Origin of the sequence: Salmonella sp. 32082101201600294FB01SM01, from assembly GCF_017572865.1 — a bacterium.
Taxonomy (GTDB): domain Bacteria; phylum Pseudomonadota; class Gammaproteobacteria; order Enterobacterales; family Enterobacteriaceae; genus Salmonella; species Salmonella enterica.
In genome coordinates, this window is sequence record NZ_JAGESB010000003.1 from 1 (window position 1) to 115,343 (window position 115,343).

Sequence of the window (115,343 nt, forward strand, 5' to 3'; positions counted from 1 at the left end):
CTGGTCATCCTCTCAGACCAGCTAGGGATCGTCGCCTTGGTGAGCCGTTACCTCACCAACAAGCTAATCCCATCTGGGCACATCTGATGGCAAGAGGCCCGAAGGTCCCCCTCTTTGGTCTTGCGACATTATGCGGTATTAGCCACCGTTTCCAGTAGTTATCCCCCTCCATCAGGCAGTTTCCCAGACATTACTCACCCGTCCGCCACTCGTCAGCAAAGCAGCAAGCTGCTTCCTGTTACCGTTCGACTTGCATGTGTTAGGCCTGCCGCCAGCGTTCAATCTGAGCCATGATCAAACTCTTCAATTTAAAAGTTTGATGCTCAATGAATTAAACTTCGTAATGAATTACGTGTTCACTCTTGAGACTTGGTATTCATTTTTCGTCTTGCGACGTCAAGAATCCGTATCTTCGAGTGCCCACACAGATTGTCTGATAAATTGTTAAAGAGCAGGCGCGACGCGGCTTTCAGCTCACCGTCGCGAGGTGGCGTATATTACGCTTTCCTCTTTCAGAGTCAACCCTGAATTTCAGGATTTTTCTCTTCAACCGACCGGCTGTTTGTGTGAAGTGATTCACATCCGCCGTGTCGATGGAGGCGCATTATAGGGAGTCGGTTCAGGAAGACAAGCGGAAAAATGCATTTTTGTTTTAACCGCTCATCTTTTATCCATAACGCTTATTTTTGCTGCTTTTTTATCGCTGATGGCAGGTCAGCAAGGCTGTTTAACACCCAGTCCGCCGCGTTTTCTGCTTCTGCCGTGACCGGTTTGCCCGTACGCACCAGCACTTTTGTCCCGACATTTGCCGCCGCTGCCGCCTGCATATCTTCCAGCTTGTCTCCCACCATATAAGAAGCCGCCATATCGATATGCAGGAAATCACGCGCCGAGATAAGCATTCCTGGATGCGGCTTGCGGCAATCACATACCTGACGGAACTCTTCTATGCTGCCCTGCGGATGGTGAGGACAATAATAGATGCCGTCCAAATCAACATCGCGATCCGCCAACGACCAGTCCATCCATTCGGTTAACGTTTCAAACTGCGCCTCAGTGAATTTGCCGCGCGCGATTCCGGACTGGTTCGTCACCACCACCAACGCATAGCCCATTTTTTTTAGCTCGCGCATCGCGTCAATAACGCCGTCTATAAACTCAAATGCATCGATTTCATGTACGTAGCCGTGATCCACATTAATGGTGCCGTCACGGTCGAGAAAAATTGCGGGTACAGACTTTGCCACCTTTTATAGCTCCTGAGTAAAGCAAGTGGCGCTAGTATCGCATGTTTCAGCAGGCAAGAAAGTGCTCATCGTATAAAGCCTGATTGATTTAGACGTCTGGATGCCTTAACATCCATTCTGTTGACGGCGTTGACCGTATTAGGCAGACGAAAATGCCTCCGCTCATTTCATTACGATAATAAAGAATCAATGATTAAACTTTCGAATATTACCAAAGTGTTCCAGCAGGGGACGCGCACCATTCAGGCGCTAAATAATGTCAGCCTGCACGTCCCTGCCGGGCAGATTTATGGCGTCATTGGCGCCTCCGGCGCCGGTAAAAGTACGCTTATCCGCTGCGTTAATTTACTTGAACGCCCAACCGAAGGTAGCGTTCAGGTCGGCGGTCAGGAGCTGACAACGCTTTCAGAGTCTGAGTTGACCAAAGCTCGCCGTCAAATCGGCATGATTTTCCAACATTTTAACCTGCTCTCTTCCCGTACCGTGTTTGGCAACGTCGCGTTGCCGCTGGAACTGGATAACACACCAAAGGAAGAGGTCAAACGCCGTGTCACAGAGCTGCTGGATTTAGTCGGTCTTGGCGACAAGCACGACAGCTATCCGGCAAATCTTTCCGGCGGTCAGAAACAGCGTGTCGCGATTGCCCGCGCGTTAGCCAGTAATCCAAAAGTATTGCTGTGCGATGAAGCCACCAGCGCGCTTGATCCTGCGACGACCCGTTCGATTCTGGAATTGCTGAAAGATATCAACCGTCGTCTGGGGTTGACGATTCTGCTTATCACTCATGAAATGGATGTCGTGAAACGTATCTGCGACTGCGTTGCCGTTATCAGTAATGGCGAGCTTATTGAGCAGGATACGGTCAGCGAAGTCTTCTCGCATCCTAAAACGCCGCTGGCGCAGAAGTTTATTCAGTCCACTCTGCATCTGGACATTCCGGAAGATTACCAGGCGCGTTTGAAAGCGTCGCCGGAAACTGACAGCGTGCCGATGCTGCGCATGGAATTCACCGGGCAGTCTGTGGATGCCCCGCTGCTTTCTGAAACCGCGCGTCGTTTCAACGTGAACAATAATATTATCAGCGCGCAGATGGATTACGCGGGCGGTGTGAAGTTCGGCATTATGCTAACGGAAATGCACGGCACACAAGAAGAGACGCAAGCCGCAATTGCCTGGCTGCAGGATCACCATGTGAAAGTAGAGGTACTGGGTTATGTCTGAGGCAATGATGTGGTTACTGGTTCGTGGCGTTTGGGAAACGTTGGCGATGACCTTTGTCTCCGGTTTCTTCGGTTTCGTGATTGGCCTGCCGGTTGGCGTATTGCTGTATGTTACGCGCCCGGGGCAGATTATGGAGAACGCCAGGCTGTATCGCTCCCTCTCTGCGGTGGTCAATATTTTCCGCTCGATTCCCTTTATCATTCTGCTGGTGTGGATGATTCCTTTTACCCGAATAATTGTCGGCACCTCCATTGGTTTGCAGGCTGCGATTGTACCGCTGACCGTCGGCGCCGCGCCTTTTATCGCCCGTATGGTGGAAAATGCGTTGTTAGAGATCCCTGCCGGGCTGATTGAAGCCTCGCGAGCGATGGGCGCCACGCCGCTGCAAATTGTACGTAAAATCCTTTTACCGGAAGCGCTGCCTGGTCTGGTAAATGCGGCAACCATTACACTGATCACCCTGGTCGGTTACTCCGCAATGGGCGGCGCCGTCGGCGCAGGCGGCCTCGGTCAAATCGGCTATCAGTACGGTTATATTGGATACAATGCTACCGTGATGAATACGGTGCTGGTATTACTTGTCGTTCTGGTTTATTTAATTCAGTTATCCGGCGATCGCATCGTCAGGGCTGTCACGCATAAGTAACGTTAAACACAACACAAATACTCATTAAGGAAATAAGCATGGCGTTCAAATTCAAAACCTTTGCGGCAGTGGGTGCTCTGATTGGTTCTCTGGCACTTGCGGGTTGCGGTCAGGATGAAAAAGATCCGAACCATATTAAAGTCGGCGTAATCGTTGGCGCAGAGCAGCAAGTTGCCGAAGTCGCGCAGAAAGTCGCGAAAGAAAAATACGGCCTGGACGTGGAATTGGTGACCTTTAATGATTATGTTCTGCCTAATGAAGCGCTGAGCAAAGGCGATATCGATGCCAATGCCTTCCAGCACAAACCGTATCTGGATCAGCAAATCAAAGATCGCGGCTACAAACTGGTTTCTGTAGGTAAGACTTTTGTCTATCCCATTGCAGGATATTCCAAAAAAATCAAATCACTGGATGAGCTCAAGGACGGTTCCCAGGTCGCTGTGCCTAACGACCCGACCAACCTTGGTCGTTCCCTGCTGCTGCTGCAAAAAGTAGGGCTGATTAAACTGAAAGACGGCGTCGGTCTGCTTCCTACCTCGCTGGATATCGTCGAAAACCCGAAAAATCTGAAAATTGTTGAGCTGGAAGCGCCGCAGTTGCCGCGTTCGCTGGATGACGCGCAGATCGCGTTAGCGGTCATCAATACGACTTACGCCAGCCAGATTGGCCTGACGCCAGCGAAAGACGGTATCTTCGTTGAAGATAAAGATTCTCCGTACGTTAACCTGATCGTGACGCGTGAAGATAACAAAGACGCCGAGAATGTGAAAAAATTCGTTCAGGCTTACCAGTCTGATGAAGTGTACGAAGCCGCAAATAAAGTTTTTAATGGCGGCGCGGTGAAAGGCTGGTAAGTTTTAGGCTGATTCCACAATCTGTAATATTATTCAGGACGGGCTATTGCCCGTCTTGTCATTTATGCAAGCTCCTGATTCAATATCTGGCAATTAGAACATTCATTGAGGAAATATTATGCGTGCTTTACCGATCTGTTTATTGGCACTCATGCTGGGCGGTTGTTCCATGCTAAGCAGATCCCCTGTTGAACCCGTTCAAAGCACCGCAACCCCGCCAAAAGCGGAGCCGGAGAAACCTAAAGCGCCGCGTGCCGCTCCCGTCAGGATTTACACCAATGCTGAAGACTTAGTCGGCAAACCTTTCCGCGATCTTGGCGAGGTTAGCGGCGAATCCTGCCAGGCGACAAATCAAGACTCTCCGCCTAACATTCCAACTGCGCGCAAGCGTATGCAGATTAATGCATCTAAAATGAAAGCCAACGCCGTCCTGCTGCACAGCTGTGAAATTACCAGCGGCACGCCAGGCTGCTATCGTCAGGCGGTTTGTATCGGGTCCGCCCTGAATATTTCGGCGAAATGAGCAGCTTTCAGTTTGAACAAATCGGCGTTATTCGCTCCCCCTATAAAGAAAAATTCGCCGTTCCGCGCCAGCCCGGTCTGGTCAAAAGCGCCTGCGGCGAACTGCATCTGATAGCGCCTTACAACCAGGCCGATGCCGTTCGCGGCCTGGAGGCGTTCAGCCATTTGTGGGTGCTTTTCGTTTTTCATCAGACGATAGACGGCGGCTGGCGGCCAACAGTTCGTCCGCCCCGTCTTGGCGGTAACGCCAGAATGGGCGTTTTTGCCACGCGCTCCACGTTCCGCCCCAATCCGATTGGCATGTCGCTCGTTGCGCTAAAAGGTATCGAGTGCCGGAAAGAGAGCGTAATTCTGAAATTAGGCAGTCTGGATCTGGTGGATGGCACGCCGGTGGTGGATATCAAACCGTATTTACCGTTTGCCGAGGCCTTACCGGACGCCGCCGCCAGCTATGCGCAACAGGCGCCGATAGCTGAAATGCCCGTGAGTTTTACCGCTGAGGTGGCTCAACAGCTTACGACGCTGGAAAGGCGTTATCCGCAGCTACGGACATTTATTTGCGATGTGCTGGCGCAAGATCCTCGCCCGGCTTATCGTAAGGGTGAAGAGACGGGCAAAACCTATGCCGTCTGGCTGCATGATTTTAACGTGCGCTGGCGTGTGGTTAGCACTGGATTTGAAGTGTTTGCGCTGGAACCACGGTAATTTCACTCCCTTCTCTTTTGACATCTCTTGCACGCTGGTAAACTAAATCACTTTTTTTGTATCAGGCTCACATTGAGCCTGTTCGATCGTTCAACTGGAACCGTAACAACATGCGTACTAGCCAATACCTGCTCTCCACTCTGAAGGAGACACCTGCCGACGCCGAGGTTATCAGCCACCAGCTGATGCTGCGCGCCGGGATGATCCGCAAGCTCGCCTCCGGGTTATATACCTGGCTGCCGACCGGCCTGCGCGTCCTGAAAAAAGTCGAAAACATCGTGCGTGAAGAGATGAACAACGCCGGTGCTATCGAGGTGTCGATGCCAGTCGTTCAGCCAGCCGACCTGTGGCAAGAGAGTGGTCGTTGGGAACAGTACGGTCCGGAACTGCTGCGTTTTGTCGACCGTGGCGAGCGTCCGTTCGTACTCGGCCCGACCCACGAAGAAGTTATCACCGATCTGGTGCGTAATGAACTCAGCTCTTATAAGCAGTTGCCGCTGAACTTCTTCCAAATCCAGACCAAATTCCGTGATGAAGTGCGTCCGCGCTTTGGCGTGATGCGTTCGCGCGAATTCCTGATGAAAGATGCTTACTCTTTCCACACCTCTCAGGAGTCGTTGCAGGAAACCTATGACGCCATGTACGCCGCGTATAGCCGTATCTTCAGCCGTATGGGGCTGGATTTCCGCGCGGTACAGGCCGATACCGGTTCTATCGGCGGCAACGCCTCGCATGAATTCCAGGTGCTGGCGCAAAGCGGCGAAGACGATATCGTTTTCTCTGATGTTTCTGATTACGCGGCTAACATTGAACTGGCAGAAGCTATCGCGCCGCAAACGCCGCGCGCAGCGGCGACGCAGGAAATGACTCTGGTCGATACGCCAAATGCCAAAACCATCGCGGAGCTGGTGGAACAGTTCAACCTGCCAATTGAAAAAACGGTAAAAACGCTGCTGGTGAAAGCGGCGAAAGACAGCAAGTCTCCGCTGGTGGCTCTGCTGGTTCGCGGCGATCATGAACTGAATGAAGTTAAAGCGGAAAAACTGCCGCACGTTGCCAGCCCGCTGACCTTCGCTACCGAAGAAGAGATTCGCGCCGTAATTAATGCCGGCCCTGGCTCCCTCGGCCCGGTCAATATGTCGATTCCGGTCATCATCGATCGTACCGTTGCCGCCATGAGCGATTTTGCCGCTGGCGCCAACATCGACGGTAAACACTACTTTGGTATTAACTGGGATCGCGATGTGGCGACGCCTGTTGTTGCCGACATCCGTAACGTAGTCGCCGGCGATCCGAGTCCGGATGGTCAGGGAACGTTGCTTATCAAACGCGGTATCGAAGTGGGTCACATCTTCCAGTTAGGTACCAAGTACTCAGAAGCGCTGAAAGCCTCCGTTCAGGGTGAAGATGGCCGTAACCAGATCCTGACAATGGGCTGCTATGGTATCGGCGTAACACGTGTCGTTGCCGCGGCTATCGAGCAGAACTTTGACGAGCGCGGCATTGTATGGCCTGACGCCATTGCGCCTTTCCAGGTCGCTATTCTGCCGATGAATATGCACAAATCCTTCCGTGTGCAGGAGCTGGCGGAAAAGCTGTACAGCGAATTGCGCGCGCAGGGCATTGAAGTGCTGATGGACGACCGTAAAGAGCGCCCGGGCGTGATGTTTGCCGATATGGAGCTGATTGGTATTCCACATACTATCGTGATTGGCGATCGCAACCTGGATAACGACGATATTGAGTATAAATACCGTCGTAGCGGTGAAAAATCGCTGATTAAAACCGGCGATATCGTTGATTATCTGGTCAAGGCGATTAAAGGCTAAACGACATTTTGTTGGGATTGCCCGGCGCCACCCGGCAGATATGTAAAGGCCTCGCATCCTGCGAGGCCTTTTATTAGTGAGTGCAATCTTTACCCGGCGCAAACTTCGCGTTTTTATCGGCTATTAGCATTTTTACCGGCTCGCCCGTGTCCGGGTTCGCGGCAAACACAAAATGCCCTTCTACCGTCAGCAGCACCGGTTTTTCCGCTTCACCTTTCGCCGTCAGATAGCCGCGCTCAAGCTGGGCGTTACTGGCGACCGGCAGCCGTTTTCCGGTCGCACAATCGGTAAAGGTCGCCGCATCGGCCCTGTATACATACATACCACGCAACGGCATTGGCGTTACCGGCAGGCTGGCGGTAACAGGCACAAGCGTATAATTAAGCTGCGAAGCCACCGGATTGCCTTCTCTGTCGAGCATCTCCAGCGCATTGCCTTTCGCGCGATAATACGATTTCTCGCCATTGCTGTCGGTTAACACCAGTTTATCCGCCGTCCGCGCCCAGGTACCGTATGACGCAAAAGAGGAAGGTTCCTCGCGCACGCCCTGATAGCGCTCGTTCATCACCCATGTGCCGTCTTTTTCCAGAAACAGTGACGTTTCAATACCTTCACAATCCGCACAGGGCAGCACGCCGCGCCAGCTTTGCTGCATGGGTTTTAATTCCGCCGCCTGCGCAGGTTGCAGGGCGTCAACTTCCGCACGGTTATTACACCCTATCAATGCAAATAGCGTACAGGCTGCCGCTACTGACAATATTGCTGTTCTCACCATAAAATCCTTATGAAATTGCTATTCCTGCCCGTCAATCCAGTGGACGACGAACTTTGCCGCGAAGCGCCTTTACAGAAGATTTTTGCGCCTTTGAGGACAAGCGGCGCTCTTTCGAGGCACGCGTCGGACGGGTTGCGCGACGGCTTTTCTGCTCCGCGGTTAATTCTTTTATGACGGCAACCAGCCTGGCGATAGCCGCTTCCCGGTTGAGCTCCTGGCTCCGGAACTCCTGCGCCTTAATGATAATGACGCCATCATCACTTATCAGATGGTGGCTGGCCGTCAGCAAACGCTGTTTATAATACTCTGGCAGGCCAGAGGCCCGAATGTCAAAGCGCAAATGAATCGCGCTAGAGGTCTTATTTACGTGCTGACCACCCGCGCCCTGCGCGCGAATGGCCGTAATTTCCAGCTCATTATCGGCTATGGAGACCGTCCGGGAGATGGCAATCATGAGGGCTGTTGCCAGGCGGTTAGCTGTATTTCCAGATTATTCCGAGCATCAGAAAGCCAGATTGCGCCGTCCTGAATCGTCGCCTGTAGCGTCATGGTACGATCGGCAAATTCACTGAGCTGCGCCAGTTGCCCGTCATCCAGATACCAGACGGACAGGTTAGCGAACTGCGCGCACTTGCTTTGATGCTGCTGCCACCAGATTTGCGCCGCCCGGGAGTTATAAGCAAAGAGCGCGACGTCGCTCGCCTGAGTACAGGCTTTCTTAATACGGCGCTCATCCGGCAGCCCCAGCTCTATCCAGAGATCGATGCCCAGATGATCGTTGCGCAGCCAGGCCTCCGGCTCATCTTCCGCGCTGAGCCCGCGTGTAAACTGCAACCGTTCATCAGCATATTTTATCCATGCCAACAGGCGCAGCATCATGCGCTCCTGCGTTTCAGAAGGGTGACGCGCCAGCGTCAATGCCGCATCCAGAAACCGGTTGCGATCAAGGTCAGCCACATTGACGACGGCTTTATAAATTGTCGCTTTAAGCGCCATGAGAAAACTCCTTTCGAATCAGGTGCCCATTGTAGCGAAAACCGCGCTAAAAGGCTGTTAACGAATCTTTTACCCACTCGCGTCAGGCGCTGATATTGCGCAAATGAGTATGGTATAGTCACCTTGCTAAACAAGATTTAACTTCGTAGGCTTAGACTTGCATCCACGGTTAAGTCAGAATGCTGACAGGAGGGCATGTGGAAAAATATTGTGAGTTAGTACGCAAGCGGTATGCGGAAATCGCCAGCGGAGACTTAGGGTATGTCCCGGATGCGCTGGGTTGTGTATTGAAAGTGCTTAATGAAGTGGCGGCAGATAGCGCCCTTTCAGAGTCGGTCAGGGAAAAGGCAGCTTATGCTGCCGCGAACTTACTGGTGAGCGATTATGTCAATGAATGAAACGTATCAACCCATTAATTGCGATGACTACGATAGTCTTGAGCTTGCCTGCATGCATCATTTAATACTGACGCTAACGTTAAAAGATGGCGAGGTTTTGCAGGCAAAAGCGAACGATTTGATCTTACGTAAAAACGTAGAGTATCTGCTTGCCGAGATTTCCGGCGAGTCTTGTGAACTTCGTCTCGATAAAATCGCCAGTTTCAGCCACCCGGAAATTGGTACCGTGGTAGTTAGCGAATCCTGAGTATTTTGTTGCCGGATGGCGGTGCAAGCACCTTATCCGGCCTACGTTCCATGCGATACGTAGGCCTGATAAGCGCAGCGCCATCAGGCATGCCAAACCAGACTCACCCCTTCTTTATCTTCTGCTGCTCCCTCACGCGTCACAAAAACACCCGCAGCCGCAATCAGCGTTTCGCCGTAAAACAACAGCGGCGTGGTGTCTCGTCGCCAGGGCGGGATCCCCTGCTCCTGCCAGATTTTCTTTAATTTACGTCCACCGTGACGTCCCACAATGTGTAGCAACCCTGGCGCCTTAAACCGAATGCTGACGGATTCTTCCTCTCGCGGTCGGCGCAGTTCGCCCCCAGGAACGAGCTGTACCGTCCCTAAGCCGGCAGGCAGCGCCAGCGGTGTTTGCCAGACGGGCCAGGCGACCGTCGTTTCGTGTTGTCCGGCCACGGATTTAATCCACCACAGTTGCGACTGATAACGGCGAATCTCGTGATCGCCAAAGCGTAAACAGGGAGAGGCATCGTCGCGCGCCAGCGCCACCTCCTGCCAGATACGTTCCAGCGCGTCGCGAGAGGGCATCGGCGCATTACGCATCGCCAGCCAGCGACGCAAAATCGCCGCCCGCCGTACATCGCTCATCGACATTAATGGAGAGAGCCGCAATGTTCCCTCCGTCGTGATACAGTCCGTAAGATCGCTGGCCAGAAGCTCGTCCAGCAGCCTTTCTTGCTCGGCGCAGAGCGTCGCGCTACGGGCTACCGCCGCAGGAAAATGCGGCCAGCGCTGCTGCAAGAGCGGAAGCGCGCGCAGGCGTAAAAAATTGCGATCGTAGGCGTCATCCTGATTGCTTTCATCTTCAATCCAGCATAAGCCATGATGCACAGCCCACTGTTCCAGCGTCTTCCGCGTTTCTCTCAACAGCGGGCGAAGAAGCAGAGTTCCGGCAAAAGGCGAGCGTTCTCCCATCGCGGAAAGTCCGGCCGGACCACTGCCGCGCTTTAACGCCAGCAGGAATGTTTCACACTGATCGTCAAGGTGCTGCGCGGTTGCCAGCACTTCGCCAGGCAATAGCGTCTGTGCGAACGCCCGGTAGCGCGCTTCACGCGCATGGGCCTCGATACCCAGGCCATTATCCGCCAGCGTCACCCGCTCCACTACCAGCGGAACCAGCCAGCGTTCGCATACGGTTTCGCAATGCCGCACCCAGCTATCAGCATGAGGGCTTAAACCGTGATGAATATGGATAGCACGCAGCGTAACGTCAGGATGGCGTTCTCGCCACAACACCAGTTGATGCAGAAGCACCGTAGAATCCAGGCCGCCGCTAAAGGCAGCCAGAATACGGCGAGAAGAGAGTAACGAGGTATTCAACGTGAGAGTGGTCATGATCCATGCTTATAGTGACTTAGCCCGGCAACGTTACCTGGCGAGCGTCTTAATGACAAGCCTTACTGCTCATACAGCTCAAGCGGTAAACCGTCCGGATCGTTGAAAAAAGTAAAGCGCTTCCCGGTATACGGATCGATGCGTATCGGTTCGCACTTAACCTGATGCTTTTCCAGATGCGCAACGGCGTTTTCCACATTTTCCACGCTGAAAGCCAGATGGCGCAGGCCGCAGGCTTCAGGTCGGCTTGGACGCGCCGGAGGGAAGGGAAAAGAGAAAAGCTCAATTACATACTGCCCGTTTAGCGCCAAATCGCCCTTCCACGAGTCACGCTCTTCCCGCCAGACTTCGCTTAGCAGATCGAACCCCAGAATATCGCAGTAAAACGCCTTGCTCACCGCATAGTCTGTCGCAATGATCGCGATGTGATGAACCTGTTTTAATCCCAGCATAGCGTCTCCTTTATTGATTATCAGTACGTTACTCGTCACATTCCCGTCAGGCAAGCTAACAGGCGTGTTTTAAGACTCGTACCTGGTACACCCCGTCTTCATTCCGTTTCGCGCCGTGAATATCCGTTTCAAAACCGGGATAATGCTGGCCAATCGAGCAGAGCATTAGCAGAAAATCGAGCACGGCCCGACTCTGTTGCGTGATCCTCTCGCCGGGCATCAACAGCGGAACGCCTGGCGGATAAGGCAGGATCATATTCGCGGAAACGCGCCCTGGCAGTTGATCGAGCGCCACGGTTTCCACCTCGCCTTTGATCTGACGCTGCCAGGCCTGGTGCGGGGTCATGATCATCTCCGGTAAAACCTCGAACGCCCGCAACATCAGCCCCGGAAGATCGTGCTGGCGGATCAGTTTATGGATCCCCTGCGCCAGATCCTGAATGCGCATATTGCGATAAAAATCCGGATCTTCCGCATACAGATCCGGCAACATATTTTTGACGCGCAGGTTAAGATCGTAGGCCCGTTTAAATTCCGTCAGCCCGCGCAGCAGCCCCATCGCACGGGTCTTATCAATCCCTATGCTGAACAAAAACAGCAAATTATACGGCCCGGTTTTTTCCACCACCACGCCTCGCTCATCGAGGAACTTCGCCACCAGCGCGGCGGGTATCCCCTCTTCGCTCATGTTGCCCTGTTCATCCATCCCCGGCGTCAGGATTGTCACCTTAACCGGATCGAGGAACATATGATCGTCATCGGCATCGGTGAAGCCATGCCAGGTTTCTCCCGGCGTTACCGGCCAGCATTCGGCCTCATCAACCTCTTCCGGCTGCCAGATATCAAAGAACCAGCTATCGGACTCTTCACGTAACCGCTGTACCTCTTTACGAAAATGGAGCGCCCGCTCCACCGAACGATTAATCAATCTTTTCCCTGGATTGCCGCGCAGCATCGCCGCCGCGGTCTCGATAGAGGCGACAATGGGATAGCTCGGCGATGTGGAAGTGTGCATCATAAACGCTTCGTTAAACGTCTCTTCGTCATATTCCCCTTTGATATGAATAAGCGACGCCTGCGAAAAAGCCGCCAGCATTTTATGGGTGGATTGCGTTTCGAAAATCACTTTTCCGGGCACCCGATCGCCGCTCATCCCGCTTTTCCCCTGGTAGATCGGATGGAAATGGGTATAGGGTACCCAGGCGGAATCAAAATGGATCGAGGGAACGTCCAGCATCTGCTTGATCCAGTTAGTGTTATACAGCAGACCATCGTAAGTAGAATTGGTGATAACCGCATGAACCGGCCATTGCGCCTGCGAGGTTTCCGCCACCTTACGCGCAATGCTGTCGCAGGTAAATTCACGCTTAGGAATACCGCCGAGAATACCGAGCGCATTGCGCGTCGGCTTCAACCAGAGAGGCACCACATCGCTCATCATCAGCAAATGCGCCAGCGATTTATGGCAATTACGATCAATAAGTAGCGTACTTCCCGCAGGCGCGGCATACATACCGACAATTTTATTCGAGGTCGACGTACCGTTCGTCACCATATAACTCTGCTCGGCGCCAAAAGTACGGGCGATATACTCTTCCGCTTCCAGATGCGGTCCGGTGTGATCCAGCAGCGATCCCAGTTCAGTCACCGAAATCGACACATCAGCTTTTAAGGTATTGCCGCCAAAAAAGTCATAAAACAAACAGCCTGGCGGGCTTTTCTGATACGCCGTTCCTGCCATATGACCCGGCGTACAAAAGGTATATTTTCCTTCTTTGGCGTAGGTAAACAGCGCTTTGGTAAACGGCGGCGTAATATTATCGAGATATTCGTTTGTATATTGATGAATGCGCGTCGCGATATCTTCAGCCAGCCCCAATGCATACTCAAAAAACCACAGCGCCATGCGCATATCGTGAACGCTAACGTCCAGCGTGGAGTTGGTATTGATAAAGGCGTAGAGAGGAAGGTATTCATTTAGCTGGTTGATTTCGCTACAAAGGTCGAGACTGTATTCATCCCAGTCAAAAATAACGCCGCAGATGCGCGGGTTATGTTCAATAAACTTCAACAAGTCAACGCTATTTTGCGGCCAGATAATTTGAAATCCCAGGGATTGTAATGCACGCTCAAGCTCCTTGATGGGTTCATCTTTATAATAAACCCCGTGCGGCCCCATAATGGCGATGATGTTCATGCTTTCTCCTGAAAAAACCTGAGATAAGCATAGTAACAATCCTGCCGATGCAAAGCACCGACAGGATTTATCTTATTACAATGCGTTCCATGCATCGGCCCAGGCAATCCCTACGCCGGGCTCATAGTAGGCAGGCGCAACATTACACCATGAGCCTTCCGGGAACGGTTTGCACTGGTACAATGCGCCATTATTGTTGACGATGTCGCCCGGATTCCATTTCTGGCTGCTGCTCCAGGCAGGGTAGCTGGTGGTCTTATCTTCGTCATCCGCAGCGGCGGCCTTCGCTTTCACATTCAGCGTATAAACCGCAGTGCTGGAGAGCGTACCGTCGCTAACGGTCAGATTCACCACATACTGGGTGTTCTGAGTGACATCCGGCGCGTTGAAAATCACAACGGCTTTATCCTGGCCGCTCAGCGTTTTGCCATCCTGCGACATCCAGGTATAGGTGAGCTTGTCGCCATTCGCGTCGGTCGATCCTTCCGCGCTGAGTGAAACCGGGCTACCAGCTTCCACCGCCCCGACCGGCCCGGCAATGCGCGCGACGGGCGCCACGTTTTCATCCGTCACTGGCGCTGGAGTTGGCGTGACATCCGGTTCAGTGGTTCCGTTATCATCGACGACATTAACGTTGAAATAATGCTGTACACATTTCGTGTAGTCGCCCTCTTTAAAGGCGGTATACGGCGTCTGATATCCCACTAACTGGCAGGAATAGGTTTTACCGTCCGCAGTATCGGCGCTCCAGCCCCAGTCTTGTTCCCAATAGATCGGTAACGCGCCAGCGCCGCCTTCATCGAATTGCTTCATCTTTTTACAGCCCAACACTTCGTCAGCCGGCACCGGCACTTTCAGGTAGTTGGCAAACTCTTTGTAGTAGGCAATACGGTTAAGCGACTGCGCATTCTCATCTGCGCCGCCGCACTCCACGCCGCCATTGATGATCTGAATGGTGACGCCGAAACCTGATACCAGGCCGTTTGCTTTATCGCGATCGTTTGGCTGCCAGGTACCGTCAATCACATGTAGCATAGACGGCTTCGGCGGCTGCGGATACACAAAGAAGAAGACGGCGCTCGCCAGGTTCATCCAGGTATCCGCCACCAGCTCGGGTTTATCCAGCAGAGGGCGAACGTCACCATACATCGCGTCAGAGAAAGGCCCATAGTTGTAGTTATAAGAAAGCTGTTTTGCCCCGCGACCAAAATAGCTGAGGAAATCGCCGTCCTTATCTTTACCGCACGGCCAGGTCTGGCCCTGCCATACATCCGGGTTACATTCGCCGTTGTAGCCGCCTTTCTGCCCTTCTGTCCAGCCGACTTCGCGCAGATAGACCAGCGCCTGACGCCATTCCGGAATGTCACGCCAGCTTTCGTGACCGCCCGTCTCCTGGGCAAAATGCGCAAACATAGTAGCCAGGGTTTTACGGCAGATAGCGTCGCTATCGCGTCCATCGGTGTAGGTACCACAAACCGCCGGGAATTTACCTATCGCTTTCAGGAAGTTAGAGTAAGTATATTCCGGCGCGCGCATCGGGAACAGATAATCCCAGTCGGCCTCTTTCAGAATACTTTCAACGCGTTTTACGTTTGCCGGGTTAGCGGCGCGCCCCGGTTCGATTTGTTCGACCGCGCTGTTATCCAACGTCTGGATAGAGGATTTCACTGCCTCCATTAACGGAAAATCCGTCAGCGCTTTCTCTTTCGCCGCCAGATCGCTGGCGTTAATGGTCATTGGTTCACTACTGCTAAGCAGCGGCGCGGCCTGCGCACCGGATAAGCTCAACATGATTCCTGCCGCCACGGCGCTGAGCGCCAGTGTTTTTTGCAATCCCATAATTTTCTCCTTGAAGGGTAGTTCACTGCCTGCCCTGGCCACACGCCTGGCAGTTGCTACAGTGTCAGGGAGAACATGCCGTTGCGTTTAATCACATCAACTCATCGGCATCTCATTTTTCCTCGTCCAAAAAAAAGAGGCCGGATTATCCGGCCTCCTGGGAAAAATGAGGTAAATGATTAAGCGTAACCGTAGCTCATCAAACGCTGGTAACGACGGTTTTTTAAATCATCGGTGCTTAACACATCGAGATCGGCTAAATCTTCCAGCAGCTGCGCTTTTAGCGACGCCGCCATCGCTTCCGGATTACGGTGCGCGCCGCCCAGCGGCTCCGGAATGATGGAATCGATTAGCTTCAGCTCTTTCAGACGCGGCGCGATGATGCCCATCGCTTCAGCAGCCAATGGCGCTTTGTCGGCGCTCTTCCACAAAATAGAGGCGCAACCTTCCGGGGAGATAACGGAATAGGTGCTGTATTGCAGCATATTCACTTTATCACCCACGCCAATCGCCAATGCGCCGCCGGAGCCGCCTTCGCCAATCACGGTGCAGATGACCGGTACGTTCAGACGAGACATCTCACGCAGGTTGCGGGCGATAGCTTCAGACTGACCACGCTCTTCCGCGCCCACGCCAGGGTAAGCGCCCGGGGTGTCGATAAAGGTGATAATCGGCATGTTGAAGCGTTCAGCCATTTCCATCAGGCGCAGCGCTTTGCGGTAGCCTTCCGGCGCTGGCATGCCAAAGTTACGACGAATTTTTTCTTTGGTTTCACGACCTTTCTGATGACCAATGATCATCACCGGCCGCCCTTCCAGACGCGCGATACCGCCGACGATGGCTTTGTCATCAGCATAGGCGCGATCGCCCGCCAGCTCATCAAACTCATCAAACGCCAGACGAACATAATCCAGGGTGTACGGACGCTGCGGATGGCGCGCCAGTTGGGCTACCTGCCATGCGCCGAGATCGGCGAAGATTTTGCGCGTCAGTTCTACGCTTTTTTCGCGCAGGCGATGGACTTCTTCATCGATATTAATATCCAGTTTCTCATCCTGGCGGCTTACCGCAGTCAGAGAATCGATTTTCGCTTCCAGCTCTGCTATCGGCTGTTCAAAATCAAGGAAATTCAGACTCATAGTATTCCTGTATTAGTCAAACTCCAGTTCCACCTGCTCCGAACCAATGAGGCCACGCAGATCGTTAAGTAAACGATCGCTCGGAGAGACACGCCACGTTGCGCCAAAACGCAGCCGCGCACGCGCATCCGCCCTCTGATAGTAGAGATGTACTGGAATGGTCCCCGAGCGGTGGGGTTCCAGAGACTGACGGAGTCGGTTTAAAAGCTGGTCATCAATTTGCCTGTCCGTCAGCGAGATAGCAAGCCCGCGAGCGTATTTTTCGCGAGCTTCGTCAATATCCATCACTTCGCGGGCGGTCATTTTAAGCCCCCCGCTGAAGTCATCAAAGCTGACCTGTCCGCTGACGATAAGTATGCGGTCTTTTTCCAGCAACTGCTGGTATTTATCCAGCGCGTCGGTAAATAACATCACTTCCAGACGCCCGGAACGGTCATCCAGCGTACAGATGCCGATACGATTGCCGCGCTTGGTGACCATAACCCTTGCGGCAATCACGAGCCCCGCAGCCGTGGTGACTTTACCACGTTCTGTCGGATGCATGTCTTTGAGCCTTACCCCGCCGACATAGCGCTCAATTTCTTTTAAATACTGATTGATAGGGTGGCCCGTCAGGTACAGCCCCAACGTTTCACGTTCCCCATCTAACACCACCTGCTCCGGCCACGGCTGGCAGCTGGCATAGGATTGCTCGATTTGCTCCGGCTCTTCCGCCAGTACGCCGAACATATCCGCCTGACCGATAGCTTCCGCTTTGGCGTGCTGGTCGGCGGCTTTCAGCGCATCGCCCAATGAGTTCATCAGCGCGGCGCGGTGCGGCCCCAGGCGGTCGAACGCCCCGGACATGATCAGCTTTTCCAGCACCCGGCGGTTGAGCTTTTTGGTGTCGGTCCGCGCGCACAGATCAAACAGCTCGCGGAAATAGCCGCCCTGATTACGCGCGTCGATGATCGCTTCGATCGGCCCTTCGCCGACGCCTTTGATCGCGCCGATGCCGTAGACGATCTCGCCCTCATCGTTAACGTGGAAATGGTACAATCCGGAGTTAATATCCGGCGGCAGAATTTTCAGTCCCATCCGCCAGCACTCGTCCACCAGGCCGACGACCTTCTCGGTGTTGTCCATATCGGCAGTCATCACCGCCGCCATAAATTCAGCCGGATAGTGCGCCTTTAGCCATAGCGTCTGGTAAGAAACCAGCGCATAAGCGGCGGAGTGCGATTTGTTAAACCCGTAACCGGCGAATTTCTCCACCAGGTCAAAGATTTTCATCGCCAGTTCGCCGTCGATACCGTTCTTTTTCGCGCCCTCTTCAAAAACGGAACGCTGTTTGGCCATCTCTTCCGGCTTTTTCTTACCCATCGCACGACGCAGCATATCCGCGCCGCCGAGAGTATACCCGGAAAGTACCTGGGCAATCTGCATCACCTGTTCCTGATACAGAATGATGCCGTAAGTCGGCTCCAGTACCGGCTTCAGGCTTTCATGCTGCCACTGAACGTCCGGGTAAGAGAGTTCTTCACGACCGTGCTTACGGTCGATAAAGTTATCTACCATCCCGGACTGCAACGGACCGGGACGGAACAGAGCCACCAGCGCGATCATATCTTCAAAGCAGTCCGGCTGCAGACGTTTGATCAGATCTTTCATGCCGCGCGATTCAAGCTGGAAGACCGCCGTGGTTTCCGAGCGCTGCAGCATGTCGAAGCTTTTTTTATCGTCCAGCGGAATGGCGGCGATATCCAGCGGCGGCTCGCCATTCTTCGCCCGCCGCTTGTTGATCATCTCCAGCGCCCAGTTGATGATGGTCAGCGTACGCAAACCGAGGAAGTCGAACTTCACCAGCCCGGCATATTCCACGTCGCTTTTATCAAACTGGGTAACCGGATGCTTGCCCTCTTCATCGCAGTACAGCGGCGCAAAGTCGGTAATTTTGGTCGGCGCGATGACCACGCCGCCAGCGTGTTTACCGGCGTTACGCGTGACGCCTTCAAGCTTACGCGCCATATCGATCAGCGCTCTGACCTCTTCATCCGCCTCGTAAATTTCCGGCAGTTGCGGTTCCGCTTCAAAGGCTTTTGCCAGCGTCATGCCCGGATCGGGCGGCACCAGCTTCGAGATACGATCGACAAAACCGTACGGATGCCCCAGCACGCGTCCCACATCGCGGATAACGGCTTTCGCCGCCATCGTACCGAAGGTGATAATTTGCGATACCGCATCACGCCCGTACATGTCTGCGACGTGCTCAATCACCTGGTCGCGTTTCTCCATACAGAAGTCAACGTCGAAGTCAGGCATCGAGACACGTTCCGGGTTCAGGAAACGTTCGAACAGCAGGTCAAATTCCAGCGGATCAAGGTCGGTAATTTTCAGCGCGTAGGCCACCAGCGAACCGGCCCCGGAGCCACGTCCCGGCCCTACCGGCACGCCGTTATCTTTTGACCACTGGATAAACTCCATCACGATGAGGAAGTAGCCAGGGAACCCCATCTGGTTGATAACTTGTAGTTCAATATCCAGACGCTCGTCATATTCCGGGCGACGCTTTTTGCGCTCTTCTTCGTCCGGAAACAGGAAAGCCAGACGTTCTTCGAGCCCCTCTTTCGATTTTTTGACCAGATAATCTTCGGTGGTCATATCGCCGGTCGGGAACTGCGGCAGGAAATATTCACCCAGACGCACCGTTACGTTGCAGCGTTTGGCAATCTCCACCGTATTTTCCAGCGCCTCCGGAATATCGGCGAACAGTTCGCACATCTCATCGATGCTGCGCATATATTGCTGCGGCGAGTAATTGCGCGGACGCTTAGGATCGTCAAGCGTGAAACCGTCGTGGATCGCGACACGAATTTCATGGGCGTCAAAATCATCGCTTTCAAGAAAACGGACATCGTTTGTCGCGACAACCGGCAAACCACGTGCCTCAGCCAGTTCAACCGCAGCATGGAGATAGGTCTCTTCATCCTGTCTGCCGGTGCGGATCAGTTCCAGAAAGTAGCGATCGGGAAAATGCGCTTCATAGAAAACAACGCACTCCTCCACCAGCGCCTGGTTGCCGCGTAGCAGACAGCGGCCTACGTCGCCCATGCGCCCGCCGGAAAGCAGGATCAAACCTTCTTTAAGCTCTACCAGCCAGTCGCGCTCAATAATCGGGCCTGCCGCGCCGTAGCCGCGCTGATACGCTTTCGAGATCAGCAACGTCAAGTTCTGGTATCCCGTATTATTCGCCGCCAGTACCGTCAGATGAGTCAGCTCATCTCCCAGCAGTTCGTTGTGAACGTTAAAGTCCGCCCCGACGATGGGTTTAATGCCCGCGCCATGACCCGCTCCGTAGAACTTCACCAGACCGCAGAGGTTGGTAAAATCGGTGATCGCCAGCGCAGGCATACCTAATGAGGCCGCCTTTTTCACCAGCGGCCCGGTCTTCGCCAGCCCATCGATCATAGAGTAGTCGCTGTGCACCCGCAGGTGAACGAAACGTGGTTCAGACATCTTCAGATTTCTCGATACAAGAATCAGGACACAAGTCCCAGAGCGCGTTTAACAGGCGCAAAACTGCGTCGGTGGTGCGCCGTCGCGCCATACTGTGCCAACTTTTCCAGATGAAAAGCGGTTGGATAGCCTTTGTGCTGCGCAAAGCCATACTGAGGAAAAACGATATCCAGCGCCGCCATTTCTGCGTCGCGGGTGACTTTCGCCAGAATAGACGCCGCGCTAATCTCCGCCACGCGGCTGTCGCCTTTCACCACGGCCATTGACGGCACAGGCAGCGCCGGACAGCGATTGCCGTCGATCAGCACATATTCTGGCGCAATATGCAGACCAGCGACAGCGCGCTGCATGGCGAGCATGGTGGCGTGCAAAATATTCAGCTCATCAATTTCATGCGCTTCCGCGCGTCCCAGACTCCAGCTTAACGCCTTTTCTTTAATCTCGTCATACAATGACAGACGACGCTTTTCAGACAATTTTTTGGAATCATTCAGACCGACGATCGGACGAGCCGGATCGAGGATCACGGCGGCGGTCACTACGGCGCCCACCAGCGGGCCACGGCCCACTTCATCCACACCCGCCACTAAATGGGTGTGTGGATAAACAAATTCGATCATTGTGCTAACTCCAGGACGGCATCTGCCGCCTGCTCATCGGCATTACAGCGGATCTGCTGATGCAATTCACGGAAGGTATCGTGCATCGCATGGCTGGTTTTACCGTTCGCCAGTAGCGGCAACAGCGCTTCGGCGAGTTTTTGCGGTTCGCACTCTTCCTGCAACAGCTCTTTGACTAATTCTCTTCCCGCCAGCAGGTTAGGCAAAGACACATACTCCGTTTTTACCAGACGTTTCGCCAGCCAGAAAGTGAAGGGCTTCATACGATACCCCACTACCATCGGGCATTTTGCCAGCATACACTCCAGTGCCGCCGTACCCGAGGCCAGCAGAGCCGCGTCGCTGGCGATCATCGCCTCGCGCGCCATGCCGTCCAGCAAATGAACGGCGAGATCCGGCGCAACCTCCGCTTTAATTTTTTCAAACTGCTCGCGGCGTTTCGCGCTCACCAGCGGCACTACCACTTCCAGATCGGGATAGCGCTGTCGCAGCAATTGTGCGGTTTTCAGGAAGTCGGCGCTGAGCATTTCCACTTCCGCGCCACGGCTGCCTGGCAGTAGCGCCAGACAATGGGCGTCATGCGGGATACCCAGCACGTCGCGCGCCGCATTTTTATCCGGGTCCAGCGGCATGGCATCCGCCATGGTGTGACCGATAAAGCGGCACGGGACGTTAAATTTATCGTAAAACGCTTTTTCGAAAGGCAGAAAAGCCAGCACCATATGGGTGGATCTGCCTATTTTGAAAACGCGTTTCTGTCGCCAGGCCCAAACAGACGGGCTGACATAATGAATGGTCTTAATCCCTTGTTTTTTCAGATTACCTTCGAGGGTAATGTTGAAATCAGGGGCATCAATCCCGACAAAGACATCGGGCTTGAGTTCGGTAAAACGACGGGTCAGATCGGCGCGGATATGCAACAAACGGCGTAAACGACCGAGCACTTCAACAATGCCCATGACCGCCAGCTCTTCCATTTCGTACCAGGCTTCACACCCTTCGGCCTGCATACGCGGCCCCGCAACGCCCACAAAGCGGGCGTTGGGTACGCGCGCTTTCAGCGCACGAATTAAGCCTGCGCCAAGAATATCGCCGGACGTTTCACCGGCGACCAGGGCAATCGTTAAAGGACGCTGTGCCGCCATTAACGAATCGGACCGCGCGTTGAACGCTCAAAGAACTCGGTAAACGCCTTCACTTCCGGATGCTTTTCAGCAAGTTCAGCGATTTCCAGCTTCGCTTCGTCGAGCGTTTTACCACTGCGGTACAACAGTTTGTAGGCATTACGAATCGCCACCAGCCCTTCACGGCTAAAGCCGCGACGCTTCAGCCCTTCGATATTTACCCCGAACGGCGTCGCATGGTTACCCTGCGCAATCACATACGGAGGGACATCCTGCGCCACGCCGGAGCAGCCGCCGACCATCACATGCGCACCGATAATGCAGAATTGATGAACTGCCGTCATACCGCCGATGATCGCAAAATCATCGACTGATACGTGCCCCGCCAGCGTGGCGTTGTTGGCGAGGATACAGCGATTACCTACCGTACAATCATGTGCGACATGCGCATTGATCATCAGCAGGTTATCGCTACCCACCTTCGTCAACCCACCGCCCTGCACTGTACCACGATGAATGGTGACGCTTTCGCGGATGCGGTTACGATCGCCAATTTCCACACGGGTCGGCTCACCCGCATATTTCAGATCCTGGTTCACTTCACCGATGGAGGCAAACTGATAAATCTCGTTGTCGCGGCCGATTTTGGTTTGACCATTCACGACCACATGAGACTTCAGTACGGTTCCCTCACCAATTTCGACCTGCGGCCCAACAATACAAAAGGGACCAATGTGGGCATTAGCGCCAATTACAGCGCCGTCCTCCACAATGGCGGTAGGATGAATAAAGGCGGATTTATCAATCACGAATCAGGCCTCCCGGCTACGAGCACACATCATGGTTGCTTCGCACACGACTTTACCGTCGACCAGCGCAACCCCTTTAAAGCGGGTCAGGCCACGGCGCGTTTTCTCGAAAGTGACTTCCATGATCATCTGATCGCCTGGCACAACCGGACGCTTAAAGCGCGCTTCATCAATACCCGCGAAATAATACAGTTCGCCAGGTTCCAGTTTACCAACGCTTTTAAACGCCAGAATACCGGTTGCCTGCGCCATCGCTTCCAGAATCAGCACGCCTGGCAAAATCGGTTTGCCCGGGAAATGCCCCTGGAAAAACGGCTCGTTGACGGAGACATTTTTCACCGCACGCAGAAAACGACCTTCTTCAAAGTCCAGCACGCGATCGACCAGTAAAAACGGAAAACGGTGCGGCAGAAGCTCTAAAATCTCTTCAATCTGCAGAGTATGAGTGTTAGTAGTCAAAATACTCTTCCTGTCCAAATATACAAAAAGGCAATAATAACACGGCCTGCCGCAATCGTATGAATGTGACAGGCCGGAAAAGAATGGCAACTACAAGGCGGAACGTTAGTCTTGTTGATTAACCTTGCGCTCAATCGCTTTGAGACGCTTGCTCATATCATCAATGTTCATCACCAGTGCAGCAGTTTTACGCCATACTTTGTTGGGTTGCAGCGGAATGCCTGAGGAGTAGACGCCCGGTTCCGTGATGGGACGCATCACCATACCCATGCCAGTTACCGTGACTTTGTCGCATATTTCCATATGCCCATTGATCACGCTGGCGCCGCCAATCATGCAGTAACGGCCAATCTTCAGGCTACCCGCCATAATGACGCCACCGGCAACTGCCGTATTGTCGCCAATCACGACGTTATGTGCAATCTGGCACTGATTATCAATAATCACGCCATTGCCAATAACAGTATCATCCAACGCGCCACGGTCAATGGTGGTACAGGCGCCGATCTCGACACGATCGCCAATAATGACCCGGCCCAGTTGTGGGATCTTCACCCAGTTGCCACGATCGTTAGCGTAGCCAAAACCGTCCGCGCCGATCACCGTACTGGACTGGATCAGGCAATTCTCACCGATCTGAATGTCGTGGTAAATCGTTACGTTCGCCCACAAGCGTGAACCCGCCCCGATTTTGCTATTTTTTCCGACGAAACAGCCTGCGCCGATAACCACGTTATCGCCCAGTTGTACGCCAGATTCAATCACCGCATTCGCGCCGACTGAAACATTGCTACCCAGCGTTGCCGTCGCATCAATCACGGCGCTTGGCGCGATATTCTGCGCGGGCTGCGGCGTAGTATCTAAAATTTGCGCCATGCGCGCGTAGGTCAGGTAGGGATTTTTAACTACCAGCGCCGCGCTCTTAGCAAAAGGAAGATCGTCCTGCGTCATGACAACCGCAGAAGCCTGGCATAAACCTAAGTGTTCACGGTACTTAGGATTTACCATAAACGTAATGTGGCCTGTTGTTGCAGATTGCATGGACGCAACGCCGGTGATGACGATATCGCCATCACCGTGTAATTCTGCATCCAACTGTTCTGCTAAGTCAGCCAGTCGAATTGAAGGCATTACTTATTTAACCTGTTTCAGTACGTCAGCGGTGATGTCTTTCACATCGCTGCTGTTGTAAGCAACGGTGTTTGCGTCTACCACCAGATCGATACTCTGGTCGTTAGCCACTTTTTTCACTGCAGTCTGGATACGAGTCACCAGTTTGTTGCGTTCTTCGTTGGAACGACGAGCGCGATCTTTCTCAAAAGCCTGCGCTTTTTGCGCGAAAGTCTGGCGCTGAGACATCACGTCTTTTTCCAGCTTAGTACGATCGCTACCTGCTTTCATGGATTGCAGACGCTGCATTTTAGATTGCAGATCGGTTTCCATTTTTTGCAGTTCAGCCGCACGGCCTTTAAATTCGTTTTCCAGTGTATTGGATACACCCGTCTTCTGCGCAACCTGTTGGAACAGATTACCCATGTTGACGATTGCAATTTTGTCAGCAGCCTGTGCGGACGTTACCATCGCCAAACCAAGACCTGCAGCTAATAACCACTTTTTCACAATAAACTCCTTACCATCCCATTTGCACCCGAAGGTACAGCTCTTTGCGTGGCCTGGCGATCCCTGGGGGCATCGCCAAAAGTCATCGCTACACTACCAATGCATTCCTTTGCAGTGAACAATTACCAGGTTTTACCAATGTTAAACTGGAACTGCTCGGCTTTGTCTCCATCGTACTTTTTAAACGGCTGGGCGTAGGAGAAGACCAACGGCCCCAATGGGGACATCCATTGTAATGCGATACCCGCGGACATACGGATGTTGCCTGGATCGCTGTAATCCGGTACATCTGACGGCGCAGATGACGGATCCCAGTTCGTATCCCAAACGGTACCCATATCCCAGAAGAAGGAGGTACGAACCGAGTTGGCATACTTGTCGCTGATGAACGGCGTCGGGGTAATAAATTCCAGGCTGGCGACAGCCATGGCATTACCACCTACCGCATCATCTGATTTACAGCCTGATTCCTGAGTACAGTCTTCGTAATCATCATTATCGTCCCCACTAGTGTGGGCGCCATTTTTATAGACCGCTTTCGGGCCGATAGTATTCGACTGGAAACCACGCACGGTACTGGAACCACCGGCATAGAAGTTCTCATAGAACGGCATTTCCTTGCCGCCTAAACCATCGCCATAACCCCAACGAGTACGCCCCAGAACCACCCACTTGTGATCGTTATCAATAGGCACATAGGTCGCGGTATCCAGCGACACTTTGTAGTATTCGTTGTCGGAACCTGGAATCGTCACCTTACCCGTCAGGTTGACTCGCGAGCCGTCCGTCGGGAAATAACCACGGTCAAGCTTGTTATAGGTCCAGCCGTAGTTAAAGGTGAAGTCATCAGCGGCAAAACTGCTGGTATCAGCAGATTGTCCCATCGACTCAAGATAACGATCCATCGCGATCTGCGGCTGCATGTTGGACAGTTTGTTATGGACATAACCCAGACCAGCACGCAACGTGTTGTACTCGTTGATGGGGAAGCCAAGTGTCACGTCCGTACCGTAACTCTTGTTGGTATAGTCGGATAGATCCGCATCGTCCGCCTGGAAGTCGTTATAGAAGATACGACCACCGAGGCTCACGCCATCAACGGTAAAGTATGGGTTAGTAACGGACAGTTCGCTGTAGGTCTGGTAGTCGTTTTTGGTGCCGTTAATCCCCACGGAATAACCGGTACCTAACCAGTTGTCCTGCTGAACGCCGGCCTGGAAGCTCACGCCGCTTTCTGTACCGTAACCGATACCGAAGTTGAAGCTACCGGTGTTGCGCTCTTTCACCTTGTACACCACATCAACCTGATCCGGGCTACCCGGAACGCGCTGCGTGTCGGTGTCGACGGTTTCAAAGAAGCCGAGACGGTTCAGACGCTCTTTCCCCTGGTCAACCAGGTCGCTGCCCAGCCACGCCCCTTCCATCTGGCGCATTTCACGGCGCAGAACGGAATCTTTTGAGGTATCGTTGCCTTCAAAGCGGATCTTACGCACGTAGAAACGGTTGCCCGCATCGACGTTCACGCGCAGTTTTACGGTTTTGTCAGCATCGTTAATTTCAGGCTGTGACTGCACGCGCGGATAGGCGTAACCATAGCGACCCAGAAGCTTTTTGATGTCATCTTCCATTTTGGTCACTTTGGTGCCGTTATAGAGCTCGCCCGGTTCAATTTTCGTCAGGTTCTCAATTTCAGCGGAATGTCCGGCCAGGTTACCGCTTACCTGAACCCCGGAAAGCTTGTACTGATCGCCTTCGGTGATATTGACGGTGATGTAGATCCCTTTCTTATCCGGCGTCAGACTCACTTGCGTGGAGTCAATATTGAAACGCGCGTAGCCGCGATCCAGATAGTAGCTGCGCAAGGTTTCAAGGTCGCCCGCCAGCTTCTGTTTCTGGTATTTACGATCGCCGACGACGTTCCACCACGGCACTTCGTCACGCAACTGGAAATGAGAAATGAGTTCTTCGGTGCTAAAGGCATGGTTACCGACGATGTTGATCTGTTGGATCTTCGCCGATACGCCCTCCTGGAACACCAGTTTAAGATCAACACGGTTGCGCGGCAGCGGCGTGACGACCGCCTTAACGCTGGCGCTGTATTTACCTACGCTATAGTAAAAGTCTTCCAGACCTTTTTCGATATCAGACAGCGTGGTGCGATCCAGAGACTCGCCAACACGTACGCCAGACGCTTCGAGGTTTTGCTTGAGCATGTCATCTTTCACCGACTTGTTCCCGGAGAAAGTGATGCTGGCAATGGTCGGACGTTCTTTTACCTGAACCAGAAGGGTATTACCATCGCGCAGGACGCGGACGTCCTCAAAGTTGCCGGTGGCGAACAGAGCGCGAATGGTGTTACTGATATCTTCATCATTAACCGTGTCGCCTGTGCGCACCGGCATACTGAGGAGAGCCGCACCAACGGCGACTCGCTGCAGGCCTTCGAAATGAATGTCCTTCACTACGAACCCTTCAGCACCGTATACGGTGGCGCTGCTGAACAGCAGCGACGCTATGAGCAACTTTTTCATCGCCATCGTTATTATGCGTTCTTCCTAACTAACTCTCTTACAACCGAGAGAAATCATTGAAAAGTGCAAGCCCCATTAACAACACCAGCAAAATCGAGCCAATGCGATAACTAAAGTCTTGAACCCGCTCGGATACCGGCCCGCCCTTAAGCTTTTCAATCGCCAGGAACAGCAGATGACCCCCGTCAAGAACGGGCAGCGGAAACAGGTTGATTATCCCTAAGTTCACGCTGATTAGCGCAAGGAACATCAGGTAATAAATCACCCCGAACTCCGCTGACATCCCAGCCCCCTGAGCGATAGAAATCGGCCCACTGAGGTTGTTCAGTTTCACATCACCGGTTATCAATTTACCCAGCATACTGACCGTCAGCTTCATCAACTGCCACGTCTTATCCGTGGCTTCGAGGATGGCGCTAAAAGGCCCATACTGGCGTATAGTCTTGTACTCTTCCGGCAGAGGAATAATTTTAGGCACCACGCCTGCAAACCCTTCCGCCTTTCCGTTAACCGATTTCGTATCCGGCGTTAACGTCAACGACAAGGCGCTCCCCTGCCTTTCAATCTCTAACGCTAACGGCTTACCGGGATTATCGCGTACAAACGTCACGAATTTCATCCACTGCGTTAACGGCTGACCATCGACTTTAACGATCCTGTCGCCCGCTTGCAAACCCGCTTTACTGGCTGCGGAATTCGCCTGCACTTCTGACAGTACCGGTTCAATCTGTGGCCCGCGGGGCCGAATCCCTAAAGAAGATACAGGATCTTGCTTATCAGGCTCAAATGCCCAGTGACGTAAATCAAGCGTTTTGTCCTGCCGCTGGTCGCTACCAAACGGCGCGACGCTCACCGTCGTCTGCTGATCGCCAATTTTGGACACCAGTTGTAAACGCACGGCATCCCAATCAGGGGTTTCGATACCATCAACGGCTTTAAGTTCCGTACCAGGCGCAATTTGCGCCTGCGCAGCAATCGAGTTGGGCGTTATTTCGCCAATGACCGGACGAACGCCAGGGACGCCGATGATAAAGACCAGCCAGTAAGCAAAGATAGCAAAAATGAAGTTCGCAACCGGACCTGCGGCAATAATTGCAGCGCGCTGGCCCACCGTTTTGTTATTGAAGGCGTGACGACGCAATTCCGGCGCTACCGGTTCGGCGCGTTCATCCAGCATTTTGACGTAGCCGCCCAGCGGGATCAGGGCGATGACATACTCGGTGCCGTACCGATCGGTACGACGCCAGAGCGCTTTGCCAAAGCCGATGGAAAAGCGCTCAACTCGCACACCGCAGCGCCGGGCAACCCAGAAATGACCAAATTCATGCACAGTGATCAGCACGCCCAGTGCGATGATGAATGCAGCCAGATTCCAGAGAATACTCAGCATAAAACCTTCCGTTAGAGCGTCCTGAACACCAGTAACAACAGGCAAGCAAAGACCGGTACGGCAGCCGTCAGGCTGTCAATTCGGTCCAGAATGCCGCCATGGCCTGGAATCAAGTGGCCGCTATCCTTAATTCCTGCTTCGCGCTTAAACATACTCTCGGTGAGGTCGCCCAGTACAGAAGCCAGAGCCGCCACCACAGAGCAAATCAGCAAGATAACAGGCGCAACATTCAGATTAGCCCACATACCGTAACCCCATGAGATCACGGCAGCCGTAGCAAGCCCGCCGATAAACCCTTGCCAGGTTTTACCCGGGGAAACCTTCGGCGCCAGCTTATGTTTGCCAAATAATTTACCAAACATATACGCGCCAGAGTCCGCTCCCCAGACCAGGATCATGACATAGAGTAGCCATATTGCGCCACTGTAATGATTCTCGTCATAGTGCCAGGCGCGCAGCGCCAGCATGCCCCAGAAAAATGGCACGATAGTTAACAAACCGAAAATGAGACGCAATGTTTTTGAGTTGCGCCAGATTGCCGCCGAACCGGGATAAAATAGCACCAGCAGTAGCGCGACAACCCACCATCCTAACGATGCCCAAAGCGACATCTCAACCAGCGGTTGACGAATGTTGTGATGATACTCAGGCAACAAAAATAGCATCAGCGCCAATAACAGACCACACAGCACCGCCAGCCAAACCCGCTGTGAACGCGCGGCGAAACCGCTTAACTGTCCCCATTCCCACGCGGCCAGCATACAGACAACCAGCGTAATAATGGCGAACCCCACCGGCGGCAATAAAAAAAGCGCAGCGATGACCGCGGGTATTAACACAAAAGCAGAAATCAGGCGATACTTCAGCAAAAGCAACCCCCATCAGGCTTTGTCATCACCAGGCTCGGTACCGCCGAAACGACGCTCTCGATTAGCAAAGGCATGCAGCGCACCTTCAAAGTCTTGTTCATCGAAATCGGGCCAAAGAACATCCGTAAAGTAAAGTTCGGCATAGGCAATTTGCCAAAGCAAAAAGTTACTAATGCGATGCTCTCCCCCAGTCCTAATTACTAAATCCACAGGCGCCAGCTCATGCATACAGATTTGCTGGCCTAGTCTCTCTTCATCAATCTGATCGGGGCGCAGCACTCCAGCCTGCACCTGTTCCGCCAGTTGTCGGACTCCCTGGACAATATCCCAACGTCCGCCGTAATTCGCAGCGATATTCAGCGTTAGACCCGTATTATGGGCGGTAAGCGCTTCTGATTTGCGAATACGTTCTTGTAAACGTGAGTTGAATCGGCTGATATCGCCGATAATACGCAGGCGAACGTTATGGCGGTGCAGGCTTTTGACTTCGCTATCCAGCGCCCACACAAACAGCTCCATTAACGCGCTCACTTCCTGCGCCGGTCGGTTCCAGTTTTCACTACTAAAGGCATACAGCGTTAACGCATCAATACCGTTATTGGCAGCAAAAGAGACCGCTCGCCGGACGGACTTCGCCCCGGCTTTATGCCCAAAGGCCCGGATCTTCCCTTGCTTTTTCGCCCAGCGACCATTGCCATCCATAATTATTGCAACATGACGGCAGCCATGCGCTGGCAAATTTTCGCTTACTGGTTGAGTTGCAGACAACATAACGCGTTTTTTGTCCCTGAAAGGATTTAGCGGTACTCAGGAATACTGAAGCCTTTATACACATTCTCTTCGGTCCGCTTCGCGGATGACTGCGCGTCATCGCCCCTGTCGTGCGCTGTCTGCGCACGCCGGGAACGTATTCGCCTGCCGTCCCGATGCGTCCTGAATGATTTTGTGTATCCACAAAAAAGCCGTGTAAAACCACGGCTAACCTGACCGAAAAAAGCCAAAAACCTGCGATCAGGTGGCGCAGACTATATCACCGAAGCCCAACGCTAACAAATAGCACGATCTTCTGTCGCGGGATAATCGTCAGCGTGAGAGCCGTATCACTTGTTTTCTGGCTACTTCACGCGCGATGGCGTCAACCTGCAATACGTCCTCAACGCTTGCCGGTTCCTGTAAATCCATCCTCTCCAGCACCGCTAAATTGAGCCCGGCGATATCGGTAAAACGAATCTGTTGCGCCAGAAACGCGGCAACGGTGATTTCGTTTGCCGCATTGAGCGCCGTCGTTGCCGCCTGACCTTGCTCAAACGCCTCCATCGCCAGCTTCAGGCATGGATAACGCTGATAATCTGGCGCGCTAAACGTCAGCGCGCTGAGTTTGCAAAAATCGAGCGGCTGCGCGCCGGACGCGACGCGATTCGGCCATGCCATCGTATGCGCAATAGGCGTACGCATGTCAGGTTCTCCAAGCTGCGCCAGGACGCTGCCGTCCTGATAACGCACCATCGAATGAATGACCGATTGCGGATGGATCAACACTTCCATCTGACGTGCGCTGGCATTAAATAACCAACGCGCTTCAATGTATTCCAGACCTTTATTCATCATGGTGGCGGAGTCGACGGAGATTTTCCGCCCCATCGACCAGTTCGGATGACGACATGCCTGATCCGGCGTCATCGCTGCCAGATCGCACATTGGCGTTTCACGAAACGGGCCACCAGACCCGGTAAGCAAAATCGACGTTACGCCATTTTGCTCAAGGTCAGCGTATCCCAGATTATGCTGAATAGATTGCGGCAAACTCTGAAAAATCGCGTTATGTTCGCTATCGACGGGTAAAAGCCGGGCGTTGCTGCGTTTTACTTCGTCCATAAACAGCCGCCCGCAGGTCACCAGCGATTCTTTATTCGCCAGCAGAATCGTCTTCCCTGCGCGGATCGCCGCCAGGGTCGGCAGTAAACCAGCCGCGCCCACAATGGCCGCCATCACATGCCCGACCTCATCAAGCGCCGCCATCTCACAGGCAGCCTGCTGACCGCTCAGAACCTCGGTGCGACTGCCATGCTGCTGAAGCATTATTTTGAGCTGTTCTGCGCTCGACGTATCGTCCATCACGGCATAACGCGGCGAGAACTCCAGGCACTGCTCCGCCATGCGGGCGACATTTTTACCCGCCACCAGCGCGATAACGCGGAAGCTATCAGGATTATGGCGCACCACGTCCAGTGTGCTGCAACCAATAGAGCCGGTCGAGCCCAGAATGGTTAATTGCTTCATGAAACGTCCAGAAGTGTTGAAACGGAATAAAAAGCAAAACGCCGCACAGGAGACCTGATAATGTCTTCTGCGCGGCGCTTTGTACACCACTCATCCGCCAGGTTTAGCGGTGGAATGAGTTTATATCTGCGTACAGATCAATCAGAACTGCATCAGTTCTGCTTCTTTATCTGCCAACGCCGCATCAACTTTCTTAATTGCCGCGTCGGTCATTTTCTGTACTTCTTCCTGAGAGCGACGATCGTCATCTTCACTGATCGCTTTATCTTTCAGCAGAGCTTTTACTTTATCGTTCGCATCACGGCGGACGTTACGAACGGCGACACGCGCCTGCTCCGCTTCGCCACGGACAATTTTCGTCAGATCTTTACGACGTTCTTCGGTCAGCGGCGGCAGCGGAACGCGAATGTCGGTGCCCGCAGAGCTTGGATTCAAACCGAGGTCTGACGCCATGATCGCTTTTTCAACGGCTGGCCCCATAGAACGGTCAAACACGTTAATTTTTAAGGTACGGGAGTCTTCTACCGTTACGCTTGCCAACTGGCGCAGCGGGGTCGGAGTGCCATAGTATTCTACGACAATACCATCCAGCAGGCTGGGAGAAGCACGACCCGTGCGCACTTTGCTGATTTGGGTTTTGAACGCTTCAACGCATTTTTCCATGCGTACTTCAGCATCTTTTCTGATATCGCTAATCACGTTACGAATCCTTGAAAACTAGTCTCAGTCAGACCAGACGGTCACACAATACAAAGATGTGCTAAGTATAGTCTCGTTTAATTTCTGCCAGGTAATAAGACCCGTCAATAGAACAGAATCTTACCCGTATTTGGCGCTCACGGGAATTATTCCGTGATTAACGTCCCTTCTTTTTCGCCCATCACCACACGACGCAGCGCGCCCGGTTTGTTCATGTTGAAAACACGAATCGGCAGTTTGTGGTCACGAGCCAGCGTGAACGCCGCCAGATCCATCACTTTCAGCTCTTTATCCAGCACTTCGCTGTAGGTCAGCTGATCGTACATGGTCGCGGAAGGATCTTTTGCCGGATCGGCAGTGAATACGCCATCCACTTTGGTCGCTTTCAGTACGACATCCGCTTCAATTTCGATCCCGCGCAGACAGGCCGCAGAGTCGGTAGTGAAGAACGGGTTACCCGTACCTGCAGACAGAATCACAACACGGTTATTACGCAGCAGGCTAATAGCCTCGGCCCAACTGTAGTTGTCGCATACGCCGTTTAAAGGAATTGCCGACATCAGGCGGGCGTTCACATAGGCGCGGTGAAGCGCATCACGCATTGCCAGGCCGTTCATGACGGTGGCCAACATGCCCATGTGGTCGCCCACAACGCGGTTCATCCCCGCTTTTGCCAGACCTGCGCCACGGAACAGGTTACCACCGCCAATCACCACACCAACCTGAATACCCAGTTCAACCAGTTCTTTGATCTCCTGAGCCATACGATCCAGTATGCTTGCATCAATACCGAAGCCTTCCGTACCCTGCAGAGCTTCGCCGCTTAATTTAAGCAGAATGCGTTTATAGACGGGTTTTGCATTGGTAGCCATGTTTCTTTCCTGAGACTGTCAACGATTGATATGAGTTAATTCCGGCGACATTGTACGTCGCATTTCAGCGCAGACGCCAGGCGTCGGCTGATTTTACAAGAGAGGCGCAAAAAGAAGCCGCCCTCAGGCGGCTCCTCAGGAAAATCAGGACTGCTTAGACATCGCAGCAACTTCTGCTGCAAAGTCAGTCTCGACTTTCTCAATGCCTTCGCCCACTTCAAAGCGGATGAAGCCAGTCACGTCAGCGTTGTGCTCTTTCAGCAGTTGGCCAACAGATTTGCTCGGTTCCATGACGAAAGGCTGACCAGTCAGAGAAACTTCGCCGGTGAATTTCTTCATGCGGCCTTCAACCATTTTCTCTGCGATTTCTTTCGGCTTACCGGACTGCATCGCGATGTCCAGCTGTACCTGGTACTCTTTCTCTACCACGTCAGCAGACACGTCTTCCGGCTTAACGAATTCCGGCTTGCTTGCCGCAACGTGCATCGCCAGCTGTTTAACCAGCTCTTCGTCAGCGCCTTTAGCGGCAACCAGAACGCCGATGCGCGCACCGTGCTGGTAAGAACCCAGAACGTCGCCTTCCAGGGAAGCTACGCGACGAATGTTGATGTTCTCGCCAATTTTCGCTACCAGAGCAACGCGCTCTTCTTCGAACTGCGCTTTCAGGACTTCTACGTCAGTGATTTTGCCAGCAACAGCGGCGTCCAGCACTTTGTCAGCAAATGCCTGGAAGCCAGCATCTTTAGCCACGAAGTCAGTCTGGCAGTTAACTTCCAGAATGAAAGCGACGTTGCCGTTGATTTTGGTTTTGATTACGCCGTCAGCAGCCACGTTGCCTGCTTTTTTCGCCGCTTTGATAGCGCCGGACTTACGCATGTTTTCGATTGCCAGCTCAATGTCGCCATTCGCTTCAGTCAGCGCTTTTTTGCAATCCATCATGCCTGCGCCAGTACGCTCACGCAGCTCTTTTACCAGGGATGCGGTAATTTCAGCCATTCTAAAATCCTCGAAAGATTTGATCTGCCCGGCATCAAACCGCACAGATATAAAAGTGAAAAAGGGGGCCATATACAGGCCCCCTAACCAAACGTGATACTACCTGGTCTATAAGGGCTCTCCCCTTCATATTTCGAGCCGCAGGTGCGTTGCCTTCACTCGCTCATCCCGGTCACTTACTGATGTAAGCTCCCGGGAATTCTCGAGCTTGCCGCCTTCCTGCAACTCGAACTATTTTAGGGAGTTATCAAGCCTTATTACTCGGCTTCTACGAAGCTTTCTTCCGCCTGGGAAGCCAGATCCTGAGAACGGCCTTCACGAACGGTTGCAGCGACAGCGCCCAGGTACAGGCTAACAGCACGGATTGCGTCATCGTTACCCGGGATAACGAAGTCAACGCCGTCCGGATCAGAGTTGGTATCAACGATAGCAAATACCGGGATACCCAGGTTGTTCGCTTCTTTGATAGCAATGTGCTCGTGGTCAGCATCGATAACGAACAGAGCGTCCGGCAGACCGCCCATGTCTTTGATACCGCCCAGGCTGTTTTCCAGTTTCTCAAGCTCACGAGTACGCATCAGCGCTTCTTTCTTGGTCAGCTTTTCGAAAGTACCGTCCTGAGACTGAGTTTCCAGGTCTTTCAGACGTTTGATGGACTGACGAACTGTTTTCCAGTTAGTCAGCATACCGCCCAGCCAGCGATGGTTCACAAAGAACTGGTCGCAGCTGTTAGCAGCTTCTTTCACCGCTTCGCTTGCAGCGCGTTTAGTACCAACGAAAAGGATTTTACCTTTACGAGCAGAGATCTTGTTCAGTTCAGCCAGAGCTTCGTTGAACATCGGTACAGTTTTCTCAAGGTTGATGATGTGAACTTTGTTACGCGCGCCGAAGATGAAAGGCTTCATTTTCGGGTTCCAGTAACGGGTCTGGTGACCAAAGTGAACACCAGCCTTGAGCATGTCGCGCATGGAAACAGTTGCCATGATTTAAAACCTCTATAGATTAAGTTGGGGTTATGCCTCCACGTATCCCATATTACCGACCCCAAAGGGCACCCCGGAATATGTGCCGATACGTGTGTGTTGTTACACAAAGTGAGATTTGTCGCTCCCGTCCATCGTGTGTAGTCTTCGAATGGATCGGAAGTCCGGCGCGCTTTATACCACAAATACGCCACCGACACCAATAATTGTTGGCACTCAATGCTGAATTGAACGATGAATTTCGTGTTACAGGCAGGCGGCAAATTTTTGCATCCCCTGGAGCTTACGGCTAATAAGTGACTGGGGTGAAAAAATGTCGCCAACGCACCTGTGGCACGAAAGGCGAAGTTCAGAATGATTCTCAATTTGGCAGGGTACACCCCTGACTGATACCATTGTCAGCACTTACACAATTATTGCCGAAATCATCGGCACTGATGGACAGAATTCATGGCTATCTCTATCAAGACATCTGAAGACATCGAAAAAATGCGCGTCGCGGGCCGTCTGGCAGCCGAAGTGCTGGAAATGATCGAACCGTATATCAAACCGGGCGTCACCACCGGCGAACTGGACCGTATCTGTAACGATTACATCGTTAACGAACAACACGCGATCTCCGCCTGCCTCGGCTACCACGGCTATCCGAAATCCGTCTGTATCTCTATTAATGAAGTGGTGTGCCACGGCATTCCGGATGACGCTAAACATCTGAAAGATGGTGATATCGTCAACATCGACGTGACCGTGATTAAAGATGAATTCCACGGCGATACCTCGAAGATGTTTATCGTCGGCAAACCGACCATTCTGGGCGAGCGTCTGTGCCGCGTCACGCAAGAGAGCCTGTATCTGGGCATCAAAATGGTGAAACCGGGCATCCGCCTGCGCACCATTGGCGCCGCCATCCAGAAATATGCCGAAGGCGAAGGTTTCTCCGTGGTACGTGAATACTGCGGACACGGTATTGGTCGCGGCTTCCATGAAGAACCGCAGGTGCTGCATTATGATGCAGACGATGGCGGCGTCGTGTTGCAGCCTGGCATGACCTTTACCATTGAACCGATGCTGAACGCCGGGGATTACCGTATCCGCACCATGAAAGATGGCTGGACGGTAAAAACCAAAGACCGCAGCTTGTCTGCTCAGTACGAGCATACTATTGTGGTAACGGAAAACGGCTGTGAAATTCTGACGCTGCGTAAAGATGACACCATCCCGGCGATCATCACACACGACGAATAATGTTTTGCCTGATGGCGATGCCTTCGCATCTTATCAGGCCTACAAATTACACCTTTACTCAAAATCATTCGAGTTGCCTCAAGGCGGCAAGAGAGTGAATCTTCAGGAGCGTACATAAGTACGTGACTGGAGTGAACGAGCGCAGCCAACGTAGAAGCAACTTGAAGGATGAAGAGTAAATACGTAGGCCGGATAAGGCGTTCACGCCATTATCCGGCTTTTTAATGGGTGGCGCATATGAATACTCTTCCTGAACAGCACGCGAATACCGCACTCCCCACCCTCCCTGACCAGCCGCAAAACCCTGGCGTCTGGCCGCGCGCTGAACTGACCGTCGCCGGTATCAAAGCCCGTATCGACATCTTTCAACACTGGCTGGGCGAGGCATTTGACAGCGGCATTTGTGCTGAACAGCTTATTGAAGCTCGTACCGAATTTATTGACCAGTTGTTGCAACGCCTGTGGATTGAGGCCGGTTTCGGTCAGATTGCCGATCTGGCGCTGGTCGCCGTCGGCGGCTATGGACGCGGCGAACTGCATCCGCTTTCCGATATTGATCTGCTCATTTTAAGCCGCAAAAAGCTGCCCGATGAACAGGCACAAAAGGTCGGCGAGCTGCTGACTTTATTATGGGACGTCAAGCTGGATGTCGGGCATAGCGTACGTACGCTGGAAGAGTGTCTGCTGGAAGGTCTGTCTGATTTAACCGTTGCGACAAACCTCATCGAAACGCGCCTGCTGATCGGTGATGTTGCTCTGTTTCTGGCACTGCAAAAACATATTTTCAGCGAAGGTTTTTGGCCGTCCGACAAATTTTACGCCGCCAAAGTAGAAGAGCAGAACCAGCGCCACCAGCGCTATCACGGCACCAGCTATAATCTGGAGCCGGATATTAAAAGCAGCCCCGGCGGCCTGCGCGATATCCATACATTGCAGTGGGTCGCCCGACGTCACTTCGGCGCTACTTCGCTCGATGAGATGGTGGGATTCGGCTTTTTAACCCCCGCAGAGCGCGCGGAACTCAACGAATGCCTGCATATCCTGTGGCGCATTCGCTTTGCGCTACATCTGGTGGTCAGCCGCTACGATAACCGCCTGCTGTTCGACCGCCAGTTAAGCGTCGCTCAACGCCTTAACTACAGCGGCGAGGGCAATGATCCGGTTGAGCGGATGATGAAAGACTACTTCCGGGTTACGCGCCGGGTGAGCGAACTTAATCAGATGCTGCTTCAGCTATTTGACGAGGCGATTCTGGCGCTGCCTGCGGATGAAAAACCACGTCCTGTTGACGATGAGTTTCAACTGCGCGGCACGCTCATTGATCTGCGTGACGACACGCTGTTTATCCGCGAACCGCAAGCGATCCTGCGCATGTTTTATATGATGGTGCGCAATAGCGCGATCACCGGCATCTACTCTACGACGTTACGCCATTTGCGCCACGCCCGCCGCCACCTGAGCCAACCGCTGTGTTACATCCCGGAGGCGCGCACTCTGTTTCTGAGTATGCTACGCCATCCCGGCGCAGTCAGCCGCGGCCTGCTGCCCATGCATCGTCACAGCGTACTGTGGGCTTATATGCCGCAGTGGTCGCACATCGTCGGACAAATGCAGTTTGACCTGTTCCACGCATACACGGTGGATGAACACACCATCCGCGTAATGCTCAAACTGGAGAGCTTCGCGAAAGAAGAGACGCGCCAGCGCCATCCGCTATGCGTCGATCTCTGGCCGCGGCTTCCCCATCCGGAACTGATCCTTATCGCCGCGCTGTTCCACGATATTGCGAAAGGTCGCGGCGGCGACCATTCGGTACTGGGCGCGCAGGATGTACTCACCTTCGCCGAACTGCACGGTTTGAACTCACGCGAAACGCAACTGGTCGCCTGGCTGGTGCGCCAACACCTGCTGATGTCAGTCACCGCCCAGCGCCGCGACATCCAGGATCCGGAAGTCATCAAGCAGTTTGCCGAAGAGGTGCAAACCGAAACACGGCTGCGTTTTCTGGTCTGCCTGACCGTCGCGGACATCTGCGCGACCAACGAAACCTTGTGGAATAGCTGGAAACAGAGCCTGCTGCGCGAGCTGTACTTCGCCACTGAAAAACAGCTCAGACGTGGAATGCAAAATACGCCGGATATGCGTGAGCGCGTGCGTCACCATCAGCTTCAGGCGCTGGCGCTGCTGCGAATGGACAATATTGATGAAGCCGCGCTGCACAAAATCTGGACCCGCTGTCGCGCTAACTATTTTGTTCGTCATAGTCCAAATCAGCTCGCCTGGCACGCACGCCATTTATTGCAGCACGATCTGAGCCAACCGTTAGTGTTGCTCAGTCCGCAGGCCACGCGCGGCGGAACCGAAATTTTTATCTGGAGTCCGGACAGACCCTATCTGTTTGCCGCCGTCTGCGCCGAGCTGGACAGGCGTAATTTAAGCGTCCATGACGCGCAGATCTTTACCACTCGCGACGGCATGGCAATGGATACGTTTATCGTTCTGGAACCAGACGGCAGCCCGCTGGCGGCGGATCGCCATGACGTTATTCGCACCGGTCTTGAACAGACCATTACGCAGCGTAGCTGGCAGCCGCCGCAGCCGCGTCGGCAACCGGCAAAGTTACGGCACTTTACGGTCGAAACGGAAGTCAATTTTTTGCCCACCCATACTGACAGAAAATCATTCATGGAATTGATCGCGCTCGATCAACCTGGTCTGCTGGCCAGGGTCGGACAAATTTTTGCCGATCTGGGAATTTCGCTTCATGGCGCCCGAATTACAACCATTGGTGAACGAGTAGAAGATTTATTCATAATCGCCACAGCGGATCGGCGCGCGCTTAATAATGTGCTGCAACTTGAGGTGCAACAACGGTTGACAGCGGCCCTCAATCCAAACGATAAAGGGTAGTGTGTTTATTTATATGAAAGAGTTTAACAATGCAGCAGTTACAGAACGTTATTGAGACCGCTTTTGAGCGCCGCGCCGATATTACGCCGGTTAATGTAGATACCGTGACCCGAGAGGCGGTAAACCAGGTCATTTCTCTACTTGATTCCGGCGCGCTGCGTGTCGCAGAAAAAATCGACGGTCAGTGGGTCACTCACCAGTGGTTGAAGAAAGCGGTTCTGCTCTCTTTCCGTATTAACGATAACCAGGTTATCGACGGTGCGGAAAGCCGCTACTTCGATAAAGTCCCGATGAAATTCGCTGATTACGACGAAGCGCGTTTTCAGAAAGAAGGCTTCCGCGTCGTTCCGCCTGCAGCCGTTCGTCAGGGCGCATTTATCGCCCGCAACACCGTGCTGATGCCGTCTTACGTTAACATCGGCGCCTACGTTGACGAAGGCACCATGGTTGATACCTGGGCGACGGTGGGCTCCTGCGCGCAGATTGGTAAAAATGTTCACCTTTCCGGCGGCGTGGGTATCGGCGGCGTACTGGAGCCGCTGCAGGCTAACCCGACCATCATTGAAGACAACTGCTTTATTGGCGCGCGTTCTGAAGTCGTGGAAGGCGTCATTGTCGAAGAAGGTTCCGTCATTTCCATGGGGGTATACCTCGGCCAGAGCACCAAAATCTACGATCGCGAAACCGGTGAAGTTCACTATGGCCGCGTACCGGCGGGCTCCGTGGTCGTTTCCGGCAACCTGCCGTCAAAAGACGGCAAGTACAGTTTGTACTGCGCGGTGATCGTGAAAAAAGTCGACGCCAAAACGCGTGGTAAAGTGGGCATTAACGAATTATTGCGCACTATTGATTAAGCGAGTGAAAAGCGGGGGCGACAGCCCCCCTTTGCATTACGGCGAATGCGGTAACACGGTTTCCGGCGCAATCTTTGCCGCAAATGCCGAAGCCAACGCAGTCAAAACGACATAACCGGCAACCAAAGTCCAACTGTTATCATAGACTGCGCTTAACGCTTTAGCGATAAACGGCGTGAATCCCCCTGCCACAACCGCCCCCAACTGAGCGCCAATTGATGAACCGCTGTAGCGTACAGGCGGATGAAACAGTCCGGCGAAAAAAGAAGGTTGCACGGCATTCAGTGAATTATGACCAATGTTAATAAGCAGAACGTAGCCCATTGTCATCAGTATTAGCGAACGGCTTTCCAGCAGCCAGAAAAAGGGAAAAGCCATTGCCGCGACAAAAAGCGCGCCGAAAATATACACCTGACGGCAGCCACGCCGATCCGACATGATGCCAAATAGCACGTGCATGGGATACGCCAGCAGACAGGTGAACATTACAATGTACAGAATAGTCAGGCTGGCAATCCCAAGCTGCGTCGTCGCCCAGGAAACCGCGAAGACGGTGGCAAGAAAAAAGGGAACGCTTTCCGCAAAACGTAGAATTATAATCAGCAAAATGCTGCGCCATTGTTCTCGTACCACTTTGACCACCGGCCTTTCTTCTTTTTGCTGCATATGCTTAATGGCCTGCTGCTTTTTAAACGCACGGAAGACAGGCGTCTCATCCAGACGATGACGCATATATAATCCAGGCAGCACCAAAAGCGCACTGAGCAGAAAAGGAATACGCCATCCCCACAATAACAACGCATCCTTCGGTAATTGGGTCACGACTATAAATGCGCCTGTCGCCAATAATTGTCCCGTGAGTCCTCCTGTTTGCGATAGCGCGCTTAACCGCCCCCGGTGCTTTCCAGCAGCATATTCCACGACCATTAACATGGCGCCTCCCCATTCGCCTCCAACCATAAATCCCTGCAGAAAACGCAGAATAACCAGTAAGGCAGGCGCCAGCGCGCCAATACTGGCGTAAGAAGGCAGGCAACCGATGAGAAACGTGACCGCGCCCATCCCACCTAACGTGATTAATAACGTGTTTTTACGCCCAAGCGTATCTCCCCTGTTACCAAAAAATAGCGCGCCCAGCGGCCGGGAAATAAATCCCACGCCGAAACTGGCAAAAGAAGATAACGTTGCAGTCAATGGGCTGGCGCCAGGGAAAAAAAGCGGGCCAAATACCAGCGCGCTTGCCAGGCCGTATAATAGAAAATCATAATATTCAATGGAGTTTCCTATCCAGGCGGAAATCACCACCCGGCGAATAGTAGCATTATACGTTCCGGACATAGACTCCGCCTCTCAAGGTTATCGACCACTACCTCCGGTCAATTTTCCACACTGACCTCAAACGCTTTCTCTATAAACGGAATATCGCGTTGAATTACTTAAACTATCAATAACCACCGCCCTTTTACTCATGACGTTGCCGAGACGTCTTCTGCGATCAACCGCGCTTTTTTTGTATCCATTGGTGGCGAAAAACCAACTTTTCGTTAATTATTCAAAAGTTATAGTGTGATGAAGGATACCGCTATGTATGACAATCTAAAAAGTCTGGGCATTACCAATCCTGAGGAAATCGATCGTTACAGCCTGCGGCAAGAAGCCAATAACGATATCCTGAAAATCTATTTTCAAAAGGATAGAGGTGAATTCTTTGCTAAAAGCGTGAAGTTTAAGTATCCACGCCAGCGCAAAACGGTGGTCGCCGATGGCATCGGTCAGGGTTATAAAGAAGTACAGGAGATTAGCCCTAACCTACGCTATGTGATTGACGAGCTGGACCAAATCTGCCAGCGCGACCGCTCAGAACTCGATCTCAAACGTAAGATCCTCGACGACTTGCGCCACCTGGAAAGCGTCGTCGCGAATAAGATCAGTGAAATCGAAGCCGATCTGGACAAGCTTACCCGCAAATAAAAAAGCTGCCGGGGCTTCATTTCGGGCCCCCCTCACTCTGCTGCTCCCTCTCATCCGCCTCACGGCTACCACCATTTTTCATCACTATGCCTCACAGCGGCTCAATACATATCATTTCGTTATCCTGCTGTATTTATTAATAAAAATAAAAAGCTATGTTCATCCTCCCTATTTATGGAGGTTATATGACTCAGGAAATCACGCTAACATGTTATTCGCTGCCTGCGGCCCCCGGACTGGATAACATCAAATTTGAAAAGGGGCGCGAGCACGACCGCCAGGCGCTGGGATTTATTCTGCCAGCGAATACGCAGCTGCAAATCCGCCAGCCAAATAACAACGCCGGTAACGCCAGACTCCGTCTGCTGTGCAATGACTCAGCGTGTGAGAAATCGCTTACGCTGAACGGCAACTGGCAAACGATCAGCACAACGGTCGATTCCGTTCCCTTTATTGATACCCTCTTTTTTGCGCAGGGCGGTGAGTTTTCGGTGATCTACCGACAGCCAACCAGCAATAAAAATTTGCCACACTGGCGTAAGGGGCAATCCGAAGACACTTTTTTCCAGACCTGGGAAGAACAGGCGTCGCCTTTTGCCCTACTGGAACTGGACCGCGTGCGTTTTCTGCTGCCCTGGGCGGATCGCGCTAATGTCATCAACGCCGGTATCACCGCGCTGGATGCGTACTATACGCGAGTGATCGACGCCTATAATGACTGGACTGGTCTCAGCGATAGCCCTGCTTCGCCGCTTAATCAAAATGTCGCTAACCGCTATTTTATTAAAGCGGATAAACACGGCGTCGGCGCGGCTTATTATCTCCCCTGGTGGTGCGCGCAAACGGCAGCAACATTAAGCCAGGGGTGGATCGATAATGTCGCCACGCAGTGGACGATTCTGCATGAAATCGGTCACGGCTATCAGGGCGTCTTTATGAATGACGTCGACCTGCCAGTCGGTGAGGTGTGGAACAACATTTACGCCGCGTTTTTCCAGCAGCTTAACCTGAACCAGGGGAACCATCTTTATACCGACGGCTGGCTCTATGATTACGGGCGGCAGCCTGAGCAGGAGTTGCAATTCATTACCCATCTGCGGAATCGCACGCCGATTAGCGCCTGGGGCGTCCGACCCCGTCTGCAATTTCTGATGCTGATGTTATTTAAAGGCGGAACAGAAGCCTTCCGGGTGTTTAACCAGAACTACCGCGCGCTGGGTGCTGGCGAAAACTTTTTGCCCTGCGAGCATCGCCTGACCGATCTGCTGGCGGACGCCATCGCCACAGCCTCAGGTTATGACGTCGCGCCGTTTATTCAGCTGTGCGGCTTACCGGTCGATGCGTTCACCCGCGAGCAGATCGCCGCACAGGCGGTAAAACCCGTCTGGCCGCTTTACGATCTGCTGCCGGAGCGCGAATGGGAAAGCGCGCGCCAACAGTTGGGGCTGGACTCTTTTGTCTGGCTGGTTGAAAACGCCGAGCTGGCGGCGCTGAACAAAACGGGAACGCTCACGCTAACGCTGAATATCGATCAGCCGGAGCAACTTTATGGACGCGCCTTAACGCTACACGACAACGCCGGCAACACGTATACATTGACCGTCAACGACAGTACGCTCACGTTAACGCCCCTGCCCATTGGCATTTACCATCTCACCCTGCCCAAAGGGCGATCGCAGAAATACCGCCCGGACACGGACTATGTGGTTATCCGCGAAGGGGAAAACGCACTTACCGTTAATTTCACCGTCTTGCAGGACAGCGCCGCGCATAACGAGCAGTTGATTTTCCTCGGCTACGGTGACATGCCCTTCGCCCGTTTGGCCGTGGATCATGAGGCCAGACAATTAGTTCTGGATATCACGAACGCCACGCCGCACAGCTACTTCGCGAATACCTTATACGCCAGCATAACGGTGTTAACCGCCAGCGGCGAAAAGGTTTTTGAACGTAAGATGAACGGAACAAACTGCGCCACCGGAAAAATTGTGGTGCCGTTTAGCGACCACTACCATCTTTATCTTTATCATGCCGAGCCTGGCCGCCTGAAAGCCTCGCCGGGCTATCTGACATTGGTCTCGTCGACGAAATATCAGTTACTGCGTCTTGATAGCGAAGGGCTTTATCATTTTTCGCTCAACAACGATCCTGCCGCAGATCTCCAGGCTATGTTTATCCATCGCGCAGATGCTATCCGCGCCTGCCCTTCATTGATGGCGCAACCTTATGCCGCTTGCAAAAACGATCTCTGGCTGATGCTCTCCCACATTGAAGAGCCGACCCGTAGCGCGTTAATGCGCGACAGCGTTGATGTGCTGCCGACGGATAACAGCGAGCCGGGCGAAGGCATCGGTAAAGGCGTGACGTTGCAGTTACGCGGACAAGGCGACAGAACGTTTTGCCAGCTTGCTTACGATAATCGGCAACAGCGCATGACAATAGAAACACTGGCCGGGCAGCCTCATCCCTACTATACCGCGACATACAGCACGCTCACGGTGAAGGAGGAGTCCGGCGAGGTTATCTATAGCCGTCATTATGATGGCATCACCCACTATTCAGCCGATAGCGATACGGTTGTTTTGCAAGCGGGAATGTACATTGAGCTCTTCCATGACGAACCTTACCGTTGCAACGCCATCAATGAAACGACCGGGCAAAACGTCACGCTGAAAAAACACAACCGCTGGCGCGTGGTGAGCGATGGGCTGGAGGTCGACTCACCGGAACAAACGGAAGAGAAAAATACCTCCGATGCTGCCGCATTATATGGCGATAAATTCAGCTGGCAGCTTATTGGCAAGGAAGAAAATGGTTTTGCCAGTATGGAAATAGACATCCGTGCGCAACAATTCATCTTTACCGCATACCCAATTGTGCCGCATAGCGACTTCGCAACGGAATATGCGGCAGTGACGATTTATAATACGCGCGGTACGGTGGTTTACCGTCAGTCGATAAAAGGTTCGGTGCAGCTTGGCGGCTATACTGACGTCTGCGGGCTGGGTGAGGATTATACGATTGAGGTCTTTCATGCCGAGGGCGCAGACCAGTCGGTTATCCGCAACCCGCTCAATGGCGAAAGCTGGCCGCAGCCGCAACACGTGATCTGGCAGGTCACGGCGCGGGGATTGCAGCGCCTGACCACGAATTAACCCCACCCCATCACAGCGTCTTCGGGCGCTGTGAGATTACGTTGTCGAATGGCGGTTTTGCCTAATCCGGCCTACTACTTCGCCCAAGTTCCCTGCTCTGGTCAGCGAAGCGCCGCCGGACTTAACGCTGTTCATCCAGTTGTAGCGCCACATACAGCAACAGCCGATCGTCAAAATTTCCCAAATCCAGCCCGGTCAGTTCCGAAATACGATTTAGCCGATATTCCAGCGTGTTACGATGAATAAACAGCGCCTTAGAGGTCGCCAGCGGCTGGACATTATGGCGAAACCACGCCGTCAGCGTCCGACGTAATAATCCGTTGTTATCCATCGCTTTGAGTTTTACCAGCGGGCGCGCCAGCTCATTGGCCTGCCAGCCGCCACGCAGGCTATCTAACAGAACCGGCAGCATCAAATCCTGATAAAAATAGCTGCGGCTTTCTGGCATCCGCTGTTTGCCGACCATCATCGTGGTGCGCGCCGTGCGGTATGAGCGTGCAATACTGCCCGGCCCGGTAAAGTAATTGCCCAGCGCCACGCGAAAACGTAGCTGACCATTCTCTTTCATTCGCGAGATAAGCTGCTCTACGCGCTTACGATGATCTTCAGCATCCCAACGACCAAACGAGTTTAAGGCGGGTTTGAGCACCACCATCTCGGTGAGAGACACAATGGCTATCAGGTTGTTACGCTCCGGCGTGGTAAGCGCATTCTGCAACTGCTGAAGTTCCGCCATTGCGCTATCGACGCCAAGCTGGCCGCTGTCGACTTCCACCACCGCCGCCACACGCGGCTGGTTCAAATCGATCCCCAAACGCTGCGCCCATTCCACCAGCGCCGGCGTATTTTCTTCGGCCTGAATCAGGTTCATCACCAGCTCTTCACGCAAACGGCTATCCTGCGCCAAAAGGTGCATTAACCGCGACTGCTCCAGCATCATTTCGGCAGTCATACACACCAGTTCGCCATATTTACGCAGATGCTCTGGTTCGCCGGTGAGGCCGATCACGCCGACAATTTCGCCCTCAAGGCGTAAGGGAAGATTAATCCCCTGACGTACCCCGTGCAGGTGTCGCGCCACGGCGTCGTCGATATCCACAACCCGGCCCTGTGACAGCACTAACAGCGCGCCTTCGTGCAATTCACCAATACGTTCCCGATCGCCGCTGCCGATAATGCGCCCGCGGGCATCCATTACGTTGATATTGGTATCGATGATGCGCATAGTGCGCGCCACGATATCCTGCGCCATTTTGGTATCAAGATGCCAGCCAGCCATAAATCCCTCCTGTGAGCAGAGCACAAGCATAAGGAAGATGACAAGTCTCGACATTGTGCAAATGCACAAAACGGTGCAAATAAGTATGGAGTTGTGGGGGGTTTCACAGAAAAGTGTTGCCCCCTTCCATGGCGGAAGGGGGACAAAGGTGATTACTGCATCAGCAAATAAATAGAACTATCACCACGCTGAATATTCAGTGCCAGCACCGACGGCTTGCTGTCGAGAATCTTACGCAGCTCGGCGATATTTTTCACCGGCTGCTGGTTAGCGCCGATAATGACATCGCCTTTTTTGAGGCCAATTTGCGCGGCGGGTGAGTTCGCTTTCACGCTGCTCACCACAACGCCTTTATCCTGGCCTTTATTGCTCATTTCAGCGCCTTCAATCCCGCTGAAGATGGTGCTGGAATCAACCTGACTCTGGCTGCTCTGTTGCAGTTCCAGATTAACCGTAATCGCTTTACCTTCACGCAGCAGACCGAGGCTGATTTTGCTGCCGACCGGCATAGTGCCGACCTGAGCGCGCAGCGCCGCAAAGCTGCTGATCGGTTTACCGTTCAGCGAGGTAATGACATCCCCGGCTTTGATACCCGCTTTCGCCGCGGACGAATTCGGCATCACCTGGCTGACGAACGCGCCACGCTGGGCGTCGACTTTCATCGCTTTCGCCAATTCGGAATTCAGCTCAGTCCCCATGATCCCCAGTTCGCCGCGTTTCACCTGGCCGTATTCCACCATCTGCGACGTCAGGTTTTTCACCATGTTACTGGGGATAGCGAAGCCGATACCGATGTTGCCGCCGTCCGGCGCCAGAATCGCGGTGTTAATACCGATCAGCTCACCGTTCAGGTTCACCAGCGCGCCGCCGGAGTTACCGCGGTTAATCGCGGCGTCGGTCTGAATAAAGTTCTCGTAATTTTCTACGTTCAGGCCGCTACGCCCCAGCGCCGAAACGATACCTGACGTCACCGTTTCGCCCAGACCAAACGGGTTACCAATAGCGACGGTATAATCCCCTACGCGCAGCGCGTCGGAGTCCGCCAGCTTAATCGCCGTCAGGTTCTTCGGATTCTGAATTTGAATCAGCGCGATATCAGAACGTGGATCTTTGCCCACCACTTTAGCATCGAATTTACGTCCATCGCTAAGCTGTACTTTAATCACGCTGGCGTTATCAACCACGTGGTTGTTGGTAACGACGTAGCCCTTCGCGGCGTCAATAATTACGCCGGAGCCCAGCGCCATGAATTTCTGTTGTTGACCGCCGTTGCCGCCGTTACCGCCGCCCTGGCAGAACGGAGAATTCTGGAACGGAGAACCGTCCTGGCAGAACGGGGAGTCATCGCCAAAGAACTGCTGGAAATTACGCGGCATACGCGGCGTATTCACCGTGGTGCTACCTTCTACATTAATACTGACCACCGATGGCATCACTTTTTCGAGCATCGGTGCCAGGCTTGGCATCTGCTGGGCAGTCATTGCTGAAGAGGACGTTTCAGCCGCCGTGGCAGACAGAGGCGACAATGCCAAACCTAAACTCAGAGCCAGTGCACTCATTGCTAATGTGGTTTTTTTCATGTGTTTCAATCTCGATTAACAGGTAACGCAAAATTGCTGTGTACGTCAGATTCATTTTATAACGCGAAGTTCCGGAACAAAGTTTCTGGAAAAAGTAAAAATTTATTGTCCATCTTTACAAAAGTCCATTTACTGTTCGACCGCCATCAAACGCCGATATTCATCCCATGCGTAAAGGTCAGTCATCCCGCTGATATAATCCTGAATCAACCGACAGCGATAATAATATTCCAGTACCGGGTACTCCGCCGAATCCGTAGGTAATTTACTGACGACTTCCACGTAGGCCAAACGATGGCGCGTAGAAAGTTTCTGAAATAAGCGCGATTCTATGGGGAAGCGTTTCAACCGTTCTTTTTCCACCAGCTCGCGAAAGTCGTTAAGCGACAAACTTAATAGCGGCTGATAGATATCTAATAACCCGCTGATCACCCGGTATCCCTGTAGTTCAAGCTGTTCTACATCCGGATGGCTAAACACATGTTCAACCGCCACATTCTTATAGAGTTCAAGCAGGCGGCTAAAACCGCTGGCATCTTCCAGCAACGCCTGATTGAAGGTACCGGCAAAAATCTGCGGCAAATTATCAATAAAACGCTGAGCGGCATAGGGCACCAGTTTATTTAATGTATTTACCCGTAAATACATAAAAAACTGATCTTCGGTACTGCGGCTTAATGTATTGGCGCGTGATTTTTCCCACGCATTTCCTACCACCAGCTCAAACAGCGAATCCTTCTCATGGTGGCCCCACGCGTGATATAAATGGTGGTAAAGCTGCTCAACGCTAAAGATTCTTTTCTCTACCGCGTCTTCAAGATCGGCAACACAATAAGAAATATCATCTGCGGCTTCCATAATCCACGTTAATGGAAAGCGACTGTAAGGCGCTAACTGCAGTTCTTTACGTAACCTCGCAATATACTTCTCTTCAGAAAGATAATAGCCCGGTTTCTTCATTAAATAGCGATGGGAATCCGGCACCGGCCCTCGCCACCATGCCGGACGGGTATATTTTAAAATTCCGCCAACCTGCGCCCAGGTAAGATTCATCCGCATGAGCGTATGTACCAGACGAATTCCCTGTGCATTGCCTTCAAAATGGCAGATATCCTGACGTACCTTGCGGCGAATATCGTTCAGATTTTCTTCGCCTTCCTGTAACCGTAGCGAGGAAACCACACAGCGATCATGCGTGAGCGGCTGACTTTCCGCATCTTCCGGATGCAGCCGCTGACGAAACCAGTCATTGATCGCCGCCTCGCCAAAATGACCGAACGGCGGATTACCGATGTCGTGCATCAGGCAGGCCATTTCCACAATACTTTCAAAGGGACCGGTCAGCGCATCCAGACCGTACTCCTCCAGTCGGTTTTGCTCTTTCAGGCGGCTTAAAATCTCTTTCGCGATATAACGCCCTACCTGCTGCACTTCCATCGAATGCGTCAGGCGAGTACGCACCGCGGCATTGCGCTCCAGCGGGAAAACCTGCGTTTTTTGCTGCAAACGGCGTATAGCCGGAGAGTTGATAATCCGCCCGCGATCGCTTTCAAAAATCCGCAGGATCTCATGTTCCGTCTTTACGCCCTGCGGTGAACGATAACGACGATGCCAGTTAATTTTATTTCGGAAATCGATCGATGCCATATTCTCTCCCCGCCTGAGAAATGCGCTTCCCCATAAGCGCATGATAAACTATGCCCTCAAAACTGACTTATCGCGAGTAAATCTATGAAAATCGGCATCATTGGCGCAATGGAAGAAGAAGTTACGCTGCTGCGTGACAAAATTGACAACCGTCAGACGATTACGCTGGGCGGCTGCGAAATTTACACCGGCCAGTTGAATGGCACCGAAGTGGCGTTGCTGAAATCCGGTATCGGTAAAGTCGCGGCGGCGCTGGGCGCAACGTTGCTTCTGGAGCACTGCAAACCGGACGTGATCATCAATACCGGTTCCGCAGGCGGTCTGGCGTCCACGCTGAAGGTCGGCGATATCGTCGTCTCTGACGAAGCGCGTTACCACGACGCTGATGTGACCGCTTTCGGCTATGAATACGGGCAATTACCGGGCTGTCCGGCCGGATTTAAGGCCGATGACAAACTGATCGCCGCCGCGGAATCCTGCATCAGGGAGCTGAATCTGAACGCGGTACGCGGCCTTATTGTTAGCGGCGACGCGTTTATTAACGGCTCCGTCGGGCTGGCAAAAATTCGGCATAACTTCCCCGACGCGGTCGCCGTAGAGATGGAAGCCACCGCTATCGCACACGTCTGCTATAACTTCAACGTGCCGTTCGTGGTGGTACGCGCTATTTCTGACGTGGCCGATCAGCAATCGCACCTCAGCTTTGACGAATTCCTCGCGGTGGCGGCGAAACAGTCGACTCTGATGGTCGAGACGCTGGTACAGAAACTGGCGCATGGCTAAGCAAATGTTCAGGGCGCTGGTCGCCCTGCTGCTTACGCTCCCGGTGTGGCTTTACGCTGCGCCGCGCGTCATTACCCTCTCTCCCGCCAATACGGAGCTCGCTTTTGCCGCCGGGATTACGCCCGTTGGCGTCAGCAGCTATTCCGACTACCCGCCCGAAGCGCAAAAAATAGAACAGGTCTCTACCTGGCAGGGAATGAATCTGGAACGCATTGTGGCGCTGAAGCCGGATCTGGTCGTCGCCTGGCGCGGCGGTAATGCGGAACGCCAGGTAAACCAACTGACGTCATTAGGTATTAAGGTCATGTGGGTGGACGCGGTAACCATCGAACAGATCGCCGACACGCTCCGTCAACTGGCCGCCTGGAGCCCGCAGCCGGAAAAGGCTCAGCAGGCAGCGCAGACATTGCTAAACGAGTACGCCGCGCTCAACGCCGAGTATGCCGGTAAAGCTAAAAAGCGCGTCTTTCTTCAGTTTGGCATGAATCCTCTGTTTACCAGTGGTAAAGGGTCTATTCAACATCAGGTTTTGACGACCTGCGGCGGAGAAAACGTCTTTGCTGACAGCCGCGTGCCGTGGCCGCAAGTCAGCCGTGAGCAGGTGCTGGCAAGGCATCCCCAGGCTATTATCGTGGCCGGAAAAGCGGGCGAAATTCTCAAAATTGAACAATACTGGGGAAACCTGCTAAAAATTCCGGTTATTCCGCTTAACAGCGACTGGTTTGAACGCGCAAGCCCGCGTATTATCCTCGCCGCAAAACAACTCTGTAATGCGCTTTCACAGGTGAATTAGAGCCTGTCTTACCAGGCTCCCAGTGGGGATTCGACAATGCTCGTCTATTGGCTGGATATTGTAGGCACGGCTGTATTTGCTATCTCTGGCGTGTTGCTGGCCGGGAAATTACGTATGGACCCGTTCGGCGTCCTGGTGCTCGGCGTCGTTACTGCCGTCGGCGGCGGGACAATCCGCGATATGGCGCTGGATAACGGCCCGGTATTCTGGGTTAAAGATCCTACCGATTTGGTCGTCGCCATGGTCACCAGTATGCTGACCATCCTGCTGGTTCGCCAGCCAAGACGTCTGCCGAAATGGATGTTGCCGGTACTGGATGCGGTCGGGCTGGCGGTGTTTGTCGGCATTGGGGTGAATAAAGCCTTCCTCGCTGAAACGGGGCCATTAGTGGCAGTCTGTATGGGCGTGATTACCGGCGTCGGCGGCGGGATTATTCGCGATGTTCTGGCACGCGAGATTCCCATGATCCTACGCACCGAAATCTATGCCACGGCCTGTATTATCGGCGGGATTGTTCACGCCACCGCGTTTTATACGTTTTCAGTACCGCTGGAAAGCGCCAGCATGATGGGTATGGTCGTCACGCTGTTCATTCGGCTGGCGGCCATTCGCTGGCATTTGAAATTGCCGACGTTTGCACTGGATGAAAACGGACGTTGATATTGTTTTGCCCGATGGCGCTACGCTTATCGGGCCTACAGGAAAGATGTTGTAGGCCGGATAAGACGCTCGCGTCGCCATCCGGCACAACGAACAGCAATCAAATGCTGAAGGAAGAGCCACACCCGCAGGTACTTTTCGCATTCGGGTTGGTTACAATGAAGCGGGAACCTTCCAGACCTTCGGTATAATCCACCGAACCACCCACCAGATACTGCAAACTCATCGGGTCAACCACCAGGCCAACGCCCTGTTTTTCGATGGTCATATCCCCTTCGTTCACCTGATCGTCAAAGGTAAAACCATACTGGAAGCCGCTGCAACCACCGCCGGTGATATACACGCGCAGTTTCAGATTCGGATTATCTTCGTCAGCGATAAGACTTTTTACTTTATTCGCTGCTGCGTCGGTAAACTGCAGCGGCAGCGCTACGTCATCACTCATATTTTGCTCCAAACGACATCGGTAATTGGATAAATTTTCACCCAATATTGGCAGTCATTATCTAATACCCTGGTAATTCGTTCAAGTATTCTCGCCCGCAGGCGCATTCTGGTTTTTCGCCGCCTGTTCCGCATCCTGCTTCGCCAGAGTGCGCGCCAGGATGGTTGAGTATAACGGTTTCCCGCCCAAAAACTGGGCTAATAGTGTCGCGCCAAGACAGGTGATAATCATTGGCAAAATGAGCTGGTAGTTATCGGTCATCTCCAGCACCAGCACAATCCCCGTCAGCGGGGCGCGCACCGACGCCGCCATCAGCGCCCCCATCCCGGCAATCGCAAAGGTACCGGCCTCCAGGTGATACTGCGGAAAAAGCACTGCCGCCGCCATACCGAAGGCCGTACCAAGCAGCGTTCCCAGCGCCAGCATCGGGGCGAAAATGCCCCCCGGCGCGCCGGAAGAAAAGCAAAGCAGCGTCGTGACCACCCGGGTAATAAAGATGAACAGCAGTAGCCCGACGCTAAAATTACCTGCCGCGGCGATAGGAATAAGGTTAAATCCGCCGCCTGCCGCTTCCGGCTCAATCAACCCCAGAATACCGCACAGGCCGCCGATCGCGCCGCCCATTAGCACCCATTTTTTTATTTCGCCGCCATGAAAGCGCTGAAACATATCCTGGGTACGCAGCACCAACGAATTAAATACCGGCCCGACGCAGCCAAAAATAATACCGAGGATAAGGTATAACCACAGCGTGTTAACCGGCGCATCAGACAGTTTGCCGACTTCAATAATCGGCGCTTCGCCGTTAAATATGCGGAACACAATGCTCGACATGATGACGCCGGTAAACACCGCTTTAATCGAAATCAGGTTGTAGCGAAACTGCGGGCGCATCTCTTCAATAATAAACAGGATACCCGCCAGCGGCGCGTTAAACGCCGCAGAGAGCCCCGCCGCCGCGCCGGTCGCCAGCAACGTATGCCGCGCTTCGGCGCTGCGCATACGAAAAACATCCAGCACCATGCGCCCCAGGTTGCCCCCGATTTGTACCGTTGGCCCTTCGCGCCCTAATACCATTCCTGCGCCCAACGTCCCCATCCCGCCGATAAACTTCACCGGCAACACGCGCCACCAGCGCACCGGACGTAACTCCTCCAGCGCGCCTTCAATTTCCGGGATACCCGAGCCGCCGGCTTCCGGCGCAAATTTTCGCACCAAAAAGTAGCCGACCATCGCCAGTAACGCCGAAAGGATAAAGGCCAGCGGCCAAAGCAAAAACGCATGGTCCGCGACCTGAACCAGCGCGCCAATGCGCATGTTTTGTACCCAGGAAACCGCCTTTTCAAAGGCGACGCCAACCAGTCCGGTAAGCGTGCCGACAACGGCCGCCATGAACAGGATGGCCAGCGGCGTTTTATCCCGCTGCATTAACCGGCGAATCTGATCTCTGCGCCGTAAGCGCACAATTTGCTGAGCTAAAAAGGTGGAAGTGTCTGTTTTCATCAGAAGATCATTAATTGGTAATACAAATCTAAAGTCGGCATTCTACTCGCCAACGCCGTGAAAATCCCCTGCAAATCGTATTGTTTCAAATGCGTAAAACTTTCATAACCTTCTCTGAATAACTTAGAATAGCGGGTATTCACTTTTTCTACGAACCAGGAATCTTTCCATGAGTAAGTCTGAAAATCTCTATAGCGCGGCCCGCGAGCTGATCCCCGGCGGTGTGAACTCCCCTGTTCGCGCCTTCACTGGCGTGGGCGGCACCCCGCTGTTTATCGAAAAAGCGGACGGCGCGTATCTGTACGATGTCGATGGCAAAGCGTATATCGACTATGTCGGTTCCTGGGGGCCAATGGTACTGGGGCATAACCACCCGGCTATCCGCAATGCGGTGATCGAAGCTGCGGAGCGCGGTTTAAGCTTCGGCGCGCCAACCGAAATGGAAGTGAAAATGGCGGAACTGGTCACCAACCTGGTGCCGACCATGGACATGGTGCGCATGGTGAACTCCGGTACCGAAGCGACGATGAGCGCTATTCGCCTGGCGCGTGGTTTTACTGGCCGCGATAAGATTATCAAATTCGAAGGCTGCTACCACGGCCACGCAGACTGTCTGCTGGTCAAAGCCGGTTCTGGCGCGCTGACGCTCGGTCAGCCGAACTCGCCGGGCGTGCCGGCAGATTTCGCGAAACATACGCTGACCTGCACTTATAACGATCTGGCGTCAGTGCGCGCGGCGTTTGAACAATATCCGCAGGAAATCGCCTGTATCATCGTCGAACCCGTGGCGGGCAATATGAACTGCGTCCCGCCGCTGCCGGAATTCCTGCCAGGTCTGCGCGCCTTGTGCGATGAGTTCGGCGCGCTGCTGATTATCGACGAAGTGATGACCGGTTTTCGCGTAGCGCTGGCCGGAGCCCAGGATTACTACGGCGTCGTGCCGGACCTGACCTGTCTGGGTAAAATCATCGGCGGCGGGATGCCGGTAGGCGCGTTTGGCGGTCGTCGCGATGTAATGGATGCGCTGGCGCCGACGGGCCCGGTTTACCAGGCGGGCACCCTTTCCGGCAACCCGATTGCGATGGCGGCCGGTTTCGCCTGCCTGAATGAAGTCGCCCAGCCCGGCATTCATGAAACGCTGGATGAGCTCACCACCCGTCTGGCGGAAGGTTTGCTGGAAGCTGCCGAAGAAGCGAATATTCCGCTGGTCGTCAACCACGTCGGCGGCATGTTCGGGATTTTCTTCACCGACGCTGAGAGCGTAACCTGCTATCAGGACGTGATGGCGTGCGACGTTGAACGCTTTAAGCGTTTCTTCCACCTGATGCTGGAGGAAGGCGTGTATCTGGCGCCATCGGCGTTTGAGGCGGGTTTTATGTCGGTCGCACACAGCATGGACGACATTAATAGTACTATTGACGCCGCGCGCCGGGTGTTTGCGAAATTGTAAAGGATGAATTGCCGGGTGACGATTACCCGGCCTACATTCTACGCCGTAGGCCGGATAAGGCATTTATGCCGCCATCCGGCAAACTCAGCGGCTCTGTTTACGTAGCAAATAGATAAAGTACGGCGCGCCAATAAAGCTTGAAAGCAGTCCCGCCGGGATCTGATACGGAAATAGCGCCATCCTGCCGCACCAGTCGGCAAAGACCAGTAAAACGCCCCCTGCCAGCGCCGAGATGACCATATGCGGCATCGTCCGGCGAAAACCGAGCATCCGCGCAATATGCGGCGCCATCAGTCCAACGAAACTCAGCGGCCCAATGGTCATCGTCGCAGTTGCCGTCAAACAAGCCGCCAACGCCAGCAGCGCGATACGCGACGGCGTAAGCGCCATGCCCACCGCGCGCGCGGCATCGCCGCCCAGTGGCAAAATCGTTAACCAGCGGCGACACAACGGCACAATTGCCAGCAAAATCACCATCACGATCGCGGTTCGCGTAACCTGCCCGCCAGTGGCGTTATAGGTAGATCCTGCGATCCAGGTCAACACTTCCGCCATCCGCGGGTCGCCGCTCGCCTGGAGCATCATTAGCAGCATGGTAAACGCGGTGCTGAGCGCCATCCCCGCCAGCAACATCCGTTGTGGCGAGAAACCGCCGCGTCCGGCGGCTAACATAATAATCAGCAGTGTCGCCGCCGCGCCCAGGCTTCCGGCGGGCAGTAGCCAACCGAAGGCATTCCCCGGCACCAAAAACAGCATCAACACCACGCCAAACGCGGCTCCGGAACTGATCCCCAGCACTTCCGGACTGGCCATTGGATTACCGGTCAGACGCTGAATAATGCAGCCCGCCACCGCCAGCATAACGCCCGCCATTAACGCCGCCAGTATCCGCGGCCAGCGCCACGGCATCAGTTCTTCAAGCAGCGTTCCGCTCGCCCACGTCCAGCCGTGCGCATCGCGACCAAAAGAGAGCGCGCCCCATGTTGCCAGCAGCAGGAGCACGCCACCGGCAACGGCAAAAGCGAGGACATGCCGACGTTCCGCCGCCACACGATCGCTGGCGTTCATATCCGGCGCGCTCATGCTTTTAAGCCGCGGCAGCAGCCACAGGAGCAGCGGCGCGCCGATTAACGCCGTCACTGAACCGGTGGAGACCTCCATCCATACGCGGGTGAGCCAAAGGATAATCTGATCGGATAGCCACAAAATAAGCGCCCCAATGAGCGGCGCCAGCATCAGGCGCGCCAGCAGACGTCTTGCGCCAAGCATTTTCGCCAGCAGCGGCGCAAACAGGCCGATAAAACCGATAATGCCCACCGCGTTGACTAGCAGCGCGCTCAACACAATCGCCAGCGACAGCGCCGCCAGACGCGCTAACGACAGCGCCAGACCCAGATTACGCGCAACGCCGTCATCCAGCCCCATCAGCGTCATAGGACGTAGCAACAATAATGTGAGTATCACACCGCCCAGCAACTGCGGCCACAGACGCTGCACGCCGCTCCAGTCGGTTTGCGTCAGCGTTCCGGTGCTCCATAAAAACATGCTTTGCAACTGATCGTGGTGGAAAATCACCAGTAACTGGTTGATGGCGCCACAATAGAGGCTAACCACCAGCCCGGCGAGGATCAGGGTCACTGGCGACAGACGTTTGCCCCACGCCACGCCGAACACCAGCGCGCCGACGATACAGGCTCCCGTCAGGGCGGCAAACTGCGTCGCCAGCGCGCCGGGAATCGCCCATAGCGTAGTCACCGTGATCCCCAATTGCGCGCCGGTCGCCACGCCCAGCGTGGTCGGTTCCGCCAGCGGGTTACGCAATACTTGCTGGAACAGGACGCCTACCAGCCCAAGCCCCGCGCCCACCAGCAGCGAAATCGCCAGTCTTGGCAGCAGGCTGTAATGAAAAATCATCTGCTCAATGATGTCGATATCCGGTGACCAGATAGCCTGTTGCCACTGACTGCGCGGTAGCGCAACGGAGAAGTTACCCCATGTCAGCCAGCAGGCGGCAACAAACAGCGCCAATAACAGCAACGCCGGATGGCGGCTTCGCCTTATCCGGCCTACAAAGCACCCGAACCGTAGGTCGGATAAGGCGTTTTTCGCGCCGCCATCCGGCATTTCACGTTTTCTGCTCACGCTTTGCCTCCCAACACGTTATCCAGGATGCGGACAAAATGCATCGTGGAGAGGGTCGCGCCATAGAACCAAACGGCGGGCACCCGGTGAAAGCGCCCGGCGCGGACAAACGGCATGGCCTGCCACAGCGGCGTTGCCATCAGCGCGTTCATATCGGTGCTATTCCCGTGATCGAAGCAGATCACATCCGCTTCTTTATACATCGCCAGCCGATCGATGCTGACCGCCGTACTGCCCCAAAAGTTGGTTTCACCCTGCCAGGCATTGACAATGCCATACTCGTCCAGCACCTCCTGGAACAGGCAATTCGGGCCGAGCACCAGCATATGCCGTGGATCGATAAGCGTCGTCATCAGTAACGGACGCCCCCCGCGGCGGATAAAATGCGGCTTCTGGCTGGCGATGAAGCGATCGTATTGCGCCAGATGTTTTTCTGCCGCAGCTTCCAGATTCAGCGTCTGCGCCAGTTCAACCAGCGAGCGTCGGGCCACCGCCAGCGGCTTTTTGCCGTCGCTAAAATCGAACCCGCGCCCCGGCGCGATCCGCGCCAATTTTTCCGGCGAGGATCCGTAACCTGCCGACCAGACCATAAACGACGGCTTCATCTCTGTCAGCAGTTCGAGATTGGGTTCAGTACGAAGACCCACATCAATCACCGAATCCGGCAACGGCGGTTCGCTAACCCACAGCTTATAATTTGGCACGTCCGCCACGCCATAAGGCGTAATACCGAGCGCCAGCAGCAGCTCAACCGGCAGCCACTCCAGCGCCACAATCCGGCGGGGATCGATAGCGGCAGCCTGCGCCGTATTCATTTGCCACAGCAGCGGCGAGAGCGCCATCGCCGTTAATAAACGGCGGCGAGTAAGAGGATATAAATCACGCATTAATACACAAAACTCACAGGTGCCGCGCCCGCTGGATGCGGAAGGATACCCATCGGGATACCGTAAATCTGCTCCAGCGTGTCACTGCGCATCAGTTCCGCAGGCGTTCCTTGCGCAATCATTTCACCGCCGCGTAGCGCGACTAAATAATCACAGTAGCGGGCCGCCATGTTGATATCGTGCAGCACCGCAACCACCGTCAGCCCGCGCTGCTGGCTTAAACGATGCACCAGCGCCAGCACGTCAACCTGATGGGCGATATCCAGCGCTGACGTCGGCTCATCCAGCAGCAGACAACGGCTGTCCTGCGCGACCAGCATGGCAATCCACGCGCGCTGGCGCTCGCCGCCGGAAAGACTGTCTACCAGACGATGCGCCAGCGGTTTTAAGCCGACCAGCGTAATCGCCTCGTCTACTTTTTCCCGGTCCGCGACGCCAAAGCGCCCCAGCGCGCCGTGCCACGGATAGCGGCCAATCGCTACCAGTTCGCGCACCGTCATTCCTTCCGCCTGCGGCAATTGTTGAGGCAGATAGGCAACTTTGCGGGCAAACGCCTTGCTGCTCCAGCTCGCCAGCGGCTGATTGTCGAGCAGAATATCCCCTTCGGAAGGCGGCTGATGGCGGCCCAGCATTTTTAACAGCGTGGATTTACCGGAACCATTATGGCCGATAAGTCCGGTGACGCGACCTGCGGGAAACGTTAACGAGAGAGGGTGTAAAAGCGTGCGGCCCGGCACACGAAAGGCGACGCTTCGCAGCGCAAAGGTGGTATCGGAATGAATGTGGTTTTCCTGCATCGCAGCCAACTTGTAAAACGGGCACGGCAAGCCGTGCCCAAAAAGAAATTAGAAACGGAAGGTTGCCGTTGCAACGACCTGACGTTCTGCGCCCCAGAAACAGCCGTAGGTCTGGAAGCAGCTGGCGACGTATTCGCGGTCGAGCAGATTATTAACGTTAACCGCAATGCTGGAGCCCGCCATACCAAAACGCGCCAGATCGTACTTGACGACCGCATCCATCACCGCTGCGCTGCCTACCTTGAAGCTATTGGCCGGATCGCCGTAACTGGAACCAATAAAACGACCGCCTGTTCCCAGCGTTAAACCTGACAACGGACCGTCGTTGAAGGTGTAATCGCCCCACAACGACGCCATGTGTTCAGGCACCTGCTCTGGCGTATTCCCTTTCAGATTAGTGTCTTTCGTGTATTCAGCATCAGTATAAGTGTAAGACGCCGTCATATTGATGTTAGCCGTCAATGCTGCTTTGGCTTCCAGCTCTACACCTCGCGCACGAATTTCGCCTGCCGGCACCTGCGCTAATGGGTTGGTTGGATCGGCGGTCAGGTTATTGGTTTTGGTCAGCTGATAAACGGCCCCCGTAACAACAACCGGCATGTCTTTCGGTACATATTTCACCCCTGCTTCATATTGCTCGCCTTTTGACGGCTTGTAAGAAACGCGTGGGGTGCTCCACAAATCGAAGGCGCTTGGCTCGAAAGATTGGCTATAGCTGAAGTAAGGTGAAATTCCATTATCGAATACGTAGTTTACGCCACCGCGCCAGGTGAACTGGTGGTCATTACGTTCAATATATCCTTCTGTCGGCGTAGTGGAATTCTGACGCACCGTTGTCGCTTGTTTAGACCAGTCATAGCGGCCGCCGAGAGTAAATACCCACTTATTCCATTCCGCCTGATCCTGAACATAGAGGCCTGTTTGTTTACTTTCGTTCATCTGGTACGGCTCAGCGCCGCCGAAAGCAAAGTATTCAGGATGGTAATTGTTATAGAGATCGATTGACGGCGCGCTACCAAACGTCGCGTTAATATCATTACGCATACGCATGAAATCGACACCCGTCAGCAACGTATGATCAATATCGCCGGTCGCGAATTTACTTTCCAGTTGTGTATCTACGCTGAAATTCTGTAAACGCTCGTTGTCAACGATAGTACCGCGGTTAAGCGTATGGCCGTCCGCCGCAATCCCCGTGCCATAGACGCTTTTTTGCGCGGTTTTCATTTCGACAAAACGTAAATTCTGGCGCACGGTAAAAGTGTCGTTGAAGCCATGCTCGAAACTGTATCCCACCATTTTCTCGTTACGAGAATAGGTGTTGTTTGACGCCCCTTCGTTGAAATCCGTTGGCAGACGTTTACCATTCGGTAATGGTTCAACCGTTCCCTCTTTCGGCAGCCAGCCGTAGTAGCCGGTCTCTGGTTCGTTCTGGAAATAAGAAAGGAACGTAAAATTCGTTTTCTCATCCGGACGCCAGGTAAAAGAGGGCGCAATCGCATAGCGCTGCGACTCAGAGCTCTTTTGCTGTTCGTTTGTCGAACGCGCCAGTCCCGTCAGACGATATGAGAACTCACCGTTGTCATCCAGGGAATCACTAAAATCAAAACCGGTCTGGAACAAATTGTCCGTCCCCATTTTGAATTGAATTTCTTTCAGCGGCTCAGTAGTCGGCCGCTTGCTAACCATCGAAATGATACCGCCCGGGTTGCTCTTACCGTAGAGAACGGACGTTGGGCCACGCATCAACTCAACACGCTCAAGCATGTAGGGATCAATAACCGCATCGTTGTAGAAGTTACCCTGCAATTTCAGGCCATCCAGATAGTTATTCTGGCTCAGGCCGACGGAAGAGAAGCCACGGATAATCACGAAGTCATAGGTATTGGAAGCGCCGCGGCTGCTTACCGTTACGCCCGGCGTGTAACCCAACGCTTCTTTTACTGACTGGAATTGATGCATCTGCATCTCTTCGTTAGTGACCACCGAAACCGACTGTGGCGTTTTTTCGATAGGTGTATCAGTTTTGGTGGTGGTGGCGGAACGCTTCGCGGCAATGGTCGGAGCCGGCCCCCAGGCACTTTCCTGCGCGGCAGGCGCTGCGGTTACGGTAATGGTTTCTTCTTTCGGTTGAACCGCCGCCTGTGCATAGACAGACATGCCGCTAACCGCTGTGGCTACTACAACTGCGATTTTACGCAGTGAGGAGTTTGGCTGAGCAGTTTTAAGACGCGCCATTGGTATATCTCTGATGAAAGTGAATGATAACGTAAACGATAATTATTATTATAACCGCAGCATGATAGGCGAAATATCGTCGCAATGGCAAGCGATACGCGGCCCTACGAAAACTAAGGGGTTAAGAAACAACCAGATGAAAAGGAAGGGTTAATAAATTAGACTGAAATGTTATTTATAGGGGATTTGCCGGATGGCGACGTAAGCATCTTATTCGGCCTACGTCGCGCGTAATGGAGTCGTAACGGTGTAGACCGGGTAAGCACAGCGCCACCCGGCACTATTACCGTGATTAATTGCCGCCGAACATCTCCTTAATCCAGCCGGCAACGCCGTCGCTCTTCTCTTCTTTCGGCGGCTGTTGCTGCGCAGGCTGTTGCGGCTGAGACGACTGATCGAACGGATTGCCTGACGGCTGCTGTTGCTGCATCATCTCGCCCTGCTGGCACAGCGTATTTGGATCGTCCGTCCAGACCGGCAGAGTGCGCATACCGCCGCTACAGACAAAATTACCGTCGTAATCAACGCCCATATCCACCACATCTTCCGGCGGCGTCAGAACTAAAGGCGTCGGCGTCTGGTTCGCCAGATAGCGCTGGTAAATCGCCATCGCGCCGCTGGCACCGTACAATTTCGTCGGCTGGTTGTTATCACGGCCTACCCAGGTGATAGTCACCTGGCTGCCGTCGATACCGGCAAACCAGGTATCGACATTGTTGTTTGTCGTCCCGGTTTTACCCGCCAGATGCAGACCCGGATATTTCGCGCCAAGCTGACGCCCCGTACCACGCTGGACGACCTGCTGCATTGTCCATAGCGTCAGGTAAGCCGCCTGTGCCGGTACAGCGCGTTCAGCTTGCGGATAACTTTGGTACAGCACCTTACCATCTTCCGCAATCACCGAACGCAGCGCTGATAACGGCGCGCGATTTCCGCCGCTGGCGATAGTCTGGAACGCCTGCGCCACTTCGATCGGCGTCAGGTTCAGCGCCCCTAACAGCATCGCCGGAACCGGATTGAGCTGATCTTTCGGCACGCCGAGCTTCGTCCAGGTATCGGTTACCGCCGGTAAACCTAACGCCATCCCCAGATTGACCGTCGGTACGTTCATTGAGCGAGTTAACGCATCCACCAGCATCACTTTCCCGCTTTCGCTGTAGCGACGATCGTCGTTCTGCGGCGACCAGACCTGACCATTCGGCTGGCGCAGCGAAATCGGCGCATCGGCAATCCAGGTGTTCAGACGGTATAAGTTCGGCTGACTTAACGCGGTCAGATAGGTCGCCGGTTTCGCCAGCGACCCGATGGAACGGCGCGCCTGCATGGCACGGTTATAGCCGGCATACTGCGGCTCCGCCCCGCCAACCATCGCGCGCACCTCGCCGCTAAAGCGATCCACCACCACCATCGCGGTTTCCAGATCGCTCAATTTACGCTGCTTCTTCAACGCCGGAATGCCTTCGACAACGGCTTTTTCTGCGGCATCCTGCGCCACGGAGTCAAAGGTGGTGAAGATCTTCACGCCGGAGAGATCTTTAATTTTATCCCCCAGCTTCGCCTGCAGTTCCTGACGAACCATCTGCATAAACGCTGGCTGCGGTGAAATAACGCCGCCGCGCGGCTGTACGCCAAGCGGACGCGCGCTCAGCATGTCATAGAGTTCCTGATCGATGATTTTCTGCTGCTGTAACAGGCGTAGCACCAGGTTACGACGCTCCAGCGCCAGTTTCGGGTTGCGCCACGGGTTATAAATCGACGCCCCTTTTACCATCCCCACCAGTAACGCCTGCTGATCGAGGCTCAGTTCCTCTACCGGACGACCAAAGTAATACAGGCTCGCCAGCGGAAAACCGCGAATTTCATTGTCCCCGCTTTGACCGAGGTAGACCTCGTTCATGTACAGCTCAAGAATACGATCTTTACTGTAACGGGCATCCATGATCAGCGCCATGTAGGCTTCATTCGCTTTACGCCAGTATGATCTTTCGCTGGAGAGGAACAGGTTCTTCACCAGCTGCTGGGTCAGCGTACTGGCCCCCTGCACCGTGCGTCCCGCCGTCAGGTTGGCCAGCACCGCACGCCCGATAGAGTAAAGACTAATGCCATCATGCTCATAGAAATGACGATCTTCCGTCGCCAACAGCGTATCGACCAGCAGATCCGGGAAACCGCTGCGCGGGACGAATAAACGCTGCTCGCCATTTGGCGAAGAAAGCATGGTGATAAGCCGCGGATCGAGACGGAAGAAGCCAAACTGGCGGTTGTTATCCAGATTGACGATGGTTTCCAGACGCCCGTCACTGAACGTCAGCCGCGCGCGCACCTGCCCTTCTTTGCTGTCCGGGAAGTCAAACGGACGACGGATCATCTCAATGCTATTGGCCTGCACGGTAAATTCGCCGGGACGGGTCATCTTCGTCACCAGACGATACTGCGTCGCTTCCAGCAATTTCACCATCTCGTTTTTGCTGACAGGCATGTCTGGCTCAAGGTTCACCATCCGGCCATATACCGCCGCCGGAAGCTGCCAGACCTTGCCATCAATACGGCTGCGGATTTTTTGATCCAGATAGACGCCGTAAATGGCGAACAGCACCACAAAAACGATAAACAGTTTTAGCAATAGCCACAGCCAGCCGCGCTTGCCACGAGGCTTACGCCCTTTGCCCTTACCTTTACGCGGCATCGGTTCTTCATCCTCATAGTCATCATCATAATCGTCGTCATGCTGCCGACGACGGCTCACCTTTTGTTTCACAGGACGTGACGGTTTCCCCTTACGTCCAATCGGCTCGCGGTCATTCCCCGCCATGCTTTTTCTCCGCAACATACAGGCGCAAAGGCCCGATTCTCTATTCTTCCGCCAGACGACAGAAGAAGAAATCTCTCAATTTGCCCTTTTGCCGGATGGCGATTAACGCCTTATCCGGCCTGGAGGCAACGTATAACACGTCACGAATACTTCTTCGTGCGCCGCGTTGGGGCCGTATTCGCCGGATCGTCCGGCCAGACATGTTTGGGGTAACGGCCCTTCATCTCTTTTTGCACTTCGCGATACGCCCCCTGCCAGAAAGCGCTTAAATCGCGCGTAATCTGTAGCGGTCGCTGCGCTGGCGAAAGCAGTTCCAGCACCAGCGGCACGCGGCCCTGAGCGATGGTTGGGGTCTTCGCTTCGCCAAACATTTCCTGCATTCTGACCGCCAGCGCGGGCGGGTTATCTTCATGATAACGAATCGTTATTCGGCTTCCCGTCGGCACAGTGTAATGCCCAGGCAGTTCACTATCCAGACGTTGCAGCATGGCATAGTCAAGCAGTCCCCGTAACGCCTGAGTCACATTCAGAGATTTCAGACTCCGTAACGACTGTACGCCTGTCATGTGCGGCAGCAACCAGTTTTCCAGAGTCGCCAGCAGCGACGCCTCATCCACGGCAGGCCAGTCATATTCCGGCAGCCATTTCGCCGCACAGTGTAGACGCAGACGGAACTGCTCCGCTTCCGGCGTCCAGTTAAGGACGGCCAGACCTTTATCGCGGATGCCGTTCAGCATCGCCTGATGAAGCTCCTCTTCAGACGGCTTCGCCAGTGGCTGAACGCTAACCGTCAACTGTCCAATACGCATTCTGCGCCACGCTTTCAACGTTCCCTGCGCTTCGTCCCATTCAACCGTGTCAGACTGGCGTAGTAAATCAGGACACGACTGAATCAGCGAGGCAATATCCAGCGGCTGCGCCAACAATATTCGGGCGTCCGGCGAGGCGCTACCTTGCAGCAACAGCGGCGCGATCAGCCATTCATGACGTCCCAACGCGTCATCCGCATCTAGCATCGCGCCCATACCATTGGCTAACTGATAGCGCCCTTCCTGACCACGACGCCGCGCGATGCGGTCGCTAAATGCTCTGGCCAACAGCGGCATAATAAGCGCGCTATCCGGCTCGCCATTACGCACCTGCAGCCGTTTTAAAAGCTGCTGGCTACGCTGCTGCCAGCCCGGCTGTCGCCGCGAAAATAGCCCGCTTAAATCCGTACCGCCGCCGCGCGGCGGGTCCTCAAGGATGGCCGCGAGCATGGCGGCGGTGGTGGCGCTATCGCCCTCGCCGGCGTTGACTAACATCGCCGCCAGACGCGGATCGTTACCCATTGCCGCCATTTTCCGCCCCCGCGCGCTTAATCGCTCGCCCTCCAGCGCGCCTAACATCAATAATAAACGGCGGGCGGCCTGAAGATTCACCTCCGGCGGCCTGTCCAGCCAGAAAAGCGATGCCGGATCGTGACATCCCCACTGCAACACCTCCATCAACAAACCGGAGAGGTCGCTGTGTAAGATTTCCGGATCGCTTTGCGCCGCCGCCCGCTCCGCCTGTTCTTTTGCCAGCAGATGTAAACAGATACCCGGCGCCAGTCGTCCGGCGCGCCCCGCGCGCTGCGTCATTGACGCCTGACTGATACGCTGCGTAACCAGCCGCGTCAGTCCCGTTCGCGCATCGAATCGCGCCACGCGCTCCTGAGCGCTATCGACGACCAGACGAATCCCTTCAATCGTCAAACTGGTTTCGGCAATGTTAGTCGCCAACACCACTTTACGCATCCCGGCGGGGGCGGGAACAATCGCTTTGCGTTGCGCTTCCAGAGACAATGCGCCATACAGCGGACAAAGCAGGACATCACTCCCTACCCGCGACGCCAGATGTTCATGAACGCGCTGTATTTCGCCTACGCCGGGTAAAAATAGCAGCAGCGAACCGTTTTCATGGCGCAGCAGTTCCGCTGTCGCCATCGCGACGGCTTCATCAAAACGCAAATGCGCCGCAAGCGGTTGATAACGTCGCTCCACCGAGAACGCGCGCCCCTCCGAGACGATCGTCGGCGCATCAGGCAGTCGCTGACAGAGCCTGTCGTTATCCAGCGTCGCTGACATGATTAACAGCCTGAGATCGTCACGAAGCCCTTGCTGGATATCCAGCAACAGCGCCAACGCTAAATCCGCCTGTAAACTGCGCTCATGAAACTCATCCAGTATCACCAGCCCCACGCCGCGTAATTCGGGATCGCGCTGAATCATTCTGGTCAATACGCCTTCTGTCACTACTTCCAGCCGGGTACGCGGCCCCACGCAGCTTTGCGCGCGCATCCGGTAGCCTACCGTTTCGCCAGGCTTTTCATTCAACGCTTCCGCCAGACGCTGCGCGACATTACGCGCCGCCAGACGACGCGGTTCAAGCAGGAGGATTTTTCCAGCAACCGGACCTTGTTGCAGGAGTTGCAACGGCAGCCAGGTGGATTTCCCCGCCCCGGTAGGCGCGGACAACAAAACCTGCGGCGCGGTTTTTAGGGCTGTCAACAATTCAGGCAATACGGCGGCAACGGGCAATGACGTCACAAACGGCTCCACGGGGTTAACTTTCTTTGCGCCGCATTGTAGCATCGTGTTAATCCATAACCGAGTATCCCTATGTCTGAGCCAAAACGGCTGTTTTTTGCGATTGACTTACCCGACGACGCGCGCACGCAAATTATCGCCTGGCGCGCCGCTCATTTTGCGTCTGAAGACGGACGCCCCGTGGCAGCGGCGAACCTGCACCTGACGCTGGCCTTTTTAGGCGACGTCAGTAACGATAAGCAGCGCGCGCTTGCGCAACTGGCCGGACGAATTCGCCAGCCGGGCTTTACGCTACATCTGGATGACGCCGGTCAGTGGCTGCGTTCACGCGTGGTGTGGCTGGGGATGCGCCATCCGCCGCGCGGGTTGTTGCAGTTGGCTAATATGCTGCGCGCGCAGGCCGCCCGCAGCGGTTGTTACCAAAGCCCGCAGCCTTTTCACCCGCATATTACGCTGCTGCGCGACGCCAGCCATACGGTGGCTATCCCGCCGCCGGGCTTTTGCTGGTCATTTCCGGTTACGTCATTTGCGCTTTACGCCTCTTCGTATGGGCAAGGCCGTACCCGCTATGCCGAGCTGCAGCGCTGGACGCTGGGCGAATAATAATGAAGGAATGTCGATGCTATTCTCCCCCCCTTTACAACGCGCTACGTTGATTCAGCGCTATAAACGTTTTTTAGCCGATGTGATCACCCCTGACGGTACGACGCTTACGCTGCACTGTCCTAATACCGGCGCGATGACCGGCTGCGCCACGCCAGGCGATACCGTCTGGTATTCGACATCAGAAAATACTAAACGCAAATATCCGCATACCTGGGAATTGACTGAAACGCAATCCGGCGCATTCATTTGCGTGAATACGCTGCGGGCGAACCAGCTAACGAAAGAAGCGATTCAGGAGAATCGCCTGCCGGCGCTGGCGGGGTACAATATTCTGAAAAGTGAAGTCAAATATGGCGCCGAGCGCAGCCGTATAGATTTTATGTTACAGGCAGATTTCCGCCCGGACTGCTATATTGAAGTGAAATCGGTCACGTTAGCGGAAAAAGAAAACGGTTATTTTCCCGACGCCATCACCGAACGAGGGCAAAAACATCTTCGGGAGTTGATGGGCGTTGCGGCGGCAGGTCATCGCGCGGTGGTGGTGTTCGCGGTGCTGCACTCCGCCATTACACGTTTTTCACCCGCACGTCATATCGATATAAAATACGCGCAGCTATTGAGCGAGGCTCAGAATAAAGGCGTGGAAGTTTTAGCTTATAAAGCAGAACTTTCAGCCCAAAAAATGGAACTGAACGAACCAGTACCCATAACGTTGTAGTGGAATAACAGCCTGATTATTAAGTATTCTGGCCGCGTGCGTAAATACGCTTTTCCTCACAGGGTTGTCAAGTGTTACGTTTAGATAATTGCTATCCGGAAAAGCATCTGCTATTTATAGCGACCTGATTTTCCCCCGAACATGGGGATCGATAGTGCGTGTTAAGGAGAAGCAACATGCAAGAAGGGCAAAACCGTAAAACATCGTCCCTGAGTATTCTCGCCATCGCTGGGGTGGAGCCGTACCAGGAGAAACCGGGCGAAGAGTATATGAACGAAGCCCAGCTATCGCACTTCAAGCGTATTCTTGAAGCATGGCGTAATCAACTCCGGGATGAAGTCGATCGCACTGTGACGCACATGCAGGACGAAGCCGCCAACTTCCCCGATCCGGTCGATCGCGCCGCGCAGGAAGAGGAGTTTAGCCTGGAGTTACGTAATCGTGACCGTGAGCGCAAACTGATCAAAAAGATCGAGAAGACGCTGAAGAAAGTGGAAGATGAAGACTTCGGTTATTGCGAGTCCTGCGGGGTGGAGATTGGTATCCGCCGCCTGGAAGCGCGTCCAACAGCCGATCTGTGCATCGACTGCAAAACGCTGGCTGAAATTCGCGAAAAACAGATGGCGGGTTAATCCCGTTCGTTTCTACCCTATTTATGACAGGCGGGAGTTTTCCCGCCTTATTCTTTATTGCCCGCAGCATGACTGACTCACACTATATTGGCCGTTTCGCGCCGTCGCCATCCGGCGAACTGCATTTCGGCTCGTTAATCGCCGCCCTCGGCAGCTATCTACAAGCCCGTGCGCAACGCGGAATTTGGCGCGTTCGTATAGAGGATATCGACCCCCCACGTGAAGTTCCCGGTGCCGCAGCGACCATTCTGCGCCAGCTGGAACATTACGGCCTGCACTGGGATGGCGAGGTCTTATGGCAATCACAGCGTCATGAGGCTTATCGCGAGGCGCTGGCCTGGCTTCACGAGCAGGGACTGAGCTACTACTGCACTTGCCCCCGCTCGCGCATTCAACGTCTGGGCGGTATTTACGACGGCCATTGCCGGACGTTATACCACGGGCCGGAGAATGCCGCCGTCAGAATTAAACAGCAGCATCCGGTGATGCGTTTCCATGATGCCTTGCGCGGCGACATCCAGGCTGACCCACAGCTGGCGAGCGAAGATTTTATTATCCACCGCCGCGACGGACTGTTTGCTTATAATCTGGCCGTGGTGGTCGACGATCATTTTCAGGGGGTGACGGAGATCGTCCGCGGCGCAGATTTAATCGAACCCACTGTCCGACAACTTTCTCTGTATAAACAGTTTGGCTGGCGTGCGCCTGGTTACGTGCACCTTCCGCTGGCGCTCAACGAACAAGGCGCTAAACTTTCCAAGCAAAATCATGCCCCTGCGCTTGCGACAGGCGATCCGCGCCCAGTACTGGTCCAGGCATTGCGCTTTTTAGGCCAACGCGACGTCGTAGCGTGGCAGGAGATGTCTGTTGAGGAGTTGCTGCGCTTTGCGGTGGAGCACTGGAGGCTTGCAGCCGTACCCACATCGGCTAATGTAAATCCGGCATTCTCAAATGCGTCTCGCTGAGCTATGATTAGCCGCTATTTTTGCTCATCGTCTTTCGCATTGCTGCGGCGTTAATGATGCTTACAGCCCAGGTCGCGTTGTTCTCTTACGCCCGTCTGCCGTAATGCGAAAGACATAGAGTAAGTTGATCTTATTAATGTATGACACTACCGAGGTGCGCTATTTTTACCCGAGTCGCTAATTTTTGCCGTAAGGTGTTAAGCCGCGAGGAGAGCGAGGCAGAACAAGCCGTCGCCCGTCCACATATGACGATTATCCCGCGTGAACAGCACGCTATCTCCCGCAAAGATATCAGTGAAAATGCCCTCAAGGTACTGTACAGGCTGAACAAAGCGGGCTATGAAGCCTACCTGGTCGGCGGCGGCGTCCGCGATCTTCTGCTCGGCAAAAAGCCGAAGGATTTCGACGTGACCACCAACGCAACACCGGATCAGGTACGGAAATTATTCCGCAATTGCCGTCTGGTGGGGCGTCGTTTCCGCCTGGCTCACGTGATGTTTGGCCCGGAAATTATCGAAGTGGCAACGTTTCGTGGTCATCATGAAGGCAGTGAAAGCGACCGTACGACCTCCCAGCGTGGGCAAAACGGTATGCTGCTGCGCGATAATATCTTCGGCTCTATCGAAGAAGATGCCCAGCGCCGCGATTTCACCATCAACAGCCTTTACTACAGCGTGGCGGATTTTACCGTGCGCGATTACGTCGGCGGGATGCAGGATCTGCAAGAAGGCGTGATTCGCCTGATCGGCAATCCGGAAACGCGCTACCGCGAAGATCCGGTTCGAATGCTGCGCGCCGTGCGTTTCGCTGCGAAGCTCAATATGCGTATCAGCCCTGAAACGGCTGAGCCAATCCCGCGTCTGGCAACCTTGCTAAACGACATTCCTCCCGCGCGCCTGTTCGAAGAGTCGCTGAAGCTGTTGCAGGCGGGGAACGGTTTTGAAACCTATCAACAACTGCGGGAATACCACCTCTTCCAGCCGTTGTTTCCTACCATTACGCGTTATTTCACCGAAAACGGCGACAGCGCAATGGAACGCATCATTGCGCTGGTGTTGAAGAATACGGATAACCGCATCCGTAACGAAATGCGCGTTAATCCGGCATTTTTGTTTGCCGCCATGTTCTGGTATCCGCTGCTGGAAATGGCGCAAAAAATCGCTCAGGAGAGCGGTCTGGCCTATTACGACGCTTTCGCGCTGGCCATGAATGACGTGCTGGATGAAGCCTGCCGTTCGCTGGCGATCCCGAAACGTCTGACCACGCTTACCCGTGATATTTGGCAGCTTCAGTTACGGATGTCCCGTCGTCAGGGCAAACGCGCCTGGAAGCTGATGGAACATCCCAAATTCCGCGCCGCGTTTGATTTGCTGGAGCTGCGCGCTCAGGTGGAAAATAATACTGAGCTGCAACGTCTGGCGCAGTGGTGGGCCGAGTTTCAGGCTTCCGCGCCGCCGGAACAAAAAGGAATGCTCAACGAGCTGGACGACGATCCTGCTCCACGCCGCCGCCGTTCACGTCCGCGCAAACGCGCGCCGCGCCGCGAGGGCACCGTATGACGATCGCGTATATCGCGCTTGGCAGTAATCTGGCCTCTCCTCTGGAGCAGGTTAATGCCGCCCTGAAGGCTATCGCCAACATTCCCGATAGCCGTATCGTCGCGGTTTCTTCGTTTTACCGCACGCCGCCGCTTGGCCCACAGGATCAGCCCGATTACCTGAACGCCGCGGTGGCGCTGGATACCGCCCTCGCCCCCGAAGAATTGCTTAACCATACCCAGCGCATTGAGCTGCAACAGGGCCGGGTGCGCAAAGCGGAACGCTGGGGGCCGCGCACGCTGGACCTCGACATTATGCTGTTTGGCGATGAAGTGATTAACACCGACCGTCTGACGGTTCCGCACTACGACATGAAAAACCGCGGTTTTATGCTGTGGCCGCTGTTTGAGATCGCTCCAAAACTGCGCTTCCCCGACGATGGCGTCGCGCTGACGCAGCTTGTTCATCAACATACCCCCGCACCAGCATACTGGTAATTTTTAATTAATATTATTTTTAAGAAACCTGTATTATTACTTCGCTCACTAATTAATGGAATAAATCCAATCGTTATTTTCACTTAAAAGATTGTTTAGCAAAAATGAATGTCATTTATATGTAAAATTATTAAATTGATTCAGTGAATTCATTAACATCCCTCTCCCCCTAAAGCCGCTTTTTTTGCGGATTTAATGTACTATCTTGTTTTTAAACATCATTAAAAAACATATAAGCCTAATCAGCATTTTTGCTTTTGAAAAAAAAATTCACCACAAATATCGTTTAAACAAACATATAATATTTCGTTATTTTACATAATGAAATATACGCATAAAATGTGCCGTCCCTCTTTAATCTTATTGAAGTGGTACATTTATCTCATTTTGTAAGGATGCAAGTATGAAAAAAGTTCTCCTGGCGACAGCCGTATTTATGGCTTTAGGCTCTTCTTCCGTTATGGCTGTCGAAGGTGGTCGTATTAATTTTGAAGGTCTGGTCAGCGCTGAAACCTGTAAAAAAGTCGTCAGCTCCGCTGTTGGTAATAGCAATATCGACGGTACGGTTACTCTGAAAACCGCACACGTTAGCGATGTTACCGCAGAAGTTCAAAACAGCACCGCAGGCGTAAACGCAGAAGATTTCTCCATCATTATCGACTGCTCCGATGCTGGCGCAGGCCTGGTGAAATCACATCTGACGATGTCCTCCTCTTTTAGCAATACGAAGGGCACCCTGGATAACGACGAAACGCTGACCCGCAGCGGTATCGAGGCGGCGAAAGCGGTTGATATCGCGGTTCACCATGTTGACGATGCCAACGCTCTCTCGCTGGTGAAAATCAACGATCCTTCTAACACGATGGAAGAAAGCTTTACCAACGGTATCGCAACCTACAACTTTAAAGCGTCTTACGTGAAATCGTCTGATGCAGGTGCCAGCGTGACAACCGGTCTGGTCTCCACCAATGCGATTTATACCTTTACTTACGAGTAATAGTCGCCTCTCAGATTGCTGACAACGCTATTGGTGCTGTTTAATGTTGGACTGCGTCTTGCCCCATAAAACCAATAACTCAATGAATATAAATGAGTTAATTTTTACGGGTTAAATAAAACCCAACATTTATTCAGCTTCGGTGTTTGTCATCAGTCTCGCTGTCTTTAACAGACAGTATTACAGACGATGCACATTGCAGGGTAGTAGCAAATTTCGGCGCTACTTACCCTGTTTCGGATATTCAATACAGCAAGGACGGCTTATGTCTCACTCTTTAAAGTTTACTTTGTCTGCTATCGCTCTGACCGGGGCATTATTTAGCTCTGCCAGCCAGGCCGATATTATTATTTCTGGCACGCGTATTATTTATGATGCAAATAAAAAAGATGTCAGCGTGCGTCTGGAAAATAAAGGTAAAAGCCCATTATTAGTTCAGAACTGGATAGATCTCGGCAATGATAATGCCGAGCCGGGCAGTATTAAAGCGCCCTTCGCCGCCACGCCGCCGGTATCACGAATAGAACCTAAGCGCGGGCAGTCGATAAAAATTATGTATACCGCCACAGAATCGCTACCGAAAGATCGCGAAAGCGTTTTCTGGTTCAACGTGCTGGAAGTTCCACCGAAGGCAAATACCAACCAGGAAGAAAATAAGAATTTGCTCCAGTTGGCGTTTCGCACCCGCATCAAACTATTTTATCGCCCGACGGGTTTACCGGGCGCCCCGGCAGAAGCGGCAAAACAGCTGAAATGGCAGGTCGCCAGCGAACAGGGCCATGCCGTTCTTCGCGCCGATAACCCGACTCCGTATTACGTCTCCTTTAACTCTGCCACCTACACCAGCGGCGGAAAACGCTATGACGTCGACGCGACCATGGTTGCCCCCTTTGGCAAAGCCGCCTTCACGGTGAAAGGACTGCAAAACGCCAGCGCAGGCAAACTGGAATTCCAGTCCATTAATGACTACGGCGGCATCATCGCTGGCTCAGCTTCACTGTAATGACGTTATCACAAAGCAGGATGAAAAAGACGGTGCAAAACGTTTCCACAACCAGGACCATGCCAAAAAAGACGTTGCTCGCGATGTGCTGTGCGTTGTTTTACAGTCAGCCCGGCCTGGCTGCGGACATCGTTGAATACGACAGCACATTTCTGATGGGCGATGGCGCTACGTCTATTGATGTCAGCCGCTATTCTAATGGCAACCCCACGCCAGCGGGAACGTACACCGTGAGAGTGTTTGTCAATGAGAAGGCCGTCGCCAGCCAGACCATCCCGTTTATCGACATCGGCAAAAAAAGCGCCGAGGCCTGCCTGACCATGAAAAATCTGGCGCAGCTACACATTAAGTCGCCGCAAAACGTCGGCGAAAAAGCCATTTTGAAGAAAGGCGACGACGAGAGCAGCGATTGCTTAAACCTGCCAGCGCTGATTGAACAATCCAGCGTGACGTTTGATATGGGCGACCAGCGCCTGGATATCGTCGTGCCTCAGGCATGGATTAACAAAAGTTATGACGGCTATGTGGAACCGTCGCTATGGGAAAACGGAATCCCGGCCGCGCTCCTCTCCTACAACATTAACGGCTATCACAATACCAATCACGGTGTCGATAACGACAATATGTACGCCGCTTTCAATACCGGTATTAACCTCGGAGCATGGCGTTTTCGCGCCAACGGTAACTATAACTGGAACAATAACAGCGGCAGTAACTTCGATTTTCAGAACCGCTACATCCAGCGCGATCTCACTGCGCTGCGCTCGCAACTGATGTTAGGCGAGGCGTACACCACTGGCGAGACTTTCGACTCGGTCAGCATTCGCGGGGTGCGTCTGTACAGTGACTCCCGTATGCTACCGTCACAGCTTGCCAACTACGCCCCTGTGATCCGCGGCGTCGCCAATACCAACGCCAAAGTCACCATTACCCAGGGCGGCTACAAAATTTATGAATCAACGGTGCCGCCAGGTCCGTTCGAGATTAACGATCTCAGCCCTTCTGGCTACGGGAGCGACCTCATCGTCACTATCGAAGAGGCCGACGGCAGCAAGCGTACCTTTAGCCAGCCCTTCTCCTCGGTAATGCAGATGCAAAAACCCGGCGTCGGGCGCTGGGATGTCAGCGCCGGGGAAGTGAATGACGACGATCTTCACGATAATCCGTATGTCGCGCAGGGTACCTACTATTACGGTTTGAACAACTATCTGACCGCCTATACTGGCGTTCAGGCTACCGATAATCACTACCTGGCGGGGTTGCTCGGCATGGGCCTCAACACGCCGTTTGGCGCCATCGCGCTGGACGTCACCCACTCCCGCACGGAGATCCCTGACGATAAAACCTATCAGGGGCAGAGCTACCGCTTAACGTGGAACAAGCTGATTGAAGCCACTGATACCTCGTTTAACGTGGCGGCCTACCGCTATTCAACCCAGAATTATCTGGGGCTGAACGATGCGCTTCAGTTGATCGACGAAGCGAAATATGGGGATGACGACCAGCGCAACACCATGAATAACTTTGCGCGCCTGAAAAACCAGATCACCCTCAGCATCAGCCAGCCGTTACAGTATGGCGAAACGGATTACGGTTCCTTTTATCTCTCAGGCTCCTGGACCGATTACTGGGCGACGGGCGACAGCCGCAGCGATTATACGCTGGGCTACGGCAAAGGCTTCTCATGGGGCAGCATGAGCGTCAACCTGCAACGCACCTGGGATGAAGACGGTAAAAAAGATGATTCGCTCTATATCAACCTGAGTATTCCGCTCGCCAACCTGCTTGGCGGGGAGAGTCGCCGTTCCGGTTTTAACACCCTCTCCACGCAGATGCGGACGGACTTTAACGGTGGCCATAACCTGAGCATGAACAGCAGCGGTAGCAGCAAAGACAATATGCTGAACTATAGCGTAAATACGGGTTATACCATGCAGAAAGAGGGCAAGAGCATCTCTGATATCGGCGGCTATGCCAGCTATCAATCCCCGTGGGGAGATATTTCGGCCTCAGCCTCTGCCAATAACGATAGCAGCCGACAATATTCGCTCGCGACAAACGGGGGCTTTGTCCTGCATGGCGGCGGCCTGACATTCACTAACGATAACTTCGGTAATAGCGATGCCATCGTGCTGGTAAAAGCCCCCGGTGCGAAAGGCGCACGCATCAATGGTGGCAACAGCACCATCGATCGCTGGGGCTACGGCGCGACAAACTCGCTTTCCGCCTACAGAGAAAACCTGGTCAATGTCGATATCGACACACTGGAAAACGACGTTGAGCTTAAGAGCACCAGCGCAACTCTGGTGCCGCGCGATGGCGCGGTGGTCTTAGCCAGTTTTGAAACCGACCAGGGACGCTCGGTCATTCTTAACATGTCCCGCAATGACGGCAAAGCTCTGCCGTTTGGCGCAGAAATCTACGAGAACGATGTGCAGATCGGCAACATGGGCCAGGGCGGACAGGCTTTTGTTCGCGGTATCAGCGATGCGGGCGAACTCTCAGTACGTTGGTTTGAAGAAAACCAGCCAGTAACTTGTTCAGCAACCTTTGCGTTGCCTGCAACGCAACAAACGGTAGGGTCCAGCCAGACCTTACTGTTAGACCACGTAACCTGTCGTGTTAATAACCTTAAATCAAATGGAATAGACAATGAGAAGGAATAAGCACCTTTTAGCAGCCTCTGTGCTCGCGATGATATTTCCACTGACCAGTCAGGCGGAAGATATCAACGTTGACTTTACCGCTACCGTGCTGGCCACGACGTGCAGCATGTCGATTGCGGCGTTAGATGGCTCGAACGTATCGGGTGATGCTACCAGCGGCTATACGCTGAATGTCGGCGATGTCGGGTTGGATAAAATCATAAAAAAATCAGCGGAATCGCAGAAAAACTTTAAGTTTGTGGCGAAAGATTGCAGTGCCGCCCTGACGAAAATTACCACCGCACTCGGCAGCTCTGCGGATGCCAGCGGCAACTTTATTAAAAACCAGTCTGCGGCGTCCGATGCGGCCAGCAATATTGGTATGGGCTTTAAGCGTAAGAGCACCACCGATGAAACCTATTTCACGCCAGGCTCCGGTTCAATTACCTGGACTGACGACGAGCGCACAGCAAACGAAGTAGAGATGACGGTTGCGCTGCGTGAACTGACCGACGGCGCGGGTACCATGGGTGCCTTCAGCTCTACCGCTACGTTTAACTTCACTTATCAATAACAGGGACGATGATAATGAAAAAGCAAGTATTGCGCGGCGTAATCTTAGGCGCACTGGCGACCATGACCGCGGGCGTATCAACAATGGCGCAGGCCGATGGCACCGCCAGCCTGGACTTAACGGTAAATGCCAACATCACGGCGGGAACCTGCTCCGCATCGGTGCTGGACGGTGAAACCGCCACCGATACTATCGCATTTGGCAACGTCTACATTTCGGAAGTTTTTGCCAAAACAAAAGTCAAAAGCTTTAAACTGCGCTTCAGTGACTGCGCGGGATTAAAAGATAAAAAAGCCTCTTTGGTCATTGCGCCAAGAGATGCAGGTTGCGCAGGCAGCGATTCGACTAACGCAGAATTTGCCAACGCCTCCACAGCGACGTCTAAAGCACAGAGAACCGCTGTTGAACTCTGGACAACAGATACCCCGGAAGGTTCTAACAGCGTCCAGTTCCACTGCCGTAACAAAAATGCGCAAGAGATTGATCTGAGCAGTGCAAGTTCAACCACACCGGTTGATTATCCGTTAAGCGCTCGCATGGTGCCGGTTACCGGTTATGCAATCACTGCGCTAACAGCAGGTGACTTCTATTCCCCCACCACCTTCACCATCACTTACCAGTAATGGTGATACCAATGAGACGTTTGCGCAGACTCATGCTCGCCACGTTATTTTCAGGGCTGGCAACAGCCCTGTTTATCGCGCCGCTGTATGCCGACACCAACGTGGATTTTACCGCCACCGTGCAGAAAGATACCTGCCAGATTGAAATTGACGGTAATGGTACAGTCAGTTTAGCGACCGTCGGGCCGAGTTACTTTGCCGATGGCATCACGGCGGAAACGGACTACGGGGGCGGCAAGGAATTTCTGATTAAGTTGATAAGCTGCCCGGTTAGCGGCGGCGCAATCACGAACGTCACGTTTAACTTCTTACCACAGAGCGGGCAGTTCGTTACCGGTAATAAGCAGGTGTTTGCCAATGATTTAGCGACCAGCACAGACGGTGCCTCCAACGTCGGCGTAGTGATTTTTACCACCGAGTCACCCCGCCATAACGTTCTGAACACCGATGGCTCCTCGCGGGCAACCTTTGCCGCGACGACATACAGCGATACCTCATGGACGTTTTATGCCCGGATGCAGAAAGTCCTCAGTAACGACGTGGTCGTCCCCGGCAAACTCAGCAGCCGCGTGCTGGTAAATGTTGAATACGAATAACGTGAGGACCAGTTAACTATTATGATAACAAAATGCGTTCACCGACTGATGCTATTAAACACTCAGAGACTAAAGAGTGTCGTTAAAATCATATCATTATTACTGTTATCTTTCGTTTCTTTTGTGACGCCTTCGTATGGCTGGTCACTATATGTAGGCCAATATACAAAGAATGAAGGGGGAAACGTATGGGGAGCGATGCAGGATTTTACAAAATCCTATGCGCCCAAAAACATGCTTAATCCAATAGCTATTCATAACGGCTCAGGGCTGCGTGAAATCTCCGTATCGAATGATGCGACAGAACTCGACCCCGGTACTGGGCTAAGTTGTAACAAAGATGGCGATAACCATGTCCTGACACTGTATCATGGCTACAAGAACTCCGGTAAAACCTACAACGGTAATATGTTATGGGAAACTAATACTCCTGGTATGTACATGGGTATCGAAGTCACCAGCATCAACTTTGGCGGCCAATACTGGAATGAAAAATTCTGGGTAAACTGGAGCAACGGAGAAACGTCCGGCGCAAAAAAATTTGATTTAACAAATATCATGCCAAAGGATGGTCGTTTCGAACTCTGTCAGAGGCCAACCAACTGGACCTATTTTGGATTAGGCGGTATTGTTCTGTGGGTTAAATATCATTTGTATATTGATGACTCTTTTAATCCTGCCGGAGCAACTTCGTTATCTGTCTCGCTACGAAAAGAACAATCGTATGATTATCAATTTGCTTCATCACCAGCCTTCTCAGGCTCATATAATGTATATTACAATATAGCACCAAATCAGTTGACGATTAACTATCCTACCTGCCAGGCCAATGCGGTCACAGGCGATGGGGTAACAAATTCAACGGTTCCATTTGGGGAACAGAATGCCAAAGACATTTCGGCGAATACCATTAACCGCAAATTTTCCATAAAGCTCAGTAATTGCGCTTACGTTAAAGAATTGAATGTTACGTTAAGTTCTGCAACGGTAGGAGGGCAGGATAACACCTTGCTCGGTAATACACTTACCGGCAGTGAGGCGGCTGGTGGTATCGGTGTCATGATCGAAGGGGAGAAAAATCCAAACAGTCCTGCTGACTGGACCTTACTTAAGCCAAACATCAGCAGTTCTATTTATTCTTTTACTAATTCCCCGGATTACGAAAATAGCGAAATTGGGAATGCTGAGCAGGTAATGAATTTCCAGGCGACCCTGAAACAGGATGGTAACAAAGCGATAACCCCAGGAAAATTCAAAGCTACGGGTAAATTCACCATTACTTATCCCTGATGTTTATTCCGGCAGACCTCCTCTGCCGGTTTTTCCTTTCCCACAAAGCGCTAACACTTTCTTCGATCATTCCCCTACAATGCGGCCATTCTATTCATCAATATTATGGCCGGAGAGGTTATGAGCAAACCCACCACTATCTCACTGCTGCAAAAATGCAAACAGGAAAAGAAGCGCTTCGCGACAATCACCGCCTACGACTATAGCTTTGCCAAACTGTTCGCCGATGAAGGCATCAACGTGATGCTGGTGGGCGACTCCCTGGGCATGACAATTCAGGGGCACGACTCCACCCTGCCGGTCACCGTGGAAGATATCGCCTACCATACCCGCGCCGTTCGCCGTGGCGCGCCGAACTGCCTGCTGCTCTCCGACCTGCCGTTTATGGCTTATGCCACGCCGGAACAGGCGTTTGAAAACGCGGCCATCGTGATGCGCGCCGGGGCCAATATGGTCAAGATCGAAGGCGGCGCATGGCTGGTTGATACGGTGAAAATGCTCACTGAACGCGCCGTGCCGGTGTGCGGCCATCTGGGGCTGACGCCGCAGTCGGTGAATATCTTCGGCGGCTATAAAATTCAGGGGCGCGGCGACGCAGGGCAAGTGCTGCTGGATGATGCGCTGGCCTTAGAAGCCGCTGGCGCGCAGTTGCTGGTGCTGGAGTGCGTGCCGGTTGAACTGGCGAAGCGCGTGACCGAAGCGCTGTCGATTCCGGTGATCGGCATCGGCGCGGGCAACGTTACCGACGGGCAGATCCTGGTAATGCACGACGCGTTCGGCATCACCGGCGGCCATATCCCTAAATTTGCGAAAAATTTCCTCGCTGAAACGGGCGACATGCGCGCGGCTGTACGGCAGTATATAGCTGAAGTGGAGTCCGGCGTTTATCCGGGCGAAGAACACAGCTTTCACTAATTTTTCTAACCGTGCCGGATGGCGACGCGACGCGTCTTATCCGGCCTACAGATCCTCAACGGATGTAGGCCTGATAAGCGCAGCGCCATCGGGCAGGATCATCAGGCAACTCAAGGAGTCTTGTTGTGCTAATCATTGAAACCCTGCCGCTGCTGCGCCAGCATATCCGTCGTCTGCGTCAGGAAGGCAAACGCGTCGCACTGGTTCCCACCATGGGCAATCTGCACGACGGTCATATGAAGCTGGTCGATGAGGCAAAAGCCCGGGCTGATGTGGTGTTCGTCAGCATTTTCGTCAATCCGATGCAGTTTGACCGGCCGGACGATCTGGTGCGTTATCCGCGCACGCTGCAGGAAGACTGTGAAAAGCTGAACAAGCGCAAAGTCGATTATGTCTTTGCGCCAGCCGTTGAGGAAATTTACCCGCAGGGGCTGGAAGGCCAGACGTACGTTGATGTTCCCGGCCTCTCCACCATGCTGGAAGGCGCCAGCCGTCCGGGCCACTTCCGCGGCGTCTCGACCATCGTCAGCAAGCTGTTCAACCTGATCCAGCCGGATATCGCCTGCTTTGGCGAGAAAGATTTCCAGCAACTGGCGCTGATTCGCAAAATGGTGGCGGATATGAGTTATGACATTGAGATCGTCGGCGTGCCGATTATCCGCGCCAAAGACGGCCTGGCGCTCAGCTCACGTAACAGTTATCTGACCGCAGAGCAGCGCAAAATTGCGCCAGGTCTACACAACGTGATGAATAGCATCGCTGAAAAACTGATTGCGGGTAATCGTGAGCTGCAAGAGATTATTGCCATTGCCGAACAGGAATTGAATGAAAAAGGCTTCCGTGCCGACGACATTCAAATCCGTGATGCCGACACGCTGCTGGAACTGACGGAAACCAGCAAACGCGCCGTGATTCTGGCCGCCGCCTGGCTGGGTCAGGCGCGTCTGATCGATAATCAAAGCGTTACATTAGCCCAGTAGACAGGGGTTAAAAATCGGGCAATACTGCCTGAGAATTTCCAAAGCAGGCCACAAGCGCCTGCTTAGTCAAGATAAACGACAGGGTATAGATGTTATGATTCGCACCATGCTGCAAGGCAAGCTCCACCGCGTAAAAGTCACGCAGGCGGACCTGCACTACGAAGGTTCCTGTGCCATTGACCAGGATTTTCTCGATGCCTCCGGTATTCTGGAAAACGAAGCGATTGATATCTGGAACGTGACCAATGGGAAACGTTTCTCAACCTATGCGATTGCGGCTGAACGCGGCTCCAGAATCATCTCGGTGAACGGCGCGGCGGCGCACTGCGCTGAGGTTGGCGACATTGTGATTATCGCCAGCTTCGTCACCATGTCTGATGAAGAAGCCCGGACATGGCGGCCGAAAGTGGCCTACTTTGAAGGCGACAACGAAATGAAGCGTACCGCGAAAGCCATTCCGGTCCAGGTTGCCTGATAGTCCTTACCCCTGCGGCTGGTTGCTGATCAGCCGCGACATGGTTTCCAGCGAATCCGTGCGTAAAATATACAGCCTTTTGAGCAGCATCGGATTATCTCCCGGCTTCACCTTCCCTCTCACCGTGGTGACCGCCAGATGGAAACCGGCGTCTTTTGCTGCTTTGATCGCGGTCGCGTTATAGCCGCCAAAGGGATAAGAAAGATAAAATACGTGCGGAGTAAACTGTGCGAGCGCCCGCCGCGAACGTTCAAAATCAAACAGAATATTATGGTAGCTGCGGCTATATAAAATCGGACGACGATGCCCATCTACCCGGTGTAAAAAGTGGGTATGCGACTGAAAATCAAAAACATCGCTTATCTTGCGCAACTCGGACACGCTCATAAATTGCAGCGACCTGGGATTCCATTTTTGCGGATGGCGCTTAATACGCGATGAAATAATAAATGCCGTCGCTTTCATACCGTACTGCTTTAATACCGGATACGCATAGCGACTCACCGATTTAAGGCCATCATCAAAGGTGATAGCCACCGCGCGCGCCGGGAAATTCGCGCGGTTATGGATGTAATCCTCCAGTTGGTACATCGTCAACGTGGCATAGCCGCGATCGCGAAGCCAGGTCATTTGGTTGCTGAATGCCCGAACCGAAGTCGTGGTGGACGTATGGCGAAAACGGGTATTCTCTTCATCACGTAAGATGTGATGATAGGTCAAAATCGGAATGCCGTTGTCTTCCTGCGCATCCATGGCGCTGACATACGCCAGCCTGTCGCCAATACGGATCTGATACCAGGTTTGATGTAGCCTGCCTTTCAGCTTACTAATAATGGGGTAACGCAAGTTATCCACCAATACGCCAAACGGGGCGCTACTGATGTCCGGCGCGTTATACACCGGCGTGTCCTTCCAGGTCACCAGATTCTGATTGCTGAGCGGCTTGTTAAGATCGCCCAGGCCATCTTCCACTTTTTGTTTTCCCTGCACAGGTTCCAGATGGCCTTTATCGATAAACCCCTCGCCGAAGCCGAATTTAAAGGCATAATAATCAGCCGCAACAGGCGTTACGGAAAGAATTTGTCCGGCGCGGATATTCCCTACGGTCACCATTTTATCGCCAATCTGCGACCAGATGGCGGCGTCTTTCGTCGTTTGCATATAACGAGCGGGCAAGGCAGCCAACACATTACCGGAGAAAAAGAACAGCAAGATAAGAACAACGCGCATAACCATATATCATAACCGAGGCGAAAAAACGCCGTTATTGTAGCAAAAGCGTCGTCAATGGTATTGATCAAAACTCATACAAATCATGTAGCAATACAAAAGGCGGGTTTTTCTGCTGCTGATGCCAGAGACTGGTGACATCCGGCGCGCCAAGCGCGACAATCTGGTCGCGAAATGCTGAACTGCTCATCGACTCTCGCAAAGGAAGCATTTCCTCTATCAATGAATAGCTGACACCTGAAATGACTTCACATTGAGAATGTTTATGGCTCATCAGCGACGCTACACGATAAGGCGCCGCGCCGGAAATGTCGGTTAAAAATATCACGCCTTCACCGGAGTCGGTGGCATGGAGGGCATCACACATCATACGGCTCAACATGTTTGAGCTCACGCCGCGCCAAAAATTGACCGCCCGGCATTGCGCCAGCGGACCATTTTTTCTCTCCAGGCGATCAAGCATATCCTGTGCGCGATCGTCATGGCAGGTAATCACCCATCCCAGCATAACTTCTCCTCCATTGAGCTCCAATCCAGCATGTCAGCATGTTTTTTTGGCCGACAACACTCTATGACCACGATCATTTTTTATTCAAAAAAATTTGCATTATTTTTAAAAATGTTCGCAGCCTTCATAGAATCTGGCCCATTGAAAGTATAATCACGGCAATTATTAAACAAACACCCACCAAAACAATCAATAAGATATATATTATAAATATTTTATATTTATGTATTCTGAATTTTTCTTCGCGCCGCAAAAATCATCGAACATCATATTTACTCATTCGGGAATAAAAAGAACAATAACTTTCCACACAATAAATATTGCTACTATGTCAATATTTATAATATCTTAAAGGATCAAAGATAATGAAACTCACCTTAAAAACACTCGCTGTGGCACTGGCTGCCATCACCCTCTCCCCCGCCGCGCTGGCAGACACCGCTAAAGACGGCACCGTACATATCACCGGCCTCATTCAGCAAAACGCCTGTACGGTAAAAACGGATTCAGTATTAATAGAGGTAACATTACAGAACGAATTTGCCTCTCTTTTTACTGCCGCAGGGCAAACGGCAGGGGATAAAGGCTTCACCATCGATCTCGAAAACTGCGACGCAAACATCTACAGCAATGTACAGGCGCGCTTTGAAGGTACGCTCGACGGAACCGATGCGACCATCCTGAAAAATGAGGCTGATGCTCAGAATATTGGCGTGCAAATTCTTGATAAAACGGGTGACAGTACGCCAGTGACCTTTAACGATCTTCAGGCATGGTCTTCCGCAGTCGCGCTCCCTACAGAAGAGGGGGTGACGACACTCTCAATGCCTTTCACCGCCCGCTATATCGCCACCGCGGTTCCCGTTGGGTCGGGAAATGTCGATGCAAGCGCAACATTCTATCTGCAATATAACTGATCCTGGCGGCCAGCGTCGGCTGGCCCATTTGTTTATTGAGGTCATCAATGAATTCATTGGCTAAAGCAGGGTTGCTTTGTTGCCTGTTGTGCAGTTCGCTGGCGCATGCCGCAGGGATAAACATCGGCGCAACGCGGGTTATTTTTCACGGCGATGCCAAAGATGCATCCATATCGATAAGCAATAGCGACAACGTTCCCTATTTAATTCAGTCCTGGGCGCAATCGATCAGCGAAACCGGGGCGATCGGCGATGCGCCGTTTATGGTCACCCCGCCGCTTTTTCGCCTTAATGGCGGGCAAAAGAACGTACTGCGAATTATCCGTACCGGCGGCAATTTGCCGGAAGATCGCGAGTCGCTGTACTGGCTGGATATTAAATCGATTCCCAGCAGCAATCCGGACAATAAGCACAATACGCTCATGCTGGCCGTTAAAGCGGAATTTAAGCTGATTTACCGGCCAAAAGCGTTAACCCAAAAGCCAGAAGAGGTTGCCGATCGGTTAACGTGGTCGCGTCAGGGTCGCACGCTCACCGTGAAGAACCCCACGCCCTATTATATGAACTTCGCCACCCTTTCCGTTGGCAGTCAAAAAGTAAAAGCCCCGCGCTATGTGGCGCCTTTCGGCAACGCGCAGTACACGCTGCCTGCCGCCGCCAGCGGCCCGATCGCCTGGTCTATCATCAACGATTTTGGCGGTACTGGCCCCGAACATAAACAAACGCCTTGAGAAGAGTGACAGGGATGAGAGTGCCGATGCGCAAAGGGCAACACAGGGGATTTTATTTATCGCGCTGCGCTGTGTGTATCGCGCTGGGCAGCACGTTCGCACATGTTGCATGGGCGCGCGACTATTTCAATCCGGCATTTATTGAACACCATGGGCAGGCGAATCGCACAAGCGTCGATCTGTCGACATTTGATAACGACAAAAGCCAACTTCCTGGCACCTATTACGTCACTATCATTATCAACAAAACAGAAATCGGCGCGCGAAACGTTGATTTTCAACTCACGACGCTCAGTGACGGTCAACAGGCATTACAGGGCTGTTTACGGCTTCAGGAACTAAAAGATAGCGGCGTCAAAACCGACCTTTTTCCAACGCTGGAGAGTGAAAAAAGCTGCGTCAATCTCAGCGCTATCCCCGGCGCCAGCCAGCAGTTTGATTTTCAGCAACAGGCATTATCGATAAGCATCCCTCAACTCTACATCGCCAACAACGCGCGCGGCTACGTGCCGCCGGAAAAGTGGCAGGAGGGGATTACCGCGCTAATGCTGAACTACAGTTTCAGCGGCTATAAAGAGTACGGTTCCAGTGAGGATTCCGACGATGCGGAATCGAAGTATCTCGCTCTCCAGCCGGGTTTTAACCTCGGGCCGTGGCGTTTTCGCAACTACAGTAACTGGAGCGCAAATAACGGCGAGAGCGGTAGCTGGAACAGCGTTTATAACTATTTACAGCGCGACATTATCGCGCTGAAAAGCCAGTTCACCGCCGGAGACAGCAATACGCCATCCGACGTGTTCGACAGCGTACCTTTTCGCGGCCTCCAGCTTACCTCTGACGATCAAATGCAGCCCAACAGCCAGCGTGGTTACGCCCCGACGATTCGCGGCATCGCCCGTTCAAACGCGCAGGTTATCGTGCGGCAAAACGGTTATATCGCCTATCAAACTGCCGTTTCGCCGGGCGAATTTGAAATCAACGATATGTTTCCCACCGGCAGCAACGGCGACTACGACGTGACGGTAAAAGAAGCCGACGGTAGCGAACAGCATTTTATCGTGCCCTACTCTTCGCTGCCGATTCTGCAGCGCACCGGACGGGCAAAATACAGCGTGACCGTGGGTAAATATCGTGATTACGACAACCACACGCTGGACGACTTCGGCCAGGCGACCCTGCTGTACGGCCTGCCGTGGGGTATCACGCTGTACGGCGGCAGCCAGATTGCCGGCGATAAATACCAGTCCGTCGCCTTCGGCGTCGGGCAAAATATGCAGATGCTGGGGGCCATTTCCCTGGACGGTATCTGGTCGCACGCCAAATTTGACGATGGCCGCAAAGAAGCCGGGCAATCCTGGCGCGTCCGCTACAGCAAGGGCGTCGTCAGTACGGGCACCACGTTTTCGCTGGCCGGCTATCGTTACGCCAGCGAAAACTACAATTCGCTGAGCGAGGTGATCAACCCGGACGACGATTTTTATGATAACTACGGCAAGCGCCATAATCGTTTCGAAGCTTCAGTCAACCAGCAAATTAGCGATACGCTCGGTTCCTTAACGCTAAGTTGGGTAAAAGAAGATTACTGGCACAGCGCGCAGCAGATGGAATCTCTGAGCGCCAACTACAACAATAGCTGGGGCCCGGTGAGCTATACGTTAAGCTACAGCTATAACAAAAACACCTACCAGTACCGATCGGATAATGACGATGATGATAACGACGACGATCGTTATAACCAGAACGATCGGCTGTTCACGCTGTCGCTGCATGTTCCGTTTACGGTGTTCGATTCCAGGCTATACGCCAGCTATATGCTGAACACGCGTAAGCACGATGCTACGGTGAACAGCACCACCCTTAGCGGCACCGCGCTGCGTGACAGAAACCTGAACTGGTCGTTACAGCAGAGCCACAGCACACAAGACGGTGATTCCGGCGGGGTAAACGCCAGCTACAAAGGCACTTATGCCAACCTCAACGCCGGTTACAATCAGTCGCCAGATAGCCAACAGGTCAGCTACGGCATCAGCGGCGGCATTCTGGCGCACGAAAACGGTATTACCCTGAGCCAGCCAATTACCGGCGCGGCGATTTTAATTAAAGCGCCCGGTGCCAGCGGCGTTTCAGTTGAAAACCAGACCGGCGTCGCCACCGACTTCCGGGGTTATACGGTGATCCCCAACGTCACTCCGTATTATCGCTACGATATCTCGCTCGACAGCAGCACGTTTGCCGACAACGTGGATATTCCGCTCAACAACCAGACCGTCTACCCGACGCGTAATGCGGTGGTGCGCGCGGCGTATGACACGCATAAGGGCTATCGCGCGCTGTTAACGCTGACGCGCAGCAATGGCGAGCCCGTGCCCTTTGGCGCGACGGCAAGCGTCGATGGGCAGGATGCGAACCTGGCCAGTATCGTCGGCGATAAAGGCCAGGTCTTCCTCAGCGGCCTGCCGGAAGAGGGCCTGCTCCTGGTGAACTGGGGAAGCGCCTCTTGCCGCGCGGATTACCGTCTGGATATCAGCAAAAATATGAACGGCATCGTGATGGCGAACGCCGTCTGCCAGTGAGGAACACAATGAAGAATTTATGGATGCTGCTGGCATTGTCGCTATTTTCAGGCCATGCGCTGGCAGACGGAACGATGGGCAACGGAAGCGGCTGGTGTCAACCAACCAGCGGCACGCATGATTTTCCTTTTAGTTTTAATCAAACCATTACCGATACGGATGGGAACCAGACGGGAACCATCGTTGAAGAGCACTGGTCAGCAGGCGGAGAATATTCGGCTAAATGCGACTGCGATAACAGTGATTATCGCGGGTACAACTATTTCACCGCGACCACCGGCGATCTGACACAGAAAGGCACGCACAGCGAGACGCGATACTACGGACATATGGATTACTATGTCCTCGTGGCAGGCAAACTGGAAATTGGTACCGAAGCGTATATAGCCGGGAAGCTTGGCGAATATATTCCCGTCCCGTTTTCCTCAATCAGCAATAATGATGCCTCCGCAGGCGGCTGTGGCGATGCAGAAATGAAATCAATGACGGCGGGCAATAAAGGCACGGTAAGGATTTATATTACTCATCCTTTGGTCGGAGAAATCTCGATCCCGCAAACAACGATCATGAATCTCTATTTATCAAAAACGCCGGGCAGCAGTGGAGATAATATTCCCCCCTCCGTTCCCCCTATCGCGCACGTCACCATGTCCGGGACCATTACCGTGCCGCAGTCCTGTTCCATCAACGCCGGGCAGGTTATCGAGGTCAGGCTGCCGGATATTGAGGGCAAAGATATTCGTCACCTCGGCGACAGTCCGCAGAACTCGCACGTCACCACTCAGGTAAACTTTACCTGTAGCAACGTGGCGGACGGCACCAACCTGTCAATGTCATTGAATGGAGAAACCGATCCGCACAACCCGGAATACCTGAAAACCGACAATGAGAATTTAGGGATACGGATTTCCGATAAATACGATAAGACCATCGTTCCCGGCGGCAGCGCCGAATTGCCGATTGAAGATTACGCCGACGGTAGAGGCAGCACCGAGTTCACCGCCGCGCCGGTCAATACCACCGGACATGTTCCCCACACCGGAGAATACCAGGCTACCGCCACGCTGGAGATTCAGATTCGCTGAGAGAAGCGTTGGGTTTCAGCAAGCCTCCCCCTACAGACCCGTAACCCATTGATATTACGGCCCCGTAGATGGGGTGAAGCGAAGTGCAACCCAACGCCCCATCTCCCCTGTCAACACTTAACTGCGCAAACCACGCCCACGCTGGATCAGCGACCAGCACAGCAGGTAGAAAGCGGCGATAAAGATCACCAGTACACCAAACGTCGTCACCAGCGGCACATCATGGATACCCAGGAAACCATAACGGAAGCCGCTGATCATGTAGACGATCGGGTTCAGGTGCGACAACCCTTGCCAGAACGGCGGCAGCAGCGTCAGCGAGTAAAATACCCCGCCGAGGTAGGTCAGCGGCGTCAGCACAAAGGTCGGGATCAGGCTGATATCGTCAAAGGTTTTCGCAAACACGGCGTTCAGCAGTCCGGCCAGCGAGAACAGAATCGCGGTCAGAATCAGCGTTAGCGCGACAAATACCCAGGAATGCACCTGGAAAGGCACAAAAAAGAGCGAAATCGCCGTCACCAGAATCCCCACGCACAGCCCGCGCGCCACGCCGCCGCCGACAAATCCGGCGATAATCACGTGCGTTGGTACCGGCGCGACCAGCAGTTCCTCAATATTGCGCTGAAACTTGGCGCTAAAAAATGACGACGCGACATTCGCGTAGGAGTTAGTAATAACCGCCATCATAATCAGGCCCGGCACAATAAATTGCATATAGCTAAAACCATGCATTTCGCCGATGCGCGAACCGATCAGGTTACCGAAAATAATAAAATAGAGCGTCATCGTGATGACAGGCGGCACTAGCGTTTGCACCCAGATCCGCATAAAGCGGTGGATCTCTTTCGCCCAGATGCTTTTAAGGGCAACCCAGTAAAGCTGCATCATACGCGATCTCCTTGTTTTTCATGCACCAGCGACACAAACAGTTCTTCCAGACGGTTGGCTTTATTACGCATACTTAATACCTGAACCCCCTGCTCGCTCAGTTGGCTAAAAACGCTGTTAACCCCCTGCTCGCGCAACACTTCAACCTCCAGAGTCGAGGTATCCACCAGACGATATTGATAACCCGCAAGCTTAGGCAGCGGGCTTTTTGGCGCTAAATCCAGAATAAACGTCTCCGATTTCAGCTTTGAAAGCAGATTTTTCATGGAGGTATTTTCCACCAACTCGCCGTGCTGAATAATACCGATATTGCGGCACAGCATTTCCGCCTCTTCCAGATAGTGGGTGGTGAGAATAATCGTGGTGCCTTTGGCGTTTAAGTCTTTCAGGAATCCCCACATCGAGCGACGCAATTCAATATCGACGCCCGCCGTCGGCTCGTCGAGAATCAATAGCTTAGGCTCATGCATCAATGCGCGGGCGATCATCAGGCGGCGTTTCATCCCACCGGAGAGCATCCGCGCGCGTTCATGACGTTTTTCCCACAGATCGAGCTGTTTTAAATACTTTTCGCTACGTAAAACCGCCTCTTTATGTTCCACGCCGTAATAACCGGCCTGATTCACTACGATCTGTTGCACCGTTTCAAACGGGTTAAAGTTAAACTCCTGTGGCACCAGTCCAAGCTGTCGCTTAGCGTTAACCACGTCTTTTTCCAGGTCGTAACCAAAAACATTAACGCGCCCGGACGTTTTATTAACCAATGAGCTGATAATACCGATGGTGGTCGATTTCCCTGCTCCATTTGGCCCCAGAAGCGCGTAAAAATCCCCCGCTTCGACCTGCAAATCTATGCCGCGCAGCGCCTGAACGCCGCCGGGATAGGTTTTTTTAAGTTGTTGAAGTTCCAGCGCAATGGTCATAAATTCTCACTTACTTTACGTTCTTACACTTTATATATGGTTTAAATAACTACGGAGTTGCCCTATATTAGCCCAACGCACTTATTTGGTTACAGGTCGTTAACTTCCATGAAAGACATAGATACACTCATCAGCAACAATGCACTATGGTCAAAAATGCTGGTGGAAGAGGACCCCGGATTTTTTGAGAAACTGGCGCAAGCGCAAAAACCGCGCTTTCTATGGATTGGATGTTCCGACAGCCGCGTTCCCGCAGAGCGTTTAACCGGGCTTGAACCGGGCGAATTGTTTGTTCACCGTAATGTGGCTAACCTGGTTATTCACACCGATCTGAACTGTCTCTCCGTGGTTCAATATGCGGTAGATGTTCTGGAAGTTGAGCATATTATCATTTGCGGCCACTCCGGTTGCGGCGGTATCAAGGCTGCGGTAGAAAACCCTGAGCTGGGCTTGATTAATAACTGGTTGCTGCATATCCGCGACATCTGGCTTAAACATAGCTCGCTGTTGGGAAAAATGCCCGAAGAGCAACGTCTGGACGCGCTCTATGAATTGAACGTCATGGAGCAGGTCTATAACCTGGGGCATTCCACCATTATGCAGTCAGCGTGGAAACGCGGGCAGAATGTGACCATTCACGGCTGGGCGTACAGTATCAATGATGGCCTGCTGCGCGATCTTGACGTCACCGCCACCAACAAAAAAACGCTGGAGAACGGCTATCATAAGGGTATCTCCGCCCTAAGTCTGAAATACATTCCCCACCAATAAGCCATTAGCTATAGGCCGGATAAGTCGCTTTAGCGACGCCATCCGGCATTTCTGCTCTTACTCGTCCAGCAGCACCACTTTACCAACATACGGTAGATGGCGATAACGCTGGGCGTAGTCGATACCGTAACCGACTACAAATTCGTCCGGAATCGAAAAGCCAACGAACTCAACCGGCACGTCCACTTCGCGACGAGACGGTTTATCCAGCAGCGTACAAATCGCCAGCGATTTCGGCTCGCGCAGGCCCAGGATTTCACGGACCTTCGACAGCGTATTACCGGAATCAATAATGTCTTCGACAATCAGCACGTCTTTACCGCGAATATCCTCATCCAGATCTTTGAGGATTTTCACGTCGCGGGTGGTGGACATGCCGCTACCATAACTGGAGGCGGTCATAAAATCGACTTCATGAGGAACCTGGACTTCACGGCACAGGTCCGCCATAAACATAAATGAGCCACGCAACAGACCTACCAGCACCATTTCACTGCCGCTGTCTTTATAACGTTCGGTAATCTGACGACCCAGCTCGGCAATACGTGCTTTGATCTCCGCTTCGGGGATCATGACTTCAACAGTATGTTTCATATTTATAACCATATGATTTAAAAACAAATCACTCAATGCCGGTGACTAATAACGCCGCATTGACGCGCAAGGCACGCAGTATAACAGCAAACGTATTCATTCGCGGCATTTGATAAGAAAGCTCATTTTGTGATTACGATCACACATGTTAATTCCTATACTTAATTGCTACTAAAAAATTAACAATTTGGGATGGTGTCTTTTTATGGCAGAAAATAACGCACGATCGCCACGATTACTCGTGACGCTGACGGCCCTCTTTGCAGCACTTTGCGGGCTGTATCTTCTTATCGGAGGTGTCTGGCTGGTTGCTATTGGCGGTTCCTGGTACTACCCCATCGCGGGCCTTGTGATGCTGGTTGTGGCCGGATTGCTATGGCGCAGTAAACGTGCCGCGCTGTGGCTGTATGCCGCCCTGCTGCTGGCGACAATGATTTGGGGCGTGTGGGAAGTCGGGTTCGACTTCTGGGCGCTCACGCCGCGTAGCGATATTCTGGTGTTTTTCGGCATCTGGCTAATATTGCCGTTTGTCTGGCATCGGCTGGTGGTTCCTTCCAGCGGCGCTGTGGCGGCGCTGGTCGTGGCGCTGCTGATTAGCGGCGGCATTCTGACCTGGGCTGGCTTCAACGACCCGCAGGAGATCAACGGTACGCTTCGCGCCGACGCCACGCCCGCCGCAACAAGCTCGTCGATCGCCGACGAAGACTGGCCGGCCTATGGACGTAATCAGGAAGGCCAACGCTATTCGCCGCTGAAACAGATCACTGCGGATAACGTTCACCAACTGAAAGAAGCGTGGGTCTTCCGCACCGGCGATCTGAAACAACCCAACGATCCGGGCGAAATCACCAACGAAGTGACCCCGATTAAAGTCGGCGATACGCTCTACCTGTGTACGGCTCACCAGCGTCTGTTCGCACTGGACGCCGCCAGCGGTAAAGAGAAGTGGCATTTTGATCCTCAGTTGAAGACCGATTCGTCTTTCCAGCATGTGACCTGCCGCGGCGTCTCTTATCATGAGGCCAAAGCGGATACCGCCTCGCCGGAGGTCATCGCCGACTGTCCGCGCCGCATTATCCTCCCGGTCAATGACGGTCGCCTTTTCGCGGTGAATGCCGAAACCGGCAAGCTGTGTGAAACCTTCGCCAATAAAGGCGTCCTGAATCTGCAAACCAATATGCCGGACACCACGCCGGGACTGTATGAACCGACGTCGCCGCCGATTATCACCGATAAAACGATCGTCATTGCCGGTTCGGTCACGGATAACTTCTCTACCCGCGAAACGTCCGGCGTTATCCGTGGTTTTGACGTTAATACCGGTAAGCTACTGTGGGCCTTCGATCCGGGGGCGAAAGATCCGAACGCGATTCCAGCCGATGAGCACGCTTTTACCTTTAACTCGCCGAACTCCTGGGCGCCTGCCGCCTATGATGCGAAACTGGATCTGGTCTATCTGCCGATGGGCGTGACCACGCCGGATATCTGGGGCGGTAACCGCACGCCGGAGCAGGAACGTTATGCCAGCTCCATCCTGGCGCTGAATGCCACCACCGGGAAACTGGCCTGGAGTTATCAGACCGTCCATCACGATCTGTGGGATATGGACCTGCCGGCACAGCCGACGCTGGCGGATATCACCGTTAACGGTACCACCGTTCCGGTTATCTATGCGCCAGCGAAAACCGGTAATATCTTTGTGCTCGACAGACGTAATGGCGAGCTGGTCGTGCCCGCTCCGGAAAAACCGGTCCCACAGGGCGCGGCAAAAGGCGATTACGTCGCCAAAACTCAGCCGTTCTCTGATTTAACCTTCCGCCCGAAAAAAGATCTCTCCGGCGCGGATATGTGGGGCGCGACCATGTTCGACCAACTGGTGTGCCGCGTTATGTTCCACCAGTTGCGCTATGAAGGTATCTTCACCCCGCCGTCCGAGCAGGGGACATTGGTATTCCCTGGCAACCTGGGGATGTTTGAATGGGGCGGTATTTCCGTCGATCCAGACCGTCAGGTCGCTATCGCTAACCCGATGGCGCTGCCGTTTGTCTCGAAGCTGATCCCACGCGGCCCGGGTAATCCGATGGAGCCGCCGAAAGACGCGAAAGGTACCGGTACAGAAGCAGGTATTCAGCCACAGTACGGCGTACCATTCGGCGTCACGCTGAATCCGTTCCTTTCGCCGTTTGGCCTGCCGTGTAAACAACCGGCCTGGGGCTATATTTCCGCGTTGGATCTGAAGACCAATGAAATCGTATGGAAGAAACGTATAGGGACGCCGCGCGACAGTATGCCGTTCCCGATGCCGGTTCCGGTGCCGTTCAACATGGGGATGCCCATGCTCGGCGGGCCAATCTCAACCGCCGGTAACGTACTGTTCATTGCCGCGACCGCCGACAACTACCTGCGCGCTTATAACATGAGCAACGGGGAAAAACTGTGGCAGGGACGTTTACCCGCCGGAGGCCAGGCAACGCCGATGACCTATGAGGTAAACGGTAAGCAGTACGTGGTCGTTTCTGCCGGAGGCCACGGTTCGTTTGGTACGAAGATGGGCGACTATATCGTGGCCTATGCTTTGCCTGACGACGCGAAATAACCATTAATGCCCGGCGTATGCCGGGCATTGTGCCGGGTGGCGGCTTCTCCTTACCCGGCCTGCGTCGGAGACAGCGATTAGACCGTAAATCCTAACATCATTCCCGTATCTTCATGTTCTAACAGATGACAGTGCGCCATATAGGCATGTTCCTTCGGCGCGTCGTGATCGAACTTGACCAACACTTCGCTGATACCGCCCTCAACGCGTACCGTATCCTTCCAGCCCGTTCTGTGCGCTGCTGGCGCTTTGCCGTTCTCTGACAGAATACGGAACTGCGTGCCGTGAATATGGAAAGGATGCAGCATCATGTCGCCCACGCCGGAAATCACCCAACGTTCATGTCGGCCTTTTTGCGCCGCGAACATCGGTTTGTTCATATCGAAGACCTGGCCGTTAATAAAGTTAGCGTTATGGAAGTCGAATTTTCCGCCGTGATTCATATTGCCCATCGCGCCATGATTCATCCCGCTGTGATCCATGTTGCCATGATCCATCTCGCCATGCCCCATATTGCCGCCCTGCATATGCGCGTTCATGCTGTCATGATCCATGCCGCTCATCGCCTGAGCGCCATATTTCTTCATCAGCATTTGCATCCCCATCATATCAAGACGCGGGTCCATCGACAGTTTCAGGTTGCGCACCGTTAGCCCTTCCAGCGACGGCAACGCAGGCATCGTCGTCAACGTATCCGGCAGCGTACCGGAGGCGGTAATCCGCAGCGGCTGGATACGCATCACCGGATGCGGTTTATCAAACGGAGCGATCGCCATTCCCATCTGGCTGACCGGCAGGGTCACCAGATCAAAGGCTTTCCCGTCGCTGATATCCACCAGCACTTCAAAACGCTCGCCCATTAATAACGGCAGTTCGGTGACTTTCACCGGCTCCGCCAGCAGGCCGCCGTCGCTGGCGATCACATAAAGCGGACGATTATCGCTGGCGGCGATATTCAGCGAACGCGCATTACAGCCATTTAGCAAGCGCAGACGTAGCCAGCCTTTCGGCGCGGAATGCTGCGGATAGATAGCGCCATTGGTCAGCAGCGTATCGCCAAACCAGCCGACGGCGGCGGTCATAATATCCAGTTGATAATCAATCTGACCATCGGCGGAGAAGCGTTTGTCCTGAATGATCACCGGCACATCATCGATGCCCCACTGTTTCGGCAGGCGCAATTTGCGAATCTCGTCATCTTCAATCAGCACCAGTCCGGCAAGGCCCATCGCCACCTGGCGCCCGGTTTTGCCATGTTTATGCGGATGAATCCAGCAGGTCGCGGCGCGTTGCTCCGGCGTAAACGTCACCGTGCGGGTTCCGCCTGCGGGAATAATCCCCTGCGGGCCGCCGTCGACGATGCCCGGAATCTCCAGACCATGCCAGTGAAGCGTCGTGTCTTCGGCCAGTTGGTTATGGATATCAACGGTCACACTTTTTCCTTTGTGGAGCTGTACCGCTGGCCCCAGCAAATTACCGTTGTAGCCCCAGGTTGTCGCGTTCTTACCGGCGAATGTCGACTGTCCGGCTTTAACAATCAACTGCATACGGTTGCTCGCATCTGCCGTTAACAGGTCAGGAATAGGCAACGCGGGACGTTCGGCGGCAAAAGCGGCGCGGCTCCACAGCGGCAGCGCTGATGCAACCCCCAGCGCCACTGAATATTTTAAGAAATCACGGCGTAACATAATCATTTCCTTATAATGAACAGGCGGGTGTCTAAGCTTAGACCCTGCCCTAACGGGAAGGTCAAGCCAGCAACACGTCTTTACCATTCCTGACAGCAATACAATAAGAATGAAAACGCCGCGACCAATCCTGATAATAAAAGTCGTCGCTACGTTCTCAGTATGCTAACGTTGACTTTCCCTGATGCCGTGGTAGAAGCAATGAAGACGTTTTTCAGACCCGTGTTGTTTGGCAGCCTGATGGCCTTATGCGCAAATAGCTATGCGCTTACTGAATCCGAAGCCGAAGATATGGCCGATTTAACGGCGGTTTTCGTTTTTCTGAAAAATGACTGTGGTTACCAAAATTTACCCAACAGTCAGATTCGCCGTGCGCTGGTCTTTTTTGCCCAGCAAAATCAGTGGGACCTGAGTAACTACGACACCTTCGATATGAAATCGTTGGGCGAAGACAGCTACCGCGATCTTAGCGGCATCGGTATTCCGGTCGCTAAAAAATGCAAAGCTCTGGCCCGTGATTCTCTGAGCCTGTTAGCCTACGTTAAATAATCCTCCGCGATCCTATTGCTGAAATAATGACCGTGCATCCACGGTCATTGTTAGCTATGATGTTGCGCCCTTTTTTTACGGGTGTTAACAATGGAGGTATCAGCCAATGGCCGAAAATACGATGTGGCATGAAACGCTACACGACCAGTTTGGTCAGTACTTTGCCGTAGACAACGTTCTGTATCATGAAAAAACCGATCACCAGGATTTAATCATCTTTGAAAACGCTGCTTTTGGCCGCGTGATGGCGCTGGACGGCGTGGTACAGACCACCGAACGCGACGAGTTTATTTATCATGAAATGATGACCCACGTCCCGCTGCTGGCGCACGGTCATGCGAAACACATTCTGATTATCGGCGGCGGCGACGGCGCAATGCTACGTGAAGTCACCCGGCATAAAAACGTCGAAACCATCACCATGGTGGAGATCGACGCTGGCGTAGTCTCGTTTTGCCGCCAGTATTTACCCAACCACAATGCCGGCAGCTACGACGATCCGCGCTTTACGCTGGTAATCGACGACGGCGTGAATTTCGTCAATCAGACCCATCAGACCTTTGATGTGATCATTTCCGACTGTACCGATCCGATAGGCCCCGGCGAAAGCCTGTTTACCTCCGCCTTTTATGAAGGCTGTAAGCGTTGCCTGAATCCGGGCGGCATTTTTGTCGCCCAGAACGGCGTGTGCTTCCTGCAACAGGATGAAGCGCTCGACAGCCACCGCAAGCTGAGTCATTACTTCAGCGATGTCGGCTTCTACCAGGCGGCGATTCCGACCTATTACGGCGGCATCATGACCTTCGCCTGGGCGACGAACAACGACGCTCTTCGTCACCTGTCGAGCGAAATTATTCAGGCGCGTTTTCATGCCGCCGGCCTCAAATGTCGCTATTACAACCCGGCTATTCATGCCGCTGCATTTGCGCTACCGCAATATCTACATGACGCACTGTCCGCACAGTGACGTTAAGGAGGTGATAAAAATTGAAAAAGCTGAAACTGCATGGCTTTAACAATCTGACGAAAAGCCTGAGTTTTTGTATTTACGATATCTGCTACGCCAAAACCGCAGAAGAGCGCGATGGCTATATCGCCTATATCGATGAACTCTATAACGCCAACCGACTGACCGAGATCCTGTCGGAGACCTGCTCCATTATCGGCGCGAACATCCTGAACATCGCCCGTCAAGATTATGAACCGCAGGGTGCCAGCGTCACGATTCTGGTGAGCGAAGAGCCGATCGACCCGAAACTTATCGATCAAACCGAACATCCCGGCCCGCTGCCGGAAACCGTGGTGGCGCACCTCGATAAGAGCCATATCTGTGTGCATACCTATCCGGAAAGCCATCCGGAAGGCGGGCTATGCACCTTTCGCGCCGACATCGAAGTGTCAACCTGCGGGGTGATTTCACCGCTAAAAGCGCTCAATTACCTGATCCACCAGCTAGAGTCCGATATTGTCACCATCGATTACCGCGTGCGCGGCTTTACGCGCGACGTCAACGGTATGAAGCACTTTATCGATCATGAGATTAATTCTATTCAGAATTTTATGTCGGAAGATATGAAGTCGCTGTATGACATGGTGGATGTAAACGTGTATCAGGAAAATATTTTCCATACCAAGATGCTGCTTAAAGAGTTCGATCTTAAGCACTACATGTTTCACACCAAACCGGAAGATCTCACTGAAACCGAACGCCAGGAGATCACCGCCGCGCTGTGGAAAGAGATGCGCGAGATTTACTACGGCCGCAATATTTCTGCGGTCTGATTCACCACTGGCAGCGCCTGACGGCGCTGTCACTCCGGCTGCACCAGCGTTAGCGCAAAAGCGCGCCCTTTCAGTTCAACCTGCGCTGACGGCGGCAGATTGACGTCGGTAATCACATCATTAAAGCGCTCAAGCGGCACCACATTAAAGAGCGAATGCGCGCCATACTTACTGCTGTCCGCCAGCAACACTTTGCGCTGCGCATTAGCAATAATCTCCTGTTTAAGCCCGGCCTTATCTTCCGTTGGGGTCGTCACGCCCGTTTTTACCCCCCATGAATTACAGCTCATAAACGCGATGTTCGGATACACGCTACGCAACAGCTTACGCCCATGCTCACCGATACAGGACTGACTGCTGTCATCGATACGACCGCCGACAATCGTCACTTCAATTTGCCGGAACTCAGCTAAAAACAGCGCAATATGCAGATCGACGGTGATGACCCGCAGCGGAAGATGGGTTAAGCATTTCGCCAGCTCCATCATTGTCGTACCTGCATCCAGCACGACGGCATCGCCAGCATTCACCAGCGATGCGGCAACGCGTGCGATCGCCCGTTTTTCAGCAGGCGATCGCAGTTGTTTTTCATTGGTGGTGGGCTGGGCGGGTTCAAAACGCCGCAGCGCCACGCCGCCATGACTACGGCTGATCACGCCCTGCTCATCCAGCTTGATCAAATCGCGACGGATAGTGGCTGGTGATGCGTCAACCGCCTCAACCAGCTGTTCTACCGTAACCAGCGTATGGTTTTTCAGATACGCCACAATGAGATCCAGACGGTGTTGTCCTTTCATAACAGGGAATTATGCCAGTTGCATTGCCAGTTTGATCGATACGGCCATGCTCTCAGATTTTGCTTTTCCCGTCCAGGCGATATCAAATGCGGTGCCATGATCGGCAGAGGTCCGAATAAACGGCAGCCCCGCGGTGATATTCACGCCATCATAAAAGCCAAGCAATTTCAACGGGATATGCCCCTGGTCATGATACATCGCCACCACCATATCATACTGCCCCTCATAAGCCTGGAGAAATACAGTATCCGGCGGGCACGGCCCATAAACGTCCATGCCTTTTGCGCGGGTATCGGTAATGGCTGGCGTCAGGATACGCGTCTCTTCATCGCCAAACAGGCCATTCTCGCCCGCATGAGGATTCACGCCTGCCACGGCGATACGCGGTTTAACGTAACCCACACGCTTGAGGAAAGTATCAGCAATACCAATCACCGTTTCGACACGCGCGGTACTTAACGTATCAAGGAATTTACGCAGCGCGATATGCGTTGAAACGTGAATCACTTTTAGTTTATCGGTGTAAAGTACCATCGCGTAATCGCGGCTATGGGTCAGGGTCGCGAGCAGCTCGGTATGGCCCGGATAGTTGTGCCCCGCCAGGTGCAGCGCCTCTTTATTCAGCGGCGCGGTAGCGATAGCCTGTACGTCGCCCCGTAACGCTAACTCGGTGGCGCGCTTCACGCAGCGATACGCTAAATCCCCCGCCTGCGCCTGAACTTTCCCGGCCTCCAGCGCCTCCGGCTGCGCCAGCGGCTCATCAATCACATGAATGATGCCGGGCGCAAAACGCGCTTCGGCAACCCGTTCAATGGCCCGTAACTCGACGTTCGGCGTAATGCCCTTCGCCTGTAAACGTTTCAACGTTGCGAGGCATCCAATAACCACCAGCGGCGCGCCGTTGAGACCGTCTTCGCTTAGCGCTTTAACAATAATTTCCGGCCCAATGCCCGCAGGATCGCCCATGGTAATGGCAACGGTTTTAGTCTCCACAATACATCTCCTCAATATAATAAAGCGCGTCACACAACGTACTGTCTGAACCGAATCCGCCCGCTTTGGTAATGACCGGCAGATCGTCAATTTCGCTGTTTACAAACGTTCCACAGGGAATACAGGGCGCCACCTCGCTCTGAATGCGATAACCTTCAGCGCCAAGTGCGCCGGCGACGGCGGTAGCGATATCGCCGCCGGTCAGAAACAACCCGCCAATCCGCGCCTGCTCGATAATGTTTAACGTGACGACGCCAAGCCGCTGGCTCAGTCGCTCGCCCAATTGCTGACGGCTCATCGCGGATTTTTCGCACAACGCGTCGATTAACTGTCGATCTTCTGCGCGACGGCTGGTGCGTAAAATCGTATGTCGATGCTGACTTAACAGCGCGCAGGCCTGCTCTACGACAGACGCGATTTCCTGTTCCGCGCGATCCGACACCATGCGCGCGGCATCGATATCCACGACCTCCGCACGCCCCCGGCACAGCGCATTATCCACCTGACGTCGCGTGGCTTCGCTCATCGAACCGGCCACCACCAGCACCGGCAGCCGCTGCCGGTCTTGCATAAAAAGTTCAACCGGCAACGCATTCGCCAGACCAGCGGCGCCGACAAGCAGCGGCATCGACGGTTGTTCACACGCCGCTTGCGCAATCAACGTCAGATCCCGCTCTTCTACCGCATCCACGACGATAATCCCTTCGCCCTCAGCCGCATAAGCCGTAAGTAAGGCGCTTAACCCACCGCGTCGAACATCCTGCAAAAAGACTTCATACACAGGGATCTCACTTTGCAACGCCACTATCTCGGCAATACGGGAAGAGACAATGGGCGTTTTCGGATCGCTGGCAAATTCGGTTTCCAGTAGCGGGACGCCATTAACCAGACATTTTCCTTCAAGCGTCGTGCGTCCAGCCGCAGGGATCGCGGCGGCGATAACGGCCAGTTTTCGCTGACTGGCGCGCATAGCCGCCGTCACTTCGGCGCCGATATTGCCGCGAAATGTAGAGTCGATTTTTTTGTACACCAGCGGCGCTGGCGATGTCTCACACCACGGGGAAAGCGCGGCATAAACGGCAGATGCCGCCTGATCTGCGGGCATCGCCCGGCTTTCGGTGTTAATGACTAACACATCGGCGCGGCGGGACGGTTTTTGCGACGCGCTCAACATGACTTCCGTTCTCGCCCCCTTCTTCGCCAACTGGACGCCGGTATCATTCGATCCGGTAAAATCGTCGGCGATGACTATCATTTTCATGCGTTTTTCTCCAAAGAAGCCTGACGCGCCTGTTTTTTCGCAACCCAGGAGGTCAACACTGGCGTCAGGATTGCCGTGGTGATCACCGAGGCGGCAATCAGCGGAGCGGCAGCAGCGGCCACCTCGGCGAGCGAAGGGTCGGCCTGCGCAATAGCCAGCGGCGTCGCAACGGCATTACCCGCGGTGCTGGAGGCCGCCGCCCCGGCAATGCCAGTTCCGCCAACCAGACGATCTGCGCGGATATTAAAGAAACCGCCAACAAACGTTGTCAGCACGCCGAGCAGAATTCCGGCAAGTCCGCCTTGCAGTAACATTTCCAGGTTGATGCCCGCCCCCAGCGCAAAAGCAAAGAAAGGAATGAGCAGCGGGCCGCCTTTGGTCAAAAAATCGCGCATATGAGGATCAAGATTGCCGAGGATCATGCCGACAACCAACGGAACCAGCACCGCCACCAGCGCCATAATGGGAATGTTCGCCATCCCTGCCGCGCCCAGCGCAATCATCGTAAAGAAAGGGCCATCATTAAGAGACAAAATAGAGATAGCGCCGACGTCGCGCTCATTGCCGAACTCACCTACCAGCGCAGCATAAAGTCCGCCATTCGAATTGCTCATCGCCGCGATAATCGCCACGCCGCTCAGGCCAAAAATACCCTCCGCGCCGAAAAGATGCTCCACGCCCAGGCCAATCCCGATGGCGACAAGCAACTTAGTGAGCGTAATCGTCCCGCCCTGCAATAGCGCCTGGGGTGCGGCTTTCACACTGATACCGGCTCCCATACACAGCAGAAAAGCGCCAATCAGCGGCGCCGCGCCGTTTTTAAATAAGGCGGTGGTAAAACCGCCGATATCAAGCGCCTGTGGAGCGAAGGTGTTAATGACTGCGCCAATAACGAGCGGTACGACCATCATGCCGCCGGGTACGCGCTCTATTGCTTTTTTGATGTTCATGGTCTTACCGCCTGTTGCTTGTTGTGATTGAATAAAATCATAACGATTATATTCAATCAAATTAAGATCACAAACGCGTCAGATCACAGTTTTAAAATGATTAATAAAAATCAAAAAATCATTCTGCAATAAAAAAGCCGGGATACTCCCGGCTGGAATGTGTGGTGATTTCGTTTCCACTACGCCCCCAACTGTCCGTCGACTGGCGTTGCGGGACAATAACGAAGAGAGGGTCAGGCTTTACTGACGAATTCCCGATACGCGGCGACGACCCGCAGAAAATCCTCCATGCCGCACAGGGATAAACTCTCTTCATCGTAATAACTCATCCCCTCTTCCATCTCATCGCCGGAAAAATCCAGCTGATTGGCGCGAATCATCACTTCTTCGCCGTCCATCCAGATCGTGTATTCATGCCCTGCTCGTTGCCAGGAGCGTTCGCTGCCTTTGACCGTACGCGCGGCTTGTTCTACTTCATCCAGTAGCGAGAGGTTGTCTTTAACCTCTTCATTAAACCAGTGACCGACCACCTCGTGGCCCATCGACATTCGTACTTTTACCCCTCCGGTAACGTCGCGCAGAAATTCGTAATCCATAATTGTTTTCCTCTGCAAAGCCCTTACAGTCATTATCGCAGCAGCGGAGAAGAAAAAAAGCGGGAACAGCAGGCGGAATGAAAATAAAAACCCACCGCAGTTGCGATGGGTGTTGTAGGCCCGGTAAGCGTAGCCGCCACCGGGCAATAAGAGGCGTAGGCATGGTAAGCCTGACGCCGTCAGGCAAATTAAACCGCAGTCTGGAAAATCACGCCGTCCGCTTTCTCAGTGTACTGAGAGAGCTGGTCGAAGTTCAGGTAACGGTAAGTATCCACCGCCGTCTTATCCACCTGCGCCACAAAGGTCTGGTACTCTTCCGGCGTCGGCAGTTTGCCGATCAGCGCCGCCACCGCCGCCAGCTCCGCAGAAGCCAGGAAGACGTTCGCACCGGTACCTAAACGGTTCGGGAAGTTACGGGTAGAGGTAGAGACCACCGTCGCGCCGTCGGCCACACGCGCCTGGTTACCCATACACAGGGAACAACCCGGAATTTCGATACGCGCGCCGCTCTTACCGAACACGCTGTAGTAACCTTCTTCGGTCAGCTGCGCAGCGTCCATACGGGTTGGCGGCGCTACCCACAGGCGGGTTGGCAACTGGCCTTTGTGGTTATCCAGCAGCTTACCAGCCGCGCGGAAGTGGCCGATGTTGGTCATGCAGGAACCGATGAACACTTCGTCGATCTTCTCGCCCTGCACGTCAGACAGCAGACGCGCGTCGTCCGGATCGTTCGGCGCACACAGGATTGGCTCTTTGATCTCCGCCAGATCGATGTCGATCACTGCCGCGTATTCCGCGTCGGCATCGGCTTCCAGCAGCTGCGGATCCGCCAGCCATTTTTCCATACCCTGGATACGACGTTCCAGCGTACGACGGTCGCCGTAGCCTTCCGCAATCATCCACTTCAGCAGGACGATGTTGGAGGTCAGGTATTCAACGATCGGCTCTTTGTTCAGCTTGATGGTACAACCCGCAGCGGAACGCTCGGCAGAAGCATCGGTCAGCTCAAACGCCTGCTCCACTTTCAGATCCGGCAGACCTTCGATTTCCAGGATGCGGCCAGAGAAGATGTTTTTCTTGCCTTTCTTCTCAACGGTCAGCAGGCCCTGTTTGATGGCGTACAGCGGGATGGCATGGACCAGATCGCGCAGGGTGATGCCCGGCTGCATTTTGCCTTTGAAGCGCACCAGCACCGATTCCGGCATATCCAGCGGCATCACGCCGGTCGCGGCGGCAAACGCCACCAGACCAGAACCCGCCGGGAAAGAGATACCAATCGGGAAACGGGTATGGGAGTCACCACCGGTCCCCACGGTATCCGGCAGCAGCATACGGTTCAGCCAGGAGTGGATCACGCCGTCGCCCGGACGCAGAGAGACACCGCCGCGGTTCATAATGAAGTCCGGCAGCGTGTGGTGCGTGGTCACGTCAACCGGCTTCGGATAGGCTGCGGTGTGACAGAACGACTGCATGACCAGATCGGCGGAGAATCCCAGACAGGCCAGGTCTTTCAGCTCATCGCGGGTCATCGGGCCAGTAGTATCCTGAGAACCGACGGAGGTCATTTTCGGTTCGCAGTATGCGCCCGGACGGATACCTTTCACGCCGCAGGCGCGACCGACCATTTTCTGCGCCAGCGAGAAGCCACGGCTGCTTTCCGCCACGTCTTTTGCCTGACGGAATACATCAGAGTGCGGCAGACCCAGCGCTTCACGCGCTTTGGTGGTCAGGCCACGGCCGATGATCAGCGGAATACGGCCACCGGCACGCACTTCGTCGATCAGCACGTCGGTTTTCAGTTCGAAGGTTGCCAGTAGCTCGCCGGTTTCGTGGTTGCGCACTTCGCCTTTGTACGGGTAGACGTCAATCACATCGCCCATATTCAGGTTAGAAACGTCAACTTCAATCGGCAGTGCGCCCGCATCTTCCATAGTGTTAAAGAAGATAGGCGCAATTTTGCCGCCGAGGCACAGACCGCCGCCGCGCTTGTTCGGCACGTTCGGGATGTCATCGCCCATGAACCACAGCACGGAGTTGGTCGCGGATTTACGGGAAGAACCGGTGCCCACCACGTCACCCACGTAGGCCAGCGGGTAGCCTTTTTTCTGCAATGCTTCGATTTGTTTGATGGGGCCAACAACGCCTGGCTGATCCGGCTCAATGCCTTCACGGGCGTTTTTCAGCATCGCCTGCGCATGTAACGGGATATCCGGTCTCGACCACGCATCCGGCGCCGGAGAGAGATCGTCGGTATTCGTTTCGCCGGTCACTTTGAAAACAGTGACGGTGATTTTTTCCGCCAGCGGCGGACGGCTCAGGAACCATTCGGCGTCGGCCCAGGATTGCATCACCTGTTTGGCATATTCGTTGCCCGCTTTGGCTTTCTCTTCTACGTCGTAGAAGTTATCGAACATCAGCAGGGTGTGGGACAGCGCTTTGGCCGCAATCGGCGCCAGTTTCGCATCGTCCAGCGCATCAATCAGCGGATGAATGTTGTAACCACCCTGCATGGTGCCCAGCAGTTCAATGGCTTTTTCTGGGGAGACCAGCGGGGAGGTGGTGTCGCCTTTCGCGACAGCAGCGAGAAAACCGGCTTTAACATAAGCGGCTTCATCTACGCCAGGAGGAACGCGGTTGATCAACAGGTCTAACAGGAATTCTTCTTCGCCCACAGGCGGGGTCTTCAGCAGCTCGACAAGCGCAGCCATTTGGGTTGCGTCTAAAGGTTTTGGCACAATCCCCTGGGCAGCACGCTCAGCTACGTGCTTACGGTATTCTTCTAGCACGACGATATCTCCTCGCTCTCATTGTCATAATGCGGCGCTTTTGTTGATGGGCGATTCTCTTCACGCTCCTGTGAGACAGTAGTTAGTAGGGTAAATGCCCGGTACCGCATAAGGCACAATAACAGGATTTTCTTTAAGTGTTAATCTGTTTACAAAAAAGCAACATAAAAAAGTGGCTGAATCGTTAAGGATGGTCTAATGCTCTACTGAGACGGGAGCTACAGCCATAAATGCTTACCTCATTTCGTGCTTTGATCGTCACGTAACGTTATCGATCCCAACATTAGCTAAAAATTAAACTATCGTCCCTTTATACTCACGCGAAACTGCACCCCGTCGGCGGCAGGCATAATGACCATAGCGATTCTCTGGAATCGGGAGAGATAAAATGACGTTGCCCTTTAAACCCCATCTCATTGCCCTTGTCTGCAGTGCCGGGTTATTTGCCGCTTCGGGCGTACTGTATGTTAAAAGCCGCGCTCCCGAAGCGCCCGCGCAGGCGGCGGCTCCCGCCCCTGAGCCAACGCAGACCGCTGTGCCCGCGCCTGTCGCGAAAACGACCTTTACCACTGCGCAAATCGATCAATGGGTCGCGCCTGTCGCGCTTTATCCCGATGCCCTGCTTTCGCAGGTGCTCATGGCCTCCACCTACCCGGCGAACGTGGTTCAGGCCGTCCAGTGGTCGCGAGATAACCCCACGCTGCAGGGCGATGCCGCTATTCAGGCGGTGGCCAGCCAACCGTGGGATCCCAGCGTCAAATCGCTGGTCGCCTTTCCCCAGTTGATGGCGCTTATGGGCGAGAATCCGCAATGGGTGCAAAACCTGGGCGATGCGTTCTTAGCCCAGCCACAGGATGTGATGGATGCGGTGCAAAGGTTGCGTCTGCTCGCTCAACAAACCGGTTCGCTAAAATCAACGCCGCAGCAAACCGTCACCAGCGTGCCGAAGTCCAGCGCTTCTAGCGCCGTCACGACGACAACCACCACATCCGCCAGTACGCCAGCGACACCGTCGACCGTCATCAAAATTGAACCCGCGAATCCGCAGGTGGTGTACATGCCGAACTATAACCCCGCGACGGTGTATGGCGCCTGGCCCAATACCGCTTATCCGCCGGTGTATTTACCGCCCCCTCCGGGACAGCAGTTTGCCGATAGTTTTGTTAAAGGTTTTGGTTATAGTCTGGGCGTCGCCACCACCTATGCGTTGTTCAGCAGCATAGACTGGGATGACGACGATCATCACCACCATGACGACGACCATCATGATGATGATTACCATCATGGTGGTAACGGTTATCAACACAATGGCGATAATATCAATATCAATGTCAATAATTTCAACCGGATATCCGGGCAAAACCTGCCGGGCCAAACGATGGGCTGGCAGCATAATCCCGCCTGGCGCAATGGCGTCCCCTATCCGAATAATACCGTTGCGCAACGGTTCCATCCCACCAATGTTAGCGGCGGGTTAAGCGCAACGCAGCAAGCGCCAGTGTCTCGCGACAGTCAGCGCCAGACGGCCATGACGCAATTCCAACAGCGCAGCCATACAGCGAACGCTTCTTTGCCAGCGCCAGGCACCCGCGATGCCCAGCGTAAAGCGGCCTCACAACAATTAAATCAGATAGCCCGGCGTAATAATTATCGCGGTTATGACAATCAGTATGACAGCGCGCGTCGACAGACGGCGCAGCAGCATAGCGCGACGCTGAAATCCCAGACGCAGCAGCATCCCTTATCGCAGCAACAGCGTAACGCGGCGCATCAGCGGATCGCATCCTCTACGCCGCAGCAGCGTCAGGCATTTCGCCAGAATATGCACGCCAATGTGTTTAGCGGGAACGACAGTCGATCGCCGTCATGGCAATCGCAACAGCTACGCGGCCTGGAAAGCCGTCGCGGCAGCCACTTAAACACCGAGCAACACGCCGCCGCGCGGGAACATTTTTCTGAACATCATGAATTTCATCGCCGTTAACCGGAGCAGATAATGAAAAAGGTTATGTTAAGCGCTCTGTTACTGTCGTTACCCTTGCTGGGCTACGCGCAGGAACGGTTCCCCTCCCCGGAAGCGGCCGCCAGCGCCTTCGCCGCGGCGGTAGCCGGAAAAAACGAAACGCAGCTTACCGCGCTACTGGGCGATGACTGGCGGCAATTTCTGCCGCCGGAAGGCGCCGATCCCGAGGCCGTGGCCCGCTTCAACCGTGACTGGCGCGAAGGCCATCGCATTGTACAAAAAGACAATACGGCGCACCTGAATGTCGGACGAGAAGACTGGCAGCTCCCGGTGCCCATGGTGAAAGAGGCTGGCGGCTGGCGCTTTGATATGGCGGCAGCCGGGAATGAGATCCTCACCCGTACTATTGGGCGAAATGAACTTTCTACCTTACAGGCTATGCATGCTTACGTTGATGCGCAGCAGGACTATTACTTACAAAACCATCGCTGGGCGCACAGGATAATCAGTAGCGAAGGCCAAAAAGATGGCCTGTACTGGCCAACCAAAGCAGGCGACGCCCCCAGTCCCTTAGGCCCAAACTTTAGCCCCGCAGCGCCAGATGAGGGTTACCACGGCTACCATTTCCGTATTATCAGCGATAACGACGGTCACGGCGCGGCGCTTCTGGCCTGGCCGATGCATTACGGCGAAACCGGGGTGATGAGTTTTATGGTCAACCAGGACGATCGTATTTATCAGGCGGATTTAGGCAAAGAGACGGAGAGTAAAGTTCAGGCTATCACGCGTTTTGCGCCAGACGCGCAGTGGCAGGTCGCCGAATAACCCGTAAGCGCCTGGCGTTATCGCCAGGCCATGATCATTAGCCCTGATGCGGCATTAATTCCGGGTGGCCTTGTACCGGCGGCTTGTTGCTGGTCAGCGCGGCTTCATCAGCCTGAATGCTGCCGGAATTGGCCGCCCATACGCCTTCATGCGTGTGGGTGATCTGCTGATGCTGCGCATTCAAATCCTCGCCCATTGCCGCAATATGCGTACTTTCCGTACCGCCGCTGTTAGTCGCCCAGGGGATGACGGGATCGCTGGCAAATGCCATGCCGGAGATCAACGTCGCGGTTAGCGCTGCTGTTGTCAGAAAAAGTTTCATATATCAAACCTCATAATTAGCTCGCTATTATTTTATAGCGTTACTAATTTCAGGGTGATGACAAAGTAAGGAGAGGTATTTCTTATGAAACAATTAGTTGGTCGAAAATGACTGACAAAGGCACTACCGACGGCATAAGGTTTGAAAAGCGCACTGCTGCGGAAAAGATAAATTTTGCGGTTTCGTTATCCTTCGCCATCATTTGACACATCTGATTTGCCATGCATAAAAAAAGCGGCTGTAAAGCCGCTTTTCTGTGTCGAATGGCGCATTGCCACCTACAGAAGATTATTTCTTCTTCGCTTTCGGGTTCGGCAGGTCAGTAATGCTACCTTCGAAGATTTCCGCCGCCAGGCCCACGGACTCATGCAGAGTCGGGTGCGCATGAATGGTCAGCGCGATGTCTTCCGCGTCACAGCCCATTTCGATCGCCAGACCGATTTCACCCAGCAGCTCGCCGCCGTTGGTGCCGACAATCGCCCCGCCGATCACGCGGTGAGATTCTTTGTCGAAAATCAGTTTGGTCATACCGTCTGCGCAGTCAGAAGCGATAGCACGGCCAGAAGCTGCCCACGGGAAGGTGGCGGTTTCATAGCTGATGCCTTTTTCTTTCGCTTCTTTCTCGGTCAGGCCAACCCATGCCACTTCTGGCTCGGTGTACGCGATAGACGGGATAACCTTCGGATCGAAGTAGTGTTTCTTCCCGGCGATAACTTCAGCGGCAACGTGACCTTCGTGAACACCTTTGTGAGCCAGCATCGGCTGACCGACGATATCGCCGATAGCGAAGATGTGCGGCACGTTGGTGCGCAGCTGTTTGTCGACGCGGATAAAGCCACGGTCGTCAACTTCCACGCCTGCTTTGCCCGCGTCGAGGTTTTTACCGTTCGGCACACGACCGATCGCCACCAGAACCGCATCATAGCGCTGCGCTTCAGCCGGGGCTTTTTTGCCTTCCATCGAAACGTAGATACCGTCTTCTTTCGCTTCAACGGCAGTCACTTTGGTTTCCAGCATCAGGTTGAATTTCTTGCTGATGCGCTTGGTGAAGACTTTAACGATGTCTTTATCAGCCGCCGGGATAACCTGGTCGAACATTTCAACCACGTCAATCTCTGAACCCAGCGCGTGGTATACGGTACCCATTTCCAGACCGATGATACCGCCGCCCATGACCAGCATACGCTTCGGCACTTCTTTCAGTTCCAGAGCGTCGGTAGAATCCCATACGCGCGGGTCTTCATGCGGAATAAACGGTAATTGGATCGGACGAGAACCTGCCGCGATGATCGCGTTGTCGAAGTTGATCACGGTTTTGCCGTTTTCGCCTTCAACTTCCAGGGTGTTCGCCCCGGTGAATTTACCCAGACCGTTGACCACTTTCACTTTACGGCCTTTGGCCATACCAGCCAGACCGCCGGTCAGCTGCGTGATCACTTTCTCTTTCCAGGTACGAATCTTGTCGATATCGGTTTTCGGCTCGCCGAAGACGATACCGTGTTCAGCCAGCGCTTTGGCTTCTTCGATAACTTTTGCTACGTGCAGCAGCGCTTTAGAAGGGATACAGCCGACGTTCAGACAAACACCGCCAAGGGTGTTGTAGCGTTCTACAATTACGGTTTCCAGACCTAAATCAGCGCAACGGAAAGCGGCAGAATAGCCTGCCGGGCCCGCCCCAAGTACCACGACCTGAGTTTTGATTTCAGTACTCATCATGACCTCTTTATTTGTATCCGGCGGTCCGGGGTACTTGATCGCCCATCATCCACCGGGTCGTTCTATCCGCCCGTATCTTACAAAATTGTTAACAATTTTGAAACAACAAACGGATCACGAATTATCGCTTTCGCTAATAACCTCACAAAATACATGAGATTATCAAAAAAAAGCCGGCCGTCGGGCCGGCTTTTTCATTACATCACCAGACGGCGAATGTCAGACAACATATTGTTGATAATGGTAATGAAACGCGCACCATCAGCACCATCGATCACACGGTGGTCGAAGGAAAGAGAGATAGGCATCATCAGACGCGGCACAAACTCTTTCCCATTCCACACCGGTTCCATCGCCGACTTAGAAACGCCGAGGATAGCCACTTCCGGCGCGTTAACAATCGGCGCGAAGTGGGTAGTTCCCAGGCCGCCGATGCTGGAGATAGTGAAGCAACCACCCTGCATTTCGCCAGCGGTCAGCTTACCATCACGCGCTTTTTTGGAGATGGTGGTCAGTTCGCGAGACAGCTCGGTCACGCTCTTCTTATTCACGTCTTTAAAGACCGGAACCACCAGGCCATTCGGGGTATCAACCGCCACGCCGATGTTGATATATTTTTTCAGGGTCAGACGCTGACCGTCTTCGGACAGAGAGCTGTTGAAGCGCGGCATCTGTTCCAGAGCAGCGGCAACCGCTTTCATGATGAAGACCACTGGCGTGTATTTCACATCCAGTTTGCGCTTCTCAGCTTCGGCGTTCTGCTGTTTACGGAACGCTTCCAGATCGGTGATATCGGTTTTGTCGAAGTGCGTAACGTGCGGGATCATCACCCAGTTACGGCTCAGGTTCGCGCCAGAGATTTTCTGGATACGGCCTAGTTCCACTTCTTCAACTTCACCAAACTTGCTGAAGTCCACTTTCGGCCACGGCAGCATACCCGGGATACCGCCGCCCGCAGCAGCCGGCGCAGCTTCCGCGCGTTTGATAGCATCTTTCACGTAAGCCTGAACGTCTTCGCGCAGAATACGGCCTTTACGACCAGTCCCTTTCACTTTCGCCAGGTTGACGCCAAACTCACGCGCCAGGCGGCGAATCAGCGGAGTAGCGTGAACGTAAGCGTCGTTTTCAGCGAACTCAGACTTGCCTTCCGCTTTGGCAGCCGGGGCAGCAGGCTTCTCAGCTTTCGCCGCCGGAGCCGGTGCCGCCGCTTCCTGTTTAGCCGGAGCGGCCGCAGGCGCTGCGCCTTCTACTTCGAAGACCATAATCAGAGAACCGGTTTTCACTTTGTCGCCGGTGCTGATTTTGATTTCTTTCACGGTGCCCGCGAACGGCGCAGGCACTTCCATGGAGGCTTTGTCGCCTTCCACGGTGATCAGCGACTGTTCAGCGGCAACTTTATCGCCGACTTTGACCATCACTTCGGTGACTTCAACTTCGTCGCCGCCGATGTCCGGTACGTTAACGTCTTTCACGCCCGTCGCTGCTGGAGCAGCCGCTGCCGGAGCGGCCTCCGCTTTCGCTGGTGCTGCGGCAGGCGCTGCGCCCGCCACTTCGAAGACCATAATCAGTGAGCCGGTAGACACTTTATCACCGGTGTTCACTTTGATCTCTTTCACGGTGCCCGCGAACGGCGCCGGCACTTCCATAGAGGCCTTGTCACCTTCGACGGTGATCAGCGACTGTTCAGCTTCAACGGTGTCGCCCACTTTCACCATCACTTCAGTCACTTCAACTTCGTCACTGCCGATATCCGGAACGTGAACGTCTTTCGCCGCTGCCGCAGCAGGTGCTGCTGCCGGAGCCGCTTCTTTCTTCTCTTCTGCCTTAGCAGGTGCAGCGTCAGCTGCACCGTCGGCGGAATCGAAAATCATGATAAGTGCACCGGTCTCGGTTTTGTCGCCGACAGAGACTTTGATCTCTTTCACGACGCCAGCCTGCGGAGACGGGACTTCCATAGAGGCTTTGTCGCCTTCTACGGTGATCAGCGACTGTTCAGCTTCCACTTTGTCGCCCACTTTGACCAGAATCTCGGTGATTTCAACTTCATCTGTCCCGATGTCCGGTACTTTGATTTCGATAGCCATTATTCTTTTACCTCTTACGCCAGACGCGGGTTAACTTTATCTGCATCGATGTTGAATTTGGTAATCGCATCCGCTACCACTTTCTTGTCGATTTCGCCACGTTTAGCCAGTTCGCCCAGCGCTGCAACAACCACATAAGAAGCATCAACTTCGAAGTGGTGACGCAGGTTCTCACGGCTGTCGGAACGACCGAAGCCATCCGTACCCAGTACGCGATAGTCGTCAGCCGGTACGTAAGTACGAACCTGCTCGGCGAACAGTTTCATATAGTCAGTAGATGCCACTGCCGGAGCGTCGTTCATCACCTGAGCGATGTACGGAACGCGCGGGGTTTCCAGCGGGTGTAGCATGTTCCAGCGCTCACAATCCTGACCATCACGCGCCAGTTCGGTGAAGGAGGTCACGCTGTACACGTCAGAACCTACGCCGTAGTCGTTCGCCAGAATCTGTGCCGCTTCACGCACGTGACGCAGGATAGAACCGGAGCCCAGCAGCTGAACTTTACCTTTGCTACCTTCGAGGGTTTCGAGTTTGTAGATACCTTTACGGATACCTTCCTCGGCACCTGCTGGCATAGCCGGCATGTGGTAGTTTTCGTTCAGGGTGGTGATGTAGTAGTAAACGTTCTCTTGTTTCTCACCGTACATACGCTCCAGACCATCATGCATGATGACAGCCACTTCGTAAGCGTAAGCCGGGTCGTAAGAGATACAGTTCGGGATAGTCAGCGACTGAATGTGGCTGTGACCATCTTCGTGCTGCAGACCTTCGCCGTTCAGCGTAGTACGACCGGAAGTCCCGCCGATCAGGAAGCCGCGAGCCTGCTGGTCGCCAGCCTGCCAGCACAGGTCGCCGATACGCTGGAACCCGAACATGGAGTAGTAAATATAGAACGGGATCATCGGCAGATCGTTGGTGCTGTAAGAGGTCGCCGCAGCCAGCCAGGATGCGCCTGCGCCCAGCTCGTTGATACCTTCCTGCAGAATCTGGCCTTTCTCGTCTTCTTTGTAGTAAGCAACCTGCTCACGGTCCTGCGGGGTGTACTGCTGGCCGTTCGGGCTGTAGATACCAATCTGACGGAACAGACCTTCCATACCGAAAGTACGCGCTTCGTCGGCGATGATCGGAACCAGACGATCTTTGATCGACTTGTTCTTCAACATCACGTTCAGAGCACGCACGAAAGCGATCGTAGTGGAAATCTCTTTACTTTGCTCTTCCAGCAGCGCGCCGAAATCTTCCAGGGTCGGCAGCTCTAACTTCTCGGTGAAGTTCGGCTGACGGCTTGGCAGGTAGCCATGCAGCGCCTGACGACGTTCATGCAGGTATTTGTGTTCTTCAGAACCTTCCGGGAAGGTAATGTACGGCAGTTTTTCGAGATCAGCATCGGCAACCGGCACGTTGAAACGATCGCGGACGTAACGCACGCCGTCCATGTTCATTTTCTTAACCTGGTGAGCGATGTTTTTACCTTCCGCGGTGTCACCCATGCCGTAACCTTTAATGGTATGGGCCAGGATTACGGTCGCTTTGCCTTTGGTTTCCTGCGCTTTTTTCAGTGCCGCGTAAACTTTCTTCGGATCGTGACCACCACGGTTCAGCGCCCAAATCTGCTCATCGGTCCAGTCGGCCACCAGCGCTGCGGTTTCCGGGTATTTACCGAAGAAGTGCTCACGTACGTAAGCGCCGTCTTTGGATTTGAAGGTCTGGTAGTCGCCGTCAACGGTTTCGTTCATCAGTTGGATCAGTTTACCGCTGGTGTCTTTACGCAGCAGCTCATCCCAACGACCGCCCCACATGACTTTAATAACGTTCCAGCCAGCACCTGCAAAGATGCCTTCCAGTTCGTTAACAATCTTGCCGTTACCGGTGACCGGGCCGTCAAGACGCTGCAGGTTACAGTTGATAACAAAGACCAGGTTGTCCAGTTTTTCACGGGTGGCGATGGTGATCGCGCCTTTGGATTCCGGCTCATCCATCTCGCCGTCGCCGAGGAAGGCGTAAACGGTCTGTTTAGAGGTATCTTTCAGGCCACGGTGTTCCAGATATTTCAGGAATTTCGCCTGGTAGATAGCACCGATTGGGCCCAGCCCCATAGAGACGGTCGGGAACTGCCAGAATTCCGGCATCAGTTTCGGGTGCGGATAGGAAGAGAGGCCATTGCCGTGAACTTCCTGACGGAAGTTATCCATCTGTTCCTGGGTCAGACGACCTTCCAGGAACGCGCGAGCGTAGATGCCCGGAGAGATG

97 protein-coding genes and 1 rRNA gene (1 of these 98 running past the window's edge) are annotated in these 115,343 nt (G+C 53.7%); 44 read left to right on the plus strand and 54 right to left on the minus strand.

Translation table 11 applies throughout. The features are described 5' to 3' along the window. Together J4645_RS13340 and gmhB are read right to left on the minus strand one after the other, a co-directional pair. A 16S ribosomal RNA gene (locus J4645_RS13340) occupies positions 1–310 on the minus strand; the annotation flags it as partial. A gap of 370 nt (positions 311–680) precedes the next feature. Further along, positions 681–1,247 carry a D-glycero-beta-D-manno-heptose 1,7-bisphosphate 7-phosphatase gene (gene gmhB, locus J4645_RS13345; protein WP_001140158.1) on the minus strand — a complete coding sequence of 189 codons (567 nt, stop codon included), beginning with the start codon at positions 1,245–1,247 and terminating at the stop codon, positions 681–683. 189 nt (positions 1,248–1,436) lie between these two features. On the opposite strand from gmhB, the gene metN reads away from it, so the two are divergent. The 6 genes from metN to proS all read left to right on the plus strand — a co-directional run bounded on the left by metN (position 1,437) and on the right by proS (position 7,024). Further along, complete coding sequence (gene metN / locus J4645_RS13350; protein WP_000594023.1) at positions 1,437–2,468, plus strand: methionine ABC transporter ATP-binding protein MetN; 1,032 nt, start codon at positions 1,437–1,439, stop codon at positions 2,466–2,468. Beyond that, positions 2,461–3,114: a methionine ABC transporter permease MetI gene (locus J4645_RS13355; protein WP_001287486.1), complete on the plus strand. Its 654-nt coding sequence runs from the start codon at positions 2,461–2,463 to the stop codon at positions 3,112–3,114. The genes metN and J4645_RS13355 overlap by 8 nt, the downstream gene beginning before the upstream one ends. A 38-nt stretch (positions 3,115–3,152) precedes the next feature. Next, a complete protein-coding gene (gene metQ / locus J4645_RS13360; protein ID WP_000874215.1) occupies positions 3,153–3,968 on the plus strand; it encodes a methionine ABC transporter substrate-binding lipoprotein MetQ in 816 nt (271 codons plus the stop codon). A 118-nt stretch (positions 3,969–4,086) separates the two neighbouring features. Then, on the plus strand, positions 4,087–4,491 hold the full coding sequence (rcsF, locus tag J4645_RS13365) for an Rcs stress response system protein RcsF (protein WP_001202315.1): 405 nt from the start codon (positions 4,087–4,089) through the stop codon (positions 4,489–4,491). Beyond that, positions 4,488–5,195 carry a tRNA (N6-threonylcarbamoyladenosine(37)-N6)-methyltransferase TrmO gene (tsaA, locus tag J4645_RS13370; protein WP_000093982.1) on the plus strand — a complete coding sequence of 236 codons (708 nt, stop codon included), beginning with the start codon at positions 4,488–4,490 and terminating at the stop codon, positions 5,193–5,195. The genes rcsF and tsaA overlap by 4 nt, the downstream gene beginning before the upstream one ends. A 110-nt stretch (positions 5,196–5,305) precedes the next feature. Continuing rightward, entirely contained in the window at positions 5,306–7,024 is a 1,719-nt protein-coding gene (proS, locus tag J4645_RS13375; RefSeq protein ID WP_001260675.1) for a proline--tRNA ligase, read from the plus strand. A gap of 73 nt (positions 7,025–7,097) precedes the next feature. Here the strand turns inward: proS and nlpE are convergent, their stop codons facing one another. Genes nlpE through J4645_RS13390 form a run of 3 tightly spaced genes read right to left on the minus strand, consistent with a single transcriptional unit; the run spans position 7,098 to position 8,795 of the window. After that, on the minus strand, positions 7,098–7,799 hold the full coding sequence (gene nlpE / locus J4645_RS13380; protein ID WP_000252576.1) for an envelope stress response activation lipoprotein NlpE: 702 nt from the start codon (positions 7,797–7,799) through the stop codon (positions 7,098–7,100). Positions 7,800–7,830: 31 nt separating this feature from the next. Next, positions 7,831–8,253 carry an alternative ribosome rescue aminoacyl-tRNA hydrolase ArfB gene (arfB, locus tag J4645_RS13385; RefSeq protein WP_000560527.1) on the minus strand — a complete coding sequence of 141 codons (423 nt, stop codon included), beginning with the start codon at positions 8,251–8,253 and terminating at the stop codon, positions 7,831–7,833. Next, positions 8,250–8,795, minus strand: coding sequence for a YaeQ family protein (locus tag J4645_RS13390; RefSeq protein ID WP_001185319.1), 546 nt, complete (start codon positions 8,793–8,795; stop codon positions 8,250–8,252). The genes arfB and J4645_RS13390 overlap by 4 nt, the downstream gene beginning before the upstream one ends. A 197-nt stretch (positions 8,796–8,992) precedes the next feature. Here J4645_RS13390 and J4645_RS13395 point away from each other — a divergent pair, with 197 nt between their 5' ends. Next, a complete protein-coding gene (locus J4645_RS13395) occupies positions 8,993–9,193 on the plus strand; it encodes a YaeP family protein (protein ID WP_001518678.1) in 201 nt (66 codons plus the stop codon). After that, complete coding sequence (rof, locus tag J4645_RS13400; RefSeq protein WP_000062329.1) at positions 9,180–9,440, plus strand: Rho-binding antiterminator; 261 nt, start codon at positions 9,180–9,182, stop codon at positions 9,438–9,440. The genes J4645_RS13395 and rof overlap by 14 nt, the downstream gene beginning before the upstream one ends. A gap of 83 nt (positions 9,441–9,523) precedes the next feature. Here the strand turns inward: rof and tilS are convergent, their stop codons facing one another. The 21 genes from tilS to rpsB all read right to left on the minus strand — a co-directional run bounded on the left by tilS (position 9,524) and on the right by rpsB (position 35,190). Then, a complete protein-coding gene (tilS, locus tag J4645_RS13405) occupies positions 9,524–10,816 on the minus strand; it encodes a tRNA lysidine(34) synthetase TilS (protein WP_023214800.1) in 1,293 nt (430 codons plus the stop codon). 62 nt (positions 10,817–10,878) lie between these two features. Beyond that, entirely contained in the window at positions 10,879–11,268 is a 390-nt protein-coding gene (locus tag J4645_RS13410; protein ID WP_000901088.1) for a VOC family protein, read from the minus strand. A gap of 55 nt (positions 11,269–11,323) precedes the next feature. After that, positions 11,324–13,465, minus strand: a complete 2,142-nt coding sequence (gene ldcC / locus J4645_RS13415) for a lysine decarboxylase LdcC (RefSeq protein ID WP_023214799.1) — start codon at positions 13,463–13,465, stop codon at positions 11,324–11,326. Positions 13,466–13,540: 75 nt separating this feature from the next. Then, the gene (locus J4645_RS13420) at positions 13,541–15,304 is read right to left on the minus strand and encodes a chitinase (RefSeq protein ID WP_000524167.1); all 1,764 of its coding nucleotides are present in this window, start codon (positions 15,302–15,304) and stop codon (positions 13,541–13,543) included. 179 nt (positions 15,305–15,483) lie between these two features. Continuing rightward, positions 15,484–16,443 carry an acetyl-CoA carboxylase carboxyl transferase subunit alpha gene (gene accA / locus J4645_RS13425; protein WP_000055753.1) on the minus strand — a complete coding sequence of 320 codons (960 nt, stop codon included), beginning with the start codon at positions 16,441–16,443 and terminating at the stop codon, positions 15,484–15,486. Positions 16,444–16,455: 12 nt separating this feature from the next. Then, a complete protein-coding gene (gene dnaE, locus J4645_RS13430; RefSeq protein ID WP_023214798.1) occupies positions 16,456–19,938 on the minus strand; it encodes a DNA polymerase III subunit alpha in 3,483 nt (1,160 codons plus the stop codon). A gap of 23 nt (positions 19,939–19,961) precedes the next feature. After that, positions 19,962–20,558 (minus strand): ribonuclease HII, encoded by a 597-nt coding sequence (rnhB, locus tag J4645_RS13435; protein ID WP_000569411.1) that lies wholly within the window; start codon positions 20,556–20,558, stop codon positions 19,962–19,964. After that, on the minus strand, positions 20,555–21,703 hold the full coding sequence (gene lpxB, locus J4645_RS13440) for a lipid-A-disaccharide synthase (protein WP_023214797.1): 1,149 nt from the start codon (positions 21,701–21,703) through the stop codon (positions 20,555–20,557). The genes rnhB and lpxB overlap by 4 nt, the downstream gene beginning before the upstream one ends. Next, a complete protein-coding gene (gene lpxA / locus J4645_RS13445) occupies positions 21,703–22,491 on the minus strand; it encodes an acyl-ACP--UDP-N-acetylglucosamine O-acyltransferase (protein WP_000565950.1) in 789 nt (262 codons plus the stop codon). The genes lpxB and lpxA overlap by 1 nt, the downstream gene beginning before the upstream one ends. Positions 22,492–22,494: 3 nt before the next feature. After that, the gene (gene fabZ / locus J4645_RS13450; protein WP_000210741.1) at positions 22,495–22,950 is read right to left on the minus strand and encodes a 3-hydroxyacyl-ACP dehydratase FabZ; all 456 of its coding nucleotides are present in this window, start codon (positions 22,948–22,950) and stop codon (positions 22,495–22,497) included. A 105-nt stretch (positions 22,951–23,055) separates the two neighbouring features. Continuing rightward, positions 23,056–24,081, minus strand: coding sequence for a UDP-3-O-(3-hydroxymyristoyl)glucosamine N-acyltransferase (lpxD, locus tag J4645_RS13455; protein WP_001139265.1), 1,026 nt, complete (start codon positions 24,079–24,081; stop codon positions 23,056–23,058). Between the two features lie 3 nt (positions 24,082–24,084). Further along, positions 24,085–24,570 (minus strand): molecular chaperone Skp, encoded by a 486-nt coding sequence (skp, locus tag J4645_RS13460; protein ID WP_000758966.1) that lies wholly within the window; start codon positions 24,568–24,570, stop codon positions 24,085–24,087. 122 nt (positions 24,571–24,692) lie between these two features. Next, a complete protein-coding gene (bamA, locus tag J4645_RS13465; protein ID WP_023214796.1) occupies positions 24,693–27,107 on the minus strand; it encodes an outer membrane protein assembly factor BamA in 2,415 nt (804 codons plus the stop codon). 31 nt (positions 27,108–27,138) lie between these two features. Next, positions 27,139–28,491, minus strand: coding sequence for a sigma E protease regulator RseP (gene rseP / locus J4645_RS13470; RefSeq protein WP_000949017.1), 1,353 nt, complete (start codon positions 28,489–28,491; stop codon positions 27,139–27,141). An 11-nt stretch (positions 28,492–28,502) separates the two neighbouring features. After that, on the minus strand, positions 28,503–29,360 hold the full coding sequence (gene cdsA, locus J4645_RS13475) for a phosphatidate cytidylyltransferase (RefSeq protein WP_000922422.1): 858 nt from the start codon (positions 29,358–29,360) through the stop codon (positions 28,503–28,505). 12 nt (positions 29,361–29,372) lie between these two features. Then, the gene (gene ispU, locus J4645_RS13480; RefSeq protein WP_000947413.1) at positions 29,373–30,131 is read right to left on the minus strand and encodes a (2E,6E)-farnesyl-diphosphate-specific ditrans,polycis-undecaprenyl-diphosphate synthase; all 759 of its coding nucleotides are present in this window, start codon (positions 30,129–30,131) and stop codon (positions 29,373–29,375) included. A gap of 312 nt (positions 30,132–30,443) precedes the next feature. After that, the gene (gene ispC / locus J4645_RS13485) at positions 30,444–31,640 is read right to left on the minus strand and encodes a 1-deoxy-D-xylulose-5-phosphate reductoisomerase (RefSeq protein WP_000811899.1); all 1,197 of its coding nucleotides are present in this window, start codon (positions 31,638–31,640) and stop codon (positions 30,444–30,446) included. Positions 31,641–31,781: 141 nt separating this feature from the next. Next, positions 31,782–32,339, minus strand: coding sequence for a ribosome recycling factor (gene frr / locus J4645_RS13490; protein ID WP_000622423.1), 558 nt, complete (start codon positions 32,337–32,339; stop codon positions 31,782–31,784). A 146-nt stretch (positions 32,340–32,485) separates the two neighbouring features. Beyond that, on the minus strand, positions 32,486–33,211 hold the full coding sequence (gene pyrH / locus J4645_RS13495) for a UMP kinase (RefSeq protein WP_000224567.1): 726 nt from the start codon (positions 33,209–33,211) through the stop codon (positions 32,486–32,488). A gap of 144 nt (positions 33,212–33,355) precedes the next feature. Beyond that, entirely contained in the window at positions 33,356–34,207 is an 852-nt protein-coding gene (tsf, locus tag J4645_RS13500; RefSeq protein ID WP_000818123.1) for a translation elongation factor Ts, read from the minus strand. 257 nt (positions 34,208–34,464) lie between these two features. Beyond that, the gene (rpsB, locus tag J4645_RS13505) at positions 34,465–35,190 is read right to left on the minus strand and encodes a 30S ribosomal protein S2 (protein WP_000246886.1); all 726 of its coding nucleotides are present in this window, start codon (positions 35,188–35,190) and stop codon (positions 34,465–34,467) included. A gap of 450 nt (positions 35,191–35,640) precedes the next feature. Here rpsB and map point away from each other — a divergent pair, with 450 nt between their 5' ends. From map to dapD, 3 genes are all read left to right on the plus strand, one after another. Next, positions 35,641–36,435: a type I methionyl aminopeptidase gene (map, locus tag J4645_RS13510; RefSeq protein ID WP_001018214.1), complete on the plus strand. Its 795-nt coding sequence runs from the start codon at positions 35,641–35,643 to the stop codon at positions 36,433–36,435. A gap of 237 nt (positions 36,436–36,672) precedes the next feature. Next, positions 36,673–39,345, plus strand: a complete 2,673-nt coding sequence (glnD, locus tag J4645_RS13515; RefSeq protein ID WP_001094523.1) for a bifunctional uridylyltransferase/uridylyl-removing protein GlnD — start codon at positions 36,673–36,675, stop codon at positions 39,343–39,345. A gap of 29 nt (positions 39,346–39,374) precedes the next feature. Then, entirely contained in the window at positions 39,375–40,199 is an 825-nt protein-coding gene (gene dapD, locus J4645_RS13520) for a 2,3,4,5-tetrahydropyridine-2,6-dicarboxylate N-succinyltransferase (RefSeq protein WP_001186676.1), read from the plus strand. 36 nt (positions 40,200–40,235) lie between these two features. Here dapD and J4645_RS13525 read toward each other — a convergent pair whose 3' ends face one another. After that, positions 40,236–41,537: an MFS transporter gene (locus tag J4645_RS13525; RefSeq protein ID WP_000017175.1), complete on the minus strand. Its 1,302-nt coding sequence runs from the start codon at positions 41,535–41,537 to the stop codon at positions 40,236–40,238. 246 nt (positions 41,538–41,783) lie between these two features. On the opposite strand from J4645_RS13525, the gene J4645_RS13530 reads away from it, so the two are divergent. Both J4645_RS13530 and J4645_RS13535 read left to right on the plus strand, forming a co-directional pair. Further along, positions 41,784–42,170, plus strand: a complete 387-nt coding sequence (locus J4645_RS13530; protein WP_000272193.1) for a DUF3461 family protein — start codon at positions 41,784–41,786, stop codon at positions 42,168–42,170. A gap of 185 nt (positions 42,171–42,355) precedes the next feature. Continuing rightward, positions 42,356–45,325, plus strand: a complete 2,970-nt coding sequence (locus J4645_RS13535) for a putative mucin/carbohydrate-binding domain-containing protein (RefSeq protein WP_023214795.1) — start codon at positions 42,356–42,358, stop codon at positions 45,323–45,325. 121 nt (positions 45,326–45,446) lie between these two features. On the opposite strand, the gene cdaR is transcribed toward J4645_RS13535, so the two are convergent. The 3 genes from cdaR to dgt form a co-directional block, all read right to left on the minus strand. Next, positions 45,447–46,604, minus strand: a complete 1,158-nt coding sequence (cdaR, locus tag J4645_RS13540) for a DNA-binding transcriptional regulator CdaR (protein WP_000929420.1) — start codon at positions 46,602–46,604, stop codon at positions 45,447–45,449. A gap of 152 nt (positions 46,605–46,756) precedes the next feature. Further along, positions 46,757–48,184 carry a serine endoprotease DegP gene (gene degP, locus J4645_RS13545; RefSeq protein WP_000753958.1) on the minus strand — a complete coding sequence of 476 codons (1,428 nt, stop codon included), beginning with the start codon at positions 48,182–48,184 and terminating at the stop codon, positions 46,757–46,759. Positions 48,185–48,313: 129 nt separating this feature from the next. Continuing rightward, entirely contained in the window at positions 48,314–49,831 is a 1,518-nt protein-coding gene (gene dgt, locus J4645_RS13550) for a dGTPase (protein WP_000146450.1), read from the minus strand. A gap of 84 nt (positions 49,832–49,915) precedes the next feature. On the opposite strand from dgt, the gene mtnN reads away from it, so the two are divergent. Genes mtnN through J4645_RS13565 form a run of 3 tightly spaced genes read left to right on the plus strand, consistent with a single transcriptional unit; the run spans position 49,916 to position 52,067 of the window. Beyond that, on the plus strand, positions 49,916–50,614 hold the full coding sequence (mtnN, locus tag J4645_RS13555; protein ID WP_000689822.1) for a 5'-methylthioadenosine/S-adenosylhomocysteine nucleosidase: 699 nt from the start codon (positions 49,916–49,918) through the stop codon (positions 50,612–50,614). Next, positions 50,607–51,407 carry a vitamin B12 ABC transporter substrate-binding protein BtuF gene (gene btuF / locus J4645_RS13560; RefSeq protein ID WP_001118843.1) on the plus strand — a complete coding sequence of 267 codons (801 nt, stop codon included), beginning with the start codon at positions 50,607–50,609 and terminating at the stop codon, positions 51,405–51,407. The genes mtnN and btuF overlap by 8 nt, the downstream gene beginning before the upstream one ends. Positions 51,408–51,443: 36 nt before the next feature. After that, a complete protein-coding gene (locus tag J4645_RS13565) occupies positions 51,444–52,067 on the plus strand; it encodes a TRIC cation channel family protein (protein ID WP_000964234.1) in 624 nt (207 codons plus the stop codon). A 100-nt stretch (positions 52,068–52,167) separates the two neighbouring features. Here the strand turns inward: J4645_RS13565 and erpA are convergent, their stop codons facing one another. Together erpA and clcA are read right to left on the minus strand one after the other, a co-directional pair. Beyond that, the gene (gene erpA, locus J4645_RS13570) at positions 52,168–52,512 is read right to left on the minus strand and encodes an iron-sulfur cluster insertion protein ErpA (RefSeq protein WP_001278668.1); all 345 of its coding nucleotides are present in this window, start codon (positions 52,510–52,512) and stop codon (positions 52,168–52,170) included. 81 nt (positions 52,513–52,593) lie between these two features. Then, a complete protein-coding gene (clcA, locus tag J4645_RS13575; protein ID WP_000845430.1) occupies positions 52,594–54,015 on the minus strand; it encodes a H(+)/Cl(-) exchange transporter ClcA in 1,422 nt (473 codons plus the stop codon). A gap of 169 nt (positions 54,016–54,184) precedes the next feature. On the opposite strand from clcA, the gene hemL reads away from it, so the two are divergent. Next, positions 54,185–55,465 carry a glutamate-1-semialdehyde 2,1-aminomutase gene (hemL, locus tag J4645_RS13580; RefSeq protein WP_000045251.1) on the plus strand — a complete coding sequence of 427 codons (1,281 nt, stop codon included), beginning with the start codon at positions 54,185–54,187 and terminating at the stop codon, positions 55,463–55,465. 84 nt (positions 55,466–55,549) lie between these two features. On the opposite strand, the gene fhuB is transcribed toward hemL, so the two are convergent. The 6 genes from fhuB to hrpB all read right to left on the minus strand — a co-directional run bounded on the left by fhuB (position 55,550) and on the right by hrpB (position 66,911). Next, positions 55,550–57,589 (minus strand): Fe(3+)-hydroxamate ABC transporter permease FhuB, encoded by a 2,040-nt coding sequence (gene fhuB / locus J4645_RS13585; protein WP_023214794.1) that lies wholly within the window; start codon positions 57,587–57,589, stop codon positions 55,550–55,552. 14 nt (positions 57,590–57,603) lie between these two features. Next, positions 57,604–58,494 carry a Fe(3+)-hydroxamate ABC transporter substrate-binding protein FhuD gene (gene fhuD, locus J4645_RS13590; protein ID WP_208208981.1) on the minus strand — a complete coding sequence of 297 codons (891 nt, stop codon included), beginning with the start codon at positions 58,492–58,494 and terminating at the stop codon, positions 57,604–57,606. Further along, on the minus strand, positions 58,494–59,291 hold the full coding sequence (fhuC, locus tag J4645_RS13595) for a Fe3+-hydroxamate ABC transporter ATP-binding protein FhuC (protein ID WP_001157204.1): 798 nt from the start codon (positions 59,289–59,291) through the stop codon (positions 58,494–58,496). The genes fhuD and fhuC overlap by 1 nt, the downstream gene beginning before the upstream one ends. A 48-nt stretch (positions 59,292–59,339) precedes the next feature. Next, positions 59,340–61,529, minus strand: coding sequence for a ferrichrome porin FhuA (fhuA, locus tag J4645_RS13600; protein WP_000113219.1), 2,190 nt, complete (start codon positions 61,527–61,529; stop codon positions 59,340–59,342). 292 nt (positions 61,530–61,821) lie between these two features. After that, positions 61,822–64,341 carry a bifunctional glycosyl transferase/transpeptidase gene (gene mrcB, locus J4645_RS13605; RefSeq protein ID WP_000918126.1) on the minus strand — a complete coding sequence of 840 codons (2,520 nt, stop codon included), beginning with the start codon at positions 64,339–64,341 and terminating at the stop codon, positions 61,822–61,824. Positions 64,342–64,481: 140 nt separating this feature from the next. After that, complete coding sequence (gene hrpB, locus J4645_RS13610) at positions 64,482–66,911, minus strand: ATP-dependent helicase HrpB (protein WP_023376910.1); 2,430 nt, start codon at positions 66,909–66,911, stop codon at positions 64,482–64,484. A 72-nt stretch (positions 66,912–66,983) separates the two neighbouring features. Here hrpB and thpR point away from each other — a divergent pair, with 72 nt between their 5' ends. From thpR to panD, 16 genes are all read left to right on the plus strand, one after another. Continuing rightward, positions 66,984–67,514 carry an RNA 2',3'-cyclic phosphodiesterase gene (thpR, locus tag J4645_RS13615; RefSeq protein WP_001294185.1) on the plus strand — a complete coding sequence of 177 codons (531 nt, stop codon included), beginning with the start codon at positions 66,984–66,986 and terminating at the stop codon, positions 67,512–67,514. 16 nt (positions 67,515–67,530) lie between these two features. Then, positions 67,531–68,235, plus strand: a complete 705-nt coding sequence (gene sfsA, locus J4645_RS13620; RefSeq protein WP_000899412.1) for a DNA/RNA nuclease SfsA — start codon at positions 67,531–67,533, stop codon at positions 68,233–68,235. Between the two features lie 176 nt (positions 68,236–68,411). Further along, positions 68,412–68,867 carry an RNA polymerase-binding protein DksA gene (dksA, locus tag J4645_RS13625; RefSeq protein WP_001155232.1) on the plus strand — a complete coding sequence of 152 codons (456 nt, stop codon included), beginning with the start codon at positions 68,412–68,414 and terminating at the stop codon, positions 68,865–68,867. Between the two features lie 68 nt (positions 68,868–68,935). Beyond that, entirely contained in the window at positions 68,936–69,832 is an 897-nt protein-coding gene (gene gluQRS, locus J4645_RS13630; RefSeq protein WP_001549989.1) for a tRNA glutamyl-Q(34) synthetase GluQRS, read from the plus strand. A 161-nt stretch (positions 69,833–69,993) separates the two neighbouring features. Continuing rightward, on the plus strand, positions 69,994–71,391 hold the full coding sequence (gene pcnB / locus J4645_RS13635; RefSeq protein WP_204100804.1) for a polynucleotide adenylyltransferase PcnB: 1,398 nt from the start codon (positions 69,994–69,996) through the stop codon (positions 71,389–71,391). Next, on the plus strand, positions 71,388–71,867 hold the full coding sequence (gene folK, locus J4645_RS13640) for a 2-amino-4-hydroxy-6-hydroxymethyldihydropteridine diphosphokinase (RefSeq protein WP_000150780.1): 480 nt from the start codon (positions 71,388–71,390) through the stop codon (positions 71,865–71,867). The genes pcnB and folK overlap by 4 nt, the downstream gene beginning before the upstream one ends. Before the next feature lie 403 nt (positions 71,868–72,270). Continuing rightward, a complete protein-coding gene (locus J4645_RS13645; protein WP_000756783.1) occupies positions 72,271–72,864 on the plus strand; it encodes a fimbrial protein in 594 nt (197 codons plus the stop codon). A gap of 265 nt (positions 72,865–73,129) precedes the next feature. Continuing rightward, the gene (locus J4645_RS13650) at positions 73,130–73,867 is read left to right on the plus strand and encodes a fimbrial chaperone (protein ID WP_000019793.1); all 738 of its coding nucleotides are present in this window, start codon (positions 73,130–73,132) and stop codon (positions 73,865–73,867) included. A 59-nt stretch (positions 73,868–73,926) separates the two neighbouring features. Further along, positions 73,927–76,533 carry an outer membrane usher protein gene (locus J4645_RS13655; protein ID WP_023212433.1) on the plus strand — a complete coding sequence of 869 codons (2,607 nt, stop codon included), beginning with the start codon at positions 73,927–73,929 and terminating at the stop codon, positions 76,531–76,533. Continuing rightward, a complete protein-coding gene (locus J4645_RS13660) occupies positions 76,520–77,086 on the plus strand; it encodes a fimbrial protein (protein ID WP_001549988.1) in 567 nt (188 codons plus the stop codon). Before J4645_RS13655 ends, J4645_RS13660 begins: the two co-directional genes overlap by 14 nt. Positions 77,087–77,100: 14 nt before the next feature. Next, positions 77,101–77,709, plus strand: a complete 609-nt coding sequence (gene staE / locus J4645_RS13665) for a fimbrial protein StaE (RefSeq protein WP_000745164.1) — start codon at positions 77,101–77,103, stop codon at positions 77,707–77,709. An 11-nt stretch (positions 77,710–77,720) separates the two neighbouring features. Next, positions 77,721–78,305, plus strand: a complete 585-nt coding sequence (locus tag J4645_RS13670; RefSeq protein WP_023892065.1) for a fimbrial-like protein — start codon at positions 77,721–77,723, stop codon at positions 78,303–78,305. A gap of 21 nt (positions 78,306–78,326) precedes the next feature. Next, complete coding sequence (locus J4645_RS13675) at positions 78,327–79,595, plus strand: fimbrial-like adhesin (protein ID WP_071667759.1); 1,269 nt, start codon at positions 78,327–78,329, stop codon at positions 79,593–79,595. Positions 79,596–79,715: 120 nt separating this feature from the next. Beyond that, positions 79,716–80,510, plus strand: a complete 795-nt coding sequence (gene panB / locus J4645_RS13680) for a 3-methyl-2-oxobutanoate hydroxymethyltransferase (protein ID WP_000043005.1) — start codon at positions 79,716–79,718, stop codon at positions 80,508–80,510. A gap of 125 nt (positions 80,511–80,635) precedes the next feature. Then, complete coding sequence (panC, locus tag J4645_RS13685) at positions 80,636–81,490, plus strand: pantoate--beta-alanine ligase (RefSeq protein WP_000905340.1); 855 nt, start codon at positions 80,636–80,638, stop codon at positions 81,488–81,490. 94 nt (positions 81,491–81,584) lie between these two features. Then, positions 81,585–81,965 (plus strand): aspartate 1-decarboxylase, encoded by a 381-nt coding sequence (panD, locus tag J4645_RS13690; protein WP_000621526.1) that lies wholly within the window; start codon positions 81,585–81,587, stop codon positions 81,963–81,965. Positions 81,966–81,971: 6 nt separating this feature from the next. Here panD and J4645_RS13695 read toward each other — a convergent pair whose 3' ends face one another. Then, complete coding sequence (locus J4645_RS13695) at positions 81,972–83,201, minus strand: polysaccharide deacetylase family protein (protein ID WP_000245330.1); 1,230 nt, start codon at positions 83,199–83,201, stop codon at positions 81,972–81,974. A 61-nt stretch (positions 83,202–83,262) separates the two neighbouring features. Continuing rightward, on the minus strand, positions 83,263–83,703 hold the full coding sequence (locus J4645_RS13700) for a PTS sugar transporter subunit IIA (RefSeq protein WP_000901969.1): 441 nt from the start codon (positions 83,701–83,703) through the stop codon (positions 83,263–83,265). Positions 83,704–84,068: 365 nt separating this feature from the next. On the opposite strand from J4645_RS13700, the gene J4645_RS13705 reads away from it, so the two are divergent. From J4645_RS13705 to J4645_RS13720, 4 genes are read left to right on the plus strand one after another with little or no spacing between them, the layout of a single operon-like run. Further along, entirely contained in the window at positions 84,069–84,620 is a 552-nt protein-coding gene (locus J4645_RS13705; protein WP_000779119.1) for a fimbrial protein, read from the plus strand. Between the two features lie 47 nt (positions 84,621–84,667). Beyond that, positions 84,668–85,351, plus strand: a complete 684-nt coding sequence (gene stiB, locus J4645_RS13710) for a fimbrial biogenesis chaperone StiB (protein WP_023136514.1) — start codon at positions 84,668–84,670, stop codon at positions 85,349–85,351. Between the two features lie 26 nt (positions 85,352–85,377). Beyond that, positions 85,378–87,924, plus strand: coding sequence for a fimbrial outer membrane usher protein (locus J4645_RS13715; protein ID WP_023214754.1), 2,547 nt, complete (start codon positions 85,378–85,380; stop codon positions 87,922–87,924). Between the two features lie 8 nt (positions 87,925–87,932). Beyond that, positions 87,933–89,009: a fimbrial protein gene (locus J4645_RS13720; RefSeq protein WP_000794035.1), complete on the plus strand. Its 1,077-nt coding sequence runs from the start codon at positions 87,933–87,935 to the stop codon at positions 89,007–89,009. 117 nt (positions 89,010–89,126) lie between these two features. Here J4645_RS13720 and J4645_RS13725 read toward each other — a convergent pair whose 3' ends face one another. Both J4645_RS13725 and J4645_RS13730 read right to left on the minus strand, forming a co-directional pair. Next, on the minus strand, positions 89,127–89,897 hold the full coding sequence (locus J4645_RS13725; protein ID WP_000983418.1) for an ABC transporter permease: 771 nt from the start codon (positions 89,895–89,897) through the stop codon (positions 89,127–89,129). Beyond that, positions 89,894–90,820: an ABC transporter ATP-binding protein gene (locus J4645_RS13730; RefSeq protein WP_023215508.1), complete on the minus strand. Its 927-nt coding sequence runs from the start codon at positions 90,818–90,820 to the stop codon at positions 89,894–89,896. Before J4645_RS13730 ends, J4645_RS13725 begins: the two co-directional genes overlap by 4 nt. A gap of 108 nt (positions 90,821–90,928) precedes the next feature. Between J4645_RS13730 and can the strand changes: the two genes are divergently transcribed. Further along, on the plus strand, positions 90,929–91,591 hold the full coding sequence (gene can, locus J4645_RS13735; protein WP_000651590.1) for a carbonate dehydratase: 663 nt from the start codon (positions 90,929–90,931) through the stop codon (positions 91,589–91,591). Between the two features lie 57 nt (positions 91,592–91,648). Here can and hpt read toward each other — a convergent pair whose 3' ends face one another. Continuing rightward, positions 91,649–92,185 carry a hypoxanthine phosphoribosyltransferase gene (gene hpt, locus J4645_RS13740; protein ID WP_000683342.1) on the minus strand — a complete coding sequence of 179 codons (537 nt, stop codon included), beginning with the start codon at positions 92,183–92,185 and terminating at the stop codon, positions 91,649–91,651. A 205-nt stretch (positions 92,186–92,390) separates the two neighbouring features. On the opposite strand from hpt, the gene J4645_RS13745 reads away from it, so the two are divergent. After that, the gene (locus tag J4645_RS13745; RefSeq protein WP_000829733.1) at positions 92,391–94,781 is read left to right on the plus strand and encodes a pyrroloquinoline quinone-dependent dehydrogenase; all 2,391 of its coding nucleotides are present in this window, start codon (positions 92,391–92,393) and stop codon (positions 94,779–94,781) included. Positions 94,782–94,858: 77 nt separating this feature from the next. Here the strand turns inward: J4645_RS13745 and cueO are convergent, their stop codons facing one another. Continuing rightward, a complete protein-coding gene (cueO, locus tag J4645_RS13750; RefSeq protein ID WP_000946047.1) occupies positions 94,859–96,469 on the minus strand; it encodes a multicopper oxidase CueO in 1,611 nt (536 codons plus the stop codon). Between the two features lie 201 nt (positions 96,470–96,670). Between cueO and J4645_RS13755 the strand changes: the two genes are divergently transcribed. From J4645_RS13755 to speD, 3 genes are all read left to right on the plus strand, one after another. Continuing rightward, complete coding sequence (locus J4645_RS13755) at positions 96,671–97,018, plus strand: YacC family pilotin-like protein (protein ID WP_000846613.1); 348 nt, start codon at positions 96,671–96,673, stop codon at positions 97,016–97,018. A 106-nt stretch (positions 97,019–97,124) separates the two neighbouring features. Further along, positions 97,125–97,985, plus strand: a complete 861-nt coding sequence (speE, locus tag J4645_RS13760; protein WP_000829961.1) for a polyamine aminopropyltransferase — start codon at positions 97,125–97,127, stop codon at positions 97,983–97,985. A gap of 20 nt (positions 97,986–98,005) precedes the next feature. After that, positions 98,006–98,800, plus strand: a complete 795-nt coding sequence (speD, locus tag J4645_RS13765; protein ID WP_000734276.1) for an adenosylmethionine decarboxylase — start codon at positions 98,006–98,008, stop codon at positions 98,798–98,800. Between the two features lie 29 nt (positions 98,801–98,829). On the opposite strand, the gene J4645_RS13770 is transcribed toward speD, so the two are convergent. The 6 genes from J4645_RS13770 to acnB form a co-directional block, all read right to left on the minus strand. Then, positions 98,830–99,597: a DeoR/GlpR family DNA-binding transcription regulator gene (locus J4645_RS13770; RefSeq protein WP_000678254.1), complete on the minus strand. Its 768-nt coding sequence runs from the start codon at positions 99,595–99,597 to the stop codon at positions 98,830–98,832. Between the two features lie 9 nt (positions 99,598–99,606). After that, positions 99,607–100,590 carry a D-threonate 4-phosphate dehydrogenase gene (locus J4645_RS13775; RefSeq protein WP_000448748.1) on the minus strand — a complete coding sequence of 328 codons (984 nt, stop codon included), beginning with the start codon at positions 100,588–100,590 and terminating at the stop codon, positions 99,607–99,609. After that, positions 100,580–101,851 carry a D-threonate kinase gene (locus J4645_RS13780; protein WP_000782190.1) on the minus strand — a complete coding sequence of 424 codons (1,272 nt, stop codon included), beginning with the start codon at positions 101,849–101,851 and terminating at the stop codon, positions 100,580–100,582. Before J4645_RS13780 ends, J4645_RS13775 begins: the two co-directional genes overlap by 11 nt. Next, complete coding sequence (locus tag J4645_RS13785; protein ID WP_001022084.1) at positions 101,848–102,801, minus strand: 2-keto-3-deoxygluconate permease 1; 954 nt, start codon at positions 102,799–102,801, stop codon at positions 101,848–101,850. Before J4645_RS13785 ends, J4645_RS13780 begins: the two co-directional genes overlap by 4 nt. A gap of 233 nt (positions 102,802–103,034) precedes the next feature. Beyond that, positions 103,035–103,397: a protein YacL gene (gene yacL, locus J4645_RS13790; protein ID WP_000384308.1), complete on the minus strand. Its 363-nt coding sequence runs from the start codon at positions 103,395–103,397 to the stop codon at positions 103,035–103,037. A 188-nt stretch (positions 103,398–103,585) separates the two neighbouring features. After that, positions 103,586–106,183, minus strand: coding sequence for a bifunctional aconitate hydratase 2/2-methylisocitrate dehydratase (acnB, locus tag J4645_RS13795; protein ID WP_000888965.1), 2,598 nt, complete (start codon positions 106,181–106,183; stop codon positions 103,586–103,588). A gap of 388 nt (positions 106,184–106,571) precedes the next feature. On the opposite strand from acnB, the gene J4645_RS13800 reads away from it, so the two are divergent. Both J4645_RS13800 and J4645_RS13805 read left to right on the plus strand, forming a co-directional pair. Continuing rightward, on the plus strand, positions 106,572–108,167 hold the full coding sequence (locus tag J4645_RS13800; protein ID WP_023214752.1) for a DUF3300 domain-containing protein: 1,596 nt from the start codon (positions 106,572–106,574) through the stop codon (positions 108,165–108,167). 12 nt (positions 108,168–108,179) lie between these two features. Continuing rightward, the gene (locus tag J4645_RS13805) at positions 108,180–108,971 is read left to right on the plus strand and encodes a DUF2950 family protein (protein ID WP_000757447.1); all 792 of its coding nucleotides are present in this window, start codon (positions 108,180–108,182) and stop codon (positions 108,969–108,971) included. Positions 108,972–109,008: 37 nt separating this feature from the next. Here J4645_RS13805 and J4645_RS13810 read toward each other — a convergent pair whose 3' ends face one another. The 4 genes from J4645_RS13810 to aceE form a co-directional block, all read right to left on the minus strand. Continuing rightward, positions 109,009–109,293 carry an outer membrane protein gene (locus J4645_RS13810; protein ID WP_000765363.1) on the minus strand — a complete coding sequence of 95 codons (285 nt, stop codon included), beginning with the start codon at positions 109,291–109,293 and terminating at the stop codon, positions 109,009–109,011. 288 nt (positions 109,294–109,581) lie between these two features. Further along, entirely contained in the window at positions 109,582–111,006 is a 1,425-nt protein-coding gene (lpdA, locus tag J4645_RS13815) for a dihydrolipoyl dehydrogenase (protein WP_001527420.1), read from the minus strand. Between the two features lie 200 nt (positions 111,007–111,206). Then, the gene (aceF, locus tag J4645_RS13820) at positions 111,207–113,093 is read right to left on the minus strand and encodes a pyruvate dehydrogenase complex dihydrolipoyllysine-residue acetyltransferase (protein ID WP_000963593.1); all 1,887 of its coding nucleotides are present in this window, start codon (positions 113,091–113,093) and stop codon (positions 111,207–111,209) included. Positions 113,094–113,107: 14 nt separating this feature from the next. Continuing rightward, a protein-coding gene (gene aceE, locus J4645_RS13825) for a pyruvate dehydrogenase (acetyl-transferring), homodimeric type (RefSeq protein WP_023214751.1) crosses the window boundary here: on the minus strand, positions 113,108–115,343 show its 3' portion. It continues 428 nt past the right edge of the window; 2,236 of the gene's 2,664 nt are visible here — the last part of the coding sequence; the start codon falls outside the window, past its right edge; its stop codon occupies positions 113,108–113,110.

Bases quoted from the DNA above. Each gene is read 5' to 3' on its own strand.
- metN (WP_000594023.1), top strand. From the start codon at position 1,437: ATGATTAAACTTTCGAATATTACCAAAGTGTTCCAGCAGGGGACGCGC.
- J4645_RS13355 (WP_001287486.1), top strand. From the start codon at position 2,461: ATGTCTGAGGCAATGATGTGGTTACTGGTTCGTGGCGTTTGGGAAACG.
- metQ (WP_000874215.1), top strand. From the start codon at position 3,153: ATGGCGTTCAAATTCAAAACCTTTGCGGCAGTGGGTGCTCTGATTGGT.
- rcsF (WP_001202315.1), top strand. From the start codon at position 4,087: ATGCGTGCTTTACCGATCTGTTTATTGGCACTCATGCTGGGCGGTTGT.
- tsaA (WP_000093982.1), top strand. From the start codon at position 4,488: ATGAGCAGCTTTCAGTTTGAACAAATCGGCGTTATTCGCTCCCCCTAT.
- proS (WP_001260675.1), top strand. From the start codon at position 5,306: ATGCGTACTAGCCAATACCTGCTCTCCACTCTGAAGGAGACACCTGCC.
- nlpE (WP_000252576.1), bottom strand. From the start codon at position 7,799: ATGGTGAGAACAGCAATATTGTCAGTAGCGGCAGCCTGTACGCTATTT.
- arfB (WP_000560527.1), bottom strand. From the start codon at position 8,253: ATGATTGCCATCTCCCGGACGGTCTCCATAGCCGATAATGAGCTGGAA.
- J4645_RS13390 (WP_001185319.1), bottom strand. From the start codon at position 8,795: ATGGCGCTTAAAGCGACAATTTATAAAGCCGTCGTCAATGTGGCTGAC.
- rof (WP_000062329.1), top strand. From the start codon at position 9,180: ATGTCAATGAATGAAACGTATCAACCCATTAATTGCGATGACTACGAT.
- tilS (WP_023214800.1), bottom strand. From the start codon at position 10,816: ATGACCACTCTCACGTTGAATACCTCGTTACTCTCTTCTCGCCGTATT.
- J4645_RS13410 (WP_000901088.1), bottom strand. From the start codon at position 11,268: ATGCTGGGATTAAAACAGGTTCATCACATCGCGATCATTGCGACAGAC.
- ldcC (WP_023214799.1), bottom strand. From the start codon at position 13,465: ATGAACATCATCGCCATTATGGGGCCGCACGGGGTTTATTATAAAGAT.
- J4645_RS13420 (WP_000524167.1), bottom strand. From the start codon at position 15,304: ATGGGATTGCAAAAAACACTGGCGCTCAGCGCCGTGGCGGCAGGAATC.
- accA (WP_000055753.1), bottom strand. From the start codon at position 16,443: ATGAGTCTGAATTTCCTTGATTTTGAACAGCCGATAGCAGAGCTGGAA.
- dnaE (WP_023214798.1), bottom strand. From the start codon at position 19,938: ATGTCTGAACCACGTTTCGTTCACCTGCGGGTGCACAGCGACTACTCT.
- rnhB (WP_000569411.1), bottom strand. From the start codon at position 20,558: ATGATCGAATTTGTTTATCCACACACCCATTTAGTGGCGGGTGTGGAT.
- lpxB (WP_023214797.1), bottom strand. From the start codon at position 21,703: ATGGCGGCACAGCGTCCTTTAACGATTGCCCTGGTCGCCGGTGAAACG.
- lpxD (WP_001139265.1), bottom strand. From the start codon at position 24,081: ATGCCTTCAATTCGACTGGCTGACTTAGCAGAACAGTTGGATGCAGAA.
- bamA (WP_023214796.1), bottom strand. From the start codon at position 27,107: ATGGCGATGAAAAAGTTGCTCATAGCGTCGCTGCTGTTCAGCAGCGCC.
- rseP (WP_000949017.1), bottom strand. From the start codon at position 28,491: ATGCTGAGTATTCTCTGGAATCTGGCTGCATTCATCATCGCACTGGGC.
- ispU (WP_000947413.1), bottom strand. From the start codon at position 30,131: ATGTTGTCTGCAACTCAACCAGTAAGCGAAAATTTGCCAGCGCATGGC.
- ispC (WP_000811899.1), bottom strand. From the start codon at position 31,640: ATGAAGCAATTAACCATTCTGGGCTCGACCGGCTCTATTGGTTGCAGC.
- pyrH (WP_000224567.1), bottom strand. From the start codon at position 33,211: ATGGCTACCAATGCAAAACCCGTCTATAAACGCATTCTGCTTAAATTA.
- tsf (WP_000818123.1), bottom strand. From the start codon at position 34,207: ATGGCTGAAATTACCGCATCCCTGGTAAAAGAGCTGCGTGAGCGTACT.
- rpsB (WP_000246886.1), bottom strand. From the start codon at position 35,190: ATGGCAACTGTTTCCATGCGCGACATGCTCAAGGCTGGTGTTCACTTT.
- map (WP_001018214.1), top strand. From the start codon at position 35,641: ATGGCTATCTCTATCAAGACATCTGAAGACATCGAAAAAATGCGCGTC.
- glnD (WP_001094523.1), top strand. From the start codon at position 36,673: ATGAATACTCTTCCTGAACAGCACGCGAATACCGCACTCCCCACCCTC.
- dapD (WP_001186676.1), top strand. From the start codon at position 39,375: ATGCAGCAGTTACAGAACGTTATTGAGACCGCTTTTGAGCGCCGCGCC.
- J4645_RS13525 (WP_000017175.1), bottom strand. From the start codon at position 41,537: ATGTCCGGAACGTATAATGCTACTATTCGCCGGGTGGTGATTTCCGCC.
- J4645_RS13530 (WP_000272193.1), top strand. From the start codon at position 41,784: ATGTATGACAATCTAAAAAGTCTGGGCATTACCAATCCTGAGGAAATC.
- J4645_RS13535 (WP_023214795.1), top strand. From the start codon at position 42,356: ATGACTCAGGAAATCACGCTAACATGTTATTCGCTGCCTGCGGCCCCC.
- cdaR (WP_000929420.1), bottom strand. From the start codon at position 46,604: ATGGCTGGCTGGCATCTTGATACCAAAATGGCGCAGGATATCGTGGCG.
- degP (WP_000753958.1), bottom strand. From the start codon at position 48,184: ATGAAAAAAACCACATTAGCAATGAGTGCACTGGCTCTGAGTTTAGGT.
- dgt (WP_000146450.1), bottom strand. From the start codon at position 49,831: ATGGCATCGATCGATTTCCGAAATAAAATTAACTGGCATCGTCGTTAT.
- mtnN (WP_000689822.1), top strand. From the start codon at position 49,916: ATGAAAATCGGCATCATTGGCGCAATGGAAGAAGAAGTTACGCTGCTG.
- btuF (WP_001118843.1), top strand. From the start codon at position 50,607: ATGGCTAAGCAAATGTTCAGGGCGCTGGTCGCCCTGCTGCTTACGCTC.
- J4645_RS13565 (WP_000964234.1), top strand. From the start codon at position 51,444: ATGCTCGTCTATTGGCTGGATATTGTAGGCACGGCTGTATTTGCTATC.
- erpA (WP_001278668.1), bottom strand. From the start codon at position 52,512: ATGAGTGATGACGTAGCGCTGCCGCTGCAGTTTACCGACGCAGCAGCG.
- clcA (WP_000845430.1), bottom strand. From the start codon at position 54,015: ATGAAAACAGACACTTCCACCTTTTTAGCTCAGCAAATTGTGCGCTTA.
- hemL (WP_000045251.1), top strand. From the start codon at position 54,185: ATGAGTAAGTCTGAAAATCTCTATAGCGCGGCCCGCGAGCTGATCCCC.
- fhuB (WP_023214794.1), bottom strand. From the start codon at position 57,589: ATGCCGGATGGCGGCGCGAAAAACGCCTTATCCGACCTACGGTTCGGG.
- fhuD (WP_208208981.1), bottom strand. From the start codon at position 58,494: ATGCGTGATTTATATCCTCTTACTCGCCGCCGTTTATTAACGGCGATG.
- fhuC (WP_001157204.1), bottom strand. From the start codon at position 59,291: ATGCAGGAAAACCACATTCATTCCGATACCACCTTTGCGCTGCGAAGC.
- fhuA (WP_000113219.1), bottom strand. From the start codon at position 61,529: ATGGCGCGTCTTAAAACTGCTCAGCCAAACTCCTCACTGCGTAAAATC.
- mrcB (WP_000918126.1), bottom strand. From the start codon at position 64,341: ATGGCGGGGAATGACCGCGAGCCGATTGGACGTAAGGGGAAACCGTCA.
- thpR (WP_001294185.1), top strand. From the start codon at position 66,984: ATGTCTGAGCCAAAACGGCTGTTTTTTGCGATTGACTTACCCGACGAC.
- sfsA (WP_000899412.1), top strand. From the start codon at position 67,531: ATGCTATTCTCCCCCCCTTTACAACGCGCTACGTTGATTCAGCGCTAT.
- dksA (WP_001155232.1), top strand. From the start codon at position 68,412: ATGCAAGAAGGGCAAAACCGTAAAACATCGTCCCTGAGTATTCTCGCC.
- gluQRS (WP_001549989.1), top strand. From the start codon at position 68,936: ATGACTGACTCACACTATATTGGCCGTTTCGCGCCGTCGCCATCCGGC.
- folK (WP_000150780.1), top strand. From the start codon at position 71,388: ATGACGATCGCGTATATCGCGCTTGGCAGTAATCTGGCCTCTCCTCTG.
- J4645_RS13645 (WP_000756783.1), top strand. From the start codon at position 72,271: ATGAAAAAAGTTCTCCTGGCGACAGCCGTATTTATGGCTTTAGGCTCT.
- J4645_RS13650 (WP_000019793.1), top strand. From the start codon at position 73,130: ATGTCTCACTCTTTAAAGTTTACTTTGTCTGCTATCGCTCTGACCGGG.
- J4645_RS13655 (WP_023212433.1), top strand. From the start codon at position 73,927: ATGCCAAAAAAGACGTTGCTCGCGATGTGCTGTGCGTTGTTTTACAGT.
- J4645_RS13660 (WP_001549988.1), top strand. From the start codon at position 76,520: ATGAGAAGGAATAAGCACCTTTTAGCAGCCTCTGTGCTCGCGATGATA.
- staE (WP_000745164.1), top strand. From the start codon at position 77,101: ATGAAAAAGCAAGTATTGCGCGGCGTAATCTTAGGCGCACTGGCGACC.
- J4645_RS13670 (WP_023892065.1), top strand. From the start codon at position 77,721: ATGAGACGTTTGCGCAGACTCATGCTCGCCACGTTATTTTCAGGGCTG.
- J4645_RS13675 (WP_071667759.1), top strand. From the start codon at position 78,327: ATGATAACAAAATGCGTTCACCGACTGATGCTATTAAACACTCAGAGA.
- panB (WP_000043005.1), top strand. From the start codon at position 79,716: ATGAGCAAACCCACCACTATCTCACTGCTGCAAAAATGCAAACAGGAA.
- panD (WP_000621526.1), top strand. From the start codon at position 81,585: ATGATTCGCACCATGCTGCAAGGCAAGCTCCACCGCGTAAAAGTCACG.
- J4645_RS13695 (WP_000245330.1), bottom strand. From the start codon at position 83,201: ATGGTTATGCGCGTTGTTCTTATCTTGCTGTTCTTTTTCTCCGGTAAT.
- J4645_RS13700 (WP_000901969.1), bottom strand. From the start codon at position 83,703: ATGCTGGGATGGGTGATTACCTGCCATGACGATCGCGCACAGGATATG.
- J4645_RS13705 (WP_000779119.1), top strand. From the start codon at position 84,069: ATGAAACTCACCTTAAAAACACTCGCTGTGGCACTGGCTGCCATCACC.
- stiB (WP_023136514.1), top strand. From the start codon at position 84,668: ATGAATTCATTGGCTAAAGCAGGGTTGCTTTGTTGCCTGTTGTGCAGT.
- J4645_RS13715 (WP_023214754.1), top strand. From the start codon at position 85,378: ATGCGCAAAGGGCAACACAGGGGATTTTATTTATCGCGCTGCGCTGTG.
- J4645_RS13720 (WP_000794035.1), top strand. From the start codon at position 87,933: ATGAAGAATTTATGGATGCTGCTGGCATTGTCGCTATTTTCAGGCCAT.
- J4645_RS13725 (WP_000983418.1), bottom strand. From the start codon at position 89,897: ATGATGCAGCTTTACTGGGTTGCCCTTAAAAGCATCTGGGCGAAAGAG.
- J4645_RS13730 (WP_023215508.1), bottom strand. From the start codon at position 90,820: ATGACCATTGCGCTGGAACTTCAACAACTTAAAAAAACCTATCCCGGC.
- can (WP_000651590.1), top strand. From the start codon at position 90,929: ATGAAAGACATAGATACACTCATCAGCAACAATGCACTATGGTCAAAA.
- hpt (WP_000683342.1), bottom strand. From the start codon at position 92,185: ATGAAACATACTGTTGAAGTCATGATCCCCGAAGCGGAGATCAAAGCA.
- J4645_RS13745 (WP_000829733.1), top strand. From the start codon at position 92,391: ATGGCAGAAAATAACGCACGATCGCCACGATTACTCGTGACGCTGACG.
- cueO (WP_000946047.1), bottom strand. From the start codon at position 96,469: ATGTTACGCCGTGATTTCTTAAAATATTCAGTGGCGCTGGGGGTTGCA.
- J4645_RS13755 (WP_000846613.1), top strand. From the start codon at position 96,671: ATGAAGACGTTTTTCAGACCCGTGTTGTTTGGCAGCCTGATGGCCTTA.
- speE (WP_000829961.1), top strand. From the start codon at position 97,125: ATGGCCGAAAATACGATGTGGCATGAAACGCTACACGACCAGTTTGGT.
- J4645_RS13770 (WP_000678254.1), bottom strand. From the start codon at position 99,597: ATGAAAGGACAACACCGTCTGGATCTCATTGTGGCGTATCTGAAAAAC.
- J4645_RS13780 (WP_000782190.1), bottom strand. From the start codon at position 101,851: ATGAAAATGATAGTCATCGCCGACGATTTTACCGGATCGAATGATACC.
- J4645_RS13785 (WP_001022084.1), bottom strand. From the start codon at position 102,801: ATGAACATCAAAAAAGCAATAGAGCGCGTACCCGGCGGCATGATGGTC.
- yacL (WP_000384308.1), bottom strand. From the start codon at position 103,397: ATGGATTACGAATTTCTGCGCGACGTTACCGGAGGGGTAAAAGTACGA.
- J4645_RS13800 (WP_023214752.1), top strand. From the start codon at position 106,572: ATGACGTTGCCCTTTAAACCCCATCTCATTGCCCTTGTCTGCAGTGCC.
- J4645_RS13805 (WP_000757447.1), top strand. From the start codon at position 108,180: ATGAAAAAGGTTATGTTAAGCGCTCTGTTACTGTCGTTACCCTTGCTG.
- J4645_RS13810 (WP_000765363.1), bottom strand. From the start codon at position 109,293: ATGAAACTTTTTCTGACAACAGCAGCGCTAACCGCGACGTTGATCTCC.
- lpdA (WP_001527420.1), bottom strand. From the start codon at position 111,006: ATGAGTACTGAAATCAAAACTCAGGTCGTGGTACTTGGGGCGGGCCCG.
- aceF (WP_000963593.1), bottom strand. From the start codon at position 113,093: ATGGCTATCGAAATCAAAGTACCGGACATCGGGACAGATGAAGTTGAA.